This window comes from Croceibacterium ferulae, from assembly GCF_003660445.1.
GTDB lineage: Bacteria > Pseudomonadota > Alphaproteobacteria > Sphingomonadales > Sphingomonadaceae > Croceibacterium > Croceibacterium ferulae.
This window is the reverse complement of sequence record NZ_QZVQ01000011.1, coordinates 1-88,608: the sequence shown is the minus strand read 5'-3', so window position 1 is coordinate 88,608 and position 88,608 is coordinate 1. Positions and strand designations below refer to the sequence as shown.

60 protein-coding genes and 4 pseudogenes are annotated in these 88,608 nt (G+C 66.4%); 22 read left to right on the top strand and 42 right to left on the bottom strand.

What is annotated here, in order from left to right:
- Positions 1-605 precede the first annotated feature (605 nt).
- From D5S08_RS13855 to D5S08_RS13845, 4 genes and pseudogenes are all read left to right on the top strand, one after another.
- Positions 606-1,208: an SOS response-associated peptidase gene (locus D5S08_RS13855; RefSeq protein WP_121119573.1), complete on the top strand. Its 603-nt coding sequence runs from the start codon at positions 606-608 to the stop codon at positions 1,206-1,208.
- 411 nt (positions 1,209-1,619) lie between these two features.
- Positions 1,620-2,602: pseudogene (locus D5S08_RS17505) on the top strand (tryptophan halogenase family protein).
- Positions 2,568-3,083: a tryptophan 7-halogenase gene (locus D5S08_RS17370; protein ID WP_277750420.1), complete on the top strand. Its 516-nt coding sequence runs from the start codon at positions 2,568-2,570 to the stop codon at positions 3,081-3,083. The pseudogene D5S08_RS17505 and the gene D5S08_RS17370 overlap by 35 nt, the downstream one beginning before the upstream one ends.
- Before the next feature lie 37 nt (positions 3,084-3,120).
- Entirely contained in the window at positions 3,121-5,370 is a 2,250-nt protein-coding gene (locus tag D5S08_RS13845) for a WD40/YVTN/BNR-like repeat-containing protein (RefSeq protein ID WP_241557418.1), read from the top strand.
- A gap of 90 nt (positions 5,371-5,460) precedes the next feature.
- On the opposite strand, the gene D5S08_RS13840 is transcribed toward D5S08_RS13845, so the two are convergent.
- From D5S08_RS13840 to D5S08_RS13815, 6 genes are read right to left on the bottom strand one after another with little or no spacing between them, the layout of a single operon-like run.
- Positions 5,461-8,583 carry a glycoside hydrolase family 2 TIM barrel-domain containing protein gene (locus D5S08_RS13840; protein ID WP_241557417.1) on the bottom strand — a complete coding sequence of 1,041 codons (3,123 nt, stop codon included), beginning with the start codon at positions 8,581-8,583 and terminating at the stop codon, positions 5,461-5,463.
- Between the two features lie 53 nt (positions 8,584-8,636).
- Positions 8,637-10,094 carry a family 43 glycosylhydrolase gene (locus D5S08_RS13835; protein ID WP_121119567.1) on the bottom strand — a complete coding sequence of 486 codons (1,458 nt, stop codon included), beginning with the start codon at positions 10,092-10,094 and terminating at the stop codon, positions 8,637-8,639.
- Positions 10,091-11,842 carry an N-acetylglucosamine-specific PTS transporter subunit IIBC gene (gene nagE, locus D5S08_RS13830; protein WP_121119565.1) on the bottom strand — a complete coding sequence of 584 codons (1,752 nt, stop codon included), beginning with the start codon at positions 11,840-11,842 and terminating at the stop codon, positions 10,091-10,093. Before nagE ends, D5S08_RS13835 begins: the two co-directional genes overlap by 4 nt.
- An 8-nt stretch (positions 11,843-11,850) precedes the next feature.
- Positions 11,851-14,391, bottom strand: a complete 2,541-nt coding sequence (ptsP, locus tag D5S08_RS13825) for a phosphoenolpyruvate--protein phosphotransferase (RefSeq protein ID WP_121119563.1) — start codon at positions 14,389-14,391, stop codon at positions 11,851-11,853.
- A gap of 30 nt (positions 14,392-14,421) precedes the next feature.
- Positions 14,422-15,579 carry an N-acetylglucosamine-6-phosphate deacetylase gene (gene nagA / locus D5S08_RS13820; RefSeq protein WP_121119561.1) on the bottom strand — a complete coding sequence of 386 codons (1,158 nt, stop codon included), beginning with the start codon at positions 15,577-15,579 and terminating at the stop codon, positions 14,422-14,424.
- A complete protein-coding gene (locus D5S08_RS13815; protein ID WP_121119593.1) occupies positions 15,576-16,592 on the bottom strand; it encodes an SIS domain-containing protein in 1,017 nt (338 codons plus the stop codon). The genes nagA and D5S08_RS13815 overlap by 4 nt, the downstream gene beginning before the upstream one ends.
- A gap of 311 nt (positions 16,593-16,903) precedes the next feature.
- Between D5S08_RS13815 and D5S08_RS13810 the strand changes: the two genes are divergently transcribed.
- Positions 16,904-17,671 (top strand): GntR family transcriptional regulator, encoded by a 768-nt coding sequence (locus D5S08_RS13810; protein WP_121119559.1) that lies wholly within the window; start codon positions 16,904-16,906, stop codon positions 17,669-17,671.
- An 8-nt stretch (positions 17,672-17,679) separates the two neighbouring features.
- Here D5S08_RS13810 and D5S08_RS13805 read toward each other — a convergent pair whose 3' ends face one another.
- The 8 genes from D5S08_RS13805 to D5S08_RS13770 form a co-directional block, all read right to left on the bottom strand.
- Positions 17,680-18,831, bottom strand: a complete 1,152-nt coding sequence (locus tag D5S08_RS13805; RefSeq protein WP_121119557.1) for an acyltransferase family protein — start codon at positions 18,829-18,831, stop codon at positions 17,680-17,682.
- Positions 18,828-21,131: an alpha-N-acetylglucosaminidase gene (locus tag D5S08_RS13800; protein WP_121119591.1), complete on the bottom strand. Its 2,304-nt coding sequence runs from the start codon at positions 21,129-21,131 to the stop codon at positions 18,828-18,830. The genes D5S08_RS13805 and D5S08_RS13800 overlap by 4 nt, the downstream gene beginning before the upstream one ends.
- 50 nt (positions 21,132-21,181) lie before the next feature.
- Positions 21,182-23,953 (bottom strand): TonB-dependent receptor, encoded by a 2,772-nt coding sequence (locus D5S08_RS13795; RefSeq protein ID WP_121119554.1) that lies wholly within the window; start codon positions 23,951-23,953, stop codon positions 21,182-21,184.
- A 532-nt stretch (positions 23,954-24,485) separates the two neighbouring features.
- Positions 24,486-25,664, bottom strand: coding sequence for a mannonate dehydratase (gene uxuA / locus D5S08_RS13790; protein ID WP_121119589.1), 1,179 nt, complete (start codon positions 25,662-25,664; stop codon positions 24,486-24,488).
- A gap of 46 nt (positions 25,665-25,710) precedes the next feature.
- Complete coding sequence (locus D5S08_RS13785; RefSeq protein ID WP_121119552.1) at positions 25,711-28,866, bottom strand: glycoside hydrolase family 2 TIM barrel-domain containing protein; 3,156 nt, start codon at positions 28,864-28,866, stop codon at positions 25,711-25,713.
- Positions 28,863-30,263 carry a family 43 glycosylhydrolase gene (locus D5S08_RS13780; RefSeq protein ID WP_241557416.1) on the bottom strand — a complete coding sequence of 467 codons (1,401 nt, stop codon included), beginning with the start codon at positions 30,261-30,263 and terminating at the stop codon, positions 28,863-28,865. The genes D5S08_RS13785 and D5S08_RS13780 overlap by 4 nt, the downstream gene beginning before the upstream one ends.
- A gap of 121 nt (positions 30,264-30,384) precedes the next feature.
- Positions 30,385-33,378 (bottom strand): TonB-dependent receptor, encoded by a 2,994-nt coding sequence (locus tag D5S08_RS13775; protein ID WP_121119550.1) that lies wholly within the window; start codon positions 33,376-33,378, stop codon positions 30,385-30,387.
- Positions 33,379-33,543: 165 nt separating this feature from the next.
- The gene (locus D5S08_RS13770; RefSeq protein WP_121119548.1) at positions 33,544-35,772 is read right to left on the bottom strand and encodes a GH92 family glycosyl hydrolase; all 2,229 of its coding nucleotides are present in this window, start codon (positions 35,770-35,772) and stop codon (positions 33,544-33,546) included.
- A 107-nt stretch (positions 35,773-35,879) separates the two neighbouring features.
- On the opposite strand from D5S08_RS13770, the gene D5S08_RS13765 reads away from it, so the two are divergent.
- Positions 35,880-38,672 carry a glycosyl hydrolase 115 family protein gene (locus D5S08_RS13765; RefSeq protein WP_121119546.1) on the top strand — a complete coding sequence of 931 codons (2,793 nt, stop codon included), beginning with the start codon at positions 35,880-35,882 and terminating at the stop codon, positions 38,670-38,672.
- Positions 38,673-38,682: 10 nt separating this feature from the next.
- On the opposite strand, the gene D5S08_RS13760 is transcribed toward D5S08_RS13765, so the two are convergent.
- The 5 genes from D5S08_RS13760 to D5S08_RS17365 form a co-directional block, all read right to left on the bottom strand.
- On the bottom strand, positions 38,683-39,606 hold the full coding sequence (locus tag D5S08_RS13760) for an ROK family protein (protein WP_121119585.1): 924 nt from the start codon (positions 39,604-39,606) through the stop codon (positions 38,683-38,685).
- Positions 39,607-39,711: 105 nt separating this feature from the next.
- On the bottom strand, positions 39,712-39,906 hold the full coding sequence (locus D5S08_RS13755; RefSeq protein ID WP_121119544.1) for a hypothetical protein: 195 nt from the start codon (positions 39,904-39,906) through the stop codon (positions 39,712-39,714).
- Positions 39,900-40,262, bottom strand: coding sequence for a glycoside hydrolase N-terminal domain-containing protein (locus D5S08_RS17500; RefSeq protein ID WP_206610350.1), 363 nt, complete (start codon positions 40,260-40,262; stop codon positions 39,900-39,902). The genes D5S08_RS13755 and D5S08_RS17500 overlap by 7 nt, the downstream gene beginning before the upstream one ends.
- Positions 40,263-40,266: 4 nt before the next feature.
- Positions 40,267-40,404 carry a hypothetical protein gene (locus tag D5S08_RS17175; RefSeq protein ID WP_241557415.1) on the bottom strand — a complete coding sequence of 46 codons (138 nt, stop codon included), beginning with the start codon at positions 40,402-40,404 and terminating at the stop codon, positions 40,267-40,269.
- 43 nt (positions 40,405-40,447) lie between these two features.
- Positions 40,448-40,582: a metallophosphoesterase family protein gene (locus D5S08_RS17365; RefSeq protein WP_277750419.1), complete on the bottom strand. Its 135-nt coding sequence runs from the start codon at positions 40,580-40,582 to the stop codon at positions 40,448-40,450.
- Positions 40,583-40,721: 139 nt separating this feature from the next.
- Between D5S08_RS17365 and D5S08_RS13745 the strand changes: the two genes are divergently transcribed.
- Together D5S08_RS13745 and D5S08_RS13740 are read left to right on the top strand one after the other, a co-directional pair.
- Complete coding sequence (locus tag D5S08_RS13745) at positions 40,722-41,072, top strand: antitoxin Xre/MbcA/ParS toxin-binding domain-containing protein (RefSeq protein WP_121119540.1); 351 nt, start codon at positions 40,722-40,724, stop codon at positions 41,070-41,072.
- Positions 41,073-41,083: 11 nt separating this feature from the next.
- On the top strand, positions 41,084-41,566 hold the full coding sequence (locus tag D5S08_RS13740; RefSeq protein ID WP_121119538.1) for an RES family NAD+ phosphorylase: 483 nt from the start codon (positions 41,084-41,086) through the stop codon (positions 41,564-41,566).
- 7 nt (positions 41,567-41,573) lie between these two features.
- Here the strand turns inward: D5S08_RS13740 and D5S08_RS13735 are convergent, their stop codons facing one another.
- Complete coding sequence (locus D5S08_RS13735; RefSeq protein WP_121119536.1) at positions 41,574-42,785, bottom strand: tetratricopeptide repeat protein; 1,212 nt, start codon at positions 42,783-42,785, stop codon at positions 41,574-41,576.
- A 486-nt stretch (positions 42,786-43,271) separates the two neighbouring features.
- On the opposite strand from D5S08_RS13735, the gene D5S08_RS13730 reads away from it, so the two are divergent.
- Both D5S08_RS13730 and D5S08_RS13725 read left to right on the top strand, forming a co-directional pair.
- Entirely contained in the window at positions 43,272-45,461 is a 2,190-nt protein-coding gene (locus D5S08_RS13730; RefSeq protein ID WP_121119534.1) for a spermidine synthase, read from the top strand.
- A gap of 15 nt (positions 45,462-45,476) precedes the next feature.
- Positions 45,477-46,111, top strand: a pseudogene (locus tag D5S08_RS13725) (glutathione S-transferase family protein).
- Here the strand turns inward: D5S08_RS13725 and D5S08_RS13720 are convergent.
- Positions 46,102-46,530, bottom strand: coding sequence for a GNAT family N-acetyltransferase (locus D5S08_RS13720; RefSeq protein ID WP_121119583.1), 429 nt, complete (start codon positions 46,528-46,530; stop codon positions 46,102-46,104). The pseudogene D5S08_RS13725 and the gene D5S08_RS13720 sit on opposite strands and share 10 nt — an antisense overlap.
- 27 nt (positions 46,531-46,557) lie before the next feature.
- A pseudogene (locus D5S08_RS17170) lies at positions 46,558-46,791 on the bottom strand (magnesium chelatase subunit ChlI family protein); the annotation flags it as partial.
- A gap of 501 nt (positions 46,792-47,292) precedes the next feature.
- On the opposite strand from D5S08_RS17170, the gene D5S08_RS13710 reads away from it, so the two are divergent.
- The 3 genes from D5S08_RS13710 to D5S08_RS13700 all read left to right on the top strand — a co-directional run bounded on the left by D5S08_RS13710 (position 47,293) and on the right by D5S08_RS13700 (position 48,557).
- Positions 47,293-47,547 (top strand): hypothetical protein, encoded by a 255-nt coding sequence (locus tag D5S08_RS13710; protein ID WP_121119530.1) that lies wholly within the window; start codon positions 47,293-47,295, stop codon positions 47,545-47,547.
- 190 nt (positions 47,548-47,737) lie between these two features.
- Positions 47,738-48,058: a hypothetical protein gene (locus D5S08_RS13705; protein WP_121119528.1), complete on the top strand. Its 321-nt coding sequence runs from the start codon at positions 47,738-47,740 to the stop codon at positions 48,056-48,058.
- A gap of 190 nt (positions 48,059-48,248) precedes the next feature.
- Complete coding sequence (locus D5S08_RS13700; protein ID WP_121119526.1) at positions 48,249-48,557, top strand: hypothetical protein; 309 nt, start codon at positions 48,249-48,251, stop codon at positions 48,555-48,557.
- A 148-nt stretch (positions 48,558-48,705) separates the two neighbouring features.
- Here the strand turns inward: D5S08_RS13700 and D5S08_RS16730 are convergent, their stop codons facing one another.
- From D5S08_RS16730 to D5S08_RS13690, 3 genes are read right to left on the bottom strand one after another with little or no spacing between them, the layout of a single operon-like run.
- Complete coding sequence (locus D5S08_RS16730; RefSeq protein WP_155522977.1) at positions 48,706-48,858, bottom strand: hypothetical protein; 153 nt, start codon at positions 48,856-48,858, stop codon at positions 48,706-48,708.
- A 58-nt stretch (positions 48,859-48,916) separates the two neighbouring features.
- A complete protein-coding gene (locus D5S08_RS13695; RefSeq protein ID WP_121119524.1) occupies positions 48,917-49,315 on the bottom strand; it encodes a type II toxin-antitoxin system VapC family toxin in 399 nt (132 codons plus the stop codon).
- Entirely contained in the window at positions 49,308-49,556 is a 249-nt protein-coding gene (locus D5S08_RS13690) for an AbrB/MazE/SpoVT family DNA-binding domain-containing protein (RefSeq protein WP_121119522.1), read from the bottom strand. Before D5S08_RS13690 ends, D5S08_RS13695 begins: the two co-directional genes overlap by 8 nt.
- 230 nt (positions 49,557-49,786) lie before the next feature.
- Here D5S08_RS13690 and D5S08_RS13685 point away from each other — a divergent pair, with 230 nt between their 5' ends.
- From D5S08_RS13685 to D5S08_RS16480, 3 genes are all read left to right on the top strand, one after another.
- Positions 49,787-50,482: a recombinase family protein gene (locus D5S08_RS13685; RefSeq protein WP_175578945.1), complete on the top strand. Its 696-nt coding sequence runs from the start codon at positions 49,787-49,789 to the stop codon at positions 50,480-50,482.
- Positions 50,483-50,761: 279 nt separating this feature from the next.
- Positions 50,762-52,378: a hypothetical protein gene (locus tag D5S08_RS16485; RefSeq protein ID WP_126665568.1), complete on the top strand. Its 1,617-nt coding sequence runs from the start codon at positions 50,762-50,764 to the stop codon at positions 52,376-52,378.
- Between the two features lie 15 nt (positions 52,379-52,393).
- Positions 52,394-52,648, top strand: a complete 255-nt coding sequence (locus tag D5S08_RS16480; protein WP_126665567.1) for a hypothetical protein — start codon at positions 52,394-52,396, stop codon at positions 52,646-52,648.
- Positions 52,649-53,484: 836 nt separating this feature from the next.
- Here D5S08_RS16480 and D5S08_RS13680 read toward each other — a convergent pair.
- The 5 genes and pseudogenes from D5S08_RS13680 to D5S08_RS13660 all read right to left on the bottom strand — a co-directional run.
- Positions 53,485-54,327 (bottom strand): annotated as a pseudogene (locus tag D5S08_RS13680) (YifB family Mg chelatase-like AAA ATPase); the annotation flags it as partial.
- Between the two features lie 55 nt (positions 54,328-54,382).
- Positions 54,383-55,426, bottom strand: a complete 1,044-nt coding sequence (locus D5S08_RS13675) for a S66 peptidase family protein (protein WP_121119518.1) — start codon at positions 55,424-55,426, stop codon at positions 54,383-54,385.
- Between the two features lie 152 nt (positions 55,427-55,578).
- Positions 55,579-57,072 (bottom strand): efflux transporter outer membrane subunit, encoded by a 1,494-nt coding sequence (locus D5S08_RS13670; protein WP_121119516.1) that lies wholly within the window; start codon positions 57,070-57,072, stop codon positions 55,579-55,581.
- Positions 57,069-60,323: an efflux RND transporter permease subunit gene (locus tag D5S08_RS13665; protein WP_121119514.1), complete on the bottom strand. Its 3,255-nt coding sequence runs from the start codon at positions 60,321-60,323 to the stop codon at positions 57,069-57,071. The genes D5S08_RS13670 and D5S08_RS13665 overlap by 4 nt, the downstream gene beginning before the upstream one ends.
- Before the next feature lie 3 nt (positions 60,324-60,326).
- Positions 60,327-61,496, bottom strand: a complete 1,170-nt coding sequence (locus D5S08_RS13660; protein WP_121119512.1) for an efflux RND transporter periplasmic adaptor subunit — start codon at positions 61,494-61,496, stop codon at positions 60,327-60,329.
- 186 nt (positions 61,497-61,682) lie between these two features.
- Between D5S08_RS13660 and D5S08_RS13655 the strand changes: the two genes are divergently transcribed.
- Positions 61,683-62,255: a TetR/AcrR family transcriptional regulator gene (locus D5S08_RS13655; protein ID WP_162301983.1), complete on the top strand. Its 573-nt coding sequence runs from the start codon at positions 61,683-61,685 to the stop codon at positions 62,253-62,255.
- On the opposite strand, the gene D5S08_RS13650 is transcribed toward D5S08_RS13655, so the two are convergent.
- The 4 genes from D5S08_RS13650 to D5S08_RS13635 are packed head-to-tail and all read right to left on the bottom strand — an operon-like array spanning position 62,230 to position 68,379.
- Positions 62,230-64,014, bottom strand: coding sequence for a glycoside hydrolase family 9 protein (locus D5S08_RS13650; protein WP_121119508.1), 1,785 nt, complete (start codon positions 64,012-64,014; stop codon positions 62,230-62,232). The two genes, D5S08_RS13655 and D5S08_RS13650, sit on opposite strands and share 26 nt — an antisense overlap.
- A complete protein-coding gene (locus D5S08_RS13645) occupies positions 64,014-65,645 on the bottom strand; it encodes a glycoside hydrolase family 43 protein (protein ID WP_121119579.1) in 1,632 nt (543 codons plus the stop codon). Before D5S08_RS13645 ends, D5S08_RS13650 begins: the two co-directional genes overlap by 1 nt.
- A complete protein-coding gene (locus D5S08_RS13640) occupies positions 65,642-67,156 on the bottom strand; it encodes a tryptophan halogenase family protein (RefSeq protein WP_121119506.1) in 1,515 nt (504 codons plus the stop codon). The genes D5S08_RS13645 and D5S08_RS13640 overlap by 4 nt, the downstream gene beginning before the upstream one ends.
- 2 nt (positions 67,157-67,158) lie before the next feature.
- On the bottom strand, positions 67,159-68,379 hold the full coding sequence (locus D5S08_RS13635; RefSeq protein ID WP_241557413.1) for an endo-1,4-beta-xylanase: 1,221 nt from the start codon (positions 68,377-68,379) through the stop codon (positions 67,159-67,161).
- Between the two features lie 102 nt (positions 68,380-68,481).
- Here D5S08_RS13635 and D5S08_RS13630 point away from each other — a divergent pair, with 102 nt between their 5' ends.
- The gene (locus tag D5S08_RS13630) at positions 68,482-69,183 is read left to right on the top strand and encodes a DUF6445 family protein (protein ID WP_121119504.1); all 702 of its coding nucleotides are present in this window, start codon (positions 68,482-68,484) and stop codon (positions 69,181-69,183) included.
- Between the two features lie 72 nt (positions 69,184-69,255).
- On the opposite strand, the gene D5S08_RS13625 is transcribed toward D5S08_RS13630, so the two are convergent.
- Positions 69,256-72,738, bottom strand: coding sequence for a TonB-dependent receptor (locus D5S08_RS13625; RefSeq protein WP_121119502.1), 3,483 nt, complete (start codon positions 72,736-72,738; stop codon positions 69,256-69,258).
- A gap of 157 nt (positions 72,739-72,895) precedes the next feature.
- Entirely contained in the window at positions 72,896-75,031 is a 2,136-nt protein-coding gene (locus tag D5S08_RS13620; protein WP_121119500.1) for a M3 family metallopeptidase, read from the bottom strand.
- Positions 75,032-75,325: 294 nt separating this feature from the next.
- Between D5S08_RS13620 and D5S08_RS13615 the strand changes: the two genes are divergently transcribed.
- Positions 75,326-77,149, top strand: coding sequence for an ABC transporter ATP-binding protein (locus tag D5S08_RS13615; protein ID WP_126665566.1), 1,824 nt, complete (start codon positions 75,326-75,328; stop codon positions 77,147-77,149).
- Here D5S08_RS13615 and D5S08_RS13610 read toward each other — a convergent pair.
- The 4 genes from D5S08_RS13610 to D5S08_RS13595 form a co-directional block, all read right to left on the bottom strand.
- Positions 77,146-78,150 carry a glycosyltransferase family 2 protein gene (locus tag D5S08_RS13610; protein ID WP_121119496.1) on the bottom strand — a complete coding sequence of 335 codons (1,005 nt, stop codon included), beginning with the start codon at positions 78,148-78,150 and terminating at the stop codon, positions 77,146-77,148. The genes D5S08_RS13615 and D5S08_RS13610 overlap by 4 nt on opposite strands.
- On the bottom strand, positions 78,147-79,187 hold the full coding sequence (locus D5S08_RS13605) for a polysaccharide deacetylase family protein (RefSeq protein ID WP_206610348.1): 1,041 nt from the start codon (positions 79,185-79,187) through the stop codon (positions 78,147-78,149). The genes D5S08_RS13610 and D5S08_RS13605 overlap by 4 nt, the downstream gene beginning before the upstream one ends.
- A complete protein-coding gene (locus D5S08_RS13600; RefSeq protein ID WP_206610347.1) occupies positions 79,177-80,445 on the bottom strand; it encodes a methyltransferase domain-containing protein in 1,269 nt (422 codons plus the stop codon). Before D5S08_RS13600 ends, D5S08_RS13605 begins: the two co-directional genes overlap by 11 nt.
- Before the next feature lie 64 nt (positions 80,446-80,509).
- On the bottom strand, positions 80,510-81,778 hold the full coding sequence (locus tag D5S08_RS13595; RefSeq protein WP_121119490.1) for an aspartate kinase: 1,269 nt from the start codon (positions 81,776-81,778) through the stop codon (positions 80,510-80,512).
- A 69-nt stretch (positions 81,779-81,847) separates the two neighbouring features.
- Between D5S08_RS13595 and ubiG the strand changes: the two genes are divergently transcribed.
- Both ubiG and D5S08_RS13585 read left to right on the top strand, forming a co-directional pair.
- On the top strand, positions 81,848-82,582 hold the full coding sequence (gene ubiG / locus D5S08_RS13590) for a bifunctional 2-polyprenyl-6-hydroxyphenol methylase/3-demethylubiquinol 3-O-methyltransferase UbiG (protein ID WP_121119488.1): 735 nt from the start codon (positions 81,848-81,850) through the stop codon (positions 82,580-82,582).
- Between the two features lie 12 nt (positions 82,583-82,594).
- Positions 82,595-83,485 carry a bestrophin family protein gene (locus D5S08_RS13585; RefSeq protein ID WP_121119486.1) on the top strand — a complete coding sequence of 297 codons (891 nt, stop codon included), beginning with the start codon at positions 82,595-82,597 and terminating at the stop codon, positions 83,483-83,485.
- Positions 83,486-83,828: 343 nt separating this feature from the next.
- On the opposite strand, the gene D5S08_RS13580 is transcribed toward D5S08_RS13585, so the two are convergent.
- Together D5S08_RS13580 and rimO are read right to left on the bottom strand one after the other, a co-directional pair.
- Complete coding sequence (locus tag D5S08_RS13580; RefSeq protein WP_241557412.1) at positions 83,829-84,938, bottom strand: serine hydrolase domain-containing protein; 1,110 nt, start codon at positions 84,936-84,938, stop codon at positions 83,829-83,831.
- Between the two features lie 59 nt (positions 84,939-84,997).
- A complete protein-coding gene (gene rimO / locus D5S08_RS13575; protein ID WP_121119484.1) occupies positions 84,998-86,389 on the bottom strand; it encodes a 30S ribosomal protein S12 methylthiotransferase RimO in 1,392 nt (463 codons plus the stop codon).
- A 242-nt stretch (positions 86,390-86,631) separates the two neighbouring features.
- Here rimO and D5S08_RS13570 point away from each other — a divergent pair, with 242 nt between their 5' ends.
- Positions 86,632-88,443, top strand: a complete 1,812-nt coding sequence (locus D5S08_RS13570) for a DEAD/DEAH box helicase (RefSeq protein WP_121119482.1) — start codon at positions 86,632-86,634, stop codon at positions 88,441-88,443.
- Positions 88,444-88,608 lie beyond the last annotated feature (165 nt).

Genomic DNA, 88,608 nt, shown 5'->3' with positions numbered 1-88,608 from the left:
TAGCTCGTCAGGCTCATAACCTGAAGGTCGTTGGTTCAAATCCAACCCCCGCAACCACCACTGAAAACACTTGCAGCCCCAAGGCCACCGCCTCGGGGCCGTTTGCCGTTCTGGCTCCCGCCATCTGCGACCCGCAGCCCGCCCGGCAAGACCCGCAAGCCCACCCAAGCACACGCCGCCACAGCCGTGATCGCCAGCCCTGGCCGCAATCCATAAACCAAAGCACCCCTGGCGAGCTAAGTATCTGTAGTGCGTGAAGCTTCGCAAGGTCTTCAAGCGCTGCCCTGCTTGTAGAAGACTATCGTCTAGCGGCAGCAGCGTGTGGCGGCGCGACGCCACGACGATCGCCTCTTTCTTGGTCGTGAGAGTGGTGGGCTGACTGGCATCCGGCCCTGTTGGGTATCGCTGACGGGGGCACGCTTGTGCCACTGCTATACTGTGGTTGCGCTGATCCCTTACCGGACGGTGACCGCCCTTAAGCTCTCGTCACTCCGCTGTATCGCTCGACGGCCAGCCCCGACGTTTGGGCGCTGCTGTCTGGAATCCCATAAGTAGTGCTGAAACCGTTGATTGACAGACGATCAGCTGACCCGCAGCCTTGCGTCATGTGCAATCTTTATCGACTGGCTAGTTCGCACGCCGAAGTCGCCCGGCTGTTTCGCGGCGCGGCGATCATGCGCGGCAATATGGTCGAAGAAGTTTATCCGGGATACCCTGGTCTGGTGCTCGCAAGTGGTGTGCTTCGCAGCATGACCTGGGGTTTTCCGCGATCGGAGACGAGCAAGCGGACCGGCAAGCCGTTGAAGCCACGCCCGGTGAACAACACGCGGTCCGAAAACCTCGGCAGTCCGATGTGGCGGGACAGCTTCGTTGCGCGCCGGTGCCTTATCCCGTTGACCGAGTTCGCCGAAGCCGAAGGCGAGAAAGGTACGATGACACGCACCTGGTTTGCGCTTCCCGATCAGCCCATCTTCACCGCTGCCGGTATCTGGCGCGACACTGACGAGTGGGGACCAGCTTACAGCATGCTGATGACCGAAGCTTGTATCCATGCTGTCGGTATCCACGATCGCATGCCGGTGATTCTGCCGCCGACGGTGTGGGATTGCTGGACCGACGGCACGCCGCATGAGGCGCTGCAGCTTTGCCGGCCATATGAAGGCGAGGTGACGATCAGGCGTACGGCTGACCGGTGGAGCACGCGATAGGTCGCCCTCGCGGTCGGCGGACTGTAAAGGCGCCGGCCTTGATGCTGATGGACTCGACCGGTGGCTGGTGCCTTCAACGTAGGCCAAGGGTTTGACGAACAAGATCTGAAGTGCAGGATACTTCTTTACCCACTCATAAAGTCTCCGCGGAACGCAGCCGATCTTCTCCTTGAAAGACACCACTGCCACGCGGCGGGGAAGGGTGATCGCGCTCATGATTGTCCACCATCCGCACCGCACCCCTAAGGACATCCAGCGCAAACCTGTTCGGCGTCCTGCGACGGCGCCGCGAACAAAAAGGGTATGGGCGATGATCAGCGGAGGGTCATGTACCGGGTGTTCGAAATGTAATGAAGGGGCCGCGGGAAGCTGCGCCACATCGTGATCGTCGGCGGCGGAACCGCGGGGTGGATGACGGCCGCGGCGCTGTCGCGGCTGACCGGCATCGGCACAAAGGTGACGCTGATCGAATCCGATTCGATCGGCACGGTTGGCGTGGGGGAGGCGACCATTCCGTCCCTGCTCGACTTCAACGCGGCCGTGGGGATAGACGAGCAGGCGTTCATGTCCGCCACGCAGGGCACGTTCAAGCTGGGGATCGAGTTCGTCGGCTGGGGCGCCGTGGGCGAACGGTACATGCATCCGTTTGGCGCAGTCGACCGTTCCGCGCTGGGAACAAGCTTCCACCAGATCTGGCTGCGCCAGCACCTTCTGGCCCGTTCGGAAACCGATCCGGGCGCGCTGGACGATTACGCGATCTCCACCGCGGCTGCCCGCCGGGGGCGGTTCGCCAAGCCTCCGCCAACTCCGAAGCGGTCCTGTCCGGCATCGCCTATGCCTACCATCTGGATGCCGCGCTCTATGCCCGCTTCCTGCGCAGCCATGCGGAACAGCGCGGTGTGCAGCGGGTGGAGGGCAGGGTGGTCGAGGTCGAACAGCGCAGCACGGATGGCTTCATCGAAGCGGTGTGCCTGGAGGACGGACGACGCTTCGCGGCGGACCTGTTCGTCGATTGCAGCGGCTTCGGCGCGCTTCTGCTCGGACGGGCGATGGGGGTGGCCTACCGCGACTGGCGGCAATGGCTGCCATGCGACCGTGCAGTCGCGATCTCGACCGCGAAGATCGACGACCCTGCGCCCTTCACACGGGCGACGGCCGAGCGGGCAGGATGGCGCTGGCGCATTCCGTTGCAGCACCGCACCGGCAACGGGCACGTCTACAGGAGCGCCTTCAGCGACGATGCAACCGCATCCACGATGCTGGTCGGCAGTTTGGACGCGCCGCCGCTGGCCGACTCGCGGATCCTGCGCTTCACCGCCGGCCGCCGGGAACAGCTCTGGTCCGGGAACTGCGTCGCGAATCGGCCTGTCCGCCGCTTTTGTCGAGCCGCTTGAGTCGACCAGCATCCACCTGATCCAGTCGGGTATCACCCGGCTGATGGCGCTGCTGCCGGACCGCACCTTCAGCCAGGTCGAGATCGAGAAATATAATCGCCTGATGATCGAGGAGATCGAGCATGTCCGCGACTTTGTCATCCTGCACTATCACGCCACGCGGCGGGACGATTTCGAGTTCTGGAATCATTGCCGCACGATGCCGCTGCCCGACAGCCTTGCCAGCCGGATCGCGCTGTGGCGGGAGAAGGGGCGCGTATTTCCGACGCAGCACTCGCTGTTCTCGGATAAAAGCTGGATAGCGGTGTTGCTGGGGCAGGGGATCGTTCCGCGCCGCGCCGACCCGCTCGTCGCCATGCTGCCGGTGGAGGAGACCACCCGCTTTCTGGCCCATTTGCGCACGACCATCGCGCGGGCGGCGGAGGCGATGCCGTCGCACGCGGATTACCTGGCACGGAACTGTGCCGCACCAGCTGGCTGACCGAGTAACGGCACGGCTGCGAAGGAATATCGAAAGGATGGCGATGACGAGGTGGCGGATGAAAGGGCGGGTGCTGTGCATCCTGGCGCTGGCCATGACTGTTCCGGGCGTGAGCCTATCGCAGGCAGTGGTCGACACGGACGCTCCCTACACATGGCGCAACGCGGCGGTGGGCGGTGGCGGCTTTGCGCCCGGCATCGTCTTCTCGCCCGTGGAGCGCGGGCTGGCCTATCTGCGCACCGACATGGGCGGCGCCTACCGGTTCGACAGTGCCAGCGACCGGTGGATCCCGCTGCAGGACGATCAGGCGATCGGCAGCTATATGGGGGTGGAAAGCATCACCCCCGATCCGGTCGATGCGGACATCGTCTATCTTGCGGCCGGCATGGGCTGGGGCGGGCCTGCCGCGATCTTCCGCTCGAGCGACCGGGGGGCGCATTGGCAGGTCAGTCCGGTGCCGTTCAAGATGGGCGGGAACGAGGATGGCCGCGGCATGGGCGAACGGCTTGCGGTCGATCCGCACGATCACGACCGGCTGTTCTTCGGCTCGCGCCACGATGGTCTGTGGCGCAGCGACGATGCGGGCGCGACCTGGCGTCCGGTGGACAGCTTTCCACGCCCGGGCCTGGGCACGCCGACACAGCGGCGCACCACGCATGGCGGCCTGTCATTCGTCCTGTTCGATCCGGCCCAGCCAGGCCGCGTCTTCGTGGGCAGCGCCGATCCGGGCGGCGACCATCTGTTCCGGTCCGATGATGGCGGCGCAAGTTGGCGGGCGGTGAGCGGCGGTCCGTCCGCACCGTTGCTGCCGACCAAGGCGGCGATCGGGGGCGACGGCGTCCTGACCATCAGCTGGTCGGATGCGATCGGCCCCAATGGCGTCCGCGACGGCGCGGTCTGGCGGTATGACGTTGCGGCGGGAAGCTGGCAGGACGTGACACCGCCGCGCGCCGCCGGCGAGGAGCCCGGCGGCTTCTTCGGCGTGGCCGTGTCGCGGCACGACCCGCGTGTCATCGCCGTCAGCACGGTCAACCGCTACCAGCCGATCGACACCGTCTGGCGTTCGGCGGATGCCGGCCGGACGTGGGACGAACTCCAGCGCCGCAGCGTGCGCGATGTTTCGGCCACACCGTTCCTCGACCTGGATGGGAAGGCGGATTTCGGCCACTGGATCGCCGGCCTCGCGATCGATCCGTTCGACGCCGGCCATGCCGCCTACGTCACCGGCGCAACGATGTATGCGACGCAAGGCTTCGACGAACCGGGCGAGATGAAGTGGGTGCCCTGGACACGAGGCATCGAGCAGAACGCGATCATCACGCTGACCAGCCCGACCGGCGGCGCACATCTGGTGTCAGCATTCGGCGACATTGGCGGCTTCCGGCATGACGATCTCGCCAGCTCGCCACCGCACGTCCATACGAGTCCCTATCTCACCAACACCAACACTCTCGATTATGCCGGGCAGGAACCGCAGGTCATGGTCCGGAGTGGCAGTACGCACCGTCCCATCGTCCCCGGCCCGTCGCTCGCCTGGTCGGATGATGGCGGGACGAGCTGGCAGCCGCTGCCCGTGCCGCCCGGTGCTCCGCGCCCGGACGGTTCGCCCACCCCAGAGCAGACCGGCGATGCCGCGATCACAGTATCGGCCGACGGGCGGACCTTCCTGGTAGAACTGGATCGGCCGGCGATCACCCGCGACCGAGGCCGCACCTGGCAGGCGGTGCAAGGCCTTCCCTCACGGACACGCGTCGCCGCGGACAAGGTGGACGCCGCCCGCTTCTACGCCATCGATTTTGCCGCCAACCGCATGGTGCGCAGCGAAGACGGCGGTGCGACGTTTCACCCCGCGGCTGGCGATGGCCTGCCCACCGATCTGTCCGGGGCACGCGTCACCTGGCGCGAGGCGCAGAACCCGCTGGTGGCGACACCCGGCGGTGCCGGCCTGCTATGGCTGAACGTGGGCGGGGCGCTGTACCGATCCGCCGATGCCGGTGACAGCTGGACCCGCACCGGCGCCGGCCTGGAGGTACGTTATTACGGGCTGGGCATGGCTGCGCCCGGTGCCGAATGGCCGGCGCTCTATGCGATCGGCATGCTGGATGGCGTCGATGCGATCTGGCAGTCGATCGATGGCGGCGGCACCTGGCGCCGGATCAACGACGACCGGCATCAATGGGGCATGCGCTTCCGGGTGGTTTCCGGCGACCCGCGCCTGTTCGGGCGGGTCTATATCGGCACCGATGGTCGCGGATTGCTGTATGGCGATCCCGGCCCGGCAGATTAAGCTGCAGCCTGGGAGCGTTTGCGTTGTCGGACGACAGCTCCTGTAGTGTTGGATCTGCAGCATAGTTCTTCACGCCGCCCCGCCCCGCGATCAGTCGGGGATCGGTTCTATGCGGAAGCGATAGTGCGAACGGGCCAGCGGCACGCGATATTGCGGGTATGGCCGGCCATAGGAGTCCCACTGCGTGTCCCCGCCCACACCTGATTGCACCGCATCCACCAGCAGCGTGACGTCACCATGCGGCACGATGTCGCTGCTCTTGCGGGTGCCCGGTTCGCGGCGGGACAGATCGTCATAAGGGAAGGCCAGCGCATTGACGGAAAGCGGCTGCTGTCCGGTGATGCGCAGTCCTGGCACGCTTCCGCCGGTCAGCTCGATCCAGCGGGTGTCGGTCTTGTTGCCGGTTTCCTGCGGGCGAATGTAGTCATGGTTCTGGTCGGCTATCGCTCCGCTCCAGATGCCGATGGGCGCGCCGCTCTTGCGATCCTCGTAGGTCTCGTGCGGGCCGCGGCCATACCACCGCAGATCGACGTACTGGGATGGCATGGTAAAGGCCATGCCGATCCGCAGCGGATCGGGCAGGGCCGTCGTCTCGGGGCGGAACCATTGATCCACTGCAACGGCGCCGTCGCCTGCCATCGTGTAGCGCGTCATCGTGCTCACCTCCCCCGCGCCCAGTTGCATGGTTACGGTCGCGGCCATGCCGGCGCCGTTCTCCTGTTCCTCCACGACAATGCGCTGCACGCTGCGCTGTTGCGACAGGGTCCGCCAGATGCCGTGATGCTGGCCTGGCCCGGTACCCAGATCATTGTCGGTCAGGGCGCGGTAGAAGTTGGGTGCACCACCTGCCAGGACCTGCTTGCCGGCGATGCTGTAACGCACCAGCCCTGTTTCCCGGTCGATTACAAGCTGCCGGTCGCCGGTGACCAGTGTCACGGCGGCGGCGTCATCGGCCACCGTGACGCTGCCGGTCGGCCGCTGCGGTGCGGCCGGTAGCACCTGCGCCAGGGTGAACTGGCCCCAGGCCATCACCGTGCCCGCCGGCACCAGCGGAACAGCCTCCTCCCGGGTACGGGCACTGACGGTCAGCAGATATTCTGCGCCCGCCCGTCGCGGCAGCTGCGGCAGGTCCAGCTGAACCAAACCGTCCTCCCGCGCGGCGAGTTGAGGCGTCGCCATGCGCCCGTGCGCAATGGCGACCCCATTCTCGGTGATCTCCCAGTCGAAAGCAAAGCCGGACAGGTCGCGAAAATCATGCCGGTTGAAGATCCGGATGCGCCCCTGCGCCGCGTCGGCGTCGGCAAAGGTGATCGGCTGGTAGACCTTGCGCAGTTCGAACAATTGCGGATTGGGCGTCCGGTCGGACTGCAGCAGGCCATCGCCAAACTCGATATCGCCGCCCGGGTTCGGGCCATACTCGCTGCCGTCACCCCAATAGCGTCGGCCATCCGCGGTGTACCGGTACATCGACTGGTCGACCCAATCCCAGATGAAACCGCCCTGCAGCCGTTCTGGATGCGCATAGATCGCATCCCAGAACTCCTGCAGATTGCCGCCGGAATTGCCCTGCATGTGGCCGTACTCGCACTGGATCAGCGGTTGGCTGAACTCTGTCCGGTTCACATATTCCAGCATCTTGGGCACGGAATCGTACATCGGCGCATAGATGTCGGAGTAATCCACCACCCGGAAATCGTCCGACGCGCTCCAGCCCAGGAACGAGATCAGGCGGGTCGGATCCAGCGCGCGGGCGGCGGCGGCGGCCTTGGCGAAGGTCGGGCCGGTGCCGGATTCATTGCCTAGCGACCAGAAGATGATGGACGGGTGGTTCTTGTCCCGCGCCACCATGTTCATCACGCGGCTGACATGCGCCGCTTCCCACGCCGGATCGTGCCCCAGCCAGTATGTTTCCTGATCCGCCCGGCTGTGGCGCCCGGCGCCGTAATAGGCATGGCTCTCGATGTTTGCCTCGTCCATCACATACAGGCCGTATTCGTCGGCCAGTTCGTACAACAGTTCGGCATTCGGATAATGGGAGGTGCGCAGCGCGTTGACGTTGTTGCGTTTCATCAGCTCGATATCGCGGCGCATCGATTCTTCGGAGATGACGTGAAAGGTTTCGGGGTCGTGTTCATGCCTGTTCACGCCGCGAATATACACAGGACGGCCATTCACCGTGACCATCCCGTTGCGCATCGCCACCGTGCGGAAGCCGATGCGTCGCGCCGTGGCTTGCACCACCTGGCCATCGGCATCCAGCAATTCGACCAGCAATGTGTACAGATCGGGCGTCTCGGCGGACCAGGGCCGTATGTCGGCCACGTCCCCCGTCACCCGCGTATCGCCTTCGCCCAGGCGGACGGTGCGCGACAGGACCGCACGTGTCCCGTCCAGCACGGCAACCCGCGCCGTCAGGCCGGCGGCGGGTGCAGTGCCTGTCAGCGTCAGGTCCAGAGTACCGGTGCGGCCATCCGGGCCAAGGCCAGCCTTGGCAAAGAAGTCGGCCATCCGCGCACGGGGCGCGGCCATCAGCCAGACCGAACGTTCAATCCCCGACACCCGCCAGAAATCCTGGTCCTCCAGGTAAGACCCGTCGGACCACCGCCACACCCGGATTGCCACGCTGTTCGTTCCGGGACGCACATGCGCGGTGATGTCGAATTCCGACGGTAGCTTGGAATCCTCGCTGTAGCCGACCCGCTCACCGTTCACCCACACCGCATAGGCGGAGCCGGCCGCCCCGATGTGCAGGATGATGTCGCTGCCGTCCCAGTCGATCGGCAAATCGAAATCACGGCGGTAGGAGCCGACCGGATTGCTGTTGTGGGGGATAAGCGGCCGGTTGGCAGGGAACGGGTAGGTTATGTTGTTGTAACGGGGTTGGCCAAAGCCATGCGCCTGCCAGTCGGCCGGCACGGGGATCGTCGCCCATTGGCTGACATCGTAATCCGGGCTGTGGAATCCTTCAGGCGCCTCATCGACGCCGGCAGCCCAGGCGAAGCGCCACGTTCCATCCAGCGACAGGAAGCGGGCGGAGCGATCTTGCTCTCCCTCAAGCGCCCAGGCGCGGTTTTCAAAGGGAAAGCCGGTGGCGCGCGCCGGCAATTTGTTGATGCCGAAGATCGCGGGATTTTCCCAGTCCGGCCGGTCGGGCGAGATCTGCGGCTGGATCGGCCGGGGAATTTCCTGCGCCGCCAGCTGCGCTGCCGGCATCAGCGCGAACAGGGCAGGCAGCGAAACGGCAGGCAAGATCCGGGGGCAGCGCATCAGCGGGCACTCCTGTCAGCGGCCGTGCCCTCTTCCGGAGCGAATATCTGCCATTCCAGCAGAGAAGTGGGCTGGGGCAGACGCAGGCGCAGATATCGGGCGCGGCCTGCGGCGGGGATGATGAAGGGGGAACCCTCGACGGATCGTTCGGGCATGATCGTGCGCCAGTTCTGCCCGTCCGCTGAAGCCTCCACCAACAGGCGGAAAGGTTCGGCGACAAGGGCCGGGCGCAGTTCGGACGGGCCGACCTCCACCACCGCGCCCAGATCCGCGGTCAGCCAGTTGGCGCCGGCCGTTTGGGCCTGCCAGGCCGTGGCGTAATTGTCGTCCCCGGCGCGGTTCGCATCGCCTTCGTTACCGGCCGCCGACAGGCGAGCGGACAGACCGGCCCGCCGGCGCGGGGCGGCGCCGGGCACGTCAGGGCCGCCATGGGTGGGTTCCACCACGGCCAGCCGATCTCCATCGACCACCAGCCGGTCGACGTTTATCTGGCGCAGCACCCGGTCGTCCTCTCGCGGGAAGGGCAGCGCCTGCCGGTGATACAGGATGAAGGGCTGCCCGCCTGCGCGGAAGATCGCGTGGTGGCCCGGGCTGATGATCGACCGGCCCGCATCCGTGGCAAGGATCGGCCGGTCCTCAGGCTCCGTGAACGGGCCCATTGGTGATGTGCCGACGGCATACCGCACCTGGTACGTGTCCTTGGTCGTATTGCCGTGGCTGTAGGTCAGGAAATAGTGTCCATTGGCCTTGAACATGAACGGCGCCTCGAAGTAGTGCGCCGGGGTGATGTCCTGGACCTCGCCATCGAAGCTGACCATGTCGGGCTTCAGTTTCACCACGAAGCAGTGGCCGTTGACCCATTTGAGGCCGGAACCCCAGTAAAGATACGCCTGCCCGTCATCATCGACGAAGGCTTCGGCATCGATCATGTGGAAGCCCGGCCGGAAATCGCCGGGGATCAGCGGGCGTCCGCCATTGGCATCGCGCCACGGTCCGGCGGGGTGATCGGCGACGCCTACCCAGACCTCGCTGCCGATGGAGACATACATCCAGTAACGCCCGTCCACCCCTTGCACGACGGATGGCGCCCAGACTTTCCCGTCATTTGCAGTCGCGCTGCGCGCGGCGCTCTTGCTGGGCCAGTCGGGCATGGAGAATGTCCAGTCACGCCCATTTCGCGACCGCCACAGGCCCAGCCTGTCGCCGCCCCAGGGGTCCAGGGTCGCGAAGAGGAAGTACTCGCCGTCGACCTCCACGATGCTGGGATCGGCGAGGTAGCCGGGGATGAGCGGATTGCGGGCCCCCACCGCATCCCACGTCGCCGGGGCGTGTGCCGGCGCGACGCCCGCGGCCCGGTCGGCCCGCCCAGGCACAGCGCAGCCTGCCAGCGATGCGGATGCCAGTGCCGCTGACAGGCCAGCCGGCACGATGGCGGCGAAATGGTTGCGGGAAGTCATGCTGCAGATCTCCCTGTCGGCTCTGCGGTGGCGTCCGGCGAGGAGGCCAGGATTTCCGGCGCAAAGAGTAAGTGGATCGTTTCGCCCATCCGGACACTGCCACGCAGCCCGATCCGCCGTAACTCGTCCTCGTTCACATCCCCGCCGCTGACGATCAATCTGCTATGCGTCACCTCCCATCGCGCGCCCTCGCCCAGGGCGGCGCGGATCGCGGCCGGCAACGGCCGGCGCATCGGGGCGTGCAGCGGCGTGTCCGTCGGGGCGGCAGATGCGGTACCGGGCGAGGCGCCCGCCGGGCGGCCGCTCGCCAATGCTGCGGTGATCTCCTCCGCCACCTGATCGGCCACCGGGCCCAACACGATCTGCACGGCATTCGCACTGGGGTAGATCAGGCCATGCGCGCCCAGCCGCTTCAGAAAAGGCTCGTCCAGCGCCGTACGATCGGCGATGCGCAGACGCAGGCGCGTGGTGCAGGCCCCCACCTCCAGCAAATTGCCGGGGCCGCCCAGCGCCGCGATGAAGTCCCCGGCTCGCGAACGATCGCCCGCGGCGGTGGGTAGTTCGCTTTCCGGTCCTGCTTCGGCCGACGCCAACCGGTCGCGGCCGGGGGTTGCCAGATCCAGGCGTCGTATGGCGAACACGAACACGGAATAATACAGCAAGGCGTAGCCCAGTCCGATCGGCAGCCACAACAGCGGACGGGTCGCCTGACCGAAATTCAGGACATAATCGAACAGCCCGGCAGAAAAGCCGAAGCCGAGCCGCACGTCCAGTGCGGACATCAGCATCATCGAAAGGCCGGTCAGCACCGCATGGGCCACGAACAGAGCCGGAGCGAGGAACATGAAGGTGAACTCGATCGGTTCCGTCACTCCCGTCAGGAACGATGTCGCCGCCATGCTCAGCAACATCCCGCCGACCGCCTTGCGCCGTTCCGGCAGGGCCGTGCGGTACATGGCCAGGCACGCCGCGGGCAGGCCGAACATCATCACCGGGAAGAAGCCGCTCATAAAGGCGCCTGCCGTCGGATCACCGGCGAAGAAACGCCGCAGGTCGCCGGTCGCCGCGCCATAATCACCGACGACGAACCAGACGATGTTGTTCAGGATATGATGAAGGCCGGTGACGAGCAGCAGCCGGTTCAGCAGGCCGAACACGAACAATCCTGCCTCGCCACTCCCCAGGATACCGGCACTTGACGCCTCGATTGCGGTGGAGAGCGCGGGATAAGCGAGGCCCACCAGCAAGGCGAGCAGCACCCCGGCCGCTCCGCTGGCGATCGGCACGAAGCGGCGGCCTCCGAAGAAGCCGAGGTAAGCGGGCAGCCGGATGCCGGACAGGCGGTTGTAGCCTTGGCCGCCGATCAGGCCCGCGACGATGCCGATCGGCACCGCCAGCCTGCCGATCGCCGCGGCCGCCCAGTCTGAACGGATGGCAGCAGTCGCTTCAGCCGGCAGCCCGGCCCCAATCGTTTCCGGCACGCGAAGCAGGGCAGCGGCCCCTTGCGTGGTGACAAGATAGCAGACGATGGCGGCCAACGCCGCCGCCCCATTCCCGTCCCGCGCATAGGCGGTGGCGACCCCCGCTGCGAACAGCAGCCCCAGATTGGCGAACACGGCATTCCCGGCCGCGCTGATGAAGGCGATGTCGAGCAGGTCGGGCTGGCCCAGCCGCAGCAGCAACCCTGCGATCGGCAGCACTGCGATGGGCAGCATCAGCGCGCGCCCCAATGCCTGAAGCGGTTCCATCACCTGTTTCACAGACCCCAATCCTCCAGTGCGGCACGGGCGGCGGCGCGGACAGCCGCGGGGCCGTCCAGTGCCAAGGCGTGCTGGGCCAGGCCACGGCATCGCGCATGGGACAGCGCCCGGACATCGGCCTTGGCCAGCGCCAGCGCCGCCGGCGTGACGGACAGTTCGGTGACGCCCAGTCCCAGCAGCAGCGGAATGGCCACACGGTCCGATGCCAGTCCCCCGCAGACGCCGACAGGACGCCCATGTACGGCAGCCCCGGCGCAGCACCGTTCGACCAGTCGCAGCACCGCGGGATCAAGCCCGTCTATGCCGCCCGCCACCGCCGCGTTGCCGCGGTCCATCGCCAGTGTGTATTGCGTCAGGTCATTCGTGCCGATCGACAGGAAATCGCATTCGGCCGCCAGCAGGTCCGCGATCATCGCCGCGGCCGGTGTTTCCACCATGACGCCCAGCTGCGCGCCGGTGCCGATCTCGTCCGCCGCCGCGTCCAGCGCGCGGCGCACCTGGCGCAATTCTTCCACTCGCGCCACCATGGGGACCATGATCCGCAGCGTTCCGTGGCTGTTGGCCCGCAGGATCGCCCGTAACTGCGTGGCGAGCACCGCGGGTCGTGCCAGGCCCACTCGGATGCCGCGCAGGCCCAGGGCGGGGTTCTCCTCCGCCGCGATCGGCAGGTAGGGCGCCGGCTTGTCGCCCCCGATATCCAGCAGGCGCACGATCACCGGTCGTCCTTCCATCGCCTGTGCGATGGCGGAGTAATCGGCGGCCTGCTCGGCTTCGTCAGGCGCAGTGGTCCGGTCCAGGAACAGGAATTCAGTCCGCAACAGGCCACAGCCTTCCGCGCCTCCCGCCAGGGCGGGGGCGACATCCGCCAGCGAGCCCAGATTGACGAACATCTCGATCCGGACGCCATCGGCCGTGCGCCCTTCCTGTCCTGCCGCCGCCTGTGCCCGCGCCGCGCGGTCGGCGGCACGCTCCAGCTGCAACCGTGCCTGCTGCAGGCGCGCCGGCGAGGGCGCGACCTCCAGCACGGCCGCATCGGCATCGAGGATCAGGGGCGTGCCATCATCGATGCGCTGCAAACCCGGGCCCAGCGCCATGACAGCGGGCACACCACGGCTGGCGGCGATGATCGCGGCATGCGATGTCGGTCCGCCTCCCGCAATGGCGAGTCCGGCCACGCGCTGCGGATCGAGTGCCGCGACCTGGGATGGCAGCAGGTCATCAGCGATCAGGACGGCACCTTCCGGCACCTCCACCGACGCGGGCTCCTCCCCCGTCAGCAGCGATTGTATCTGCTGGTCGAGGTCGAGGAGATCGTCCGCCCGCTCCGCCAACCTTCGATCGGGTGAGGCGCGCAATACTTTCGAGCGTGCGAGCAGGACGTTGTGCCATGCCGCGCCGGCACTGATGCCGGTCGCAATCCCGGCCTCGGCCTCATCCAGCAGGTCTGCATCCTCCAGGAAAGCGGCATGGGCCTGGAGAATGGCCGCTTGCGCCGGCGTGGCATTCGCGGATGCGGTTCCCAGCCGGGTCTGCAATTCGTTCAGCGCGCGGACAAGGCAGGCCTGCTCGCCCGCGACATCGTCGGCCATGGCGGGGGCGATGGCGACCTGCGCCACCCGCAGGCGGAATGCCGGGCCGATGGCCAGCCCGGCGGCCGCTGTGACCCCTGTCAGCCCGGCAGGCGGCAATTGGTCATCCTCCACGGCCAGTCCGGCCTCGGGCGTGCCGTGCGGGCTTTGCGGCGCGGTCAGCACACCGTCATCGGCAAAGGGCAGGCTTTCGCCCATGCCGCTCTCGATCAGCGCTGCCACGCGGTCCAGCGCTTCGGCCGCATCCGCGCCCTGGGCCCTCAGCTCGATCGTGTCGCCATGGCGGATGCCCAGGCCGAGTATGCCGGTGGGGCTGCGCAGATTGGCGCGGTGCCCGCCATGGTGGATGCTGGCCGCCGCTACCAGTCCCTTCAGCGCAGCCGCCAGCTGTGCCGAAGGTCGGGCATGCAGCCCGTGAGCCAGCGGGATGCGTACCGTGCAACGGAGTTCAGGGGCGCTTGCACTCACCGTTCCGGACGTGATCCGCACCCCGGCCGGGCGCAGCGTCATCAATGGATCTCCGGGCTGCAGCAATTGCGGCTGGCGCCGGTCCGCGACGGCGAAACGATCCGGATTGGCGCAGATCAGGGGAGTCACCAGACTGCGGACGCGGGATCCCAGTGCGGCCAGGTCGAACCGGATCAGCACTTCCCCGGCGAGGACCTGCTGGCCGGCGACGACCTGTGGCGCAAAGCCGGCGCCTTGCAATGCCACCGTGTCGAGCCCGATATGCATCAGCAATTCGGCCCCTTCCGCCGTGACCAGCGTGACCGAATGGCCAGCCTGGTGGATGGAGCGGATGGTGCCGGCAGCCGGGGCATGCAGAATGCCGGCCAGCGGATCGATCGCCATCCCGTCACCCAGCAGGCGCTGCGCGAATACCGGGTCGGCAACCTCATCCAGGGGCAGCAGCCATCCGGCCAGCGGCGACAGGATACTTATCTCCATGACCACAGCCCTCCAGCAGGATCGAAGCGGTCAACCAGCCCGTGCGACACACTGGCCCCCGATCCACGTTTCACGCACCTCCAGCCTGTCATCCAGCCACACCCAGTCGGCGCGCCGGCCGATCGCGAGAGCGCCGATTTCCCCCTCCATCCGCAGGAAAGCGGCCGGAGTTGCGCTCGCCATGCGAACTGCCTCGGCTACCGTGGCGCCACCTTCGGCCACCATGAGTCGCACCGCTGCGGCCATGTCCAGATGAGCTCCGGCCAGCGTGCCGTCAGCGGAAACGCACCGCCCGTCGATCACGCTGATCTCGCGACCGTCCAGCATGAAGCCGCGCCCGTCGTTGCCGACGCTGGGCATGGCATCGGTCACCAGCATCAACCGATCCGATCCCCGTGCCTGCAGAGCAAGCCTCAGTGCCAGCGGATGCACATGGATGCCGTCGGCGATCAGGCCGCACCAGCTGTCCCGGTCCGCCAGCGCCGCGCCGACGGCGCCGGGTGCGCGATGGTGCAGCGGCGACATGGCGTTGAACAGATGGGTGAAGCCGCGTGCGCCATCGGCCAGCGCGGCCTGCACCTGTTCGGCGGTCGCATCGGTATGGCCGATGCTGACCAGCACGCCGGCGTCGGCGAGGCGTCGGATCTGGCCCGGCGCGGCCAGTTCGGGGGCAAGGGTCACGAGCACCGGCCCGCGGCGCGGTTGGGCGAGTGCCGACAGTTGCTCCTCGTCAAGGCGGCGCAGCTTGGACGGGTCGTGAATGCCGTTCCGACCCGGATTGATGAACGGCCCTTCGACATGCACGCCCACCACCCCCGGCACGCCGGCCGCGATCGCCGCATCCAGCGCCTCCAGAGCGCGTCCGATGGCGGCCGGGTTGTCGCTGATCAGCGTGGGCAGGAAAGCGGTTGTGCCATATCGGGCATGAGCGGCGCCGATCGCCCGGATCCCCGCGACATCCGTGGCATCGTTGAACAGGACGCCGCCACCGCCATTCACCTGCAGATCGACAAAGCCGGGAACCAGCCAGCCGCCTTGCAAGTCTATGGCTCCGGCGTAGGCCGCCACGTCCCGCGGATCGCTGGAGATCGCCGTCAGACGCCCTTTGTCGACCGACAGGCAGGCCGCACCGACCGTCTGCCCGCCCGCGAGCAGCACGTGACCGTTGCGGAAGGCATGAACCGTCATAATGTGCGGGTAACCTTCTGCAGGAATGGCGGCGCATCCGGGTCCAGCCCGCGATCGCGCGACAGCGTTTCCACCATCGGGTAGAAGCTGGCGATGGTGACGATGGGGCTGAGCAGCGGATGCGTGCGCACCACCGGCAGCGTTGTCGCGCCCGCGGCCACTCCGCCTGCCAGCAGCACGGCAGCCCCGCGGCGGGCAAATTCCGCCGCCACGCCGCACACATCCTCACTGGTCTGGTCGGCACATGCCAGCGCGAGCACGGGAAAGCCTTCGCCGACAATCGCCATCGGTCCGTGGCGGACCTCCGCGGCGCTGAACGCCTCCGCATGGATCGCCGTGGTTTCCTTGAACTTCAACGCCGCCTCCTGCGCCGCCGCCAGGCCAAAGCCGCGGCCGATCACCAGCATGTTGCGCCCTGACTGCAAGGTGGCGACGGCGGGTGCCCAGTCCTGCGCAAAGGCCGCATCCAGCTGGGCAGGCAATTCATCGAGTGCCTGGAGCAATGCCGTGTCCTGGGCCCAGTGCGCCGCCAGCGCAGCGAGGAGTGACAGCGAGCAGATATAGGACTTGGTGGCCGCGACCGACAGTTCGGGACCGCTGCAGAGCGGCAGGCAGACATCCGCCATGTCCGCCAGCGGCGCACCTTCATCATTCACCAGGGCTACCACCTGCGCGCCGGCCGCCTTGTACGCGGCAACGCTGGCCAGCAGATCGGGACTGCGCCCCGACTGGGAGATGGCGATGCACAGCACGGGTGCATCTGCGGCCGGACGCGGGGCGGAGTGGTAGATGGACACCGCGGACAAGGCAGCAGAGGCGGTCGGCACGCCGCAAAGCACCTCCAGCAGATATTTGGCAAAAGTCGCGGCATGGTCGGATGATCCGCGCGCGCAGGTAACCACCACTGCCGGAGGGTTCGCTCGCAGCATCGCCCCCAAGCGTTCCAGCGCCGGAGCGTTGCGCCGCAGCATTGCCGCCACCGCCGGTCCGGCCTGCGCTGCCTCAAGGCGCATGCGGGTACCGCCGCTGCATGCCTGTTCTTGCTGATCCACGCTGTCGGGCATCAATCCTCCGAAACTGCAAATGTCTTGCGCTGGTATCGTATATGCATTTTATTCAGCCTAGCATGTCGCAAATTGGGTCTGCAGGGGGCATGCTGCTCAGCTTGCGGCAGGGGCCGTGGCGGTCCTGACGCAGCGCGGTGTGGTGCTCTGGAGAGCAGCGAGAAGCGCGGGCAGGTGTCGTCCCTTGCCGCGTCTGGTCGATGCCGCCATTGTTCAAGGCGGGCCGGATGCCTCAAGAGCCTGCGCCATGGAGAGCGAGAATGTCTGTGATTGATCGGATCGGTGCCCTGGAACCCGGTGGGAGCGGGCCGCTCTACCTGCAATTGCAGCAACTGATCCGATCCGCCATCCAGCGTGAGCGGCTGGCTCCTGCAACCGCGCTGCCAAGCGAACGCGACCTGACCGAACGGTACAGCATGTCGCGCGTCACCGTGCGCCGGGCGCTGGACGGACTGGTGGAGGACGGAATGCTGGAGCGCCGGCAGGGTGCGGGCACGTTTGTCGCCCGACGGCCGGAGGCGAGTACGCCTGCGGGCGGGCGCGTGGAAAAGAACTTTGCCCTGCTGACATCCTTTTCCGAAGACATGCGCGCCCGCGGGCTGGTGCCGGGCAATGAATGGATTGCCCGAATGCAGGGCGCGGTCACGCCCAAGGAGGCGCTGTCGTTGAACCTGTCGCCCGGATCGCCCGTGTTCCGCTTCCAGAGGATCCGCTTTGCCGACGGCATGCCGATGGCGTTCGAGGCGTCGACGGTCGCCGGATACGCACTGCACAGCCTGGATGACGTGACCGACTCCCTCTACGATGCGCTGAGGGCCTCCGGCAATCGCCCCGTCCGCGCCCTGCAGAGCGTACGCGCACTCGGCTTCGACAAGGAACAGGCATCGCGCCTGGGCGTCGCGCAGGGGCATGCGGGCTTGTTCATCGAACGCCGCAGCTTCCTGACCGACGGCCGCCCGGTCGAGGTGACGCACTCCTATTACCGGGGCGATGCCTATGACCTGGTCGCGGAGCTGAGCGACCCTTAGCGAACCAGTCACAGCCGCAGATGCCAGTGATTGCGATCCAGCAGCCAGCCGAACAACCAGCATACCAGCATGTAAGCGGTGGCGCACAGGAGCGAGCCGAACGGGCCCGGCGCGATGCCCTGGAAGATGGTGACGCCGATCCATGCCCAGGCATGCTCGTGCGGGGGCGCCGGTATCAGCACCAGCGTCATGACCAGCAGTTCGGAGAACAGGTAGATCGCCAGTGGGTTGCGGCCGAACACGCCCAGGAAGCCGCTGCCGTGCTGGCGGCGACGCAGTTCGAACACTATCAGCAGAGCCAGCAGCACCAGATCGATACCGACGGTCAGGAACACGAAGGAGCCGGTCCACAGCTTCTTCGAAAGCGGGACCACCGCCGACAATGCGAGCGACAGCACGATCAGCATTAATCCGGCCGGCGCGAGCAGTGCCACCTTGCGGGCCTGCCGGCCAGCATGCTGCACGAAGCGGCCGGCCATGAACCCGGCGAGAAGATTGACCGTTGCCGACAGGGTGCCGAGCAGCCCTTCGGGATCGAAGCCGCCATCCTTGCGGTACAGGTGGTCCCGCCCGATCAGCCATAGGTCCAGTCGCGTTCCGGCATTGCCGTGGCGGGACCATGCTTCGCCGGGCAAGGACCACTGCATCAGCACGGCCCAGTGCACGACCAGCAGCAGCAACGCGACTGCCGCCAGCGCCCGCATGGAAAGGTGGCGCACGAGCGGAGCCGCCAGCAGATAGCATAACGCGATCCGTTGCAGGACGCCGGTCAGCCGCGTGTCAGCCAGGGGCTTCAGCGCCCAACCACCCCCGGGCTGCGGAGCCACGAACGGATACCAGTACATCAGGAAGCCCAGCAGGAAGATCAGGCTGACCCGGCGCAGCAGGCGGGCATAGAAGGTGCGCGTGGGCACGGGCTTGCGGAAGCCGAAGCTCATGGACGTGCCCACAGCGAACAGGAAGCTGGGGAAGACAAGGTCGGCCAGGGTGAAGCCGGTCCACGATGCGTGCACCAGCTGCGTGAAGGGTGGTGCACCCGGGCCAGCCGTGTTGACCACGATCATCAGGGCAACCGCCAGCCCGCGAAACACGTCCAGGGACACGAAGCGGGTCGGCTGCCCCGAGGCGGGGGCAACGGAAGGCACGGGTGCGGCGATCATCTGTCGATCCGCTCCAGCAGCGAACGTGCTTCCGCGACCGGATCCGTCGGTCGCTGCTGCACGACTGCATCGTCCGACGCCGCCCAGGCGCGGTCCAGCGCAACCAGTTCCTGGTGTACGGCCGCATCGTCCAGTGGGCGTCCGGCCAGGGCTGCGGCGCGTTGCGCTGCGAAGAAGTGGTTCCAGCGGGGAAGGTAATATCCTGCCAGCAGCCCCTGCCATGCCTTGGACGCGTAATCGGCAAGATTGCCTTCTCCGCCCCAGACGGACACCTGCGCCCGGGCCGCGCGGACATAGGCCTGTTCTTCGATTGGGTTGGCGGCGTAGGCGCTCGCTTCCCCGATCCAGCTGGCCAGCGATTGGGGTTGCGCGCCCAGCAGGTGATCGGTGCGCATGGTGAAATCGGCAACCTGCGCGGCCAGCCGGTCCCCTGCCGCCACGTCTCCCGCCGCATAGGCGGTGACGGCGCCGGAAATCCGCTCGTCCAGCTCCACCAGAGCAAGGTGACGGGTGAATTCCACCACGTCATGGCGGTACAGCGGTTCGTCACCCAGTTCCGGTGCCAGCGCCAGCAGCTGCGCCAGCCCGCGCCGCAGCGCCACGCGATCGCCAGGCGCGGTCGGGTATTCGGCAGCGTCAGCAGTCGGCCGCTTGAACAGCAGATAAGCGCCTGCCCGGTTCTCCCACCAGCGGGGCGTCCAGTACCGGGTCTGCAGGGTGCCCGCCGCAAGGTCGGCCCAAGCCGCCTGTGCTGCCGGCAGATCGCGGCCATAGCGCGCCGCCAGCCATTTGCGCAGCCAGGCTGCGGTGGATGCTTCGCCGGCACCCCACGCCAGATCGTAGTTCAAGGCATAGTTGATCGAATTGCTGTGCAGCCCTTCCGGGAACATGCCGAAGCCGGCCACTGCCCCGCGCCCTGCACTGTCCAGCAGCGCCGCCTGATCCTGCCGGTAGAAATCCAGATCGCCGTAGACCGGATTGCTGCCACCGTAATTGTGGACATAGCCATAGATCCACTGCTTGCCGTTAAAGGCATCGGTGTCGCGCCACACGCCGGGATAACGGTCGTTGCCGATATCCAGGATCAGCATCCGGTCGTCGGGCACGCGGTCGAGAAAGGCGGCGACCGAGTCAGGCGTCCAGAACGTCTTGTCCGCCCCGAACAGCCACCCCTGCATGACCCAGGTCGCATCGGGAACGGCCGCCGTGATGGAATGATACAGCCGTTCGCCATAGGCGGCGAGCCGGGCATGGCGCATCTCGGGCGGAAGCTGCGCCGCCTCTGCCGCGGCGCTGTTCGCGGTGCTGTCGCCATAGGCCGCCTCGCTAACATCGCTGCCGTCCTGGGCGATCGGCGGCACCATTTCGTTGAAGGCATCCAGCAGATAATGACTGCCGGCACCGTATTCGCGCGTGTAGAGATCCAGGAACTGCTTGGCTAATTGGGCGAACAGCGGGTCGGACGGATCGAGCCAGTAGGTTTCGGTAAAGCCTTCCCAGGCGCGCATGCGATAGATCCGCGCTTCCGGATGCTTCAGCGCGAAGGCTTTGGGCACATAGCCCGAAAAGGCGGGCAGGACCGGCGACATGCCGAGTTCGCGCATGCGGCCGAGGATCTGCTTTTGCAGCAGCCGCTTGCGGTCTATCCACCCGTCGGGCAGCGGCGCCATGTAGCCTTCGATGTTGCCCATGCGCTGCCACGGCAGGAACGCCGCGCCGGACATGGATGCGGCGATCTCCCCGTCGCGGAGGCCCTGTTCCTGCCACAGGGCCCGCCAGATATATTCCTGCCCTTCCAGCGCGAGCGGCATGTCGATCCCGTTGACCGCCATCCAGTCGATTTCACGCTGCCAGCGCCCCCAATCCCACCACGGCGTGGTGTAGCCATAGGTGCAGGTGTTCAGATAGGCGCGGCTGGCGAAGGGGGAAGCGATCCGCTCGCCAGCATGATCGGGCAGCGCTGCATCCTGCGCGATCCGGTCGCCTTCCCAGTTGATCGAGGCAAGGCCGGCTTCGTTCAGATAGGCATAGGCGCCGCGCACCGCGGCCACCGGAGATGATCCGGTAACCGTCGCCCGCCCGCCGGCCGCCTCCACATGGTAGAACGGCTGCGCGCCCGCAGGCGCCAGACGCAGATCGAAACGGTCCGCCGGCAGGCCCAGGCGGGCTAGGACGCCACGGGCCGCTGCAATGCCTCCATCCTCCGCCCGCGCCGCGGCCGGGGCCGGATTGACAGGCGGGCTTGCTGCGCATGCTGCCAGCGCGGTGGTGGCCATGGCAGTGGCCACCAGTAGCGCCATCCTGATCCTGTCGTGCCGCCGGCCGGTCGGCTGTCCGCGCCACGCCATCATCAGAACCGCGCGGTTGCGGTCAGGTAATAGCTGCGGCCGGTTATGCTTGTCATCTGCCAGCGATCCTCGAAGTCCTTGTATGCTTCCTCGCCCGCATTGTTCAGGTTGATCACCCCCGCGGCGAAGTTGATGCGATCATTCAGCGCATAGCCCAGGGCAAGGTCGACCTGCGTGCGCTTGCGCACCGTGTGATCTTCGCGGGCGAAGAAGCTGTCCGAGAAGTCCTGCTCGTACGAGCTGCGCTGGTTGACCGATGCGCGGACGGAAAAGGTGTCGTCTTCCCAATAAGCTGTCAGATTCCAGGTCTGTTCGGAAAGGTTGCGGATGCGGTATCCTTCGCCGATCTCCACCTTTTCCGGGAATACCCGCGTGTAATTGCCGGTGAAACCGAAGCCGGCCACGGGCAGCCACTGGTCCAAGGACTGCGTCCAGGCGATCTCCAGGCCCTTGATGGTGATGGTCGTCGGATCGTTCAGCGTCTCGACGATGTCGTACAGCTCCCCGTTGCTGCCCTGACAGTCGCCATCCCCATTGTAGGACAGCGCGACCCCTTCATAGGTGTCGGAGCAGATCAGGCGGGAGAAGGTGCCGTTCTTGATGTCTTTCCAGAACCCCGCGATGCTGATGGCGCTGCCGCCAGCATAGTAATATTCGAAGCCGAGATCGAACTGGTTCGCGGTCAATGGGTCAAGTTCGGCCTGCCCCAGGTCGATCGAGTTCACGGTCTGCCCCAGCGCATCCACAAAGGTGCTGCGCATGCGGGCAAGCGAGCTGTTGGTGTTGAGCAGCGGCCGCACCAGCACCTTGGCTGCGGCGGCGCGGATCAACGCACCGGGCGCGATGTCCAGCACCAGCGCCGCACTGGGCAGCCAGTTGCCGTAGTTCTTTTCCTGAATGTAGGTTCCGGTGATCTGGTCGACCTCGGCGCCTGGCACGTCCTGCGTGATGTAGCCGAAGATCTTCTGCTTCGAATGCTCGTACCTGATCCCGACATTGCCGCGCAGGCCCATGTCGCCGATGTCGGTGTCGATATTGGCCATGGCGTAGGCCGAGGTGATGAACCGATCGACTTCGTAACTGGATTCAGGGGCGAACAGGTCGGGCGGGGTTCCGCCATTCGCCGCCAGCGCTTCGTCATTCGCCGCGATCGAGGGCGCCACCCAGCTGTCCGGAACCGACATACGGCCGTTGAGGAAGTCGGTGACCAGGTAGTTATATTCTTCCAGGCGCGGGAAGACGGAGGTGGGAGGTGTCTCCAGCGCGTCGCGATCATGACGCGAGACGTCGCGATCGAAGCTTTCGTGGCGATACTTGCCACCCACCACGATCGAGCTGATCCCGGCAAAGTCCACATCGCGCGTCAGATCCAGCTGACCCGCCCGCTCCTGCGCGGTGGAGATCCTCTCGGCACCGTTCGGGTAGGTATAGAACAGCCAGTTTTCCGGCGCATATAAGGTGGCATCGGTCAGCGGTCGCGTCGGGGTCAGGATCACATTGTCGGGATCGGAATAGTTCAGCGCGAGCCCATCCATGAACACGGAGAAGATGGCCGCATCTTCGCGCGTCTTGCCGCGGCCACGCGTATAATGGCCGACCGCATCCACATGCCAACCATCATTCTCCCACTCCGCCTTCGCGGTGTAGGCCGAACTCGTCAGGTCACGGTTCTCGACCTGTCGGTTGTTGTCGGTGTAGACGTTGTCGGCCAGGATGCCGGTATCCGTCAGGCCATCGGTTTGCGTGACGGTGATGTACTGGCTGTCAAAGCCGAACACCTGCTGATTGACGTCGTAATCCGTCTTGTCCTGCGCGTAGATGCCGCTGAGCGACAGCTCCAGCGTGTCGGTCGGCTGGTACTGCAGCGTTCCGTTCAGCAGCAGCCGGTCCGTGTCGCGGTCGATCCGGCGGAAGCGCAGCCGCCGTGGCGTGTGCCGGTCTCCTGCGGTCGTTGGCGTGGTGAACCAGCGATCCATCCACATGTAATCCGCGCGATCGCTCAGTTCCTGGTAGCTGGCGCTCAGAAACACACCGAGCCGGTCATCCAGGAACCGGTCGACATAGGTGGCGCTGACCTTTGGCGTCACGCCGCCCTCGGCCAGTTCGGCCTTCTGGCCCTTGACCGACACGATGAAGCGGTCGCCGCGATATTCCAGCGGCTGCACCGTGTTGATGTTGACCGTGCCCGAAAGACCGCCGGCGTCCATGTTCGCAGTGGGCGACTTGATGACCTGAATGGCAGAGGCGAGCTCGGTCTGCACCACGTCGTAGCGGAAGCCGTCGGTGAAATCGGCGCTGAGGAAGTTCTGCCCGTTGATCGTGGTATTCGCATATTGCGGGCCGAGGCCGCGGATGCCGATCGTGGCGCCGCGCCCGTTCACGTTCGACATCTGGACGCCGGAAATGCGCTGAATGGCTTCGGTGATGTTTTCCGACGGGAACTTGCCGATATCCTCCGCCGAGATGCCGTCGGTAACGCGCACATCCTGCCGCTTGGCCGCCAACGCGCTTTCGATGGAACTGCGGATGCCTGATACGACAATGGTGTCGCCGGAACCGGCCTCGCCGGTGACGGCTTCCTCCGCAGTGTGCACGGGCGGCAGCGTTCCGGGCGCTGCATCATCCTGCGAAGGATCGACCGAAGGCTGGGCCGTGGTCGAGTCTTGCGCGGCGGCAGAGCCGCCGGTCACCAGCGTGACCGCACAGCCGGCATAAAGGAGGCCGCGAAGGGCACGAAATGAGCCCAGACCTGATAGCGTCAAAGCGTCCGTCATCAACCGCCTCCTTCGTGTCACTGACTGTCCATGCCATACCTGTATGATATAGGTATGCCCTCGCACGAGACATGTCGTTAGTTCTGGAGCCCTTTTCAGCACAAGTTAAAAATAGTGGCAATCTGCTGAGAGAAAGATTCTTCTTTGCGTCGGTTTCGTGACTAAGTGGCATCATACCAATCTAGGCATGAGCGGGGATCGGCCGCAGCGGGCGCTTGCATGCATGTGAGCACCCGGTGGAAGCGCCCATACAGGAACGCCGCATCCTCGATGATCAGTCGCGGAGCGCAACACCGTGCGCCAGGGGCGCTCTTGCCGGAGCGATCCGGAATGTGCTTACCCGCCGAGACTGGCGGACACGCGAGCGAGCGCCCCGTCCAAGACAGCAGCCTGCCAGCAGAACGGTGGAAGCGACAATCGCCGGCGCCGACGCATTGAAAGCATATCCGCTCGCCTGGAATAGCCAAGAGCTTGGCGGAGCGCGTCGCCTTACAGATTGAGCGCGGCCGCTGAAGTCCCGAGGAGGGTGCGGTCAGACCGCCATCAGGTGGCGGAGTCCGCGCTCCACGCCACGTATCTCGGCCAAGCCTCGCATCCGGCCAAGCAGCGAATAGCCGGGGTTGGCTCTCGTGCCGAGATCGTTGAGCATCTGGTGGCCGTGATCAGGCCGCATCGGCAGCGACCGCCCGAACTGCTGCTGCACGCCCTGCACCGCCGCGATGATCGCCACCATGCCGGCGTGTCCTTCGAGATGCGGGGCCTCGTGGAAGGCGTTGTTCGGCTCCCGCTGGACGGACCGCAGGTGAAGGAAGCCGATCCGTTCGCCCAGACGCTCCACCATGCCGGCAAGGTCGTTGTCCGGGCGCACGCCAAGCGATCCGGCGCAGAAGCACAGCCCGTTTGCCGGGCTGGGCACAGCAGCGAACAGATGGCGCAAGTCCGCTTCGGTGCTGACAACACGCGGTAGGCCGAATATCGGGAACGGCGGATCATCCGGGTGAACCACCAGTTGCACGCCGGCCTCTTCCGCCACCGGGCACAGGTCCTGCAGGAAGCTGATGTGATTGGCGCGCAGGGCATCCGCGTCGATCGCCGTGTAGGTTTCGATGGCGCGCCGGAATTCGGCGTCCGAGAAGCTTTCTTCGCTTCCGGGCAGTCCCGCCAGGATCGTGCGCGACAGGACATTGCGTGCCGCGCCGTCCATGGCGGCAAAGCGGGCTGCGGCGGCGTCCTGCAGGGCCAGGGGGTAATCGGCTGCAGCGTCATGACGCTGCAGGATGTGGATGTCGTAGGCGGCGACCGCTTCCAGCTCGAACCGTAGCGCCAGAGCACCGTCCGGCATCGGCCAGGCAAGATCGGTTCGCGTCCAGTCCAGCAGAGGCATGAAGTTGTAGGTGACGGTGGTAATGCCGCATGCCGCGAGATTGCGCAGCGTCTGGCCGTAATTGGCGATGCACCGGTCCCGATCCGCGCCGGCGGTCTTGATGGCTTCGTGCACAGGTACGCTTTCGACCACAGTCCAACCGAGGCCGGCATCGGCGATGCATGCCTTGCGTGCTGCGATCTCCGCCAGTGGCCAGACCTCTCCATTGGGGATCTCGTGCAGTGCGGTGACCACTTCGCTCGCGCCGGCCTGGCGGATATGGGTCAGTGGGACCGGATCGCGCGGCCCGAACCAGCGCAGGGTCTGTGTCATCAGCATGGTGGTCATCGTTCCCATTGCGCAATGGCGGGTGTTCCGCGGCCGGCCTGGCGGCTCATTGTCCCGCGGCCTCGATCCGGAAACGGTAATGCTGCCGGGAAAGCGGGACACGGTAGCGCGGATGGGGACGGCCATAGGAGTCCCACTGCGTGTCCCCGCCCACACCTGATTGCAGTGCATCCACCAGCAGCGTGCCGTCCCCATGCGGCACGATGTCGCTGCTCTTGCGGGTGCCCGGCGCCGCCCGGGTCAGATCGGCGTAAGGGAACGCCAGCGCGTTCACCGATAACGGCTGATCGCCCGTGATGCGCAGGGCGGGCACGCCTCCGCCAGTCAGCTCGATCCAGCGAGTGTCGGTCTTGTTGCCGGTTTCCTGCGGGCGGATGTAATCGTGGTTCTGGTCGGCGATCGCGCCGTGCCAGATGCCGATCGGCGCGCCGCTTTGCCGATCCTGATAGGTTTCATGCGGCCCGCGCCCGTACCAGCTGAGCCCGGTATAGGAAGGCGGCATGGTGAAGGCCATGCCGATGCGCAGTGGGTCGGGCAGCGCGGTCGTCTCCGGGCGGAACCACTGGTCCACCGCCACGTCGCCGTCGGCTGCCATGGTGTAGCGGGTGACTGTCACCACCTCGCCCGCCCCATGCTGCATGGTGACGGTGGCAGACGGGCCATCCACCTGCTGTTCCAGCACGATCCGCTGCACCTGCCGCTGCTCGGTCAGCGTCTGCCAGATGCCGTGGGTCCGCCCCGGCCCGGTGCCAAGGTCGTTATCCGTCAGCGCGCGATAGAAGTTCGGCGCGCCGCCTGCCAGCGCCGGCCGCCCATCGACCGAATAGCGGACCAGCCCGGTCGCACGATCGATCACCAGCTCGCGACCATTGGCGGACAAGGTCACCGCCGCCGCGCCGTCGGCCATGCTGGCCGTGCCCGGCGCGCGCACGGGCGGGGCGGGCAGCACATGGGCCAGCGTGAACTGCTCCCACGCCATCACCGTGCCGGCCGGCACCATCGGAATGCTGCCCTCGAGCGTGCGGGCCTCCACGGTCAGCAGGTATTCCGCGCCCGCGCGGCGTGGCAGGTCGGGCAGGTCCAGTGCCACCACGCCGTCGGCGCGCGCGGCGATCCGCGGCGTCGGCATGGTGCCGGCGGCGATGGGCACGCCATCTTCCATGATCTGCCAGTCGAAAGCGAAGCCTGCCAGATCGCGGAAATCGTGGCGGTTGAACACGCGGATGCGCCCGGCCGCGACATCGACATCCTCGAAGGTGACCGGTTGGTACACCTTGCGCAGTTCGAACAATTGCGGGTTGGGCGTGCGGTCCGCCTGCAGCAGGCCGTCGCCGAATTCGATGTCTCCGCCCGGATTGGGGCCATATTGCCCACCATCGCCCCAGTACCGGCGGCCATCGGCGGTGGTGCGGTACATCGACTGGTCCACCCAGTCCCAGATGAAGCCGCCTTGCAGCCGTTCCGGATGGGCGTAGATCGCATCCCAGAACTCCTGCAGGTTCCCGCCTGAATTGCCCTGCATGTGGGCGTATTCGCACTGGATCAGCGGCTGGCGGAACTCGGTACGGTTCACATATTCAAGCATCTTGCCGACAGAATCGTACATCGGCGCGTAGATGTCGGAATAGTCGACCACGCGGAAATCGTCCGATGCGCTCCAGCCCAGGAAGGAGATCAGCCGCGTCGGATCCAGCGCGCGCGCTGCCGCCGCCGCTTTCGCAAAGGTCGGGCCGGTGCCGCTTTCATTGCCCAGCGACCAGAAGATGACGGAGGGGTGGTTCTTGTCGCGTTCCACCATGTTGACCACACGGCTGACATGGGCCGCCTCCCACGCCGGATCGTGCCCCAGCCACCAGGTCCGCTGGTCGGCCGCGCTGTTGCGGCCAGCGCCGTAATAGGCGTGGCTCTCGATATTCGCCTCGTCCATCACGTACAGGCCGTATTCGTCGGCAAGGTCGTACAGCAGTTCGGCATTGGGATAGTGGGAGGTGCGCAGCGCGTTGACGTTATTACGCTTCATCAGCTCGATATCGCGACGCATCGATTCTTCGGAGATGACGTGAAAGGTCTCCGGGTCGTGCTCGTGCCGGTTCACGCCCCGGATGAACACCGGGCGGCCGTTCACCGTCACCATGCCATCGCGCATCGCCACGTTACGGAACCCGATGCGCCTGGCGGTGGCCTGCATCACCCGGCCGTCGGCGCCCAGCACTTCTATCAGCAGGGTATAGAGGTCGGGCGTCTCCGCCGACCAAGGCCGCACATCGGCGATCATGCCAGTGACCTGCGCATCGCCGGCGACCAGCGCCACCTCGCGCGCCAGCATGGTGCGGTCGCCATCCAGCACCGTTACCCGCGCGCGCATTCCGGCCGCTGGGGCGGTGGCGGTGAGATCGAGGTTGAGCGTGCCGGTGCGGTTGTCGTCCGCCAGCCCGGCGCGGGCGAAGAAATCCGCCACCCGCGCGCGCGGTGCCGCCATCAGCCAGACCGATCGTTCGATCCCCGACACCCGCCAGAAATCCTGATCCTCCAGATAGGAGCCGTCCGACCAGCGCCAGACGCGGATGGCGATGGTGTTGGCGCCGGGCCGCACATAGGGGGTGAGGTCGAATTCCGAAGGCAGCTTTGAGTCTTCGGCATAGCCGACCTCCTGCCCGTTGACCCACACGCGATAGGCGGAGCCGGCGGCACCGACATGCAGGATGATGTCGCTGCCGTCCCATCCCGCCGGCAGGTCGAAATCGCGGCGATACGATCCGACCGGATTTGTGTCGTGCGGGATCAGCGGGCGGTTGGCCGGGAAGGGGTAGGTGATGTTGTTGTAGCGCGGCTGGCCGAAGCCGTGCGCCTGCCAGTTCGCCGGAACCGGGATCGTCGCCCAGCCGCTGGTATCGTAATCGGGCCGCTCGAACCCCGCCGGCACATCGTCCGCACCGGGCGACCAGGCGAAACGCCATGCTCCGTCCAGCGACAGGAAGCGGGTCGATTGCTCCTGCTGGCCGGCCAACGCCAGCGCGCGGCTTTCAAAGGGAAAGCCGGTGGCGCGGGCGGGCAGGGTGTTGACCGCGAACACCGCGGGGTTCTCCCAGTCCGGGCGGTCGGGCGATATCTGCGGCGCGATCGGCCGGGGAATGTCCTGCGCCGCCAGCGGCAGTGCGGCCAGCAGGGGCGGCAAGGCGAACAGTCGGCGGGCAAGGTTCATCGGGGGGCGGTCCGTTCGGTGGGGCCAGGCGGCAGGATGCGCCACTCCAGCACAGCGGCAGGCTGTGGCAGCCGCAGGCGGAGATAGCGCGCCCGCCCGGCAGCGGGGATGATGACAGGGGAGCCGGAGACGGTCTGTTGCGGCAGCAGCGTGCGCCATTGCCGCCCGTCCGCCGAAGCCTCCGCCATCAGCGCGAAGGGCTGCGCGGCGAAGGCGGGCCGCACTTCGGACGGGCCAATATCCGTGACCCGGCCCAGATCCGCGGCCAGCCAGCCACCCGCCTCCGCCTGCCAGGCGGTTGCATGATTGTCGTCGCCTGCGCGGACCGCGCCTTCTCTGGAGCCGGTCAGGGTCGCTCGCAGGCCGGCCGGGCGATGGCTGGCAAAGCCCGGCACGTCAGCCCCGTGGTGAGTGGGCGTGACGACCCGCAGCCGGTCACCCTCGACCACCAGCGGATCGACGGCGATCTGCCGCAGTACCTGGTCGTCATCACGCGGGAAGGGCAGCGCATGGCGGTGATAGAGGATAAAGGGCCGGCCTTCGGCGGTGAAGATCGCGTGATGGCCGGGGCTGATGATCGCCTGGGCGGCATCTGTCGCCAGGATCGGCTTGTCCTCCGGCTCCGTGAACGGGCCCAGCGGCGATGCGCCGACGGCGTAGCGCACCTGATAGGTGTCCTTCGTGGTGTTCCCGTTGCTGTAGGTCAGGAAATAGCGGCCGTTCGCCTTGAACATGAACGGCCCCTCGAAATAGTTCGCGGGGGTGACGTCGCGCACCTCGCCGTCGAATGTCACCATGTCGGCCTTCAGCTTGACGACGAAGCAGCGCCCATTGATCCAGTTCAGCCCCGATCCCCAGTAAAGATAGGCCTGCCCGTCATCGTCGATGAACGCCTCCGCATCGATCATGTGGTAACCGGGGCGGAAGTTGCCGGGGATCAGCGGTCGGCCGCCATTGGCATCCCGCCACGGCCCGGCGGGATGGTCGGCGACGCCCACCCACACTTCGCTGCCGACGGAGACATACATCCAGAACCGGCCATCTACGCCCCGCACGACTGATGGCGCCCAGACGCGGCTGCCATTGCTGGTCGGGCTGGTGGCCGCCTGCTTGGTCGGCCAGCCGGGCATGGAGAAGGTCCAGTCGCGGCCGTCGCGCGATCGCCACAGGCCCAGCCTGTCCCCGCCCCACGGGTCGATCGTGGCGTAGACGAACCATTCGCCATCGTGCTGCACGATGCTGGGATCGGCGAAGTAGCCGGGGATCAGCGGGTTGCGCGCGCCCGGCGCATCCCAGGCCGTCGCGGGCGGCGGCGGCGTCGTCAAGGTAGCGGGGGCGGCGCAACCCGCCAGCATGGCAGCGGCCAGCGGCAGAACCTGGCGGAACGGAATGATCATCGATGGCTCCCTTTCCTGTGCGCTGTCAGATCCGACGCGAAATGGCCAGCGTGCAGGGCGACGGTGACCGGGTGCCGTGCCCTGCACGCCTGCTGGCGACTGTGTGAGGGGCGCCGCCGGGCTAGAAGATCGCCCGGACCGTCGCGGTGAAGGTGCGTCCGTCGAAATCGTACCGCCGGGGCAGTTCGACCTGGTTTTCGTATTCGTACCGCACCGCGTTGGTCAGGTTGAAGGCATCCACCGACAGCGAGATGCTGTCGGTCAGATTGACCGAGCCGGACATGTCGAGCTGCCCGCGCGCGCGCACCTGACGCGCAGCGCCGGTGAAGGTGCCGGCGCTGGCAAGGTCATACGAACTGCGCAGGTTGTACACCGCGCGGATGCCGAACACCGGCGTCTCGTAATAGGCAATCACGTTGACATTGTGCTTCGACACACCCGGCAGCGTCGCCTCCGCCCCTGTGGCGGTGCGGCCGCTGATGTCGGTGAAGGCATAGTTCGCGCCGCCACCCAGATTGCTGAGCGCGCCGGGCAGGAAGTCGAACGATTGCTGGATGTTCGCCTCGATCCCGCGCACCGTGATCGGCTCGTTCTGGTTCACGAAACCGGTGGCTGCGACGAGGAAGGGCAAGGTGACGCCGCCTGACTCGTAAGTCAGGCTGCTCTGGCACTGGTCACCCACGACTGTCAGCGTGCCCAGGCCATAGGCGGATCCGTCGGACGGGCACAGCACGGTTGGGTCATTGACGGTGGCGATCAGACCGGTGATCCGCTTCTGGAACGCGGCGAGCGAGATCAGGCTGTTAGGCCGGTTGTACCACTCGATCGACAAGTCGAGCGAGGTCGAGTTATAAGGCTCCAGTTCCGGGTTGCCGAGGGCGAGGGAGATCACGCCATTGTTGGGCGCGCCGACCACCGTGATGGGGGAGAACTGACGCGGTTGGGGCCGGACATAGGTGCGATATGCGGCGGCGCGCACCACCAGGTCATCCGCCAGGTCGACAATGGCGATCGCGGATGGCAGCCACTTGCTGTAGCTGTTGTCGAACGTGTTCACCGCGAAGTCGGCGGGTGAGCCGAGCGCCGTGCTCTGGCGCACGCGGTCCAGCGCCTCGATCGTGTTGTCGGTATGCTCGTAACGCAGGCCGACATTCCCGCGAATGCCGATGCCACCCACTTCGAAGTCGAGCTTCACCTGGCCATAAGCCGAGATCACATCGTTGCGATTGCTGAAATTGTACAGCTGGAACGAATTGTCATTGTAATTGATGTTGTAGCCGACCGGGGCCAGCTCCGCCCCTGGATAGACTTCCACCGGCTGCAGCGCGGACAGGATGCGATCGAGGTCCAGGACCTGCCAGTTCAGCGTGGGTGAGCCATTGTTTCCCAGGAAATCGTCCGCCGTGGGGCTGGTGACCAGCATCGATTCCTCGATGTTCTCCACCGGCAGGCCATAGGCGTTGATGCGATACCCGCGCGAGGTGAAGGTGTTGCTTTCGAACCGTGCCCCGACCTGCAAGCCGCTGATGAAGCCATCCAGCTTGCGCTCCAGGTCGATCTGGTTCGCATACAGCTCGTTCTCCGCGTAGGACTGCGTGCCCTGGAAGTTGAAGCGGTTGCTGCTGGCGGCCAGCGTCGGCTGGTCCAGCCATGCCTGTGATAGCCCCAGCCCGCCCCAGTACCCGTTGGGGATGCCACGTGTTGTCACGGCGGGGTCGGGCTGCAGGGTGAAGGCGAAGTCGTCCAGTTCGCCGCCGCCGGTGTTGATCGTCCCGGTCACGCCATTGCCGTTGGCGAGCGGCAGCGTCTCGAAATCGAGGCCGATCTCCACGGATTCATTCGCCGCCCGGGATACGGTGCCGATCATGCTGGCCCGCCAGTCGTCGTTCTCCCAAGTGGCATTGCCGTTGATGCCCCACGCCTTCTGGTGCTGGGCATTGTCGCGGCTGGACGACACCACGTCGGCGTTGGAGAAACCGATCTCCTCCACGACATAGCGACCGTCGTCCAGCGCGACCGGGCTGCCGAGGTTGGTGAAACTGGAGAAGGTGTTGTTGGAGGCGATCAGCAGGTACTGCCGCGTCTTGGGCAGGTTGCGATCGGTCAGGAAACCGGTGACGCCGATCTTCGCCTCGTCGCTGATCTCGTATTCCGCGCCTGCCGCGCCGCTGAACAGGTTGCCTTCGTTCAGGCGGGAGTACTGGCGGACCTGCGAATTGTACAGCGCGCCCTGGGTGGTCGTGGCGCCCGTGCAGGACGGGCAGTCCGCCGACTGGGCGTAATAGGGGGCCAGTACCGCCGCGCCCGCCTGCGCCTGTGCCGGGCTGAACGGCAGGTACCCGTTGAACAGCAGCGAATCGCGACGGAAATTCTCCCGCTTGTACGCTACCACGCCGAACACTGCGAAGCTGTCGGACAGGTGGTAATTGTAGCTGGCGGTCGCCGCGGGAGAGAACTTCTCGCCCAGCGAATTGTATTCATAGGCGAACTTCAGCGACCCGCCATCCTTGCGGCCCAGCGCCGGGGCAATTTGCAGGTCGACATTGCCGCTGAGACCGCCCGATTGCGCATCGGCCAGCGGGCTCTTGTTGACGATGATGCCGCTGAAGATATCGGAATTGAATGCACCCAGCGGGGCCGCCTCGTTCAGGATCGGCTCCGCGAAGGCGACGCCGTTCAGCGTCAGGCGGGCATATTCGCCTGGCAGGCCGCGCAGGTTGATGGTTGCATTGCGCCCTTCCGCCTCGCGGTTGATCTGCACGCCCGGCACGCGCTGCAGCGCCTCGCCCACGTTCAGGTCCGGGAAGCGGCCGAGACCATCGCTGGAGATGCCATCGGTGATGGCGACCTGATTGCGCTTGTTGGCGATCGCATTGGCGTAGCTCTGGCGAAAACCCGTCACCAGGATCTCGCCGCTTCCGGCCTCGGCGGCGGGCAGCGTCTGGTTCGCGGCAGGGTCGGCGGCGTCTGTCTGGTCAGGGTTGGCCGGGGTCGGCACCGTCGGGTCGGGCTGATCGCCCGGCGGAATGCCCTGTGCAAGGGCGGGAACGCTGACAAGCAGCGATACGCCCAGCAGGGCGCGACGCAGATAATCCACGCGGATGGCGGTGCTCATGATTGACCTTCTCCCCTACGATTCGCCGCTGACGGGCTGAACCTAATTCTTCTAATTAATCGAAGTATGAATTCGCCACAGAGCTTTGTCAATCAGGCGAGCGCGCCTTCCGCCTCATCTTGAAACAGGTCTGTGGCGAGGGCGGCCAGCCGCCCTCACGCTACATCAGGGGCGCTGTGGCTCCCCGGCAGCCGCCGGGTCGCGCAACCAGGTCGTGGGCTGGTCCGACAGGGAGAGATCCAGCGTACCTCCTGCCATGATGTCCCCCTGGCTAACGAAAGGAGCAGTCAGCGGTGTGCCGTTCAGGCTGGCCGAGGTGATGTAGATCCGGCCAGGTGCCCAGTTGGCCGCATTGATGGTGAAGCTGCGCCCGTTCTCCAGCCGGATCACGCTTTGCGGCTGGTGTGGCGCGTGCAGGTAATACAGGTCGGTGGTCTGTTTCGGGAACAGGCCTATCCGGTTGAAGATGTAGTGCGAGCTCATCGCCCCATTGTCTTCATCCCCGGGATAGGCGTTGGCGGTAAAACGCTGGAACACCCGGTCAGCCCAGTAACTCGTCAGATCCGGCCGCCCGACATCGCTGAACAGCCATGGCGTGGCGAACGACGGCTCATTGGTGATGTCGATCAGGCCGCTGTCCAGCGCATGGCGCAGCCGCTGCACGAACCTGGCCCGCCCGCCCATCGCGTCGACCATGCCGGACAGGTCGTGCAGCATGGCGTAGGAATAGACCCATGCCGTGCCTTCGTAGAAACCGACATTGTCATACGTCACTCCATCCCATCCCAGCTTGGGATCGATGTCTTGGAATGTCCCATCGGCATGGCGCGGCAGGATGAAACCGCTGTACCCGTCGCTGGTGGCGGCGGGATTCCACACCTTGCGCCAGCTGGTCGACCGGTTGATCAGCGCCGCCGCATCATCCAGCCGCCCGCGCGCCAGGGCCAGCCGGCTGGCGTAGAAATCGTTGAGCGCGAAGGCGACGGTGGACGAGCCGGACTTCGCCCGTTGGTTGTCCGGCTCCGGGCTGCGGTCGCCCACGGCGAAATACCCGTCCACCAGATAGCGCGGGCGGCGCTCCTCGAACGCATTGTGCAGCGCCACGGGCACCGCCGCCTGCCAGTCGATCCCGGGCACGCCGCGGATCAGCGCCTCGCCCAGCACGTTGTCGACCTCGTCCCCGCCCTGTCCCACATGGTAGTTGCGTCCCGCGATGAAGGCGGTGTGCGCCGCGCCGTAGCGCTCGAAGGTCCGCACCATGGAGGCGACATTGGCTGCGTAGGCCGACGGGCGGATCAGCGACATCAGCGGGAACCCGGTGCGGTAGGTGTCCCACAAGGTGTAGTAATCGTCCCAGTACGGTTCGTCCCGGCGGACGGCGGGCTGGTCCAGCGTGCGGTCGCGCGGCTGGATCGCGGCATGGAACATCGCGGTGTAGAACCGCCGCTGTTCGGCCCGGTCCACCCCGTCGATGGTGATGCGGCCCAGTTCTCGGTCCCAAGCGGCGCCGGCCTTTGTCGCCACCTGTTCGAAGTCCCAGCCGGGGATGTCCTGTTCCAGCAGTTCTGCCGCGCGGTCTGCGCTGGTGAAGGACACCGCCACCTTCAGCAGCACGGGCTCGTCCGCGTCGGCATCGAACTGCCACCAGGCGACCAGCGGCGTGTCGCCCGGCACCTCGCCAGCAGCCGCCGTCGTGCTCTGCTGCCCGGCGGCGACGCCCCAGCGGGTCGGCTTGCGATCGAGCTGCGCGACCAGCCAGATGTCGGTTTCCGCCGGGTTCCAGTACGATCGCGCGCGCACCCGCGCCACCAGCCGGCCGCGCTTCGGGTCCAGCTGCACCTCCGCCCCTGCGCTTGCCAGCTCGCCGCGGATCTTGCGGGTGATGTCGAACACCATCGTGGCGGGCTGCCCATCATCGGGATAGGTGAAGCGGTATAGCGCGGCGTGGGCGGCGGGCGTCACCTCCGCCCGGATGTTCCACCGGCTCAGCGTCACGCCATAATTCGCCGGCCCCATCACCTCGTCGGTGGCGGGCGACAGGTGCTCCGCCTCGGCCAGCAGCGGCTCGCCCGTCTGTGGAGAGATCAGGAAGGTGCCATAGGTCGTGCGTCCGCCCGAGCCCTGCGTGTGCAGTTGGGCAAAGCCGCTGATCGGCGCACCCGGTTCATATCCGGCATTGTTGCCGGTCAGCGTTTGCGGGCTGGGGTGGATGGAACCGGCGGGCAGCGCCGGACCGGGTACCGTGTCGCCTTCATTGTCGTTGCCCAGTCCCACGCGCGGATCGACCAGGAGGTGCAAGCCCGCCGGCGCGCCGGCCGTGGGCTCCTGCGCCGAAGCGGGCAGGGCAAGGGCGATCGCCGCGGTGCAGGTCAGCCCGATGACGGTCCGTAACATCTGTGTTCCTCTCCTGAACCCGTCGGCGTTGTGCTCGACCTCGACCGCTATGGCTGATAAGGCAGAGAAAATAAATTCATTTGTGAAACTCATTTCCGGAGAGTCGAATGCGTGCCCGCCATGCCATCCTTGCGGTCCTGCTATGCGCCGCGTCGGCGCCTGCGTCGGCGCAATCCTTCGCACTGGACGATGCCGCGATCATCTACGACGATACAGGATCGAAGGGCACGATGCGCCTGGCGGCGGAGATGCTGGCCGACGATCTCGCCGCTCTGACCGGCACGCGCCCGGCGGTCTCGGCGGCACTGGCGGATTGCGCGGTCCGCTGCGTGCTGATCGGCCGGCACGACGCGCCGCTGATCGCCGCCGCTGCCGGGGCGGGCGCCGGACTGGACCTGTCGCCGCTCGCCGGCGGGTGGGAGCGTTATGTCCGGGGCGAAGTGGCGGCCGACGGGCGGCGAATGCTGGTGATCGCCGGGTCAGACCGGCGCGGCGCGGTGTATGGCGCGGTCGATCTGTCCCGCGGGCTCGGCATCTCGCCATGGATCTGGTGGGCGGATGTGCAGCCACGGCTGCAGGATACGGTCGCGGTGGATGGCGCGCCGATCCTGTCCGATGCGCCAGACGTGCAATATCGCGGCATCTTCCTGAATGACGAGGATTGGGGCCTGCTGCCCTGGGCCGCCGCGACACAGGATCCGGATGTCGGCAATATTGGCCCGAACACCTATGCCCGCGTGTTCCAGCTGATGTGGCGACTGAAGGCGAACACGCTGTGGCCGGCGATGCATGCCGTCTCGAAGCAGTTCTTCGCCGATGCGCGGAACATGCCGCTGGCGGAGCAATACGGCATCGTGATCGGCACCAGCCATGCCGAACCGATGATGCGCAACAATCTGCGCGAATGGGACGAAGCGGAGCGCGGGCCGTTCGACTTCACCCGCCAGCCACGGGCGATCGCCGATTACTGGCGTGAACGCGTCGGCGAGGTCGGCGGGGCGGAGGCGATCTTCACCATGGGCCTGCGCGGCCTGCATGACGGGCCGATGCAGGGCGTTACCTCCACGGCGGAGCGCAGCGCGATCCTGCAACGGGTATTCGGCTTGCAGCAGCAGATCCTGGCCGATGCCCTGGCGACCCCGCTGGATCGCATCCCGCAGGTCTATGTCGCCTATCACGAATTGCAGGAGGCGTATGATGCCGGTCTGGCGGTGCCTGACGACATCACGCTGATGTGGACGGACGACAATTACGGCTATCTCCGCCGGCTGGGCAGCCCGCAGGAACGCGCACGGTCTGGCGGCATGGGCATCTATTACCACCTGTCATACTGGGGCCGGCCGCACGATTACCTGTGGTTGGGCACCACGCATCCGTCGCTGATCCGCGAGCAGATGGGCCGTGCGTGGGATAATGGCGCGCGGCGGATGTGGATCGTCAATTCGGGTGACATCAAGCCGATCGAGTATCTGTCCCAATACTTCCTCGACCTCGCCTTCGACGCGGATCTGTTCGCCCGCGACCCGCGCGAGCACCTCCGGTCGTTCATGGCGGAACAGTTCGGCGAGGCGGTCGCGCCGGAGCTGGCGGCGATCATGGCCGATTTCTACGACCTGGCGTGGGAACGGCGGCCCGAATTCATGGGCTTTGGCGAAACCGAATGGGTCACGCCCAACCACCCCACCGCCTATGTTGATGGCGACGGGGAGGAGGCGCAGGAACGGCTGGCCGCCCATGCCGCCTTGGTCGCGCGGGCGGAGGCGGCCGGCCGGCTGGTCGCGCCCGACCGGCAGGATGCCTATTTCGAACTGGTGCTGTACTCGGTGCGCGCCGCCGCGCTGCTGAACGAACGCATCCTGCGGCTCGACCTCGCCGGCCTTTACGCCCGGCAGCACCGCGCCAGCGCCAATCACTACGTCGCGGCGGCGCGGCGGGCGCACAACGCACTGGTGGCGGATACCGATCGCTACAATGCGCTGGCCGGCGGCAAGTGGCGCGGCATGATGGACCCGGCGCCACGCGCCCTGCCCGTATTCGCCGAACCGATGTGGCCGCAATGGTCCTCCTCCCCGCAGACCGGCTGCGACGCCGCGCTGTGGGGCGAATGGATCAATGACGAAAACACGCTGCTGTTTACGCGCGGGCAGGCGGAAAGCCGCACGCTGACCTTGTTCTCCCGCCAGTCGCAGGCGACCGGCTGGCAAGCGGGCGAGTTGCCCGCGGGGCTGAAGCTGTCGGCCAGCGGCGGCATGCTGGATGATGGCAATGGCTGGGAACAGCGGTTGACGCTCAGCTATGACGGGGCGGGCGATGCCGGCAGCTTCACGCTCGCCTGCGGCGGGGCTGAGGTGCCGGTCCATACCCGCGTCGCGCCCCCGCTGGTCGCCGCACCCGGCGAGATTGCCGAGCATGAACGCCGCGTCGTGATCCCCGCCACCGGCGGCGAGGCAGGGACCGACTGGCAGATGATCGACTGGCTGGGCAGCACTGGCGGCGTGCTGCGGTCCAGCCAGGCACTGGCTCCCGCCGCGGCGGATGGCAGCGGCGGCGGCACCCCGGTAAGCTATCGCTTCGTCACCCGCACCGACACCGGCGCCGGCGTGCGCGTGGTGGCGCTGCCGACCCATCCGTCGGGGCCGGACGTGAGCCAGCGGCTGGCGATCACCATTGATGGGGGCGCAGCGCGGATCGTCGATCTCGCCACGACCGGGCGCAGCGATGTGTGGCGCGGCAACGTGCTGACCAACACCGCGGTCGCCGAATGGCAGCTGCCGGTCCTGGCGCCGGGGCACCACACGCTCGATATCGTGCCGCTCGATCCCGGCATCATGCTGGATCGGGTGGAGATCGCGTTCGATCGGGCGCGCCCCCGTTACGTGCCTCGTGTCGCGCCGCGATAGGCGCGCAGGATCAGGCGTGCGCGGCTGCCGCCCCGGCGGCCCACAGCCGCGCCGCGCCACGCACGCCGGAGGCATCGCCCCAGCGGGCCGGCACGATGCGCCCGTCCCACAGGTCCGAAAACGTGTGGTGGCGCACGATCACGGGTAGCGCGGGGTACAGTTCGCTGACGTTGGACATGCCCCCGCCCAGCACGATCACCTCCGGGTCGAACAGGTTGGCGACCATCGCCAGCACCCGACCCAACCGGTCGGTGTAGGCGTGGAGCTCCGCCGCGGCTTCCGCATCGCCGGCACGCGCGGCGGCGATGATGGCAGGCGCGGCCAGCGATCGGCCGGCGCGCGCGGCGAAGGCTCGGGCAAAGCCGGTACCCGACACCCAGGTCTCGCAGCAGCCGGCAAGGCCGCACCAGCATGGCGGCGGATCGCTTTCCTCCGCCAGCGTGCCGGCACCGGGCAGCGGGACATGGCCGATTTCACCGGCGATGCCATGCGCGCCGGCAATGCCGGCACCCTCCAGCACCAGCCCACCGCCCACGCCCGTGCCGATCACCATGGCGAAGACCGACCGCGCGCCGGCGGCCGCGCCATCCGTCGCCTCCGACACGGCGAGGCAATCGGCATCGTTGGCCAGCCGGATGGACCGACCCAGCACGCTTTCCAGGTCGGCGGCGAAGGCGCGTCCATTCAGGTACACCGAATTCGCATTGCGCATGATGCCCGTCAGTGGCGATGGGGAGCCGGGGGCACCGATGCCCACGGTGCAGCGCGCACCAGCCTCTCCATCGGCCTGCGCGACCAGATCGGCGATGGCCTGGATCGCCGCGTCATAGCTGCCGGGATTTGGCACCCGCTGTCGCCAGAGCACATCGCCGCCCGGGTCGAGCAGATTGGCCTCGATCTTCGTACCACCGAAGTCAATGCCGAGTGCCGACACGCCGAGGTGCCTGGACGGCTGGTGCACACTTCCTCTCCCTCCCGCACATGGCAGCGCGGTCAAGGCAGCATACCCAGCCGGTTCAGGAAAGCAAAATGATTGTTTTTAAATCCCCGTCCGGCCAGCCTGCATCAGGATGGCGTCGGCCGGCAGGTCGTCCGTCAGATCGTAGGGGAGGTTCGCGCTCGGCAGCCATTCGCTGGAGCTGTTGTCGATCGATACCGGCGTGGTCCGCGGCACCACTGTCAGGATGCCCAGCGCCAGCAAGGATACCGTGGCGGCCAAGGTGATCTTCAGCATTGTCTCTCTTTATGATTTGCTTGTTGTTCACGCCGGTATTCCCTCGCCTGTTCCGGATGGTGCATCTTCACAATGAGGTCGCCCAACGGAGCATAGCTTTGGCTGCAAGGGCCCTGCAGCTTCAGCGCCCGTCGATCCGCCTCGTGATAGTCGCTGGCGAAAATTGCCTCGCGCACTTCGGGAGGTGCCGCTGTCGCTTCAGGGCTGGCATTTTTCGTCGGGTAGCCGGACCAGAGGGCACGTCCACGCCGGCATCGAACTGGCGCGGCATCGCCTTCAGCCGGCCGTAGCTGTGACCAAGCAGTTTGAGCGCGCGCCTGTGCTGCGCGTTCCAGCTGCGGAACGGATAATGGCACAGGATCAGGGCGTGGCCTTCCCCTCGATCTCGGCAGAGTCGGCGGTGCTGGCCCAGCCTGCGGCGCCGAGCGTAGCGTCGGGGTCGTTATTACCGCGCAGCAGGTGCTTGGTGTCGTGCAACCGGGCCAGCAAGGCGGGCACGTCGGCAGCGCGGCGGGCGACATCGCCCAGGTGCCAGACGGTGTCACCCGGCGACAGTGGCGTTCGAGCGCCCGATCAGGTGGGCATCCAAGTTGGCGATTTCGGGGAAGGGGCGGCGCGAGATGTTGATCGTGCGGTGATCGCCGGAATGGGTATCCGCGGTGAAGAAGGTCGTCATGCTGATGGAGCGGATGCGGGGCATTCCGGTTCGCGGCGCGGCGACCTGACCAGGCGTGATTGCAGGGCGCAGGCGCAATCCGGCTTGCCTGCCGCCAGATCTGGCATATATCTGCGTCAGAAACCTTGGGACACATCGCATGGCTCTCGCCGCCTATACCGACCATGGCCAGTTCGCCCCGCGCAAGATCGCCGCCGTGCTGCGCACCACCAGTGACGAGCTGGCGCGCTCGCTTGGCCTCGGCAAGGATGCCGTGCAGCGCAAGGAGCGGATCGCGTCCGACCGCACGCAGCGGCGGTTGCGGCAGATGGTGGAGATCCTGAACAAGGTGGAGACCCGCTTCGGATCGCCGCTGCTGGCCTATGCCTGGTACCGGTCGGAGCCGTTGTCCGGCTTCGACAACCGCACCGCGATGCAGCTCGTGCACGAGAACCGGGCGGATGATGTGCTACGCTATGTCGATGCGGTGGATGCCGGCGTCTACGCCTGAAGCCTGAGGCAGTGCATTACGAAGGGCTGCTGTATCGCGCGCTGAACCCGGTCTGGGCGCGCACGCCGCTGTCGGGGGAGGGCGCGGCGCGGTTCGGTGGGCGGTTCAACCGGATCGGGCGCGCAGCGCTGTATACCTCGCTGGCGCCGGATACGGCGATCCGGGAAGCGAACCGGGTGGGGCTGCTGCAGCCGACCACGCTGGTGTGCCTGCGGGCCGATGTCGGGCCGCTGGTGGACGGAACCGACACCGCCGTGCTGGCCGAGCATGGCGCCACGCCGGAACTGCTGGCCAACCCGGCGTGGCAGGATGCGACGCTGGGGGGGCGCGCGGTGCCGACGCAGGATCTGGCGGAGCGGCTGATCGCGGCAGGCTTCGCCGGGCTGGTCGTGCCCAGCTACGCCCGCGGCGCGCCGGCCGATGCGCGCAACCTGGTGCTGTGGGCGTGGGACGGGCAGGTGACGCTGGTGGATGATGAGGGGCGGCTGGGGTAGGGCGGTTTCACCGCACCTCCTGCGCATTCACCTCTTTCCCGTTCAACTCCCTCAACCGGCTAAGCCGGTCGTCATCGTCTCGAGCCAGATCGTGCTGGCCCATCTTCCAGTAGACGTGGCCCCGTTGCCAGAGCGCCCATTCGTCATCCGGGGCGGCCTGCAGCCGGGCTGTCAGCTGTGCGGCGGCCGTGGGCAGATCCCCGGCAGCGAGCGCCAGGATGGTATCGATGCGGCTCAGTGCGAAATTGCCGGGATCGAGCGCGGCGACCCGGTCGCGGTCGACCAGCGCGGCGATGCGGTCGTTCTTCCAGGCATGGGCGATGCCACGATTGCCGAGCGCGTCGATATTCGCTTCGTCCAAGCGGAGCGCTCGGGTGAAATCGATGATCGCCGCATCGAGCTCGCCCATGTCGAGCAGGATCCGACCGCGATTGCCATAGCCATCGGCATCGTCCGGGCGGATCATCAGCGACTGGTTGTAGTCCTTCATCGCGGACGCAATGTCGCCGGTCCGCTCATGCACCAGCGCACGATTGTAGAGGGCATAGGAATCCTGCGGATCGGCGCGGATCGCGGCCGAATAGTCGGCCAGCGCCAGCGCATCATTGCCCAGCCAGTAATGAACCTGCCCCCGCGCGGCCTGGGCCTCGGCCCGTTCCTCCGCATCGTCGGCAGCGGCCACCCAGGCATCGCAGGCGGGCAGGGCGGTGCGTGCGTCTGCCTCGCTGTCCGCCCGGAAGCAGGTGTCGCGATCCCGCTCCAGCATCATGAACATCGGTAAGGACAGGCAAAAACAGCCGATGAGTGCATTCCAGACGACGGACGCCCAGAAGCGCTTCGGCTGTTCCGCCCTAGAGAACTCCCACGACCGGCCCCGGCTCATCGGTTCGATGCGGCCGTCCACTATGCCGCGCCAGACGGTGTGAAGGGCGTATCCACCAAAGACAGCCAAGAAAAGAGGAAGAAAGGCGGGCGAACGTGCGAACTGTTCCGCCTGGGGTGTGAAGATGAAGATCGCCACAAGTGCGAGCACGGCGACAAGCGCCACGCTGCGGGTCAGCTGGGCCGGTGTGCGCCATTCCAGATCCTCGGCCGGAAGGGTGATGTCCCGTCGGCGCGGGTCATGGGCCATGTGCCGGCCGATGTAGCGGATCGGAACCACCGCGACGATTGCGATCGCGATCAGCAGCCAGAACTGGGGCGGAACATCGTCGAACATCGAAGCTTGATGGCGCGGCTGGAGGCCAGGGGCAACGGCCTTGCCACCGGCGGCAAAGCGGACATGAGGCGCACGGAACTGGTGCGCAAGTCATGCAACCTGCTCAAATCCTGAAAAAACGGCGCTGCGATAATGCTGCGCCCCGTGCTCGTTGAATTTGAGCGCGGCAGTTCTGTTCGGGATGTGCATGAACCAGCTCGGCCAACGGACGACCCTTTCTACCACCCGGCGCCGCTAAGCCGCTGTTCCGCTCCCCACCCTTTCCCGCCATCTCGCCCCAGACTTGATCCGGGACCCCGCTTCACCTTGCGGCGCAGCGTCAAACAGCGGGACCCCGGATCAAGTCCGGGGTGACAGGAGTGAGTTATCCGCCCGTCTGTAACGCAGTCATTGCCAGCCCGGCAATTCGCGCCTCTCCGGTCCTCCCGCTTCACCCCTGATGCATTCCGCGCTTGCGACCGCCGGCCATGCGCGGCAGGCAGGGGCGTGTCCGAAGCCAGCCTGTCCGCCGCCAAGGCGCGTCTCCCGTTGTTTGTCCTGACCGTCTTCACCGGCAGCCTTCTGCTGTTCCTGGTGCAGCCGATGGTAGCGCGCATGGCGCTGCCGCTGCTGGGCGGGGCGCCAGGGGTGTGGAACAGCGCCATGGTGGTGTTCCAGCTGCTGCTGCTGGCGGGTTATTTCTATGCCCACCTGCTGTCCCGCTGGCCCGTGCGGCGGCAGGCGCTGGTGCATCTGGCGCTGCTGGTGCTGGCGGGGGTGACACTGCCGCTGCAGCTGGTCGACCTGCCGGCGCCGGTGCCCGGATGGGAAGTGTTGTGGGTGCCGGCCTTGTTCGCTGCCACGGTAGGGCCGGTGTTCCTGCTGCTGTCCGCGCAGTCCAGCCTGATGCAGCGCTGGTATGCCGCCGGGGCGGAAGGGCGCGATCCATACCGGTTATATGCCGTGTCCAATCTGGGCAGCTTTGCCGGCCTGATCGCCTATCCCTTCTGGCTGGAGCGGGCCTATGCCGTCAGCGGGCAGACCGCGCTGTGGGCGGGTGGTTACGCGCTGCTGGTGGTGCTGGCGGCGCTTGCCGCCGCCTCCCGCTGGAACGCGCCCGCCCTGGCCGAGCCATCGACCCGCGCAATTGTCGCTCCGGTGCCGCCGCGCACCCTGCTGCTGTGGCTGGCACTGGCGGCGGTGCCATCGGGGTTGCTGCTGTCCACCACCACGCTGCTGACGACCGATCTGATGGCCATGCCGCTGCTGTGGGTCATCCCGCTGGCGGCCTATCTGCTGTCCTTCACCGTCGCCTTCAGCGCGGGCGACAGCATCTGGCTGGCGATCCTGAACCGCTATGCCCCGGTGCTGCTGCTGATGATCGGCGGGCTGGCGATGATCAGCGGGGGGCAGGCCAATCCGGCGGTGGCGCTGGCCATGGTGGCGCTGCTGTTCGTGCTGGCGGTGGCGCTGCACGGCCGGCTGTACCTGCTGCGGCCGGAGCCGACGCAGCTCACGCTGTTCTACCTCGTGCTGGCGACCGGCGGCGCGCTGGGCGGGATCTTCGCGGCGCTGCTGGCGCCCGTCCTGTTCGACTGGGTGTACGAGCACCCCCTGCTGCTGCTCGCCGCCGCGCTGCTGATCCCGCAGGCGGCGCTGGTGACGCGCGTGGGCCGGTACTGGCAGGCGGGGCGCCGACGGCACCTGATCGCGGCGGCGCTGGTGATCGTCGCGGCGCTGCTCGCCTGGAGGCTGGCCGTGGCGGTGGAGGCGGGCAATGGCGCGGACATCTTCCTGTTCGTGACCGCGATCGTGCTGCTGGGCGTGGCGGTGACGGGGCACCGCGCCGCGTTTGCCGCCGTGTTCGCGCTGCTGCTGCTGGGGCATGGCGGGGTCTCGACCCTGGCGCTCAGCGCCAACGGAGCGCGCACGCGCAGCTATTTCGGCGTGTACAGCATCACCGATGTGGAGAACGGCCGGCTGCGCCGGCTGAACCACGGCACGACCATGCATGGGGAGCAATGGCTGGATCCGGCCCGCCGCCTGTCGCCTACCGGCTATTACGGTCCGGACAGCGGTGTCGGCCTGGCGCTGCGCGCCGCGGCGCCGGAGGCGCGGATCGGCGTGGTCGGGCTGGGGGTGGGCACACTGGCCTGCTATCGGCGCGCCGGGCAGCGCTGGACCTTCTTCGAGATCGACCCGCAGGTGCTGGACTATTCACAAGCGCGGGTATTCACCTTCCTGGGCGATTGCGCGCCGCAAGCCCGCGTGGTGATCGGCGATGCCCGGCTGAGCCTGGTCGAGGAGCCGGCTGGCGGGCTGGACCTGCTGGCGGTCGACGCATTCAGCTCCGACGCAATTCCCGTGCACCTGCTGACGCAGGAGGCCTTCGCCACCTATGGCCGCGCTGTCGCGGATGACGGCCTGCTGCTGGTGCATATCTCCAACCGATACCTGGACCTTTCGCCGGAGATCGCCGCGCAGGCGCGGGCGGGCGGCTGGCGCGGCGTGCGGCGCGACGATCCGGGGGAAGGCGCAGGGCTGAGCCCGTCCATCTGGATCGCCCTCTCTCGGGACGAGGCCGCGCTTGACCGGATGCGCGGCGACCGGCCCGGCGCGTGGGGGCCGCTGCCGGCACCGGCGGCGGAGACGTGGACGGATGACCGTTCGTCCCTGCTGCCGCTGCTGCGGTTCTGACCCGGAGAGAGCCCCATGATCACCGTGCATCACCTGGAGAACAGCCGGTCGCAGCGGGTGCTATGGCTGCTGGAGGAGCTCGGCCTGCCCTATCGCGTGCAGCGATACGAGCGGGACAGGCGGACCATGCTGGCCCCGCCCGAACTGAAGGCGGTGCATCCGCTGGGCAAGTCGCCCGTGATCGTGGATGACGATGATGCCGGCACGTCCCGCACGCTGGTGGAGACCGGTGCGATCGTCGAATATCTTGTCGCCAAGGGTGGGGCGCTGGGTGCGCCCGGGCCGCGCGCGGCGGCGTTGCTGTATCGCCAGTGGTTGCATTACGCCGAGGGATCGCTGATGCCGCCCTTGCTGCTGAAGCTGGTGCTGGGGCGGGTGCCGCTGTTCGGCCGCGCGGCGCAGCGCAAGGTGCAGCCGATGATCGACGTGCATCTGGACTATGTCGAGGCCGAGCTTGCGGTGCGCCCGTGGTTCGCGGGCGACAATTTCACTGCCGCCGACGTGATGATGAGCTTTCCGCTGGAGGCCGCATGCAGCGTGCCGGGCTGGACGGGAGCCGCCCGGCGACCATGCGCTGGCTGGCAAAGATCCACGCGCGGCCGGCCTATCAGGCGGCGCTGGCGGCGGGCGGGCCTTACGCTTACGCCTGAGCCAGGTGCTTGCGGAGGAAGAAGTGCCTGTGTCCGACAGGATGATCCTCCAGCGTGCCGAATATCTCGAAACCCAGCTTCTCGTAGAAGCCGCGCGCCTGGAACTCGTAAGTATCAAGCCAGATGCCGAAGCAACCATTGCTGCGGGCGATCGCCTCGGCCTGCTGCATCAGGGCCCTGCCATGGCCTCCGCCACGATGCTCCTCCGGCACGGCAAGCAGTTCCACGAATAGCCAGTCATAGGCGCATCTGCCCCACAGCCCGCCCACCTGATTGCCGTCCTCGCTGGTCAACAGGATGGCCACGGGCCGGATGTGCGGGTCGCCTGCCCGGCTGATATTGTAGGCCCGCAACGGGGCGACCACCGCCTCCCGATCAGCGTCGGACGGAGCTTCGGGTATCGTGAGGCGCAGTGTCATTGCCACCATTTGCGTCAGAACGCGGCATCAGGCCAGCGTCTCCCGCCGACGGTAGCTGAGCGCTTCGGCCACATGCACCCGGCCGACCTGCTCCGCCCCCGCAAGGCCCGCCACGGTACGCGCCACGCGCAGCACGCGGGTGTAGGAGCGGGCGGACAGGCGCAGCGCTTCGGCCGCCTGCAGCAGCAGCGCACGGCCGGCCTCGTCCGGGGTGGCGTGCTGTTCCAGCGCAGGCCCCTCCAGCTCCGCATTGGCGCGCACGCCGCGGGCCTGGTCGCCTGTTTCAAGGAGGTGCCGACCCTTGCCAGAGAGAAGCGCGAAGGTGATGTCGCCTCCTAGCCGCGCGATCTCGTTGGCAAGCGCCTCGCCAGCGATCGTCTGGCCCTTGAGGATGGGCCACACGCAACTCCTGAACGGCTGAGCCGTACCCGGCCAGAGAGCCTCAGCAACCTCGACGGGATCACGTCCTGCAGAGACGCGCGGCACGCGCAGTCCGATGAAGTAGTTATGCCACTTCTGGCGGAACTTGGAGTCGCCGTCGACTATGCGCGCAAACTGATTCGGAGTGAGGTAACCGGACCGGCGCCATAGGAGTCTGGTCCAGATCAGCCCTCGGTACTGATCAAGCGGTGACTTCCATTTCTCTCGATTATCAGTGCTTTGCTTCGAATCCATATGTCAACAACGAGCTCGATTTAACGTTGCTTTGCGCGACCGTCAGCACTGGTGCAAGCTCGTGCCGGAATGTGACGAGGCAGAACGGTGTCAGACGAAACTACACCCGACCACCAAAGCAGCGCGCTCGCGCAACAGCTCGTGCGCCTGCATGGCCCACTACTGAGCGGCGAGCCGCTCTGGCGCAATCTGGGCTTCCGGAGCTCGGACGCCTTTCGCCAGGCCAAGTCGCGAGGGCATGTAGAGGTCACCACGTTCAAGCTGCCGGGGCGACGCGCGACGTTCGCCCGGACACGCGACGTGGCGGATTGGATCGAGAAGCTGGAGGAGACCGCGATGTAGCAAACTCGAATTTGGATGCACAAACACGCGCGAAACGCAAAGCGGCCCGCCCCTGCGGTAACAGGAAACGGGCCGACTTGAGATCCGATATCCCTTAAGCACCCTCGGTCTAGCGCAGCGGCTTTTGCTGTCAAGCATGGCGTGTCATGCTTGGCGCGCCCACTTGCGCTCGCTTCGCGCTCCAAACGCAATGGAGCGTACCATGACGAATTCAAACGAACAGATTTCGAACGAAGCAGCAGCCGAGCGCCGGGCCACGATCCAAACGATCAGGACGACGCCGTCGCTCACCGCCATGACCGACGAGCAGCTCAACCGTCTGTCGTTCGAGGCAAAGGTTCTCGGCGACCTGCGGACTGGCAATCAGACGCGCAAGGCCAAGCTCAAGGCAGCAACGGTGACGCTGGACCGGACGAGCCAGGCCCATCTCGCAGAGGACAGGACGTCTCCGTCCGCCGTGGCCGAGTGGATCATCGCCAGCGCGCGCGATCGGACCGTGGCCGCAGGCTGACGCTGGGGCATCCTCGGCTCGCGGCCCCATCCATCGTCGACGCGCGGTGGTTAGAGAAGCTTCTTGCGCATCGGAAGGATGGAAGGCGCGGCGGACATCCGCCGTGCCCCCCTAATCGCCAAGAGCATCGCGCCCTGGGAAGTGATCAACGCTCCTTGCGGGTCGAGCCAACGCGGCAGGTCCTCGCGCGATGTCGGTAGACCCAGTCGCGAAGGCGGCGATCGCCGCGCTCGAGCCGGGCAACGACATCCTTGAGGACGTCGGTCGCGCCTTGGAGCGCAGCGGCGTTGTTATGGGCGAGTTCGGCTTCGTCGAGCGGCTGGAGGACCAACTCGCGCGCGTGCGCACCTGGCTTGAAGACGGCGATGCACGTATCCGCACGTTCGCCGAGGGTCACATCCGCTACCTCGATCGCGCCATCGTGGCGGAGACCCGGCGCGCCGAGGCCTCGCAGGCCGCGCGACGGTTGGACTGGGGCGAGGACGTGGTGGAGGACTGAGCCGCGCCGAAGCGGGTGCGGGATGAACGAAGGGCAGATTGCCGAAATCCACTTTAACAAAGCGGACGGACCGCTTTCCCCCCACATTGCCGGAAAGCAGATCTCCGATATGAGCTATAAGCGGACGCGGACAGTTATGTCCGAAGCTTTACGCCATCGGTTGACCAACCCGCGCCTCCGCATCTTCACACTCTGGCGCCGGTTCAACGGTCATGATCGCTGCTAGCGTAGCGGCATCAAGAGTATGAACGCAGCCGACATCGCGCTGGTTCAAAGGCTTCAGCTTCGGCTCCTCGACCATATGGGCCCTCCTTGCAGGTCGGCCTTTGTAAGTCGCAAATCATAGCACAATCAATCGACTACTTTGTCGACCGCCGCACGTCGGTGATGGTGATACCAACATCGGCGCTCGCGAGTGGACCGTCGGTCGTGAACATCTCGGCTTGCAGGTCCATAGCCAAGGCCAGGCACGCCCGGTCGCCCAATGATAGACTGAGCGACTTTGTAGCGGGCCGCAGGTCGCCAATGATCATCGCCTGGTCAAGTGATAAGGGTCGGACATCGAGGTGCAGACCGCCAAGCGCCTCGCGTACCTCGTCCAGTGAAAGGCCCCGCTCCCGGAGCTTGGAGACAACTTCGGCGAGGTTCGTTGTTCCTATGAGGGATCGGGTCAGGACTTCGATCACGCGCTCGGCGCCGGGCTCGTCATTGAGGAGACAGAGCAGGGCAGAAGCGTCGAGTACGATCTTGCTACTCACGTTCCGCCTCCAGGCGGCGGTCCGCGATCAGTTCGTCAACTAACGAGACACCTTTAGGCACGTGCTTGCGGACAATGGCACGTGCGCGTTCGACGGCTCGCGAGACCGATCTGACCCGCAACTCACCATTGTCCACATCGACGAGAACGGTATCGCCGGTGTTGAGACCCAACTCGCGGCGCATCGATGCGGGGATGACAAGCTTTCCCCCATCGACAATCTTAACCCTCTGCGCCTCCATCTGCACCCCAGCGACCTGCCTGACCTAAGATGGATTTAGTACCAGAGATACCAAATTGTACCAACAGGCATCTGGTGAGTTGCGAAGCGATAATCACCACCGGACCGTTCATAATCGGGCAGAGTGGCTACATAGGCCCGGTCAGGTTAGCTAGGCTCGACAGCATCGCCCCTTGCTATTCGGAGCCGGGTGCCGCAGCAGTGGCTCAGATAGGTATACTCGAAAGAGCCATGATGACCGACGGCAATTCACCCGCGATCCGTGCAGCGCGCGTCTACCTGCGGGTTAGCACCGACCAGCAGGATCTGACCCGGCAGGAAGCGATCGTGTCTGCGGCGCGCGCCTCGGGCTATTATGTTGCTGCGGTCTACCGCGAGAAGGCTTCAGGAGCCCGGCCTGATCGGCCCGAACTTTTGCGCATGGTCGAAGATCTTCAACCGGGCGAGGTGGTCATCGCCGAGAAGATCGATCGAATCAGCCGGCTCCCGCTGCTGGAGGCCGAGCTGCTCGTAGCGACAATCAGGGGGAAGGGCGCCCGGCTTGCCGTACCGGGGATTGTCGATCTATCCGACCTTGTGGCCGACAGCGCAGGCGTGGCCAGGATTGCGCTGGAGGCGGTGCAGGACATGCTGCTGCGGGTCGCGCTCCAGACTGCCCGTGACGAGTACGAGACTCGTCGGGAACGCCAGCGTGAGGGCATCGAGATTGCCAAGCGGGCGGGGCGCTATACCGGGCGCAAGCCTGACCTCGCCCTCCGCCGCCGGGTAGTGGGTCTGCGTGAGGCGGGGATGAGCATCGCGCGCACGGCCGCCTTGGCCGGCTGCAGCATCGCGCAGGTCAAGCGGGTGACGGCGCTGCACCGTGCGAGCAAGATCGAAATCGGGAGCGGCGATCAAACGCTGACCTCACCTGAGCCAACGCCGTGAAGGCGGGTCAAAGGCATTTTGGGAGTATGCGTCCGGCACCGCCGTCCAGCGACGAGCCCCGCGTTATAATGACCGCTTCCGGGTTGTCCCAGAGCCGATCTAATGGCGATGTTTGGATGGTTAGCTGCTCTCTCCGGTAGATCGGCCGAACTCCCGCACTTTTTATCTAACATTCTAAGAAATAAAGGGATTATTCTGTAAAAAGGTCAGCGCAAAAAATCCAACTTTATCCAGGATCAAGTGTGAGATACATTTAACTATGGCTTGGGGGTAAGAGCGATGATTCGCATTGGCTTCTGCTTTGCACTTTTCCTGATACTGAGCGGCTGCTCAACGCTGGGCATCGGTCCTGATCAGAATTCTGGGCAGATAGACTATCGAATCGCTGAACCAGTATCCGTTACTCAACGCCAAATAGACCAGAATTCGAAAGACACACCTTTAGCACCGGCCAGACTGGTTCGTCGCTACTCGGGTGCAAGAGAGGCGTTCGTTTCTACGGCCACTGCGGATGCAGATCGAGACGTTTTCTCCATAACATTGGAACAGGCTGTCATCGGTCGCTTTGTCGGTGAGGAAGGCTTTGCTCAGCCAGCAGAGATAGCGATACTAGCTAATGCATTCGAGTTCGACAGCGCGGATGCGACCACGTCCAGTTCGCGCTTTTATGAATTTCCGGAGATCATGGGGCCTAGGACAGACGAGAATGGAAAAGCCTCTGAGGCGGCCGAAGGGTTGAAGCTCGTCTATTTCTCGCCAGACGTGTATCTGCAGCAGCCGCTGAACTTCAGCGCTTTGCCCATCATTCCGCCGTCGCTCTACCGAGGGCGGCCCATCGGCATTCAAATCGTGTTTCTCGAGCTCGATCGGATGTCAGGTCCCTTGAAGAGCCTTCTGCGGGAACTGGCTAGCCTCGGACAAGCGTCGAACATCGCAAACCCACTACCCGGGATCGCAGACGTGGCGTTGGAGCTGGGGAGTTCTCTGCTCGACGCAAATACAAACAACGACGACATCGTGTTCGAGTATCGAATGGTCTTATATCCGCAACATCTTACCACAACGACCGATAGCGGGTTACCTCTCAACGAGATGGCAACTTTTCAACCCGGCCGTTACGTACTTCGCAGAGTCGAGGAACGTAGCACTCAAGTAGAGTGGGACAGTTTGCGGCTAGATCACAACACAGGCCGCCTATTTAATGGCGACTCCGGGTCAGAAGTCCGCGATGACACTTATGTCGTAATGAATGTGATCCGCCATCCGCGCGGAACGCCGGAGGCGCGGTACCTGTTCCGGTCACTCGCTCAGTTCGACGAAATGCTGACAGCTGCGTCTCAGACCGATGGCTCCGCTTCACTTCAAGTCATTACCGACAATATTCAGGCACGCGTAGCATATTCACGGTCAGCGGCTTGGCTGGACGAACTTAATGCTTCGTGGAACCAACTCCGCCAAGCACTCGCTAATTTCGATGTCGCCAGATATCCCGGCTCTGATGCTAATCTGTCGCTCACCAGCGGTGCCGACTGTCAGCTGGTCCCAGTCACTGAAATACGACCCCACTGGCTAGAAGCCCGCCTTCAGGTTTCGCAGCGCGCCACCGAATTTGTCGAGGCATACAAGCGTGCCGAGAGCGCGCGAGTTGGTGATGAGAATTCCGATAGCCAGCTGAGCGCGCAAGATCGCAAAAGCTTGATTGATCGATTATCGCTCTTTTCAGTTCCCAAGAACGAAGCACTTCAAGCAAGCTTCGCGAGCCCTGAGGCGTTTGAAGGAGCCTATATCGACGGCAAAACTGGAGCGGAGTTTGCAGATGCGCTTATAGGGGCCATGGAGAACGTCCCTCGAGATATGTCCTGCAGTCAATTGCAAGCCAGAGGTTGGGTTCAGTGAGGCGGGACGCCTCCAATGAAGGCGCTCACCTGCCGAGCAGCTTTCCGCACGCCGATCGGTTTCGCGCGCGTCGACGCCAAACCGGACATATCGACCGGCTCTTGCATGAACTTTCGACATTTCGAAAGCGCTCTGCCAACGGACACATCGCCTCATCAGCTGATTGATAAAGCTGACCAGGGTAATCAAAGCGCCGCGCCGGTCCAATTCTGCCGTTCGGGTCTTGCGCCGCTGTCGGAATGCGTTCTCTGCGTCAGTACCTCGCAATGAGCACCGAGGTAGCCGAAAGCGGACGTCGATCCCGCGGCGGTGCGATGTCTGCTTTCCCGCGGCTTGGCCGAAAAGTTGCCAGGCAGCTAGCGCCCCCGTTGCAGACATTTACCCTGATGATAAGCTCAGCGTATGAGGCGATTTCTAGTAATTGCAGCGGTCTTCGCCACGGGCGCCTGCGGGCAATGGGTTAAGACTGGCGATCCTTTCAGTGACTTCGTGGTAAGTAATGAGCTCTCTGGTCGGACCTTCTGCGTTGAGCTTGGGCAGACTACTCGGATTGAGGCCGAAGATGAGGAGGGGCCTCCCGGCATGCTCCATGCAAGTTCGTTCAACGATCCAAAGGTTCGAAATGCTGCCGCGCTAATTCAATCCGATTGGCGAGATGCTCCCGAGGTCACCTACGAGACATTCGGCGCAATCATCGACGAGAGATGTAGCATGCACGTGAAGAAACCCGCCTTCTCGGGCGAGTTTGCGTTCGTATGGTTCAGCACTCCGGGAGGTCAAAGAGGAGCTTATGCCTTTCAACGATCTGGCAGCCAGTGGCGCTCCGTTGAGAGGGTCTTGCTCGGTTATTGGTGAGAAGGAGTGTCCGCTCCCCACCCAGACCTCGCCGTCGAGGCGACATCCGGCTGAACCTCAAAGCGGACGCTGCCGGTCTAGGCCAGGCGCTTATCATCTTCGCGTCGCGGCCCAGGTAATCAAACAAGAGGCGCGCTGGTTCACGGGGCCCATACCTCTGATTTCTAGCATGTTCGGGCCGCTTTGCACGCCACCGATCATGAGACAGTCGCACGTTCTGGCCAGGAGTCTTAGTTTACCTGTCTGTTTTCACCGCCGCCGGTCAGCGCGGCCATGCTGGCGGAGTGGTGCGGCGCGCGGAACGGACGTTCTCGGCTGATCCGTCCGCCTTCCAGCGCGCCGGCGACGGAGGCGACCATGGACACCTCCAGCGCCTCCGCCGGGGAAAGTGGCGGCAGGATGCCGGGGAGGCAGCTGGCGAGCAGGCTCTTGCCCGATCCCGGCGGGCCGACCATCAGCAGGTTGTGATTGCCCGCAGCCGCGATCTCCAGCGCGCGGCGGGCGGTTTCCTGGCCCTTCACCTGGCGCAGGTCCGGCGCTGGCCGCCGGGCTGCGACCTCGCCCGGTGGCGGGGCGGGCAGGGCGGCGGTGCCCTTCAGATGGTTCAGCAGACTGACGAGGTCGGGCGCGGCCACCACCGGCACGCCGCTGGCCCAGCCGGCCTCCGCGCCCTGCGATGCCGGGCAGATCAGCCCGCGTTCGCTGCTGCGGGCATGCAGTGCCGCCAGCAGCACGCCGGGGCTGGCGACGATGCGCCCGTCCAGCGCCAGTTCCCCCACCGCGACATAATCGCCCAGCTGCTCGGCATCGGTCACGCCCATCGCGGCCAGCAGCGCCAGCGCGATCGGCAGGTCGTAATGCGAACCTTCCTTGGGCAGGTCGGCCGGCGAGAGGTTCACCGTGATCCGCTTGGGCGGCAGCGCCAGGCCCATGGCGGACAGGGCCGCCTGTACCCGTTCGCGACTTTCGCCCACGGCCTTGTCGGGCAGACCCACGACGGCAAAGCGCGGCATGCCCGGCGCCAGCTGGCACTGCACCTCCACAGGCCGCGCCTCCAACCCGAGATAGGCCACCGTCGATACCAGTGCGACCACGCTTTCCCCCTTTGTTCCGCCTGTTTGTAGCGCCGCCGGCGGCGGTGTCGAGGGGTCAGGCTACCACCGGCTCCAGCAGCGTCATCGTGCCCGCTCCCGCATCGATCCGGCAGCGCGCGCCGACAGGCAGCATCGCCTGCTGCCCGCCATGGCCGAACAGCGGCAGCTGGAAGGCGGGGATACCCAGTGGACCCAGATGGTGGTCCAGCACCTCCACCAGCGTGAAGTTGCCGTAGCCGCCGGGATCGGTGCAGTTGGTGCATTGCCCGAACACCACCCCGGCCACGCGTGGCAGGATGCCGGCCTGGCCCAGTTGCGTCAGCATCCGGTCGATGCGGTACTGCGCCTCGTTGGTCTCCTCCAGGAACAGGATCGCGCCGGTGAAGTCGGGCAGCCAGGGCGTGCCGACCAGCGCGGACAGCACCGTCAGGTTGCCACCCAGCAGCCGCCCTTCCGCCGTGCCGGTGCCGAATACGGGTACGCGGGCGGCGCGATCGATCAGCCGGTCCGTTGCGGGCGCGGGCGGGCCGTAAGTGGGGGTGGCGCCGTCGAACAGCACGCTGCGCAGCGGCTCCCATGCGGTCAATGGCCAGGTGCTGGCCGCATTGGGACCGTGGATGGTGGCGAACCCTACGCCCTGCGCTTGCAGAGCCAGATGCAACGCGGTGACATCGCTGAAGCCGACCAGCGGCTTGGGGTCGCGGCGCATCGCGGCATAGTCCAGCAGCGGCAGGATACGGGCGGAGCCCCAGCCGCCGCGCACGCTGAAGACCAGGCGCACGGCCGGATCGGCGAACATCGCGTTGACCCCTGCGGCCCGCGCCCCATCGGTCCCCGCCAGATAGCCGTGGCGGTCGAGGATGTTGGCGGCCAGCTTCGGCTCCAGCCCCATTGCCCGCATGGCGTCGGCCGCCAGATCCAGTTCCGTCCGGTCGGCCAGAAACCCGGCGGGTGCGACCAGGCCAACAGTGTCGCCGGGGCGCAGGCGCGGGGGGCGGATCAGCGCGGGGCCTTGCGCCAGCAGCGGCCCGCCGCCGGCGCCCAGCAGCAGTCCGCCAGCGCCTAGTCCGGCGATCATCCGCCTGCGTGAAACTTCCATCGCTGCGACACACCTTTATTCAACCGGCATGGTGCGGTCGCAGGATGGGGAGCCGTTTGCAACCGTCCTGCCGCCATGCAGCTGTGGCGTGACAGCTACAACGGTTGGGGAAGGGGCGCGGGGCAGGGCCGGGCGGTCCTGCCCCTGGCAGGTCAGCGCGCCGTTGCGGGTACCGCATCGGGCGCCAGCATGCCGCCGCCCAGCGCCACATACAGTGCGACGGCGTTGGCGCGATAGGCCCGACGGGTGGTCAGCAACGACTGTTGCGCGCTGAACAGGCTGCGTTCGGCATCCAGCACTTCCAGGAAGTTCGCCACGCCTTCGCGGTATCGCAGCCGCGCGATATTGGCGATCTGCTCCTGCGCCACCACGCCGCGTTCCAGCGTCCGAACCTGCTCCGCCAACCATCGGCGGCCGGCCAGTGCGTCGGACACTTCGCGAAATGCGTTCTGCACCGCCAGATCGTATTGCGCGACCTCCTCCACCTCGCGGGCGCGGGCGAAGTCCAGCTGGCCTTCGCGGGCGCCCCAGTCGAAGATCGGCAGGTTTATCGACGGGCCGAAGGACCATGCCTGGTTGCTGCCGGTGAACAGGTTGTCCAGCTCCACGGAGGAGAAGCCGAAGCTGCCGGTCAGCGAGATCGAGGGGAAGAACGCCGCCCGCGCCGCCCCGATATTGGCCCGTGCCGCCCGCAGTTCCTCTTCCGCCTGGATGATGTCGGGCCGCGCCAGCAACAGGTCGGACGGCAGGCCGGCATCGATCTCCAGCCCGTTTTCCTGTTCCGCCAGCGTCAGGCCGGTGGGCAGCATGTCCGGCACGCGGCCGCCGACCAGCACGGCCAGCTGGTTGCGCAGCTGCGCCTCCGTCAGTTCCTGCGCCTGGACCTGTTGTTCGGCCTGCGTCAGCAAGGCCTCCGCCTGGCGGGTGGGCAGGGCGCTCTCGACGCCGGAGCTGAGCCGCAATTCGGCGATACGCAGCCCTTCGCGGCGGCTTTCCGCGGTCTGCCGGGCCAGCGCGATCTGCTCCTGCGTTTCCACCAGCTGGTAATAGGTGTCGGCCACGTCGCCGATCAGCGACAGGTAGAAGGCGCGTTGCGCGGCCTCCGTCGACAGGTAGGTGGCGCGTGCCGCTTCCGACAGGTTGGCGACCCGGCCCCAGAAATCGAGTTCGAAGGAGGTGACGCCGACATTCACGTCATACCGGTTGAGCGTGATGGAACTGGGCGGATCGGCCACGACCTCGCCGCCTTCTCCCGGCTCGTCGGTTACCCCTCCCGTGCCGAAGCCGGGGATGGTGCCGAGCGGCGTGCGCGTTCGCGTTGCGGTGCCGTTCACTCCCACGGTCGGCAGGCGGGCGGCATCCTGGATGCGGTACTGTGCCCGGGCCTGCTCGATCCGCGCGGTGGCGGCCAGCAGGTTGCGGTTGTTGAGCAGCGCGGTCGCGATCAGCCCTTCCAGTCGCGGGTCGACGAAGAAGTCCCGCCATGGCAGCCGGCTAGCGACCACGCTGCCATCGGGCTGGAAAGCCGGATCATAGGCGGGCTCCGTCGTCAGGCCGGGCCGGGCGTGATCGGGCGCCAGGTTGACGCAACCGGCCAGCGCCACGGCCAGCAGGCTGGTGGCGGCAAGGGAATGGCGGCGGATCATGCGGGCTCTCCTGCCGGGCGGGTGCCTGGACCCTGGGGTCCGTGATCGTCGATCTCTCCGGCAGCGACAGGCTGCTTGCGGCTGAGATATTTGCGGACCAGCAGGTACAGGACCGGGATCACGAAGATGCCGATGGCGGTGGCCGCGATCATGCCGCCCATGACGCCCGTGCCTACCGCGATGCGGCTGGCGGCACCGGCGCCCGAGGCGATCACCAGCGGGACCATGCCCAGGATGAAGGCGAGCGAGGTCATGATGATCGGCCGCAGGCGCAGCTTGGCTGCTTCCTTCACCGATTGCAGCACCCCTTCCCCGCGGGCCTCTTCCTCGATCGCGAACTCCACGATCAGGATCGCGTTCTTCGCTGCCAGGCCGATGATCGTGATCAGGCCCACGTTGAAGTACACGTCGGCCGACAGGCTGCGGGCGATCGAGAACACCACCGCGCCCAGCACGCCGGCCGGTACGATCAGCAGCACCGACAGCGGCACGGCCCAGCTTTCGTACAAAGCCGCCAGCAGCAGGAAAACCACAATGACGGATAGGCCCAGCAGCATGCCGATCTGGCCGCCCGCCTGCTTCTCTTCATAGGACAGGCCGGTCCATTCATAGCCGACGCCGGGCGGCAGATCCTGTGCCAGCGTCTCCATCTCCGCCAGCGCCGCACCGGAGGATTCCCCAGCCACCGCTTCGCCCGACAGGGTCAGCGCGGGATAGCCATTGTACCGGGTCAGCGTGGGTGGGGCGGAAGTCCATTCGGCGGTGGCGAAGGCGGTGAAGGGCACCAGCTCACCCGCCTGATTGGGCACGCGCAACGCCAGGATGTCGTCCGGCGTCATGCGGAACGGTGCATCGGCCTGCACCATCACGCGCAGCACGCGGCCCTGCCGGGTGAAGTCGTTGGCATAGGCGGAGCCGAAGGTGATCGACAGCGCCGCGTTCACGTCGCTGATCGCCAGACCCAGCGCCCGCGCCTGCACCCGGTCGATATTGACGCGCAGCTGCGGGGTTGGCGCCTGTTCGTCAGGCCGCAGGTTGGTGATAATCGCGCTCTGCCCTGCCGCACCCAGCAACTGGTCGCGCGCGGCAGTCAGCGTAGCACGACCGACGCCCTGACGGTCCACCAGCTTCAGCTGGAAGCCGCTGGCATTGCCCAGCGCCGCGATCGGCGGGCGCTGGATGGCGAAGGCGATTGCCTGGTCCAGCTGCATCAGGCGGCCCATGGCCCGGCCGACCAGCGCACCCGCGCTGTTTTCCGGATCGGTCCGGTCAGCCCATGGGTGCAGCTGCACGAACATCATGGCATTGTTCTGGCCACGGCCGAAGAAGCTGAAGCCGCGGATGGTGAAGAAGTCGCGGACCTCCGTCTGCTCCTTCAGGAAGCCTTCCACCTGCTTGATCGCCTCGTCGGTGCGCGCCTCGGTCGATCCCGGCGGTGCCTGCACCACCACGATCATCTCGCCCTGGTCCTCCGTCGGCAGGAAGGAGGTCGGCAGGCGCATGAACAGCACCAGCGTCAGGGCGCAGACCGCCCCGAAGGCCGCCAGTGCCATCAGCGGACGCGACAGGATGCGGTCGTTCGCGCGGCTGTACTTGTCCGTCATCCGGGCAAACCAGACATTGAACTTGTCCAGCACGCGGACACCGGTGTTGCGCACGCGATCCAGCCCGCCACGCCAGCCGGCCCGGACCGGCCGCGGCGGCGTGGTGCCATGCACGTCTCCTTCGCCGGCTGGGCCATGCCCCGCATCCTTCGGCTTCAGGAAGGTGGCGCACAGGGCCGGTGTCAGCGTCAGCGCCATTAATGCGGAGAAGAAGATGGAGATCGCCAGCGTGACCGAGAACTGGCGGTAGATGCCACCGGTCGAACCCGGGAAGAACGCCATCGGCACGAACACCGCGATCAGCACCAGCGTGATGCCGATGATGGCGCCGGTGATCTGGTCCATCGCCTTGCGGGTGGCGCGGACCGGATCCAGCCCTTCCTCGTGCATGATCCGCTCGACATTTTCGATCACCACGATCGCGTCGTCGACCAGGATGCCGATCGCCAGCACCATGCCGAACAGGGTCAGCACGTTGATGGAAAAGCCCGCCAGCCACAGCCCCAGGCATGCGCCGGCCAAGGCGATCGGCACCACCAGCGTGGGGATCACGGTGGCGCGCCAGTTCTGCAGGAACAGGAACATGACCAGGAACACCAGCGCCATGGCCTCGATCAGGGTGATCACCACCTCCTCGATCGAGATGGTGACGAATGGCGTGGTGTCGTAGGGGATGCTCCATTCGACATCGCCGGGCAGGCCGCGGGCAATGTTGTCCATCTGCGCGCGAATGCCTTCGGCTGCATCCAGCGCATTGGCGCCGGTCGCCAGCTGGATGCCCAGACCGGCGACGGGGCGCTGGTTCAGCGTGGAGGAGAAGCCGTAATCGAAGGCTCCCAGTTCCACCCGGGCGACGTCGGCCAGGCGCACGGTGGCGCCGCCGGTTTCGGCGCGCAGGATGATGTTCTCGAACTGTCCGACCGCGGAGAAGCGGTTCTGCGTGACGATGGTGGCATTGATCAGCTGCCCGTCGACATAGGGCTTGGCGCCCAGCTGGCCGCCGGCCGTCTGCGTGTTCTGTTCCTGGATCGCGGCCAGCACGGCGGTCGGCGACAGGTTGAAGGAGGCGAGCTTCTGCGGATCGAGCCAGATGCGCATTGCATATTCGGAACCGAACAGCAGCACGTCGCCCACGCCGTTCACGCGGCGCAGCTCGTCCAGCACCTGCTGGGTCGCCACATTGCCCAGGTCGATGCCGCTCATCTCCCCGCTGCGGCTGGTCAGCGCGACCACCATCAGGAAGTTGCTGTTGGACTGGCGCACGGTGATGCCGTTGCGGCGCACATCCTCGGGCAGGCGGGCTTCCACGGTGCTGAGCCGGTTCTGCACCTCGGTCTGCGCGATGTCGATGTCGGTCCCGGCCTCGAACGTCACCGTGATGCTGGCGCTGCCGGTCGATTCGCTGCTGCTGTTCATGTACAGCAGCCCGTCCACGCCGTTCAGCTGCTGCTCGATCACCTGGGTGACGTTCTGCTCCAGCGTGGCGGCGTCCGCGCCCGGATAGGTCGCGGTGATCTGCAGCGATGGCGGGGCGATATCAGGATATTGCTCGATCGGCAGCGCGCGCATGGCGATGATGCCGGACAGCAGGATTCCGAGCGCGATGACCCATGCGAAGATGGGCCGGTCGATGAAGAACCGTGACATGGATCAGCGTCCCTGCGTGGCGGCGGGCGCCGGGGAAGGGCGCTGTGCCTGCCCCTGCGCACGCGCGGCGGCGGGCTGCTGCACCTGCACCGGCGCGCCATCGCGCAGCTTCTGCAGGTTGTTGGTGATGACCACGTCACCGGGCTTCAGCCCGCTTTCGATCAGCCACTGGCCGTTGATCATCTCGCCCAGCACCACGGGACGGGCGACCGCCTTGCCGTTTACGGCCACGAACACGGATCCGCCTTCCGGCGTCACGCTAACGGCGCCCTGCGGCACGGAGATGCCGTTGGTCATCTCGCCCACGGTCAGCCGCACACGGACGAATTCGCCCGGCAGCAGCAGCCCTTCGGGATTGGCAAACTCCGCCCGCAGCTGCACCGTGCCGGTGGTCGCGGTGACCGACTGACCCAGGAAGTCGACGGTGCCGGTGACGCCATAGGTGCTGCCGTCCGGCAGGATCAGTTCCGCACGGACCGGATTGTTCAGCCGCAACTCGCCCGCATCCACCATCCGGCGCATACGCAGCACGTCCGCCGCGGACTGTTCGATGGTGGCCCAGACGGGGCTCATCTGCTCGATCCGGGTCAGCAGCGTACCTTCCGCCTGCGTGACGAAGGCGCCTTCCGTCACCTCGGCCCGGCCCACCCGGCCGGAGATCGGTGCGGTCACATTGGTGTAGCCCAGCTGCAGGCTGGATGCGCGCAGCTGCGCCTGGAGCTGGGCCACGTCCGCCCGCGCGCCGCGATTGGCGGCGACGGCGGCGTCATATTCCTGCCGGCTGATCGCATCCTGCTCCACCAGCGGGCGGTACCGATCCACCACGGCGGCGGTGTTGGCCGCCGTCGCACGGGCGCGCTGCAGGCTGGCTTCGACCTGGGCCTGCGCCGCGCGCAGTTCCGACGGGTCGATGCGGAACAGCGGCTGACCAGCGCGTACGGTGGTGCCTTCCTCGAACAGGCGGCGCTGGATGATCCCGGTCACGCGGGCGCGCACCTCGGCCACGCGCACCGCCTCGATCCGGCCGGGCAGCTCGATGATCTCGGGCAGGGGACGGCCGGACACGGTGATGGTCTGGACCGGCATCGCCTGGGGCGGGGCCTCCGCCGGCGTTTCGCCGCAGGCGGACAGCATGAGGCCCATGGCGGCGACCAGCGGCAGCGCGATACGCATAGGAGAACCTTCGGATTGATTGTGCACGTGCGAAGGTGTAATAACGGTTACACGATCAGGGTTCAAGCAGGGTTCAGCAAAATTTCATCGCCAGGCGACAGCAGCATTTCCGCAGGGGCTGACCATGATGACGGCCTTGGCCGGCTCGATCGGCGGCGTGATGCCTTTATCACCTGCGCAGACACGTTGTTTCTGCAGCAGGGCTTCGAACGGACGACGCTGGCAGACGTGGTGGACTGTGCCGGAGGATCGCTGGCGACATTGTACAAGCTGTTCGGCAGCAAGACCGGGCTGCTGGAATCGGTCATGGAGCATCGCGCCTGCGCCAAGGAGGACCGGCTGCAGGGGCTGGTCGATCGCGGCCGCACCCCGATCGAGGTGCTGGAGGTGCTGGCGCGTGACCTGCACGAACGCTTCCTGGATCCGGCGGAAGTCGCCCTGTCGCGGGTGGTGATCGCCTACAGCCTGGAGAACCCGGACTTCGCGCGCCGCTTCTACGGCCGCACGATCGCCAATGCGCGCGCCTTCCTGGCGCGGCTGTTCGCGCGGTGGCAGGATGAAGGTCACAGGCTGAACACCCGGCCCGAAATGCTGGCGGCGATCTTCCTGGGCATGTTCATCTACGACCTGCACACCCAGGCGATCAGCCATGGCGCCTCCATTCCCGCCACCGGTGCGGACCTGACGGAAAAGGTGCGCTTCTTCTGCATCGGCGCGGGCCTCTGCCAGGCACCTACTGCGTCCGGTCCAGCCAGGTGACGACCCAGGCAAGCGGCGCGTTCCAGTTGATCGCCACCTCGTTCAGCGCGTAGGCGCCCACATCATCCGCCCAGCAGCGCATCGGCGCGCAGCCTGCCGCGACAACGCCGGCGGTCCCTTCGCCGGTGGAGGTGGAGTTCGGCCCGCCGGACAGGGCGCCCGCGGGCGGCAGCGGATAGGCCGGGTCCAGCGCGCCTGCCCAGTGCCGGTGATGCGGTGCGCGCATCGGATCCGTGCCATAGCCGGAAATGTAGGACCGGCCGTTGGGGTTGCGGCCCAGCAGGTAGTCCAGCGTGTCCACCACCGCCGTGCGATAGCGCGCCTCCCCGGTCCATTGCGCCGCCAGCGCCAGCAGCATCGCACGGTTCAGCAAGCCGCTGTTCGATCCCCACACGAACCGCGTGCCGGCGTGGGGGATGGCAAAGCCGGTCTCCGCCTGCTCCTGCACCCAGGCATGCGCCGCGGCGACGATCTGCTGGCGTGCCTGATCGCGCAGGGGCGTGTCGGATTGCGCCAGCGTGACGAGGCCGAGCGTCGCGACCGAGCCCCAGCCGGCCTCCCCGGCTGGCTGGTTCAGGAACGGCGCCTGGCGCAGGGCCGCCTCGTGGCGAGGATCGCGGGTGGTCGCATACAGCTCTGCTTGCGCCCAGAAGAACTCGTCCGTCAGGCTGCCATCGCCATAGGCACCGCTGCCCGGGAAATCAGCCACGGCGTAGATCGCCGGGTTCCGTTCCGCCGCCGCGATCGCGCGCGTCGCCGCTTTGGCGCAGCGTGCGGCAAACGCCGGGTCGGCGCTCTGCCACACGCGCGCGCATTGCAGCGCCACGGCGGCCAGGTTCAGGGTGGCGGCGGTGGAGGGCGGGGCGAGAACGCGTTCCAGCCGGTTCTGGTCCGGCCGCAGCGGCACCGGTGCCCAGCTGATGTCGCCGACCTTGTGATGCGCCATGCCGCCAGCATCCACCTCGCTGAAGGTCAGTCCCGCGGCCGGCGACGGCTGGTCCACCGCCAGCCGCATTTTCTGTCCGTCCGGCACCTGCATCCGCAACAGGAACTCCACCTCCCACCGCGCCTCGTCCAGCAGGTCGGGCACGCCATTGCCGGCCTCCGGCACCTTGAGCGTGTTGTCCGCGAAAGGCGCGAGCGTCTCGTGCAGGTTCAGCAGGGTCCAGGTGGCGATGCCGCCATTGACGACATATTTGCCGTGATCACCGGCATCGTACCACCCGCCGGTGACATCCAATGTGTAGCTGCAGGGCGCCCATTCGTTGCCATTGGTGTCGCGCCCCTGCACGCAGGTGGCGCGTTCGGGCAGGTGGCCGGCGGGGCGGGCCAGCTGCTCCCCCACCAGATCGGCCCGGATCGGCGTGCCGGCACGGTTATGGTAGAAATAGGCCAGCGCATCGCGCGCCACCGGCTCGTAGAGGTGTGGTGCAATGGTGAAGGGCGGGCTGGAAACGCCATCCGCCACCACCTGCAAGCCCCCGCCCGACACGGTCAGGGCGCCGAAATCGATCCGGTGCAGATTGTGTCCTGAAGCCGCATCCTGACCGTAAGGCACTGTCCGCCCGCTCAGCAGCGTGCGGCCCGTCGCATCGCGCACCACCCAGCCCAACGGCTCGGTGGCATCCGTTTCCACGATGGCCCGCTTGGGCGCGTCGGGTGCAAAGCCCAGGCCGTTCACCCGCACGGCGGTGGTCTCCGCCGCCGCAGGGCTGCAGGCGAACAGGAGGGCGGGCAGCAGGCAGGCAGACAGGCGCATCACCGAACCTCGCTGGCGAATGGGCCGAACACCACACCCGTGAAGCCGCCGGCCGTCTGGGTGCTGAGCAGCGTGCCATCCTGGTCGGGGCCGAGCTGGTGCCACCCCGCCGCGTCACGATAGCTGAAGCGGTAGGCCGCACCCGCAGCTTCTGCCTTCAGCTCGACCGGCCCGGTCGACGAAAGCGGTGCCTCGGCGACCATCATGCCCGCGGCAGGCTCATCTGGCCCGCCCCGGTGCAGCAGGCGCACGCTTTGCGTGTCCCCCTGCCGGGTGATTGCGATCGCCATCCAGTATTCGTCATTCTGCACGGCCGCGAGACCGGCCTGGCCATCTACACCGGTCAGCTGGACGCTGGTCACTGCGCTGGCATTGGCATGGCTCTGCCGGCGTCCCAGGAAGGACGGATTGGCGAAATCGCCGAGTCCATCCGGCCTGGCCTGCAAGGTCAGCGCGCCCGGATTGGCGGTGAGGTCCCACCATTGTTCGCGTGGGATGCGCATGCCGATCCATTCGGGCGACAGCGCCGGCCCGTCGAACTCCTCGCGCCAGGCAAAAGCCCCGCTGGTCGGCGGCGCGCCTTCGGGATCGGCCGGCAGAGGGCGCGGCAGGCTGAGCGGGATGGGCGTGGCCGGCGGCAGGATCTGCGGCCAGCCATTCTTCCATTCCACCGGCAGCAGGAACGTCTCTCGCCCGGTATTGTGGAAATCTTCCGCATAGGGCCGGATCGCCAGGAAGCTGGCCCACCAGCGGCCATCAGGCGTGGTGACGAAATCGGCATGACCGGCGGCGGTGATGGGAAATTGCCGGCCCGCCGGCAGATCGCGCTGCGTCAGGATCGGGTTGGGTCCGTTGGTATAGGATCCGTCCGGCCGGCGGGAGCGCAGGATCACCTGTGAATGGTTCACGCTGGTGCCGCCCTCCGCACAGGACAGGTAGTACCAGCCATCATGCTGGTAGATGTGCGGCCCTTCGATCCACACCGGGTTGGTTTCCGGCTCCACCCCGCCATCGATCAGCACCTTGCGCTCGCCCACGGTCTTCAGTGTGGCAAGATCGAACTGCTGGATCCAGATGGCGCGGTGCCCGTCATAGCGGGGCGTGCCGACCGGCGGCCCGTTGTTGACCAGCCAGGCGCTGCCATCCGCATCCACGAACAGCGACGGGTCGATCCCGCCCTCCAGATCGGGCAGCCAGACGGGATCGCTCCACGGGCCGGCAGGGTCGCTGGCGGTGATGACGAAATTGCCGCCACAATCGACACAGGTGTTCAGGATGTAGAACGTGCCGGCATGATGCTCGATCGCCGGGGCGAACACGCCGCGCGACATGCCCAGCTTGCCGAAGTCGAGCTGGTCGGGCCGGTCGATCGCATTGCCGATCTGCTTCCAGCTGACCAGGTCGCGGCTATGCCAGACCGGAACGCCGGGGAACCAGCTGAAGGTCGAATGGACCAGATAGTAGTCCTCACCCACCTGCGTAATGCTGGGATCGGGATAGAAACCCTGCAGGATCGGGTTGCGGAACTCGTCCGGGGCGACGGTGATCTGCGTGTCGACCGGGTCGGCGCCCTGGTAGGTGAACCAGCCGAAGCTGGCGCTGGCGGCCAGCAGGGTTGCCGCGACGCTCATGCCGCCACCCCGCATTCGCGCTGCAGGAACTCGCGATGGGGTGGCATGTAGCTGGCGCTGGTCTGCATGACCTGCCGGATCTCCGCCAGCCGGTCGCGTGTCAAATCCAGCGGCATGGCGGCGGCCAACGGGTCATGTCCGGCGGGACGGCGGCCCTGACCCCACATCACGGCGAACCAGCTTGTATCGTTGAACAATTCCTCATTCTCCCGGAACACGCGGCCATGGGCCGCATAGACGCGCAGCTTTTCCGCCAGCCGCTCCGGGATTGCCATGGTGCGGCAATATTCCCAAAACGGCGTGTCGGACCGCTCGGTGGCTCGGTAATGCAGGATCAGGAAATCCCTGATCTCCTCGAACTCCGTCGTCATGATGCGGTTGTATCGCGCGATCGTGGCCGCATCGAAATCCCGGTCGGGGAACATCGCCATCAGCCGCGACAGCCCGCTCTGGATCAGCCACAGGCTGGTCGATTCCAGCGGCTCCATGAACCCGGCCGCCAGCCCCAGCGCCACCACATTGCCGTCCCAGAAGCGGGCGCGGTGACCGGTGCGGAACGGCACCAGCCGGGGCTCCGCCAAGGGCTCTCCGTCCAGATTGGCCAGCAGGATGGCGGCCGCCTCGTCATCGCTCATGTACCGGCTGGCATAGACATGGCCGTTGCCAGTGCGGTGCTGCAGCGGGATGCGCCATTGCCAGCCGGCGGCGCGCGCGGTCGAGCGGGTATAGGGCTCGATTGCTTCGCCATTTGCGCAGGGCACGGCGACCGCGCGATCACAGGGCAGCCAGTGCGACCAGTCGATGAAGTCGTTGCCCAGCGCCTGCCCGATCAGCAGCGACCGGAAGCCGGAGCAGTCCAGATACAGGTCCGCCGCGATCTCCCGCCCGCTTTCCAGCTGCACCGCCCGCACATGGCCGCTTGTCGCGTCGCGGTGCACGGCGGTGATCCGCCCCTCCTGCCGCCGCACGCCGGCCGCTTCCGCATAGCTGCGCAGGGTACGGGCATAGAGGGTGGCGTCGAAGTGGTAGGCATAGGCGATGTCGGACAGTGGTGAATTCGGCCCCGCATCGACGGAGCGCATGAAGCGGCCGCGCTCCGCTGCCACAGCCTGCAGGGAATAATCGTCCAGCGAAGGCGCCTCCCCCAGCTGGTTCAGCCGCAGGAAGTAGGCATGGAAGGACAGCCCGCCCATGTTCACGCCATAGCTGCCGAAGGGGTGGAAGTAGGTGTGGCCCAGCCGGCCCCAGTCCACGAACTGGATGCCCAGCTTGAAGCTGCCGCGCGTGTCGCGGATGAACTGGTCCTCGTCGACCCCCAGCATGCGGTTGAAGGTGCGCATCTGCGGGATCGTCGCTTCCCCCACGCCGACGATGCCGATCTCGTCCGATTCCACCAGCGTGATCTCGGCATAGTCGCGGCCCAGCAGCCGGACGAGAGTGGCGGCGGCCATCCAGCCCGCGCTGCCCCCGCCGACGATGCAGATGGAGCGGATGCGGCCGTCCTCGCGCATTGTCACTGTGCGGGCCTTGAAGGCGCGGCGCGGAATGCTTCCGCGATGGCGGTGCGCATCGGCTTGGGGCGCAGGTCTGTATCGTAGGGGAGGCCACGCGTGGGCACGCCATCCGGGCGTGGATCAAAGGTGCGCAGCCAGCCATATCGGTCGGAGAGGCCCCAGGCGATAACGTCGGTCAGCTGCGGATAGGACAGCATCAGGTCCAGGTACCCCCGCGTGTAAGCCGCCACGCCGGCATCGCGGATGGCGATATCGGCCGGCAGCCCCCGGTCGCGCGTGTCCAGTTCCGTGATCACCAGGCGATAGCCCATGGCGACGACCGCATCCAGGAAGCCGCGCCAGGCCGGGCTCTGCCGGGCGACCAGCTCAGGAATCGGCACGCCGCTTTCGAAGATAGCGAGGTGCGACTGTACGCCGAGCGCATCCACCGGTGTGCCACGGGCACGGAAGCCCTGCAGCAGCCGAAGCACGCCTTCCTGATGGCGTTCATTGCCGGGTTCCCAGCTCATATAGTCGTTGTAGACCAGCTCCGCATGCGGCGCGTGCGCGCGCGCGGTGTTGAAGGCGAGGTCCAGCACCGCCTCCGCACTGCCCAAGGCGCGCGACAGGGACGTCTCCCGCAGGGTGCCGGTCTCAGGATCGACCGCTTCATTCACCACGTCGTAGCTGACGATGCGGGTGCCGTAACGTGCGGTGACGGTGCGGACATGCTCCACCACCAGCCGGTCCGCCTCGGCCGCCGGCCGGACGCCATAATCGTAAGCGTTCAACCAGTCAGGAAACCAGCGATCATAGTGCCACAGCAGAGTGTGCCCGCGTAGCTTCATGCCCTGCGTCTCTGCCCAATCGACCATGGCATCGAACCGCGCGAAGTCGAATTGCGTGGGTGAGGGGCGGAGCGCCTGCCACTTCATCTCGTTCTCTGCAGTCAGCATGCCGCATTCCCCGCGCAGCAACGCCGCGTAGGCGGAATTGACGAAGGAACCGGCGTCGACACCGGGCCGCGCCCAGGCGAAGGCCGATCCGAAGTTAATGTTCCGCTCCGCCCCGATCGAATCGAGGGCAGGGCGCAGCATCGTCGCCGGAGGGATCTGTGAAGGAGCCGCCAGGGCGCTCCGGCTGCACCCGCCCAGCAGCGCGCCTGCCGCCGCTGCGGATGCCGTGCCGAGCAGCATGCGCCGGTTCAGCGCGCTGTTCGCCGGTCCCGCATTGTTCATCATCTCTCTCCACCGGCCGCATCATGGTGCGGCATCTTGATAGCGTTATCAGACGGACTCGACTGCTGCTTGTCAAGCACCGTGGCGGCGCGTTACGCAAGGGAGATGGCGCAACGCTTCCCCCTTGCCGCGCGGCTCAGCCTGACAGGACGCCGGATCGGGCAGGAAGGGGAGCCGCTGCTGATCGTGGACAGGCTGCTGGAGCGTCCCGGTGATCTGGTGGCGGCGGCGGTGGACAGCACCTTTCTGCCTGCTCACGGTCCGGCGGGCGGCTATCCCGGTCTCCGGGCGGAGGCGCCGCTCGATTATGTGGAGGCGGTGGTGCGGCTGCTCTGCCCCGTGCTGGGCGAGGCGTTCGGGCTGGGTAAGGTCAGCCCGGTGCGGGCCGAGTGCAACTTCTCGCTGGTGACGCTGCCGCCTGCGGCGCTGGTCCCGGCGCAACGGGTGCCGCATGTCGACACCGTGTGGCCGCTGCAATTTGCCGTGCTGCACTATCTGTGCGGGCCGGAGCATGGCGGCACCGCCTTCTTCCGCCACCGTGCGACCGGCTTCGAAACACTGAGCGAGGCGCGCCTGCCCGCATACGAGCAGGTGCGGGCGGGGGAGGGCGTCGCCGACGGCTATGTCGCGGACGGGACGCCGTGGTTCGACCGGACGGATGGCGTGACGGCGGCGTTCAACCGGCTGGTGGTCTATCGCAGCTGCCTGCTGCACTCAGGCACCATTCCCAACCCGGCGATCCTGTCCGCCGATCCGCGCAACGGCCGGCTGACCGCGAATATCTTCCTGACCGTGCGGCAGGGTTAGACCGCCCACATAAAAGTGCCGCCGGTCGCGTGGTGGCGACCGGCGGCAGGAAGACCGCGCAGGGAGCTGCGGTCAGAAGGTGAAGCGGGCGATGGCCGAGAAGCGGCGATCGTTCATGAACCAGCCACGCGGGATGATGCGAACGTCATCCGCCCCGCCGGGCCCCTCAACCGCCACGGATGTGCGGGTGATGCTGTTGGCCAGGTTCACGCCCTGCACGCCGATGCGGACGTTTTTCGTCGCCTGGAAGAAGATGGACGCATCAAGCTGGCCATACTTCTCCTGGAACACCGGATCGTAAGGCACGATCACGTCACGCGTGGTCAGCAGGTAGCGGGAGCGCCAGGCGTAGGAAGCGCGCAGCGACAGGCCCTTGTAGTCGAAGAACGGGGTGACGTTGAAATTGTGCTTCGACAGGCCCTGCAGCGGGAAGCCCGAGACATCGATGTTGGACACGAAGTCACCCACCACGGACGGATCGCCCGCTTCCAGCGTGGGCTGCGGCACACCCGAACTGTCCACAAAGGTGTAGTTCGCCTGGATCCCCAGTCCGGACAGGGCGCCCGGCAGGAAGTCGTAGGTCTGCTGGTAGGCCAGTTCGAAGCCCTTGACCTTGCCGGTTTCCGGCGCGTTCAGCTCCCGCGTCAGCACGACGTCGAAGGTCTGCCCGTTATTGGTGAAGCTCTGGCGCTGGGTGTCGAACACCACCACGCCCTTGATCTCCTTGTAGAAGGCCGACAGCGTCAGCGATCCGACCGGGTTGAAGTACCATTCCGCGGTCAGGTCGAAATTGTCGGAGGTCACCGGCAGCAGGTCCGCCGCACCGCCGCGCACGCCGCGCCCTTCCACCACCACGGCGCTTTCGCCCTGGATGATGCCGTCGTTCGGATCGGCCGTGGCCAGGTTGGGCACCACCGTCAGTTCCTGCCCGATCGGCACCTGCGGCGCGATGACCACAGGCGTGTAGTTCCGGATGTCACGCGTGTTGGGCGGAGAGATGCCCTTGAAGTAGGCCGCGCGGAACTGCAGCCCGCCGCCTACTTCCAGCTTCAGGTTCACGGCCGGCAACCAGTAGTCGTAGCTGGTGTTGACGTCGTTGGGCTCGAACGCGGCGTTGGAGAAGTCGCGGACATCCGCCCGCAGGCCCGGGTTCGAATACAGGTAGGCGCAGCCGGCCGCGATCGTGTTGGTCGTCGGCACCTCGTCCCCTGGTGCCGGATTGACGATCTGCTGGATCGTTTCACGGCAATTGGCATCAGGCGTCAGCGGATCGGCGGTGGGGAACTGGATAAAGCCGCTGCTGACCCGGTCCGTGGTGCTGTAGCGCAGGCCGACATTGCCGTTGAAGCGCCAGCCATTGCTCAGATCCGCATCAAAGCGCGCCATGACATAGGCGGCATGATTGGTTTCCTCGATCGGATTCACCTCGCCCGGCAGGTACTGCGAGTTCGCCAGCACGCCCGGCCGTTCGTTCAGCGGAACCCAGCCGGTGGAACCACCGGTCGGCGCCGCTGCGCCCGGCTGCAGCCATTCGTCCCGGATCGACTTCGCAAAGGCGACATAGCTGGCATAATCGCTGGCCGGGTTGCCGGTCCAGTACAGGCGACCCTGGTTGAAGGCCGGGTTGTTCGCCTGCCCGCGCATGAAGTTCTGCCATTGATATTGCGCGTACTGGCCTTCCTGCGAGTTCGGACCGGTCTGGTCGGCGCCAGGGCCCCCGATCGATTCGTCCATCCATACCGGTCCGCCATTGCCCCATTGTTCGGACAACACGCCCCAATTGTAGGCGGAGACCCGCGCCACCTGATTGCGATTGGCGTAGCGGTAGCCGACCTGCACGGATTTGAGGAAGGAACTGTCGTCGAAGGCGTAATCCAGGTCCACGCGGAACGCGTCCGAATTGCCTTCGGATTCCTCCACATGGTCCATTGCGCTGCGCCAGAAATTGGCCGACGGATCGCTGAAGCCGGCATTCTGCCCGCTGAGATAGGTCGGGTAAGCACCGCTGGAGCCGGGTGCGCCCTGGCAGATGCCCTGGGCGTTGGTGGCTGTGGTCTCGCATGTTTGCGGAGCCACGAAGTTGACCAGCGGGAAGTCGCCGCCGTTCAATTCGATCAGCGCATCCTGGTAGCCGGAGCCCCAGATGCCGTTATCGACCACCTCACCGGTGGATTCGATGTGGCTGTAGTCCAGCGACACTCCGAGGCGGTCGTTGACGTCCCACTTGAAGTTGAACCCGTAATCGTCCGTGACGCTGCGTTCGGTATGTTCGCGGTACTGATTGTTCGACTGCAGGCCGAAAGCGGGTGTCCGGAGGCGTGCGAGCGTCCCTTCCGGATTGTTCTGATCGTCCCGCCAGCCGGTGGGACCGGTGATCAGGCCGCGTTCGAACACATTGTCCTCGTCAAACGAGATGGAGGTGCCCGCCCGCGCGCGGCTGTCGCCCGCTGCCGTGACGTTGTCCGTCGCGATTTCGATCGTGTTTTCGGTCCAGGCCAGCCGAGCGTCGGAACGCAGGAACTGGAATGTAGCTTCCATCGATCCGTCGTTGGAGCGCCACTGCGCCGCCGCGGCATAGCCGTAGCGTTCGCGGTCACGGTCGTCGCTGCCGATCACCGCGCCGCGCGGGAACAGGCCCACGCCCTGCTGCGTCGCCCCATCGAATGCGACCACGTCGGTACGGGTACCGTCCGTGTAGATCGGCCGGTTCCGGAACGAGGAAAGCTGCAGGCGGTCGCTGCGGGTGAACAGCTGTGAGTAGACCACGCTGCCGAGGATGCCGATGTCGCCGACCGGCGTTTCCCAACGGGTGCTGCCGACGACCGAGACGGTCGGGGCGAACTTCTCCACGAAGTCGCCGTAATTGGCTTCGACCGTGCCGGCGAGATAGGAGCCTGCCGAATCGAACGGCACGCGGGTGCGCAGGTTCACGATGCCCGAGATGCCGCCTTCGATGCGATCCGCGGTGGGCGACTTGAACACGTCCACCCCGCCCAGCAGTTCGGACGGCACGTCCTGGAAGCCGAGCGAGCGACCGTTCAGGGCGGAGAACGCCTCCCGCCCATTGAACTGCGACTGCACATAGGTGAGACCGCGGACCGTCGCGCCTGAACCTTCTGACGAGAAGTGGTCCGGGTCCACGCCAGCGGCGAAGCGGGTGATCGACACGCCGGGAATGCGCTGCAGCGTCTCCACGACTGAGCGGTCGGGCAGGGCGCCGATATCCTCCGCCGTGACCGAATCGACGATCGAGTCGGAGTTGCGCTTGATATCCTGCGCGCTCTGCAGCGAACGGCGGAAGCCTGTCACCACGATGGTGCCGTCGGCATTGACCGTTTCGCCGGCCGCGTTGACCGTCTGGCCTGCGACAGTTTCCGCTGTGGGGGCGGGCACTTCCTGGTCATCGGCCGGCACGGGCGACGAATCGGGGCCGGACGTGCTCTGGCCCCAAGCCGGAACAGCTGCCAGCGTGATCGCGAGAGCGATGATCGAGGAACCCTGGCGGATCTTGGCGGCACGGCTAAACACCGTCGCTGGCGCGGTTGTCAGTCTCATTACTCTCCCCTTGTAAGCGCTAACATCAAGTGCCGCGCCGTTTATATGTTAGCGCTAACCTAAATGGCCGGCACTATGCAAGGGGTGTCTGACAAGGTTGGATAAAACAGTTCGATTCCGCCGGCAGCGCAGCGCCGCCGGCGGAATGTCGGGCTGGTTACTCGGCCGGGAAGCCACGAATGCGCAGCAGCGCCTTCACATCCGGATCGCGGCCGCGGAATGCGCGATAGGCCTCGGCCCGGTCGGTCTCGTTGCCGGTAGACAGGAGCAGTTCCGCGAAGCGGTCAGCCGTCGCCTTGTCCCACGCACCGCCGGCTTCCTCGAACGCGGCCCAGGTGTCCGCGTCCATCGTCTCGGACCACAGGTAGCTGTAATAGCCGGCCGAGTAGGCGTCGGAGGAGAACAGGTGATTGAACTGCGGCAGGCGGTGACGCATCACCAGTTCGCGCGGCATGCCGATCTCGGCCAGTGCGGTCCGCTCGAACGCGTCCGGATCGGTCACCGGCTCCGTCGCTGTGTGCAGCTTCATGTCGACGATGGCACTGGCCAGATATTCCACAGTGGCGAAGCCCTGATTGAAGGTCTGCGCGGCCTTGACCTTGTCCAGCAACTCCTGCGGCATCGGCTCACCCGTTTCATAATGCCGGGCGAAGCGGTCCAGCACTTCGCGCGTCAGCAGCCAATGCTCGTTCACCTGACTGGGATATTCCACGAAATCGCGCGGCGTGCCGGCAAGGCCAGGATAGGTCACGTCCTGCAGCATGGAATGGATCGCGTGGCCGAATTCGTGGAACAGCGTTTCCGCATCGTCCAGGCTGATCAGCACGGGCTCGCCCGGCGCGCCCTTGGCGAAATTGTTGTTGTTGGATGACAGCACGTTCTTGGCTGGCGGCAAGTCGCGCTGGCTGCGATAGGTGGTCGCCCAGGCACCGGAACGCTTGCCCGTGCGCGCGAAATCGTCGCGGTAGAACAGGCCGACCTCCGCCCCGTCCTTGTCCTTCACGTGCCACACGCGCACGTTCGGCTCGAACACCGGCACGGTGCCGCTGATCTCTTCGAACTGCAGGCCGTACAGCTGGTTGGCCGACCAGAACGCCGCGTCGATCATGTTGTCGAGCGCGAAATACGGCTTCAGCTCCGCCTGATCGAGATCGTAGCGAGCCTTGCGCACCTTCTCCTGGTAGAAGCGGTAATCCCACGGCTCGATCGTCAGCCCGGCGCCTTCCGCTTCCGCGATCGCCTGCATGTCGCGCACCTCTTCCGCCACGCGGGCGGTGGCGGCGGGCCAGACGCGCATCATCAGGTCGGTCGCAGCGGCCGGCGTCTTGGCCATGGTGTCCTGCATCCGCCACTCGGCATGATTGTCGAAGCCCAGCAGCTCCGCCCGCTCGTCCCGCAGCTGCAGGATGGCGGCGATCGTGGCGTTGGTATCGCTGGCGCCACCATTGTCACCGCGGTTAACGAAAGCGCGCCAGACCTTCTCGCGCAAGGCACGGTCGGTGGCGAAGGTCAGCACCGGGTCCACCGCGGAGCGGGTGTTGACGATGGCCCAGCCTTCCAGCCCACGCTCCTGCGCGGCGGCGCGGGCCACGGACTTCACGCTGGCGGGCACGCCGGCGAGCTCGCTCTCGTCCGTTACCGCGATGTAGGTCGCCTCGTCCGTCAGCAGCTTCTCGGAATAGGTGGCGAAGTTGCTGGCCAGCTGCTGATTGATTTCTGACAGGCGGGCCTTCTGACCGGCATCCAGCCTGGCACCCTGGCGCACGAAGGATTCGTATGTGCGCGTCACCAGCCGCTGCTGTTCGGCATCCAGACCGCTGGTTTCGCGCGCATTGTAGATCGCTTCGATCCGGGCGAGCAGCGCTGGGTTGAAGGTGATCGCATCCTGCGCCGCAGCCTGTTTGGGCGACCATTCGGCGTCCAGCGCCTGATAGGCGGGATTGTTCATGTTGCTGGTCATCACGCCGAACAGGGCGTTCACGCGGCCCAGCTGCTCGCCCGCCAGCTGCATCGGCACGAAGGTGTTGGCAAAGGTGGGGGCTTCGGGATTGCTCGCGATCGCCTCATACTCGGCCTGCCGTTCGGCCAGCGCGGTGGCGAAGGCTTCCGGAAACAGCTCGGGACGAACCTGGTCCCACGGAGGGACGCCGCCATAGGAGCCGCTCCACATGGCGAGCAGCGGATTGCTTTGGACGGGCGCGGCGGCTTGCGTGGTGCCCTGCGTCTGGGCCTGCACGGAGGACGACATGATCAGCGACAATGCGGTAGCGGCGAGGAAAACAGGATGCACCATGAACTCCGACAATAAACGAACAACTGGCAGCATAAACCTTTCACCCTGCACGTAAAGTTTACGGCAAGTCGTCGCCCCAGACGGTGGGCTGGGAGCGACCGCGATTGTCCTGTATGAGCGAACGGTATCGTTTCGAACGGTGCAGGATCGTGGGGCTGTGAAGAGGTTGCTAAGTGTTTTTCGCCACACTACCGCGATGGCCCGACTCGCGTGAGGCGGATCGATCCGCCGGATGCGGCAACAGATGGGGGCGCATTTGACCGTGATCGCAACAGACCGGATGTTCCGGCTGACGTGAGGCGGTTGATATTCGCCTGGGTGCGGGAGGCGTTCCGTGCTTTTCCGCTGCGCATTGCCATGCTGCTGGTGTTCAGCGTGCTGATTTCCATCATGGACGGGCTCAGCATTTCCATGCTGATCCCACTGATCGGTATCCTGTTCACCGGCAGCAGCCTGATGGATGACGAGGGCGGCGCGCTGTCGCGCATCCTGTCGCAGCTGGTCGATCTTGCAGGGGTGGACAACCGCCTGTTCATGATCGCCGGCTTCATCGTGGCGCTGGTCGCCGCGCGCGTGGTGCTGACTTATATCAACAGCATCAATGTGGTGGTGCTGGGCAGCCGGCTGAGCCTGGAGCTGGCCGGCCGTATCCACCAGCGGCTGCTCGACAGCGATTACCAGTTCCTGTGCGTCACCGATCACGGCACCCTGATCAACACGCTGGATACGGAGGTGTGGAACGTCACGGACGCCATCTTCGCCGTGTTCGACCTCTTCTCCTCTGCCTGCATCGTGCTGGCGCTAGGCACGCTGCTGCTGCTGATCTCGCCCGAGCTGACGCTGATCGCCGGTCTGCTGGTCACGGCCGTGTCGATCATCCGACGGGCGGCCGACAAGCGCGTGCGCGACCTGGGAACGGCCAAGGTGCGGGGAGCGGAGGCCTATTCTGTCCGGTCATATGAATTGCTGGACAATATGCGGATGACCCGTGCCTATGGCCAGGAACCGCAGGTACAACAGCAGTTCGTGGACATAACCCGGCGCCTGATGCGGATCGATGTCGACCTCGCCCGGGTCAACAACGCGATCTCCGGGATGCAGGAGGTGGCCTATGCCGCGATCGTCGCCCTGCTGCTGATCGCCGCGGTGTGGATCGACCTGGGCCAGGCATCGCTGATCGCCTTTATCGCGCTGCTTCATCGGCTGCAGCCCAACATCGCCGCGCTGGAGCGGAGCCGCACCGGGCTGGTGCAGGCCGATGCCTCGCTTGCCTCCGTGTCGCGGGTCGATGCGCTCCCCGCCTGGTCACGCCGGGCGACCGGGACCGCCCGCCTGCCGGCTCTGGAGGGCCAGATCGTGTTCGACCGGATCAGTTTCTCCTATGACGGCAAGTCGCAGGAACGGCGGGCGGCCCTGGCCGATGCCACGTTCACCATCCCGCTGGGCAGGACCACGGCGCTGGTCGGCGCATCGGGCGCGGGCAAGTCGACGATCACCAACCTGCTCTATCGCTTCCACGATCCGGACAGCGGCACCATCAGCGTCGCGGGCACCCCGCTGATGGAGCTGGACCTTGGCTGGTGGCGGGCGCAGCTGGCGATATCCGGGCAGGATACCGGCCTGATCTCCGGATCGGTGCGCGAGAACATCGCCTGGGCGCGGCCCGATGCCAGCCAGGGCGAGATCGAGGAAGCCGCCCGCGCGGCGGAAATCCACGACTTCATCGCCGGCCTGCCGCTCGGCTACGACACCCAGGTGGGGGAGCGCGGCGTGCTGCTGTCGGGCGGGCAGCGCCAGCGAATCGAGATCGCCCGCGCATTGCTGCGGCCCGGCGCCATCCTGATCCTGGACGAGGCGACCAATGCGCTGGATTCCGTCACCGAGGCGGAGGTGCTGGCGACCTTGCGCCGGGGGGCGGCGGACCGCACCGTGCTGGTCATCGCGCACCGGCTGGCCACCACCCGGGACGCCGATCACGTGATCGTGCTCGATCGCGGGCAGGTGGTCGAACAGGGCACGCCCGCTGCGCTGGCGGGCAGCGGCGGCCTGTATAGCCGGATGCTGCGGCTGCAGGAGGTCGGCAGCAGGCTGGAGAGCGAGCTGGGCGTCTCGCGCTAGGTCCGGCCCGCGCGGCGGGCGTGCCGCCAGGCGCTCAGTCGCCACCATTGCCGCAGCACCGCGCCCGGCGTTGCCGCCCTGATCCGCCGCGTCGCCCCGTTCCACAGCCGGCGGACCCGCCTGTCCACCGGGATGTAGCCGGGCAAGCGATAGGGCCGCAGCTGCCGCGCCACTGCCCGGTCCAGCGCCGCATCGTCCAGCCCGATCGTGCGCAGATAGGCCTGCAGCCAGCGCAGATAGGTGCCGCGGGCCGGGTGGTAGCCGACAGGGTCATACTCCCCGGTGGTCAGCGCCTGCGAGCAGCAGGAGGCGGCGTGCTGGCGGTAGTGATCCAGCACCTCCGCGATCACCACCACCGGCTGAGTCGCGGTCATCTTGCTGAGGAAGACCTGGTCCTCGTACAATCCGCGAAAGCTCGGCTCGAAGCCGCCGACCGCATCATAGGCGTCGCGCCGCACCAGCAGGCTGCAGATGCCGGGCAGGCAGCCGCCCGCCGTGTTGATGAACTTTCTCAGCGCCACCGGAGGCGGGATCAGCCGCCGCACCGGCAGCTGCATGTCGCCGGGCTGGTCCTGCTCCCCCAGATAGCTCTCCCCATCCCCAGCCCAGCTATACCAGTACAGCGTGGAACCGTAGATCATGCCTGCTGCGGGGAACTGGCGCGCCACCTCCACGAACACGCCCAGCCGCTCCGGCAGCCAGATGTCGTCCGCATCCAGGAAGGAGATGTAGCGCCCGCGCCCGGCGGCAACACCGGCATTGCGCGACGCGCTCATGCCCAGATTGGCGTGGTCGGGATGCTCGATGTAGCGGATGCGGCCGGGATGCGCGGCGGCAAAGTCTTTCGCGATGGCGGTCGCCCCGTCCCAACTGCCGTCATCGACCAGCACCAGCTCCCAATCGGTGAAGCTCTGCGCCAGGATGCTCCCGATCGCCTCGGCGATGTAGTCCTCCCCATTGCGGAAGATCATCACGGCAGTGATCAGCGGGGTGTCGCTCATGCGGCACCTTCCAGCAGGGCGTGGTCGTCGCGCAGCCAGCGGGCAAAGCTTTCGCTGTCCTGATCCAGCACCTGCAGGCGGGTCAACTGGTCGCGCGGGGTGGTGCGGGTGATCGCCGCCGGATAGCTGGTGCAGGCGACCGGTATGCCGAGTTCCGCAATGATGCGGCGCGATGCGGCATCGTTGCGGCCGAAGGGATAGCTCATCCGGTCGATCGGCCCGCCCGCCAGATCCTCCAGCGCACGCTGGCAGCCGGCGATCTCATCCCGCTGCCGCGCCGCGTCGTGATCGGGCAGGCTGGGGTGGTGGCGGGTGTGATTGCCGATCCGGACCAGCGGATGATCGGCCAGCGCGGCGATCTGTTCACGGGTAGCGGGGCGGCGGCTTTCCGGTCCGGCCACCGGCATGCCGGCCCATAGCAGGATCGTGGCCACAGCCGCATCCTGGTCCGCAGGCGGCAGCACCACAATGGCGTTCCACAGATCCATATACAGGCGCTCGCGCCCCGTGCGCGGTTCTTCCCGGTCGGCGTTCCAGCGGCCGGGGGCCATCACGGCGGCGCTGTCATCGTCGATGACGAAGCTGCGCTCATGACCACCCAGCGTGATTTCCAGCGTGGTGGGCAGGTCGCCGCTTTCCAGCACGGCACGGCAGAGCGCATCCCACCAGAATTCGCGGGTGCGGCCCAGCGCATCCGAGATCACGAAGATGGTTGCCGGTACGCCATGCCGTTCCAGGATCGGCAGCGCGACCTCCAGATTGTCGCGGTACGCATCGTCGAAGGTCACGGCCAGCTTGCTGCCTTTTCGATCGATCACGTCCTCGCCCGCAAAGGCGCCGAGGTCCACTGCCGCGCGGCGCCGAGCGAGCAGCTCGATCTGCTGCTCGAAATGCTCCGGGCTGACGCACAGGTTCCACGGATCGACCGCTTCGGTCGCCACCCGATGATACATCAGGATGCCGGCACGCGGAGTCAGCGCACGCCAGCGGCGTCGCAGCGGCCAGACGACCCGCCGGACGAACGGCTTACTTTTCAAGAAAGAAGAGAGTTTCGGTGCCATATTGCGTGCTAGTCTCGATCCGCTCCTCTCGCACCAGAAACGGCCCCAGCATCTGCCGCAGCTCGTTCCGGTCCAGCGCAAGATCGGGGATCGGGCCGGTGCTGTCCAGCACCGTATCGCCGGATGCGCCCGGGGCTGCAAAGGGAGTGAAGATCACCAGCACCATGCGCTTGCCGAAGGATTGCAGTGCATTGTCCAGGATCTGCCGCCAGCCCCAATTGTGTTCCAGCACATGGCGCATGAAGATGCAGTCCGTCTCGGAGCGGTATTCCTGCAGCTCCGCCTTGACCGCCGCCTGGTCGCTGGCGCTGCCGTCAACCCCGACATAGCGGCTCTGCGTCACAAAGCGCTGCGCGTAGCAGGTGCCGCAGCCCCAATCCTCGACCGTGGCGCCGTGTCCGTCCAGCCAGGCCATGCCCTTGGCATAGCTGGTCTCGTCATCATAGGGGGTCGCAGGTCGGCCGGAATAGTCCCACCGGTTTGTCATCCGCATCTTGACCGCCGCGTCCCCGGCCGTTGCGCGGATCGCGACGATGACCGGATATTCATGATCCGCATGATCGAGTTCGGCCTGCTTCAGCTCCTGCGCGGCCATGCCGTGCAGGAAAGCGGTGGCACTCAACACATTGCCATATTGCACGATCTCCACATGCTCCGGCCCGAAGGCCAGCCCGAACAGCTTCGTCGCAGCGCCCTTCGAAAGGGACCAGTACCTGGTGTCGTTCCAGTCGCTGTCAGCGATCTGGGTGATGCCCGGCACCGTGCACAGCAGCACGCCGCCGGGCTTCAGCACGCGGAAGAGGGTATGCACCGCCGATTTCATGTCGAAGATCAGGTGCAGCGTTTGCGTCAGGATCACGCAGTCATAGGCGTCGCCGGGGATGGTCTTGCCATCGGTCAGGTCGTCGACATAGGTGGCGTCGGGGTGGTCATCGACATGCAGCATGTCGCTTTGCGTCACGCCCTGGCCGAACTTTTCGGTGTAGAGGCGCTCCCCCACCTCCAGCACGCGGCCGGTGATCAGCGTGCTCTGCGACTTGAGGAAGGCTTCGATGTAGTAGCGATCGACCGGATCGCCCCGGTCGAACCCATATTCGCGGCTCAGCGGCTCCAGGCTGCGCAGGTCGCCCATGTGCACGAGACCCGGCGGCACCGTCTTTGCTCCCCGCAGCCGGGCCACGATGCGTTTCGCCTCGTTGATCAGCCTGCGTGTGCCGCGTCTTACCATCGCCATCCCCCTGTGCCCCTTGCCGCGAGGGTTATACGGCTTTCAGGTCGAGGAACAGGGGTGCTCTACGTCAGTCCTCCGCGTCGAGGCCGTAGGCGCTGTGCAGCACGCGCACGGCGAGCTCGGTCTCGTCCTCGTCGATCAGCACGCTGATCTTGATCTCGCTGGTGGAGATCGCCTCCACATTGATGCCGCGATCGGCCAGCGACTGAAACATCGTGGCGGCAACGCCCGCATGGCTGCGCATGCCGACACCCACGACGCTGATCTTGGCGACCTTGGCATCCACCACGATGCGGTTGAAGCCGATCGATCCGCGCCGGTCCTCCAGCAGGGCCTGCGTGCGGGCAAGGTCGGCCTGGGGCACGGTGAAGGTCACGTCGGTCTCGCCCTTGTCGCGGCCGACATTCTGGATGATCATGTCCACATTGATGCCGGCATCGGCCAGCGGGCCGAAGATCATGCTGACCGCGCCCGGACGGTCGGGCACGCGGGTCAGCACCACGCGCGCTTCGTTCTTGTCGTGCGCGATGCCGGTGACCAGCTGCGCTTCCATTCCCCGGCTTTCCATGATTGCGGCCATTTCCTCATCCGATACGATCATCGTGCCCGGCAGATCGTCTGCCGGCACGCCGTCCTCCACGAAGCTGGAGAGCACCTGCACCCGCACGCCCGCCTTCATCGCCAGGCTGACGGAGCGGGTCTGCAGCACCTTGGCGCCGACCGATGCCAGCTCCAGCATCTCTTCGTAGGTGACGAATTCCTGCTTCTTCGCCCGGGCCACGATGCGCGGGTCCGTGGTATAGACGCCGTCCACGTCGGTATAGATGTCGCAGCGATCCGCCCCGATCGCGGCCGCCACCGCCACTGCGCTGGTGTCGGACCCGCCGCGGCCCAGCGTGGTGATGCGGTTATCCTCCGCCAGCCCCTGGAAGCCGGGAATCACCGCAATCTCGCCGCCGGCCATCGCCGCCAGCAACGCGTCCGTATCGATGCTGGCGATGCGCGCCTTGCTGTGCGCCTCCACCGTGTGGATCGGCATCTGCCAGCCCAGCCAGCTGCGGGCCTTGCAGCCCAGCGCCTGCAGCGTCAGCGCCAGAAGGCCGCTGGTCACCTGCTCGCCACTGGCGACCACCACGTCATATTCCGCCGGATCGTAGAGCGGGTTCGCTTCCCGGCACCAGTTCACCAGCCGGTCCGTCTCGCCCGCCATGGCGCTGACCACCACCGCCACCTCGTGCCCGGCTGCCTGCTGGCGCCGCACGATGTTGGCCACGCGGCGGATGCGCTCGGACCCGGCCATCGACGTGCCGCCGAATTTCATCACGATCCGCGCCAAGAACCCGTCCCTTCCGCATGTATCAGGCGCCGTCTGGCCACCTGCCCGCGGCGCTGTTAGGGTGGCTGCATGGGTGATGCAACTGTCGCAAATGTTACCATCCGCGATGCCGAGGCGGCCCATTTCGACCGCCTGGCCGCCGATTGGTGGAATCCACGGGGCAGCAGCGCCATGCTGCACCGGCTGAATCCGGTCCGTCTGGCATTCCTGCGTGCCGCGATCGACCTGCACTGGGGCGGCGATATCGAGAGCGCGACGCCGCTTGCCGGCAAGACCGCGCTGGATGTCGGGTGCGGCGCGGGGCTGCTCGCGGAACCGCTGGCGCGGCTGGGGGCAGCGGTGACCGGGGTGGATGCGGCACCGGGCAACATCGCGGCGGCACAGGCGCATGCGGCTGGCAGCGGCCTGGCGATCACCTATCGCGATGGTGAATTGGCGGGGCTAGGCGGCACCTTTGACCTCGTGACCTGCCTGGAAGTGATCGAGCATGTGGGCGACAAGCCGACCTTCGTGCGCGAACTCGCCCGCCATCTGGCGCCGGGCGGCTTGCTGGTGCTGTCGACCCCCAACCGCACACCGACCAGCCGGGTGCTGCTGGTGGGCGCGGCGGAGATGGTCGGCGCGGTGCCGCGCGGCACCCACCATTGGGACGACTTCCTGACGCCGGACGATCTGCGTGCCTTGCTGACCGATGCCGGCCTGCGCATGGACGAACCGCGCGGCATCGCCTTCTCGCCGGCGAGAGGCTTTCACCTTTCCGACGATCTGTCGCTCGATTTCATCACCACCATCCGTCACGCCTGATCGGCCGCACCCATGATCGTCCGCGACAAGCCCACCGCATTCGACCTGGTGTTCGCCATGCGCGGTTCCATCGTACCGCACATCGCGCTGCGCGTGCTGCTGATGGTGCTGTTCGCAGGCCTGCTGGTGTGGGTGGACGAGGCGGTGCGCCCGCTGCCGCGCATCGACGCCGTCGCCTATTCGTCCTTTGGCCTTGCCCTCTCACTGTTCCTGGGGTTCCGCAACAACGCCGCCTATGATCGCTGGTGGGAAGCGCGCAAGCTGTGGGGCGGGCTGCTGGCCGACATGCGCAGCCTGGCGCGCGAGGCCGAGCTGTTCATCGCCGACAAGAGCCCGCGCCACGATCTGCTGCGCGGGGCGCTGGCCTTCCTGCATCTGCACCGGGCCAATCTGCGCCGCCTGCCGGACGACCAGCGGGCGCTGGCGCTGGCCGGGCCCATCGCGCAGGGGATCCATCCGCCCGATGCGATGATGGACGTCATCACCTGGCGGCTGGCGGAGGCAGCGCAGGCCGGCGCCATCGACGGTTTCGGCCTTCGCGCGCTGGATACGCGCCTCGCCAGCATCGCGCTGCAGCAGGCCGGGTGCGAGCGGATCGCGGTGACGCCGCTGCCTTATGTCTATTCGCTGCTGATCCACCGCACGATCTGGCTGTTCTGCCTGCTGCTGCCCTTCGCGCTGGTCGGTCCGGCAGGCTGGATGACGCCGGTATTCGTGGCAATCGTCGGCTATGTGTTCCTGGGTCTGGCGGAGGTGACGGAGGAGCTGGCCCACCCCTTCGCCATGACCGCCAACGGCCTGCCGCTGGATGCGATCTGCCGCGCGGCGGAGATCAGCATCGCCCCGCATCTGGGCGAACAACCGCCGGAGCCGCTGCTGCCGGAGCGGTTCTTCCTGAGCTGATGCGTTCGGTGCGTCCTCGGGGAGACACGCTTCGGACGCGTGTGGCCTTGGCCATCTATGCGGCGTGCTTCGCGATCGGCGCCTTCAATCATGCCCGCGATTTCTGGCTGACTGGATGGCGGCCTTATGCCTGGGCGCCGGCGGTGCTGGAGGCGTTCTGGACGGCGCTGGTGCTGCTGGATGCAGCGGTTATCGTGCTGATCTTGACTGGCTGCCGGAGAGCCGGCGTTGCATTGGCCGCCGGCATCATGATCGCCGATGTGGCGGCGAATACTCACGCCTGGCTGACGCTGGACATCCCTGCCTTCGCCTTCGCTGTTCCGCTTCAGACAGCGTTTCTGGGCTACGTGCTGGGTTCGGCTCCGTTCCTCTGGTCGGCCAGACCTGAACCCGCCTGCCGCGTGCCGCCCGCTTCCGCAGCGGGCACTATGTAGTTCGCCAGCAGATCGCGCACTTCGCCAAGATGCGCGCTGCCGCGTTCTACATCGGTGTCGCTGGTCATTACGACCGTCAGCTGCAGGTCCGGCAGGATGAACAGCATCTGCCCGCCATACCCCCATGCATAATAAAGCGGGTGCCGGCCTACGCCGCTGACGAACCAGCCCAACCCGTAGTCGCCGCCGCTGAAGGGTGAGGTGGTCATCGGACTCCAGCTCGCCGCGATCCATTCGCGCGGGACCACTTGCTGGCCGCCCACGATGCCGCCCAGGCGGTACATTTCGCCGAACTTCGCCAGGTCAATCGGGCTCATCAGCATGTCGTTGCCGCCGAAATAGATGCCCTGCGGATCACGCGGCCATTGCGGGATGGAGATGCCCAGCGGCTGCGCCAGCCATTCCTGCGCCAGATCGTAGGTGGAGCGGCCGCTGGCGCGGGTCAACATGGCGGACAGCAGGTGCGTGTTGCCGGTGGAATAAAGCATGTCCGTGCCCGGCCGTGCGACGAAGGGCTGCGCCAGTGCATAGCGGACCCAGTCCGGGCTGGAGACCCAGCGCCCGTAATTGTCGCCACTGGTGCGGGCAAGGCCGGCCTGCATGGACAGCAGGTGGCCGATATGCAGCTTTTCCAGCAGCGGATCGGGCGTGGTCGGGGCCTTGTCGCGCAGGACCGAGAGGACCGGCTGCTCCACCCCCGTGAACACGCCCTTCTTGATCGCGATGCCTACAATGGCAGATATCACCGACTTGGAAGCGGACTTGATGTTGACCGGCCGGCTGACCGACGGGCCATCATGGAAGGCGCGGGCGAGCAGCACCTCGCCATCGCGCATTATCACCATGCTGTTGAGCGGCGCCATCGCTTCTGCCCGCTCGACCACCTGCGCCATGCGCTGCGGATCGAGCCCGGTGGTTTGGCCTGTCTGCTCCTGTCCGGCCGTGCCTGAGGCGCCCGAAGGGCTGCAGCCGGCGAGCAGCAGCAGGGCAGGGGCGAGTGCGAAAACGAGCTTGTCCATGCGCGGCCAAGTGGGGCGAGGCGGGCGCATGGGCAAGGACGCAAGGCCGCTCGTCGGGCTTATCGCTGGCTGACGGGAACCCCGAACAGATCGTGCGCATCGGCCTCTTCTACCAGCACGTCCACAATCATGCCCGGCTGCAGGTCGGCCGGTACGTCGCGCAGCAGGACCTGCCCATCGATCTCAGGCGCATCGGCCTGGCTGCGACCGGTGGCGCCGATGCTGCCGTCATCCTCATCCGGCTCGCCGATCTCGTCGATGATGACCGGCAGGATGCGGCCGACCTTGGCGGCAAGGCGCGCGGTGCTGATGCGGCTGGTCGCCTCCATCAGGCGCTGGAAGCGTTCTTCCTTCACCTCTTCCGGAACGGCGCCGGGCAGAATGTTGGCCGTGGCGCCTTCCACCGGTTCGAACCGGAAGCCGCCGACGCGATCCAGCTGCGCCTCTTCCAGCCAGTCGAGCAGATAGCGGAAGTCGCCCTCCGTTTCGCCGGGGAAGCCGACCACGAAGGAGGAGCGGATGGCCAGATCCGGGCAGATCTCGCGCCAGTTGCGGATCCGGTCCAGCACCTTGGCCTCGTTGGCCGGGCGGCGCATCGCCTTCAGCACGCTGGGGCTGGCATGCTGGAACGGGATGTCGAGATAGGGCGTCAGCAACCCTTCGGCCATCAGCGGGATGACCTGGTCGACATGGGGGTAGGGGTACACATAGTGCATCCGCACCCAGGGTGTGGTGCCTTCCGGCGTGCGCAGCTGGCCCAGCTCGCGGGCGAGATCGGTCATGTGCGCGCGGACCTGGCGACCCTTCCAGCTCTGTTCCTGGTGGCGGATGTCCACGCCATAGGCGCTGGTATCCTGGCTGATCACCAGCAACTCGCGCGTGCCGGCGGCGACCAGCTTCTCCGCCTCGCGCAGCACCGCATCGATCCGCCGGCTGGCCAGCTTTCCGCGCAGCTGCGGGATGATGCAGAAGGAGCAGGAATGATTGCAGCCCTCGGAAATCTTCAGGTAGCTGTAATGGCGCGGGGTCAGCTTTACGCCGCCTTCATCGTCCAGCGGCTGCGGGATCAGGTCGATGAAGGGCCCCTGGCTGGGCGGCGCGGCGTCGTGCACCGCATCCACCACCTGCTCGTATTGATGCGCGCCGGTGACGGCCAGCACATCTGGAAAGCGGGAGCGGATCATAGCGGCTTCGTCGCCCATGCAGCCGGTCACAATGACGCGGCCATTCTCCGCCATCGCCTCCCCGATCGCCTCCAGGCTTTCTTCCTTCGCGCTGTCGAGGAAGCCGCAGGTATTGACGACGACCACATCCGCGCCGGCATAGTCGGCGGACATGCGGTAGCCATCGGCGCGAAGCCGGGTCAGAATGCGCTCGGAATCGACCAGTGCCTTGGGGCAGCCCAGGCTGACCATTCCGACGCGTGGAGCGTCACTGATTCGCGTTGCCATGATTGGGGGCGCCCTTACACGCAAAGGCGCCTGTGCGCCAGTGGTCGACCAGATGGCGCGGCGCGTGCGAAGTGCAAGGCCGGGCCGATTCGATCAGCCATCGCATTCTGCCGGGAAATCGGCTATGGGCATCCATCCCCCTCCCGTTCTCTGCCGGCATTCGCGCGATCCCCTGATCGCCCGCAGGCATTTCGGCAGGACACGTGCGGCGCTGTTGCTGCCCGTGAGACATACGGAAAATCATGACTTTCAACGACCTTCCGCCGACCATCGGCGCCGCGCTTGCCGCGCAGGGCTATGCCGATCCCACCGAAGTGCAGGCCGCCGTGCTGCAGGACGAGGCTCTGGGCCGCGACATGATCGTGTCCGCCCGCACCGGATCGGGCAAGACCGTGGCCTTCGGCCTCGCCATGGCCAACGACCTGCTGGACGATAGCGGTCGGGTGCGCTTCGGCGCCGGACCACTGGCGCTGATCATCGCTCCCACGCGGGAGCTTGCACTGCAGGTCAGCCGCGAGCTGGAATGGCTGTACAGCCAGACGGGTGCGCGCATCGCAACCTGCGTCGGTGGCATGAACCCGCAGATGGAGCGGCAGGCGCTGCGTGCCGGTGCCACCATCGTGGTTGGCACCCCTGGCCGGCTGCGCGATCACCTGGAGCGTGGCGCGCTGGACCTGTCGGCGCTGAAGGCGGCCGTGCTGGACGAAGCGGACGAGATGCTGGACATGGGCTTCCGCGAGGATCTGGAAGAGATCCTGGATGCCACCCCGGCGGAACGGCGCACGCTGCTGTTTTCCGCCACCATGCCGCGCCCGATCGTGGCACTGGCACGGCAATATCAGCGTGACGCGCTGGCGATCTCCACCGTCGGGCAGGAGCGTGGCCATGGGGACATCGCCTACCAGGCTATGCCCGTCGCCCCGTCGGAGATCGAAAACGCGGTGGTGAACCTGCTGCGGTATCACGAGGCGGAAACCGCCATCCTGTTCTGCGCGACACGCGACAATGTGCGGCGGATGCATGCCACCCTGCAGGAGCGTGGCTTCGACGTCGTGGCACTCTCGGGCGAGCACTCGCAGTCGGAGCGGAACCAGGCATTGCAGGCGCTGCGTGACGGCCGTGCCCGCGTCTGTGTGGCGACAGATGTCGCGGCCCGCGGCATCGATCTGCCGGGCCTGAGCCTGGTGGTGCATGTAGAGGTCCCACGTGACGCCGAGGCGCTGCAGCACCGTTCCGGCCGTACTGGTCGAGCGGGTCGCAAGGGTACCGCGGTGCTGGTGGTGCCATACCCGCGTCGTCGTCGGGTCGAGATGCTGCTGCGAAGTGCGGGCGTGGATGCGACCTGGGGCCCGGCACCCGGCCCGGCGGACATTCGCGAGAAAGATCGTGCGCGCCTGATGGATACTTTGCTGAAGCCGGTGGAGGCCGACGAGGAAGATCGTGCACTGGCCGCAGTGCTGATCGAGAAGATGACGCCCGAGGATATCGCGGCTGCACTGGTCCGCAGTCATCGCGCCAAGATGCCAGAGCCCGAGGATCTGACGCCCGACATGCCGCGTGAGGCGCGCGACCGTGATGCCCCGCGTCCGGGCTTCGAGGACGCCGTGTGGTTCCGCATCGATGTGGGTCGCCGGCAGAATGCCGATCCGCGCTGGATCCTCCCGCTGCTGTGCCGTCGCGGCCATGCGGCGCGCGGCGACATTGGTGCGATCCGCATCGGACAGACCGAAACCTTCTTCCAGGTGCCCGGCGGCATTGCCGACAAGTTCGCCGGCGCGATCGCCCGGACGAACGGCCAAGGGGACGAAGGCGGCGATGACGCGGGTGTGACGATCGAACGGGCACCGGAAGGTCCGGGCGATCTCGGTGGCGCGCCGCGTCGCCAACCCGGCAAGCCGTTCCACCGTGGCAAGGGTGCGAATGACGGCCCGCGGCAGGGGGGCAAGGGCCCGTATGGCGGCAGCAGCGGCGGCGGTTATGCCGGCAAGCGCAAGGGGCCGGATGGCGCAGCTCGCCGCAGTGGTCCCCCGCGTGGCCGGCCGCAGAAAGGCTGATTCCAGTCGATGTTGCGCTGATTCTCAGGTGATTCTCGGCTGGATCGCCATGGCACGGGCTGGTGCCTCCTTCAAAACCCGTGCATTTTCAGCATCTTACCCGTCAGCCGCAACAAAATTGCCATAGTGTGTTGACGGGTAGGGAAGTCCCCCATATATGCCGTT

What these genes read in the sequence shown, in the direction of transcription:
- D5S08_RS13855 (WP_121119573.1), top strand. Translation starts at nt 606, where the DNA reads ATGTGCAATCTTTATCGACTGGCTAGTTCGCACGCCGAAGTCGCCCGG.
- D5S08_RS13845 (WP_241557418.1), top strand. Translation starts at nt 3,121, where the DNA reads ATGGCGATGACGAGGTGGCGGATGAAAGGGCGGGTGCTGTGCATCCTG.
- D5S08_RS13840 (WP_241557417.1), bottom strand. Translation starts at nt 8,583, where the DNA reads ATGCCGGCAGCGCAGCTGGCGGCGCAGGAAATTCCCCGGCCGATCCAG.
- D5S08_RS13835 (WP_121119567.1), bottom strand. Translation starts at nt 10,094, where the DNA reads ATGACTTCCCGCAACCATTTCGCCGCCATCGTGCCGGCTGGCCTGTCA.
- nagE (WP_121119565.1), bottom strand. Translation starts at nt 11,842, where the DNA reads ATGGAACCGCTTCAGGCATTGGGGCGCGCGCTGATGCTGCCCATCGCA.
- ptsP (WP_121119563.1), bottom strand. Translation starts at nt 14,391, where the DNA reads ATGGAGATAAGTATCCTGTCGCCGCTGGCCGGATGGCTGCTGCCCCTG.
- nagA (WP_121119561.1), bottom strand. Translation starts at nt 15,579, where the DNA reads ATGACGGTTCATGCCTTCCGCAACGGTCACGTGCTGCTCGCGGGCGGG.
- D5S08_RS13815 (WP_121119593.1), bottom strand. Translation starts at nt 16,592, where the DNA reads ATGCGCCTTGAGGCAGCGCAGGCCGGACCGGCGGTGGCGGCAATGCTG.
- D5S08_RS13810 (WP_121119559.1), top strand. Translation starts at nt 16,904, where the DNA reads ATGTCTGTGATTGATCGGATCGGTGCCCTGGAACCCGGTGGGAGCGGG.
- D5S08_RS13805 (WP_121119557.1), bottom strand. Translation starts at nt 18,831, where the DNA reads ATGATCGCCGCACCCGTGCCTTCCGTTGCCCCCGCCTCGGGGCAGCCG.
- D5S08_RS13800 (WP_121119591.1), bottom strand. Translation starts at nt 21,131, where the DNA reads ATGGCGCTACTGGTGGCCACTGCCATGGCCACCACCGCGCTGGCAGCA.
- D5S08_RS13795 (WP_121119554.1), bottom strand. Translation starts at nt 23,953, where the DNA reads ATGACGGACGCTTTGACGCTATCAGGTCTGGGCTCATTTCGTGCCCTT.
- uxuA (WP_121119589.1), bottom strand. Translation starts at nt 25,664, where the DNA reads ATGACCACCATGCTGATGACACAGACCCTGCGCTGGTTCGGGCCGCGC.
- D5S08_RS13785 (WP_121119552.1), bottom strand. Translation starts at nt 28,866, where the DNA reads ATGAACCTTGCCCGCCGACTGTTCGCCTTGCCGCCCCTGCTGGCCGCA.
- D5S08_RS13780 (WP_241557416.1), bottom strand. Translation starts at nt 30,263, where the DNA reads ATGATCATTCCGTTCCGCCAGGTTCTGCCGCTGGCCGCTGCCATGCTG.
- D5S08_RS13775 (WP_121119550.1), bottom strand. Translation starts at nt 33,378, where the DNA reads ATGAGCACCGCCATCCGCGTGGATTATCTGCGTCGCGCCCTGCTGGGC.
- D5S08_RS13770 (WP_121119548.1), bottom strand. Translation starts at nt 35,772, where the DNA reads ATGTTACGGACCGTCATCGGGCTGACCTGCACCGCGGCGATCGCCCTT.
- D5S08_RS13765 (WP_121119546.1), top strand. Translation starts at nt 35,880, where the DNA reads ATGCGTGCCCGCCATGCCATCCTTGCGGTCCTGCTATGCGCCGCGTCG.
- D5S08_RS13755 (WP_121119544.1), bottom strand. Translation starts at nt 39,906, where the DNA reads ATGCTGAAGATCACCTTGGCCGCCACGGTATCCTTGCTGGCGCTGGGC.
- D5S08_RS17365 (WP_277750419.1), bottom strand. Translation starts at nt 40,582, where the DNA reads ATGACGACCTTCTTCACCGCGGATACCCATTCCGGCGATCACCGCACG.
- D5S08_RS13745 (WP_121119540.1), top strand. Translation starts at nt 40,722, where the DNA reads ATGGCTCTCGCCGCCTATACCGACCATGGCCAGTTCGCCCCGCGCAAG.
- D5S08_RS13735 (WP_121119536.1), bottom strand. Translation starts at nt 42,785, where the DNA reads ATGTTCGACGATGTTCCGCCCCAGTTCTGGCTGCTGATCGCGATCGCA.
- D5S08_RS13720 (WP_121119583.1), bottom strand. Translation starts at nt 46,530, where the DNA reads ATGACACTGCGCCTCACGATACCCGAAGCTCCGTCCGACGCTGATCGG.
- D5S08_RS13705 (WP_121119528.1), top strand. Translation starts at nt 47,738, where the DNA reads ATGGAGCGTACCATGACGAATTCAAACGAACAGATTTCGAACGAAGCA.
- D5S08_RS13700 (WP_121119526.1), top strand. Translation starts at nt 48,249, where the DNA reads ATGTCGGTAGACCCAGTCGCGAAGGCGGCGATCGCCGCGCTCGAGCCG.
- D5S08_RS16730 (WP_155522977.1), bottom strand. Translation starts at nt 48,858, where the DNA reads ATGGTCGAGGAGCCGAAGCTGAAGCCTTTGAACCAGCGCGATGTCGGC.
- D5S08_RS13690 (WP_121119522.1), bottom strand. Translation starts at nt 49,556, where the DNA reads ATGGAGGCGCAGAGGGTTAAGATTGTCGATGGGGGAAAGCTTGTCATC.
- D5S08_RS13685 (WP_175578945.1), top strand. Translation starts at nt 49,787, where the DNA reads ATGATGACCGACGGCAATTCACCCGCGATCCGTGCAGCGCGCGTCTAC.
- D5S08_RS16485 (WP_126665568.1), top strand. Translation starts at nt 50,762, where the DNA reads ATGATTCGCATTGGCTTCTGCTTTGCACTTTTCCTGATACTGAGCGGC.
- D5S08_RS16480 (WP_126665567.1), top strand. Translation starts at nt 52,394, where the DNA reads ATGAAGGCGCTCACCTGCCGAGCAGCTTTCCGCACGCCGATCGGTTTC.
- D5S08_RS13675 (WP_121119518.1), bottom strand. Translation starts at nt 55,426, where the DNA reads ATGGAAGTTTCACGCAGGCGGATGATCGCCGGACTAGGCGCTGGCGGA.
- D5S08_RS13670 (WP_121119516.1), bottom strand. Translation starts at nt 57,072, where the DNA reads ATGATCCGCCGCCATTCCCTTGCCGCCACCAGCCTGCTGGCCGTGGCG.
- D5S08_RS13665 (WP_121119514.1), bottom strand. Translation starts at nt 60,323, where the DNA reads ATGTCACGGTTCTTCATCGACCGGCCCATCTTCGCATGGGTCATCGCG.
- D5S08_RS13660 (WP_121119512.1), bottom strand. Translation starts at nt 61,496, where the DNA reads ATGCGTATCGCGCTGCCGCTGGTCGCCGCCATGGGCCTCATGCTGTCC.
- D5S08_RS13650 (WP_121119508.1), bottom strand. Translation starts at nt 64,014, where the DNA reads ATGCGCCTGTCTGCCTGCCTGCTGCCCGCCCTCCTGTTCGCCTGCAGC.
- D5S08_RS13645 (WP_121119579.1), bottom strand. Translation starts at nt 65,645, where the DNA reads ATGAGCGTCGCGGCAACCCTGCTGGCCGCCAGCGCCAGCTTCGGCTGG.
- D5S08_RS13640 (WP_121119506.1), bottom strand. Translation starts at nt 67,156, where the DNA reads ATGCGCGAGGACGGCCGCATCCGCTCCATCTGCATCGTCGGCGGGGGC.
- D5S08_RS13635 (WP_241557413.1), bottom strand. Translation starts at nt 68,379, where the DNA reads ATGATGAACAATGCGGGACCGGCGAACAGCGCGCTGAACCGGCGCATG.
- D5S08_RS13630 (WP_121119504.1), top strand. Translation starts at nt 68,482, where the DNA reads ATGGCGCAACGCTTCCCCCTTGCCGCGCGGCTCAGCCTGACAGGACGC.
- D5S08_RS13625 (WP_121119502.1), bottom strand. Translation starts at nt 72,738, where the DNA reads ATGAGACTGACAACCGCGCCAGCGACGGTGTTTAGCCGTGCCGCCAAG.
- D5S08_RS13620 (WP_121119500.1), bottom strand. Translation starts at nt 75,031, where the DNA reads ATGGTGCATCCTGTTTTCCTCGCCGCTACCGCATTGTCGCTGATCATG.
- D5S08_RS13610 (WP_121119496.1), bottom strand. Translation starts at nt 78,150, where the DNA reads ATGAGCGACACCCCGCTGATCACTGCCGTGATGATCTTCCGCAATGGG.
- D5S08_RS13600 (WP_206610347.1), bottom strand. Translation starts at nt 80,445, where the DNA reads ATGGCGATGGTAAGACGCGGCACACGCAGGCTGATCAACGAGGCGAAA.
- ubiG (WP_121119488.1), top strand. Translation starts at nt 81,848, where the DNA reads ATGGGTGATGCAACTGTCGCAAATGTTACCATCCGCGATGCCGAGGCG.
- D5S08_RS13585 (WP_121119486.1), top strand. Translation starts at nt 82,595, where the DNA reads ATGATCGTCCGCGACAAGCCCACCGCATTCGACCTGGTGTTCGCCATG.
- D5S08_RS13580 (WP_241557412.1), bottom strand. Translation starts at nt 84,938, where the DNA reads ATGGACAAGCTCGTTTTCGCACTCGCCCCTGCCCTGCTGCTGCTCGCC.
- rimO (WP_121119484.1), bottom strand. Translation starts at nt 86,389, where the DNA reads ATGGCAACGCGAATCAGTGACGCTCCACGCGTCGGAATGGTCAGCCTG.
- D5S08_RS13570 (WP_121119482.1), top strand. Translation starts at nt 86,632, where the DNA reads ATGACTTTCAACGACCTTCCGCCGACCATCGGCGCCGCGCTTGCCGCG.